Source organism: Flagellimonas sp. 2504JD1-5 (assembly GCF_053618295.1).
In genome coordinates, this window is sequence record NZ_JBSIOU010000001.1 from 2,027,189 (window position 1) to 2,110,235 (window position 83,047).

Genomic DNA, 83,047 nt, shown 5'->3' on the forward strand with positions numbered 1-83,047 from the left:
GCTTTTCAAATCCTTCCTCGGATTGTTTTTTTGCTGCATCATAGGTGCTATCGCCCGGTTCTGGGACCATCATGTTGTCCAGGGTGTACATATTCACGTGGAAGGCATTCAGAAAATAGAATTCGCAATATTGATCCTCATATAGCTTCATGCCATACCTAATGGCATTGAAAGAATTCTGCGAGAAATCCGTGGGAAATAATATTCGCTTGTCCATGATTTTGTTTTATTATCTAAAACTAACTTCATGAAAGCACCTTTGCAATGACCGTTGTCAGTCTTTACAGGGGATGACCAAAAAAGGAATATTAAGATATGAGGCGATTTCCATAATAACAGGTTCCCTAATGATTTTTTCAAACAAGCTGTGCTCATAATTTACCATAACCAATAGATTTACCTTCAAATCCCTTACAAAATCATTGATTACCTTGGCTTTTTCCTGGTAATGGGGTCTCCAATGGGTTGTATGTTCAATTTTACCAAGTTCTTTTTCAAGCATAGCCTTATTGGCTTTTTGGTTTTGGTTTAGCTTCTTGTCCTCACCAACATTCATGATTTGAACTTCGGATTGGTACATTTCAGCAATATATAACAATGGTTCCAGTACATCATGGGAGAAGTTCCTCTTGTAATATGTGGCAAATGCGATTTGTTTTGGTTGAACGAATTCTGTCTCCCGGGGTACCATAAGTACAGGACATTTTCTGATGCGGCCTATGGTCCGAATGGTATTTCCACCCAAAAAGATTTCCTTGGCCCCCATTTTACCTTTGTTACCCATGACCACAAGATCTATGTCCAAATCAAAAACACAACGCCCAATGCATTCAAGCATTTCTCCTTTTTTGGAAACAATTTTGAAGGTATGCTTTGGGTTTTCGGTATCGCGGTTGATTCTATGCACCGTTTCGGTTAATCCTTCCTTGGATTCATCTGCAAGTAACTTTAGCAATACTTTTCCACCTTCCTTTTGAAAGCGGGGAGTCTTCAGGGCAACATACTCGTCATACACATTGAGAATGTGAAACGTACATTGTTCACCGGTCAAAAGCTGGGTGGTATAATGTAAAGCATTGTATGCATCATTTGAAAAGTCTGTGGGCACCAAAATGTTTTTCATGACATCAATATTTAATCAGGGCAGGGAATAACCATAAAAGGAATGTAAAGGTTGAGACCTATTTTATTGATAACAGGTTTTAGGAACAGCCGCTCTAGAAATGTATGTTTGTTCATGATCATGACTAGGAGGTTGATCTTGTTCTTAAGTTGGAATTCATTGATTCCGTTGATTACCTCATTGTTGGGCATATCGTGGAATATATGGGCAAAAGGCTTTAGCAATTTTCCCAACTTCTCTTTATTGGCAATTTGGGACTCCGTCAGGGCATCACCGGTGGCCACGTGCAGCACATCGATTCGGGAAATATGTTCATTGGCCAGATATAGCAATTCTTTCAGCGCTTTTGTTTTATAGGATATTTCGTAATCGGTTGGAAAAAGAATTTCTTTTGGGGTTTCATAGGCAAACCCATCAGGAACTGCAATTACGGGACATTTGGCTTTTTTGATTACATGCACCGTATTGCTGCCAAATAGCAGTTCCTTGGCGCCTGTTGCACCTTTTGTGCCCATTACGATGACATTTATTCCCTCATTTTCTACCATTTCCGATATTTCATCCATTAGTGTATTGAATGCCGCCTTGATACGAAACTGGTGCAACGGATTTTTAAATGATGTTTCCAGATTTTGCTTTATATCGTCCAACTGTTCCATGGCATTTGTATGGTAGAAGTCGTCCAATCCGATTTGTTCCGAACTGAAAGAGGCATATTCTATATAATAGATCGGGGGAGAATAGGTATGTAATAAATAGAAGAGACAGGACTCATCTTTATAAAGCTCTTGGGCGTATCGGATAGCATTAAATGCATTTTCCGAAAAATCGGTGGGCAATAACACTTTTTTCATCACAATTCTATTAAGTGGATATGTATCAAAGTTACTGCCGGAGGTCTTTCAAGTCCATGATTTTGGTCAGTTTGCAATAGCAATGATTTTTCTAAATTTCAATCATTAAAAAAGAGATAAATGAAGACAAGTTTTACAAAGCTTATTAAGTCGAAACCTCAAGTTTTGGTGGATTTTTATGCGGATTGGTGCGGACCGTGTAAAATGTTGGCGCCAATTCTGGGCCAAGTAAAAGAGGAACTTGGAGATCAAATACGGATTGCAAAGATTGATGTGGACAAAAACCCAAAAATTGCTGGGAAATATCAAGTCCGAGGTGTTCCGACAATGATTCTTTTCAAAGAAGGAAAACAGGTGTGGAGGCAATCAGGAGTGGTCCAAAAAAATGAGCTTATCAATATTATCAACTCCCACTGAAATTTTGTTACTCCACCTCTGGCAGAACCAAAAAGGGCACGGAAGTATTGAAAGCCAACTTTTTGATCACACCGGTAGTGAACAATGATTCAAAAAAGCCATGCCTGTGATAAATCATGGCCAAAAGTTGCACGTTTCGTTCTGTAATCAGTTCAGAAATGGTGCTTGCCAAGGAATCTGTTTGGGATACTTCTTCAAAACTGAAGTTGATGCCTTTCATTTTCTTTTTCAACAAAACTTTTAATTTTTCTTGATAATCGGTCAAAGGCGCACCATCAATTACGTGCACAACCTGAATTTCAGCACCGGAATTTTTGGCCAAGCGTATAACTGGGTGCAATTCTATTCTTTCATAATAATGATCAAAGTTGGTGGCAATCATGAATCTTTCAATGCGAACGTGTTCATAGGTTTCTGGTACCATTAAAATGGGACAAATACGAATGCTTTCGAGCATTTTAACGGCCCTACTTCCCATAAAAAGCTCTTTTAGGGCAGAAGATCCTTTGGTGCCCATCACAATGAAATCGATGTCTTTTTCAACGATGAAACGTTTTATACCTACAAACAGATCTTTTAATAGAAGTTTAGTTTCAAAATAGTGCTCCGAACTCGTGGATTTATTTTTGAGCTTTTCAGCTGTTTTTGCGAGTTCTTTGTTCAATGATGCTCCCCGCCCAGTGGAGGCAGCACCTGGGTCAGCATGAAGCATATAAAAAGTAGAGGCCTCCTTTTTGAACAGCTCCAGGGCATATTCGGACGCTTTTAAGGCATTTTCTGAAAAATCCGTGGGTAAAAGAATATGTTTCACATTCAGAGTGTTAAAGATCTTTTGTTAAATAGTGTCTGGTAAGATCATCAGTGGCACTTGCGAATGGAAGGCCACACGTTTTACTATCGGCTCTCGGGTAAGTTTTTCCATAAACGTATGTTGATAGTGTATAATGGCAATCAAATCGGCTTGCTCTTCTTCGGCAAATCTGTTAATGCTTTTAGCCAGTTTTGAGTTGAATTCCACCTCGTAAAACTCAATGTCCAATTCACTCAACCGATCCTGCAGAATTTTTTGATTTTGTACCTGAACTTCACTTTTGTCAAACTCCTGGGTTAAATACAGGATTTTACATTTTGCTTTGGTGAGCTTGGCCAATTCAACAAGTGGTGTAAGTTCATATTTGTCAAAAAACCGGGAGAAATCTGTAGGGAAAACGATGCACTCTAGTTGCTGCAGGTTGTATGCTTTAGGCACAAGTAAAATAGGACATTCCCTAACGGACTTTAACACACGAACGGAGTTGGTTCCCATAAAAACCTCTTTGGCTCCGGTAGCGCCAAGCGTACCCATGACAATATAGTCTATGTCTTTTTGCGTTTGGAAATTTTTCAAAACACCGGCCAAATCGCCTTTTAAGGAGATAAATTGAAAGGTGTGCAGCGGATTTTTATGGTTTTCTTTTAAATAAGTTTCAATTTTTTTCAATCCATTTTTAGAGGATTCAGCAAGCGCATCAATAATCATACCTGTGCGAACGTAGGTTCGGGCACCCATTACGTTTTTTTGGTTTGGATTATAAGTATTGAGGACAAAAAAGTTACAGGAAACATCCTTAAAGAGTTTAAGGGCAAAAAATATGGCATTCCAAGAATTGTCCGAGAAATCCGTGGGTAAGAGAATATTTTTCATAGCATATTATTTTTAAGTTACAAGAGGAGTTGTATCCGGTATCACCAAAAAGGGTATAGTGGTGTGGAAACCCATGGCATCTATATTGGGCTTGATTAAAAGCCGCTCAAAAAAGTTGTGTTTTCTGTTCATCATTACCAAAAGGTCGATATCATTTTTCCCAATGAACTCATGTATTGCATTTGGCATGGGGTTTTCGTTGTCCCATTCAAATTGGCGGGTTACATCCTTCAGTTTTTCATTGAGCAACTGCTTGTTTTTTCTTTGTGTTTCTGAAATATGTGCCCGCTCGTTTACATGGAGTATTATAACCTTGGCATTTAACATTTTCACTTGACTCAATAGGAATTGAAGTTCTTCCATTTTGTAATCACTCCAGTAATCTGTGGGAAACAAAATGGTTTCCACCTTTTTATATTCACATTGTTCTGGAACAACCAAAACGGGAACCTGGGCTTTTCGAAGCGTATGTACGGTATTGGTTCCCAAAAAAATCTCTTTGGCGCCAGTGGCTCCCTGTGTGCCCATAACAATAAGGTCAACATTCCATTTATCACAGGAATTTTTGATTTCATCCGTCAATGTATTGAAAGATGAAAGCATATTGTATTTATGATTGGGATTGGAAAATTCTTCTTTAGCGTAATTAACGGTTTCTTCAAGACCAATAAGTGAAAGTTCCACGCTCGAATCTGGTATTGCACTGAACGTGGGTCCGCCCATTACATAATCCATTCTATAAAATGCAGGGGTATAGGTATGTAAAAAATGAATGTTGCATTCCTGATTTTTTAAAAAGTTGAGTCCGTAGGCAATGGCATTTCTTGCGTTCTTTGAAAAATCCGTTGGTATCAAAATTTGCTTCATGGTCTCCGTCTTTTGCTATCGGGCAATGTTTTGCATCACCATTAAGGGAACATCTGTCCGCAGTCCTAGTTTGTCCACTGTACCACGGTATAATAGGTCTTCTAAAAAGGAGTGTCTTGAATTTATCATTACCAACATATCCACTTCATGTTTTTTCCTGTAGCCCGAAATACCTTTTAACACATTGTTGTATTGTAGGGTTTTAAAAAACAGATAGGACCTTGAGAGCGCTCCTTCAACAAAGCGTTTATTATCTTCTTGTCGGTGCGATAGGGTGTCAAATTTTGTAAAGTATATACAATGTATCTCTGATTTAAAGAATCCCGCTATATCATCCAAAAGCTTCAGTTCCCTTCTTTTATAGGGTAATTGAAAATCAGTAGGGAACAAAATATGCTTGGGTTCGTGATATTCATAATTTTCTGGAATTGCAAGTACGGGACACTTTACATATTTAAAAACCTGCACGGTATTGCTCCCAAAAGAAGTGGTCTTTTCCATGGAAGCTCCCTTGGTTCCCATAACAACAAGATCTATGTTCTTTTGATCTACCAAGTGGTTAACACTATCAACAAGCGATTCGAAGACCACTTCAATTGAATATTTGTGCATGGGATTGGGAATGGGATCCTGAATGCGGGCCATCGTATTCTCCAGCGCTAATGTTGCTTTGGATTCCAATTCGTTTTTAATGAGATCCAAATCCTTTTTGGATTTAGATCGTCCAGTTTCGTAGACTTCGTCAGCATACGCATGGACAAAATAAAAGTGGGACCTACTGCACCTGAAAAGATTTAATGCATAATCAATGGCATGATCTGCATTTTTTGAAAAATCGGTAGGTATCAGTATTTTTTTCATTGCTTTTCACTTTGTACTGTTCTAAAAGTATCTGTGAAAAGTCAATTACCAAATGATAAATATCACTATCGGACTAAAAGTTATGGTTCAGGTTATTCGTGAATCACGAACATTGGTACAGAGGTATGGAAACTCATGGTTTCTACCTTGGAATCAAAAAATAACTGTTGCAGAAAATTCAAATTTCTAGCAATCATAGCAATCATTCCAATCTTGTTTTCAAGAACAAAGTCATGAATGGCGTTCACTATTTTTTTGTCAGGGATAATATCAAAGTCATACTTTTTTGGGAAAACCTCACCCAAATAATCAAAAAGATAATTTTTGTTTGTTTTCTGACCTTCGGTAAAATCTAACTGAGAACCGGAAACATGAACAACATCAAGATTTGCATTACTTAAATCTAAGATTTCAGACAAGCTCTTAAGCACTTTTGGGGTATAGAAGATGTTAAAGTCCGTCGGAAAAGCGATACGCTGCAAGGGTTTAAACTGTGCCTTCTCAGGAACAATAAGGGTATTGCACCGAACTCGGGTGATTATTGCACCGGTATTGCTCCCCATGACCTTTTTTTTCAGGTTGTCAATCCCTGTGGTGCCCATAACAATAAGATCAATGTGCTTTTCGGATATTTGTTTTTTTACAGTATCGATTAAGCCACCATACTCCATTTGGGCGTAGAAATTATGCTCTTTGCTTTTAAAATGATGGCTGGCTTTGTTTAGGAAACCGTCCAAAAGTTCCTTTTTGTCAAACTTGGTTTGATCTTTTAAATCAGTTGGTATAGGAAAAAGTCTTGCTGCATCTATAGGTTGATCCCTTAAGTCCGCTACGTGTAGAATATAAAAATTGCATGTTACCTTTTTATAAAACGCAACAGCATAGGACAGGGCATTCCAAGAATTCTCGGAAAAGTCTACTGGGACCAGAATATTTTTAGAAGTTTGGTTTGACACAGCTACAAAAGTAGCTCTGTAAAAACATGGTTTTAATGACAAATGTCATGAAACAACACTTTTTTAACTAACGTATTGGAGTTGTTTTAACTGAATAATCCGAATATTCCTACCCTCTATTTCAATAAGTCCTTCTTTTTTAAATCCCGAAAGGGTTCTGATCAAACTCTCCGTCGCAATACCTGCCACGCTGGCCAAATCACTTCGTGAGATTTTAATGGGCTCCTCAATTTTTCGGTTTAAAATTTCAGCAAATTGCAACAGGGTCTGCGCTGTTTTTTTTCTAACCGAGCTGTATGCCATTTGAAGGAGTTGGTCTTTGAAATCGGTTATATTTTCAGACAATAATTCCATAAGTTCCAGCGAAACCGTATGGTTATTTTCCAATACATCTTTCAATTCGCTCTTGGAAATGGCCGCTAATTGTGTAGCCTCTACGGCCGTAGCCGATTCCAGGTATGGTACATGGTCCATAAATGAGGTAAAGCCCAAAAAATCATCAGCACGGTACAAGGAAGTGATCAACTCTTTTCCATCCTCATCCATTTTATGGCATTTCACCACTCCTTTAAGAATTAAAAAGATTTTATTGGAATGCTCCCCTTCTTTGTAAATGGAACTGCCCTTGTCATAGTCTAGGATTTCACCATTGTCATCGAAAAAAATCTTTAATTCATTAAGGGAGCGCATTTCGTCCTCATTGCGCTTTCCTGCCGAAGCGGCTGTCATTTTTTGAAGGATTTCCGCCTTGGCCAATCTACTTTCAATGGCACTGATCAAATCTTCTTCTTCAAAAGGTTTGGTAAGGTAATCATCCGCACCCATATCCATTCCTTTTCTTATTTCCTTGTGTTCCGTTTTGGCAGAAAGGAATATAAATGGAATATGTTTTGTTGTGTCGTCGGTCGAAAGTTCTTCCAAAACACCATAACCATCAACTTCGGGCATCATAATATCACATACCACAATATCCGGTATTTTTTCTTTGGCCATTTGAATGCCGACTTTTCCATTTGGTGCTGTGTACACCGTATAGTCGCTGAGTTCGAGCAATTCAGCGGTATTTTCCCTTAACGCAAGATCGTCCTCAATCAATAATACTGTTTTCATTTGCTTTTTGGTTCTTCAAGGTTGATGGGGATTTCAACAACAAAGGTACTTCCGCTGTTCTCTTTGCTGGTAAACGAAATATTTCCTCCCAAATTTTCAAGGTGTTGCTTCACAATGTTCAAACCTATACCGGTACCTTGGTTGAGCAAGGCGTTGTTGGCCCTAAAATATCTATTAAAGATAAACTTTTGTTCCTTTTCAGGGATACCGATTCCTTGGTCTTCAACTATCAATTGCAAACATTTGTTGCTTTTTAAGACCTGAAGATTTATTGTGGTATTTTCTGGGGAATACTTTATAGCATTGTGCACGAGGTTAGACAGCATTAATTCAAAGATTTTCTCATCAAATGTGATAGTGACATCATCGATATCCTCGGGATAGTTGATTAATTGACCTGATTTGAGCAGTAAATTTGCATCATAGACCACTTGATTAACAACTTTGCTCAACGGAAACTGTTCCACATTGTAGTTTACCTTACCCGTCTCCAGTCGCTCAATGGATAAAAAATCATTGAGTATGGAATCCAATTGTTTCACCTTGCTTCTTATGGTGGAAATATGTTTGTCCCTCCGCTGCTGTTGTTCAGATTCGGTATATTTCGATAAGAGGGTCGTGGAAGTGAGAATGCTGCTCAAAGGAGTTTTAAATTCATGGGAAACCAACGAAAGAAATCGGGTTTTCAATTCGTTCAGTTCTTTCTCTTTTTCCAATGCTTGACGCAATTGTTTGGTTCGTTCCGCAACGGTACGCTCCAATTTTGCGGTATAGTCTTTTCGATCTGTAATGTCCATAATAATGGCGACCAAAACTTTTTGGCGTCCAATAAAAGAGCGTTGCAAGTGCACTTCCACGGGATAAGTACTGCCATCTTTGCGTAGATGGATGGTTTCAAAAGTAATTTTCTCTTCCTTTCCGGACTGTAATGGGGAGATGAGCTTTTTAAAGGAAGAAGTGTTGTAGTTTGGTTTAATATGAAGTGGAGTAAATTCTTGCAATTCTTCCGCCTCGTATCCCAAGTTTTTTTGAGCCCCTTGATTGGTACGCAAAAATTTCAGGGTTTTTGAATCGATAATATAAATTTCATTCAGCGATTCTTCAAAAATCCTGTTCCAGTGGTTGCGTTCTTCTTCAGCTTCAATACGATCGGTTACATCATTTTGAATGCCCACAAAGTGCGTTACCTTCCCTTGGGAATTTTTTATCGGGGTAATGGAAACCTTGTTCCACCATAGCGTACCGTCTTTTTTGTAATTCCGAATTTCAACTTCACAACTTTTTCCATCCCTTACAGCTTTGTGTAAATCCCTTACTCCTTGTTGATTATTATCCTGTCTTTGTAAAAATCGCAGGTTCTTGTTCAAAATCTCCGCTTTCGGGTATCCGGTTAGCTTTTCAAAGGCAGCATTGAGGTAAATTACCGGATTATCTTGTTGTTGGGTATCGGTAATGGTAATCCCATTGATAGCCGAGCTTAAGGCCTTGCTCCTCAGGTTTAAGTCTTTTTCAATGGCCTTTCTCGCGGAAACATCCATGATCAATGCCATGACGTAGATGGTTCCGTTAATGTTAAATGGATTGAGGCCCGCTTCAATTGGAAATTCTTCACCATTCTTGCGTAGCCCATAAAGCTCACGACCTTCGGCCATTTTTCGCTTTCCACCCTGCTTCATAAAGCCTTTAAAGTGACCACCATGGGCATGATGGTAGTTGGAGGGAATCAAAATGTTCAAAGATTGGCCTACAAGCTCATCCTCATCATAGCCAAAGATTTCATTGGTAGCGGAGTTGACAGCAACAATTTGTTGCCTTTCATTAACCACTATAATACCTTCGGATACTCCTTCGGAAAGGAGATTGAACATTTCACTGTTTTTCTCAAAAACTTGCATGTTATCTTCTTTTGATAAATCACAATTTGTACAACACAAACCAGTAAGGAAAGTGTTTAAAAACAAGAAGGTATACCAGGATTATTTGATGGCCAGCCTGTTACAGGAATGGCCACATTTGCTCAGTCTAAAAATACAAAAACCAATCAAGAAAATTGTGTTGAGTGTGACATGGTTTATTTGTTGAATTGGTTTAAACGCAAATTGATAATAGTCATATCCAGAACCAATTTGGAAAACTACATTTGAGAACGCGTTAAAAAAATGAAAGGATGAAACAGTCACAAATTGTTGGCAATGAATTATACCAGAGCTTGGGAAAGCTATTTTATTATATTGCCATGGCGGATAAGAGTATCAGGGTTGAGGAAATTGATAAATTGAAAGCCTTCATCAGAAAATATTGGTTGGATGTAGATACTATAGAAGATGAATATGGAAAAGATGCTGCTTTTCAGATAGAGGCGGTTTTTAATCGATTGCTGGAATATGAAGTCGATGCTGAGGCCGGTTTTGATGAATTCAAAACATTTTATGCTGATCATATGGAGCTCTTTGATTCCTATATCAAAGTACTCATTTTGGATACAGCCCACGCTATTGCCAACACGGTTTACGGTAAAAATAAGGCTGAACTTATAGCATTGGCCAATCTGCAATTGCTTTTTCAATAGAATTTAGAATACTGGAATTAAATAAAACTTTTCAATTATTAATTCAACTGGTCAGGTCGAGCGCAGTCGAGACCGTTTTAAGCATCAAGGTTTTATCACTTCTCGACTGCGCTCGCATCGACAATTACCTAACTTCAAACATCTATTTTGAAGGTAATCACCGGAATTTTGGCATGATTGGCCATCGCTTCACCTATACTGCCCTTTAAAAAATGGGAAATTCCTTTTCTTCCATGGGTGGGAATGGCTACGGCATCGGCCCCAACCTTTTTCGCATAGTTCAATATTCCTTCCTCTATCGAAATGTCATTATAAACAACTACTTCCTCTTGAATAGCAAATCGCTCTCTATAGTATTTCAGTTTTTCTTCAATGGAAGTATCGCTCAAAAACTTTATTGAAGGTGTGTTTACAAAAACAGGATATACAGTTGCATTAAAAACCTGTGCGAACTGCTTTACCCTTTTATATGTTCCAATAATTTCATCTTTAAAATTCCAAGCGAAGACCAGTGCTTTGAGCTTAAGATTATGCCTAGGTTGTTTGATTACAAGAACGGGAACTTCGCACGTACGGACTACTTTTTCAGTATTGGACCCTACAAAAGTATCCTTGGCGCGACTTACCCCGTGAGATCCCATGACCACAAGGTCAATGTGCAGTTCCTTCACAATAGCATTGATTTCACTGAATATTTTATAATTCTGAACCAATTTCAACAGTTTCAGCCCCCTTAAATATTCCTTGTCCAAGAAAGGTTTAAACCGTTTTTTGGCCAGTTTCATATAGTACTGGGCCTCCTTGTATTCCTCAGCCTCGTTTTTCGACAACACGGATTCAGAAAGACCGATCATATGCAGTACATAGATTTCCATATGTTTCTCCCTTGCGATTTGGGCCGCAACCTCCAAGGCGTACTCCGAATGTTTGGAAAAATCAACAGGAACTAAAATCTTTTTCATGGGAATGGGATTAATAATCCATTTTCAAATGTAAGGGACCATGGTTTCAATACATATGACCATAATCAGGTGTACCAGATTTTATTTTTTTGGAAACCTCTTATGCCGCATCTGGGCAAGCTGATCTATATCAGTTTTTTTCTTTGTCTTTTTGAAGAATTTTGTTGTCGCCGCAACTTTTAATTGTAATGGAAAAATTTGAACGCGGAGCAAAATGATGAACTTATGAAAATAGAACAGATTTATACAGGATGTTTGGCCCAAGGGGCCTATTATGTTGAAAGTAGGGGTGAAGCTGCTATTATTGATCCTTTAAGGGAAGTGGAACCTTATATTAAAATGGCAGAAGAACGGGGAGTAAAAATAAAATACGTTTTTGAAACTCATTTTCATGCCGATTTTGTTTCTGGGCATATTGATTTGGCTCAAAAAACGGGAGCACAAATTGTGTACGGACCTACAACAATGGAAACGGGGTTCGATTTTATATCTGGAGCTGATGGACAAGAGTTTAAGTTGGGAAATGCTATCATTCGACTCATTCATACACCTGGGCATACCATGGAGAGTTGTTGTTATCTGTTAATTGATGAAACGGGAACCCCAACTTCATTGTTTACAGGTGATACCCTGTTCATCGGAGATGTAGGTAGACCTGATTTGGCTCAAAAAGTCATTTCCGACCTTACCCAGGAAAAATTGGCAGGCTTACTGTTTGATTCACTTCGCAACAAAATAATGCCACTGAACAATGACCTTATTGTATATCCTGGCCATGGAGCGGGCAGTGCATGTGGAAAAATGATGAGCAATGAAACAACGGATACCCTAGGACATCAAAAAAAGACCAATTATGCCTTAAACCCCTCCTTGAGTCGAGAAGAATTCATAGATAGTGTTTTGACCGGACTTACACCCCCTCCAGGGTATTTTCCACAAAATGTATTGTTGAATATCAAGGGATATGAAAATATTTACGAAGTGGTTAAAAAAGGAACCAAACCACTTACGGTGGAAGTCTTTGAAGTAGCAAAAGAGGAAACCTGTGCAACCATTGTTGATACACGAAATGCCCAAGAATTTGCTAGGGGATTCATTGAAGATTCGTACAATATTGGATTGGATGGGAGTTTTGCCAATTGGGTGGGAACCACAATTGTTGACATAAAAACCCCTTTATTGATTGTTACTGATGAAGGAAAGGAAGAAGAAGTTGCTACTCGTTTGGCGAGAATTGGCTTTGACAATACATTGGGCTACCTGGAAGGGGGCATAAAAGCATGGCAAAAAGCAGGAAAACAACTAGAACGGATAAAATCTATTTCTGCAGAACGATTAGCATCTATCATGGAGACAAAGCACGTCAATTTAATAGATGTTAGACGTAAAAGTGAGTACAATAGTGAACATGTACTACATGCACTAAACATGCCCTTGGACTATGTAAAGGATAGCCTTAGTGAGATTGACAAGAGAAAAATTTACTACGTGCATTGTCAAGGAGGGTATAGATCTATGGTCTTCATCTCTATTTTAAGGTCAATGGGCTATGAGAACCTAATTGATGTTAAGGGAGGTTTCAACCATATGAAAGCTTCTGGTAAATTTGATATATCCGACTACAAAGCTCCTACCACTATGCTTTAATGATTAAAGCGTTACCTGTTTAGAGTTGACGATGATCATTTCATATTGAGAATCCAAAACATACCTTGAAACTCATAAAATTTACAATTATGAGAACTATAGGTATGTTTTTGGTATTGATGTTTATTGTGCAAACCTCTTTCAATGCTCAGGAAAAATTGGAGGGCTTAAACCAAATCACCGAATATAAAGAAGGTCTTGCAGCCGTACGAAAAGGAAACCAATGGGGATTCATCAATAAGAAAGGTGAGCTGGCCATTGACTTTAGGAACGACCTCGTTTGGAACAAAGATGCAAAGCCCGCTAATCAAGGTTTACTGGGAATCCGATACCCTTCATTTGAAAATGGCATGTGTCCAGTACAACAATTGGAAGATGGGATACCCATCTACGGATTCATAAATACCCATGGAAAATTGGTGGTGGACTATCAGTTTTTAAACGTTTCATCCTTTAAGGATGGATATGCAACAGGTGTATATTTCGACAAAGTATTAAGGGGGACAAACGAGTTCAAGTTAAAAATCTACGACTTTAAATTTCATGATGTCTTGATAGACTCCAAGGGTAAAATTGTTGAGTTTTTTGATAGGCGCTATAACATACAAATGACCAAAAAAAGATATAAAATGCCCGCACTTCGTGTTAAATACCTTTCCAAAGACATGGTTGCCATTTTTGTTGAAGGAAAAGGATGGGAAATCCGAAAAGTGGTTCTTTAAAATATCTGGACTACAAATTCATATACCATGGAAAATTTGTTGGGTACAAGTGACCTAGATCATTGAGCATGCCTCGAACAACCACGTACTTTGCAAAAAGCTTTGATAATGTGGTGGATACTACTTGTGGCATTGCTTGTTCTTTTTGGGGTTTACCTGTTGTTTGCACCACTGGTGCTGTATATGGATACAAAGGAGAACACCTATTTTGTGGAGCTGAAAGGGTTGGCCAAAGCAAGTTTTGAACCTGACAAATTGGAACTTGTCAAAATCAAACTACGGATAGCTTTCATAAACTTTGACTTTTATCCCTTAAGAACAAATCGTCGCTCCAAAAAGAAGGCAGTTGGCAGGGAAAAGTCTAAAAAAGCGCACAAAATGAGCCCTAGGAAAATAGCAAGGTTATTGAGGTCTTTCAGCATCAAAAAATTGTATCTGAATGTTGATACCGGAGATTTTGTGTTGAATGCCAAGTTGTTCCCATTATTTAATTTTTTGAATCACCATGTTGGAAGGTTTAATATAAACTTTAATGGAAATAACAGGATGGTTCTAATGGCAAGTAATAGACCCATAAACATTATCAAAATATTTGTTAACACTTAAAAATTAAAGTCATGGAGTTACATTTTGAAGAATTATTGAAACAAATCACAGATTTTATCAAATCTGAAGCGAACACCGACACTGTGATCGGAGAGCAGTTTGAACTTGGAGAATTTAAATGTGTGCCTGTTATCAAGGTTGGTATGGGATTTGGCTCCGGAGGAGGAGAAGGAACTGAGGCCAAAGGTAAAAGAGGCGAAGGTATGGGAGCGGGTGCTGGCGTAGGCATTGAACCCATTGGTTTTTTAGTAAGCAAGGAAGATAAAATTTTCTTTGTGGAGGCAGGGAAGACCCATGGTCTTTCGGCAGCGATAGAAAAGGTTCCAGAAATGGTTACAAAACTGGCCGAGAACAGAAGTAAACAAAAAGAAACAGCCTAACCATTCAATATCACTTTTTCAGGAGAAGTAAGAAGAGGAGGCATTTGGCCTCCTCTTTTTTATAAGACTGTAGTATATACATTCCATTTATATTATCCGAAACCTTTGGTTAACAGAAAAACCCCCAAAAACAACAATAACATATAAAGCACCTGGAAAAACTTAACATTTTTAAGCTGTAGCCCTTCTGCCAATTTATTGGAAAATGTAAAAAACATAATCCCGATGAACAAGGAAATCCAACCGATCAGTGTAATGATTAATCTCCAGTCATTCACCCAAATGTTATGGGCCAAAATGTTCAGAATTCCCATAATAATGGCCATAAAGGCCGTAATTAAAAGAAACTTTGGGTCTTTTAAGTAGCCAAAAATGTCACGGATACGTTTTGGGTTGAAAACCAGCACCACAAAAAAGATGATTAGGTATAATCCCCAAAATTTGGCCAATAATGCTGATGTTCCCATGTTTTCCGATTAATAAGCTATCCCAAAAGTAACCTTCCACGATACCATTAGTTATGATTTTTGTCATTTCCAATATTAGTTGATGTACCTAATTTCACTGAAACTTCAAATATGAAAGGTGTACTCAAATTGGGCAAGGTGTCCGGTATCGGAATAGAGGTCCACTGGACTTTTACGTTGTTATTGCTCTGGGTTGCCTTTTTAGAGATACAAAGAGGTGGAAACATAACTTCTATTCTTGTTAACATGGCCTTGGTGATAGTACTTTTTTTCTGCGTAGTGCTGCACGAACTTGGTCATGCTCTAACAGCAAAAAGGTTTGGGATAAAAACAAAACAGATTACGCTTTTGCCTATTGGCGGGGTTGCTTCACTGGAAAAGATTCCCGAAAAACCAGCTCAAGAACTTATGGTGGCATTGGCTGGCCCGGCAGTAAATGTTTTGATTGCGTTGTTTTTGCTCCTTTTTATTCCCTTACAAAGTTACTTGGGTTTAGATGTTGAAGCTTTGGACAAGCTTGTAACCGCACCCGATATCCAAACTTTTCTTTTCTTTCTTTTTGTCGCCAATGTAATGTTGGTTGTCTTTAATATGATTCCTGCTTTCCCCATGGATGGTGGTCGAGTATTTAGAGCTTTGTTAACCTTTAGGTTAGGTCGTGTTAAAGCAACTCAAGTTGCTGCAGGATTGGGACAAATCTTGGCGGTTCTCTTTTTTATGTTCGGTCTGTTGTTGAATCCTTTTTTGATCCTGATTGCATTGTTCATTTTCTTTGGCGCCTATGGCGAAAACCAGATGGTGAAACAAGGAGCTTTGCTCAAAGGCCACCTTGTAGAGGAAGCCATGCTTACCAATATTACCATATTGCATCCATCCACGACCGTAGAAGAAGTCATTGAAGTTTTGCTCAAAGGAACCGAGAAACATTTTTTAGTTGCCGATAAGAATGAAGTCTTGGGAACCGTAGACCACAAAGCGGCGTTGAAATATGCAAAGGAACCCCAACGTTCGGTCAATGAAATTATGAGAAAGGAAATTCAGCAGGTTGAGTCTTCCACGGAAATCACGACAGCATTCGAAATGTTGGCTAAGAAAAACATTGATCTTTTGGCTGTGACCAAAAATAAAACACTGGTCGGAGCCATAGACAGAACAAACATTGGAGAATTCATACTCTTACAAACCAATTTATCTGCTCAATAAGATGAGATGTTTCAATCAAATTGTAATTGTCATTATCGCTTTAATTCTTGCGGGATGCGGTAATGGGGATGGTAAAATCCTTCCCAAAAAAACAAAAATTACGGAATCGGTATACGCCTCGGTGACCATTCAACCGGATAGTCTGTATCAAGCGTATGCCATTGTGGCTGGAATTTTGGATAAAAACCTTGTGGAAGAAGGGGATATAGTGGAAAAAGGACAATCTATTCTTCAAATCATCAACAACACGCCCAAGTTGAGCTCTGAAAATGCCAGACTGGCCTATGAGCTTGCCAAAGAAAATTACAACGGCTCGGCGGCCATTATCAAAAGTATTGAGGATGAGATAGATGCGGCAGTTTTGAGGTTTAGCAATGATTCCATCAATTTCTTCAGGCAACAAAATCTATGGAATAAGAAAATTGGGTCCAAAGCGGACTTTGACAACAAAAAACTCGCATTCGAGCTTTCAAAAAACAACCTGCAAGTATTGAGGAGCAAATACGAACGCACAAAAAAGGAACTATCTACTCAACTTCAACAAGCGGAGAATATTTACAGAACCTCTCAAATTGCAACAGAGGATTTCACCGTGACCAGTAAAATAACAGGAAAGGTTTACGCTCTTTTCAAGAACCCTGGCGAGATCGTGACCACAATGGAACCGTTAGCTTCGGTAGGACGAAGCGATAAGTTTATAATAGAAATGCTGGTGGATGAGGTGGATATTGTGAAGATACGTGAAGGGTTAAAAGTGATCATATCACTCGATGCCTACAATTCCCAAGCATTTGAGGCAAAAGTGGACAAAATTTATCCTCGCAAGGATGAACGTTCGCAGACCTTTACCATTGAAGCTGTTTTTTTGAGTCCGCCGGAAGTTTTATATCCCGGATTGGCTGGGGAAGCCAATATAATAATTGATGAAAAATTGGAAACACTGGTGATTCCGAAGGAATATTTAATAGATGGAAACCAGATTTTAACCGAAGATGGCCCCGTTGCTGTTACAGTTGGCCTCCAAAGTTTGGACCAAGTTGAAATCACATCAGGGTTACATGCCGAAACCTATATTCTAAAACCAGAAAGATGATTAACTGGAAGGTGATATTGGGCATTGCCAAAACCCATTTGGTTACCAAAATGAAGTCTACTGTGACGGCATCATTGGGAGTGACCTTTGGCATAGGGGCCTATATAACCTTGGTAAGTTTTATGACTGGGCTTAATAAAATGCTGGATGACCTTATTCTCAATCAAACCCCGGATATTCACCTGTACAATGAAATTGAACCTTCGGTAAAACAACCCATTGCTTTTTTTGAGGATTATGCAAAGGCATTCAATATTGTGCATTCCATCAAACCCAAACAGAGTCAGACCAAAATCCACAATGCATTACCAATTTTAAGTCATTTGCGAAAAAATGAATCCATAAGGGGCGCTACGCCACAGATTCGCGCCCAGATTTTTTATTTATCGGGCTCCATAGAATTGGGAGGTAATCTAGCGGGAATCGATGTAATGGAAGAGGTTCGCCTGTACAATATGAACGATTATATTGTTAAAGGGTCGCCAGAGGCCCTTCAAAACACGGAGAATGGAATTTTATTGGGAGCAGGAGTTGCCAAAAAAATGTCCTTGGATGTTGGGGACAGAATCCAGGTTAGCACTGTTAGGGGAGCTATTTTTCCTTTAAAGATTGTAGGCATCTATCAAAGCGGAATATCGGATATAGACAATATTCAAAGTTTTGCAAAACTCAAAACCGTGCAGCGGATTCTTGGTGAAGCAGAGAACTATATTACGGACATCAATATTAAACTGTTCAATATGGATTTGGCGGTTCCTATGGCAAGGCAGTTGGAACAACAATTTAAGGTAAAGGCCACCGATATAAAGGAAGCCAATGCCCAATTTGAGGCTGGGACCACCATACGAAATCTAATTACCTACTCGGTTTCCATAACCCTTTTGATCGTTGCAGGATTTGGAATCTATAATATTCTGAATATGTTGATCTATGAAAAAATGAAAGATATTGCCATTTTAAAAGCCACGGGATTTTCTGGTTTGGATGTGCAACTGATCTTTATGAGTCAGGCTATGCTGATTGGAATTATTGGAGGACTGAGCGGTTTGGTCATTGGTTTTGGCCTTTCAAGATTGATAGACAATGTTGCTTTTGAAACCGAAGCACTTCCTACCATAACCACCTATCCCATAAACTACAATCCATGGTTTTATGTTATTGGAATCTCCTTTGCATTGCTGTCCACTTTTGTAGCGGGCTACTTACCTTCTAACAAGGCCAGGAAAATTGATCCTGTTCGAATAATCAGGGGCACTTAAACCAAGAAGGATGGGACTAGTATTAAAAGCGGAAAAAATCAACAAACTCTTTAAAAAACCGGTAATGTTCCATGTGATCAAAGACATAGGTTTTGAGGTAAAGCAAGGCGAGTTTGCTTCCATAATGGGCAAATCTGGGTGCGGAAAGTCTACGCTGTTGTACATTTTGTCCACCATGGATACCGATTACGAAGGAAAATTGTTCTTGAACGACAAGCTTGTTACTGGAAAGCCCCAGAAAGAACTTTCAAGGATACGCAACAAACATATCGGGTTTGTGTTTCAATTTCATTATCTCCTCTCGGAGTTCAGTGTATTGGAAAATGTAATGTTGCCCGCCAAAAAATTAGCAGAAAAGACTGATAGTGAAATTGAGCATAATGCCATGGAAAAATTAAAAATGCTCAACATTGGACATTTGGCGAAAAAAAGGGCCTCAAGAATCTCGGGAGGCGAGAAGCAACGGGTAGCCATTGCGCGGGCATTGATCAATGATCCTTCCATATTGATGGGAGATGAGCCCACAGGCAATCTGGATAGCTATAATTCTGAAAACGTGTTCCAGATATTCAAAAAACTCAAAGAAGAGCAAGGACTTTCCTTGTTGGTGGTGACACACGATATGGATTTTGCCGAACGAACAGATAGAATCATACAGATGGAGGATGGCAGGATCATTAGCTAAAATGTTCACTCCTTGTTTTCCATTTTCCTTTGTTCTTTTTCTTGTCTTTTAAAATATCTATGGGTTAAAAAATTGTGTTTTAAAGCCTCCATGTTCTCGTTGAAACGTTCTGTGCCTTGTTCAATATTATACATTGTTCGTTGTAATTGGTTGGTCAACAGGGTGTCTTTTACCAACAAATTTAAGGTACCCTTTCCTTCCTTCATTTCATTGACCATTCCGTCCAGATGTTGCAAAAGGCTATCCATAGCGACACTTGAGGTTTCCATGTTTTGAATGGTATTCCTCATTTTTTGGCCCATTATTGAATCGTTTAGCAAGACTCCGGCAACACTTTCTTCCAGATCAATCGCTTTTATGATGGAATTGAGTTCCTTCATCGCCGAATTGGCTTCAACACTGGTATATTTTAGATTGACCACAATTTCTTGAAGATTTTGGGCCATTAGGGTATCGTTCAACAGTTTTCCGAGAGTACCTTCCCCATTTTTCAAAGATTGGGTGACCTTGAGCAAATCAGCAGTGAGCAATGCCGCATTTTGGTTGGTAACGTTCAAAGTGCTCAACATGTCTTCCGCGCCAATGCGACTGTAAGAATCTATTTCCTCTCCGTTGCCCACAATTTCACTTGACCCTTTGCCCGGAATGATGTTTACGATCATACTTCCGACCAATCCATCGGAACCTATGGTCGCAATGGCATCTTTTTTAATATGCTCATGCATTTTTTCCTCTATGGACATACGTACCCGTATGGTACTGTCATTTTCCATTTCAATGCCTTTGACCGTACCAACATTGATTCCTGAATACCGTACATTATTGCCCAGTTGAAGCCCATTTACATTGTTAAAAACAGTGGTAATGGTAAAGGTCTTGCTAAAAAGGCTTTGGTTATTGCCGATTAAATATGAAGCAATAATTATGAGAATGGTCCCGAGAACCACAAATAAACCAAGTCTTGTTTTTTGGGTGTTTGTCTTTGCCATAGCGTATCATTTAAAGAAGGCCCGTACCTTAGGGTCGGTAGCCTTAGAGAGTTCTTTGAACGTTCCTTCGGCATAGTTAATGCCGTCTACCAACAAAATCATCCGGTCCGAAATTACCCGCGCACAGTCCACATCATGCGTAATGATCAGTGAGGATGTTTGGTACTGCTCTTGAATGCGGAGCATAAGTTCTATAATCTCTTTTGATGTTATGGGGTCCAATCCGCTCGTGGGTTCATCATAAAGGATGATTTTTGGTTGCATGATCAAAGTTCTGGCCAGGGCCACTCTTCTTTTCATTCCTCCAGAAAGTTCACTGGGCATTAGATCTATGGCGTGGGCCAATCCAACATTTTGGAGAGCTTCCATGACCCGTTTTTCAGCATTTAAGGCCCCATCAAATTTGTCTTTGTGCCTTCTCAGGGGGAATTCCAGATTCTCGCGAACGGTCATTGAATCGTACAGCGCACTTCCCTGAAACAAAAAACCCACATCCCTCCGAAGTTCATCCAAAGCGATACGGTCCAGTTCTTTCAAATCTTTTCCCATGACATTCACGCTACCACTGTCTGGCAACATTAGGCCAATAAGGCACTTGATCATTACCGATTTTCCGGAACCGGATTTGCCCATGATCACCAAATTTTCTCCTTTAAAGAGTGTCATATTAAAACCGTTGAGTACATGGTTGTCCCCAAAGCTCTTGCGGAGCTCTTTAATGTCGATTACCACTTCAGGGTGAGCAACTTGGGCATTCTTGTCCATTATTTCTGCTTCCTCTTTCATAATTCATAAAAAATATCAGATATGAAAACCGCAATGAAATCCAAGATAAAAATGAGCATGGAGGCCATGACCACCGCTGTGTTGGCGGCTTTGCCCACTCCCACAGTACCTTTTTTGCAATTATACCCCTTGTAGCACCCCACCAAACCAATGGCAAAACCAAAAAAGAAGGATTTGATGGTCGCTGGTATCAAATCTCCATATTGTAGGGAATTGAATACTTCGTTGAAATATAGTTGGAATGATACATCGCCCTTAAAATATTCCACCAACGAAGAGCCATAAAGGGCCAACATATCCCCAAAAACCACAAGGAGAGGTATCATGAGCGTTGTGGCGACCACCCTTGTGACCACTAGAAATTTGAAGGGATTTGTACCGGAAACCTCCATGGCATCAATTTGTTCTGTGACCCGCATGGAGCCGAGCTCAGCACCCATTCCCGAAGCAATACGTCCTGCACAAATGAGCGCTATGACCACTGGACCTACTTCTCTGACAATTGAAATGCCCACCATATCTGGCATCCATGAAACGGCGCCAAACTCCTGCATGGTAGGTCTGGTCTGTAAGGTAAGTACCAGGCCAATAATAAAACCGGTAATCCCGACCAAAGGAGTAGATCTATTACCAACACTGTAACATTGGCGCAATAGTTCATTAAATTCAAATGGAGGTTTAAAGACTTCCTTGAAGAAACGCCCGGCGAAGTAGGAAAGGTCACCGACCTGTCTCAGAAAATCAATGGTATTGTTTCTTATTTGAGCTGTAACGGTCATACCTACATCGCTTTAGAACATGTGGTATTATCAAATATACCTATGGATGTAGCCTGCTGAAATGACAATTATCACGAATACCAACGACTTCTATTATTTTATGGATATGTTTATCATCCCATGAATTCATCAAATCTGTCCAACTTTCTACGCAACATCAGCACCTCGTTCTGAAGCTCCGACATCTTCTGTAACAATTGTTGTATTACATCAATTCCTTCCAAATTGACATTCAAATCTTGATGTAAGCGTACCATTTTTTCGAGTTTGGGCAGTTCTTTGTGATGAATGTGCGGTTCTTTTTCGATGTACAATAATTCAATCAGTTGGTTGTCTGCCAATTTCTTGACAAATGATTTTTTGATATAATGATATTTACAGAACTCAGTTATGGAGATATGGATTGATTCTTTCATGACGCTTGTTATAATTGGGTTTGCTTAAGCTGCTCGAACAGCTGCTTTTGTTCCGTGGTCAACCGTGATGGAATTTTTACGAGATAGGTAACAAACAGATCCCCGTATTGCCCTTCCTGTTTGTATTTGGGAAAACCTTTGCCTTTTAATTTTACTTTCGCACCATTCTGGGTCTCTGGCTTCACGGTCAATTTTACCTTTCCGAAGAGTGTGTCCATAGTTATTTTCCCACCTAGAACTGCGGTTGTCAATGGTATTTCAATGGTTTTGTACAAATTGGCACCTTCACGTTTAAAAGCAGTTGTGTTGCTTATGGAAAAAGTTATGTATAGATCACCGTTGGGGCCTCCGTTCATTCCTTGGCCTCCATGACCGCTAATTTTTATGGTTTGCCCATCCTCTATTCCAGCAGGGATAGTGATTCTGATATTCTTGCCATTTAGGGTCAAGGTTTGTTTGTGGGTAGTATAAGCAGCCATCAGATCCAGTTGGAGCTCGGCATTGTAATCCTGACCTCTAAACTGCGCAGGTCTTCTTTGACCGCTAAATCCGCCGCCAAACATGGACTCAAAAAAATCGGAAAAATCTGCAGAAGTTCCACGAGAATAGGTGTAGCCCCCAAATCTATCATCACTTGATTTGGCTTTGCGTGCTTTTTCAAATTCTTCAGCATGTTGCCAATCTTTTCCGTATTTATCATATTTTTTTCGCTTTTCGGGATCGCTTAGAACTTCATTGGCTTCATTTACTTGCTTGAATTTTCGTTCCGCATCAAGATTGTTTGGGTTAACATCCGGATGATACTTACGGGCCAACTTCCGGTATGCTTTTTTTATATCGGCTGCCGAGGAATTTTTCTCAAGGCCCAAAACTGCGTAGTAATCTATGAATTCCATTAGCTGATTTTCGTTTTGATTATTGTTTGAATAAATTCAACATAAAATCCTATGAATGTTGAGGAGGGGCGTATTCACTTTTTGCATATTCATGGGTTTTAAATTCTTTGGTAAGCGCTTTTACGGTCTCTTGATATCCTATTTCAAAGATTTCATCGATATGATCTGTGTTGAACAAGCCATATTTGCTTAGGGTCTTAGGATATATGACCAAATCGCATAGCTCAAACTTGGTTATTGAATGTTGGTGTATTCTTAGATGGAAGGCCCTATCAAGTACGTTATAGGAATGTTTAAATTCTTCAAGGGCCATTTTCCGGATGGGACTTGCATAGATTCCATATATCACTTCGCATTGTTCTTTTATGGGACTGACAGGGAAATTATCCAAGATGCCGCCATCAGAATATAATGTGCCCTTTATGCTTACCGGTGTTAGGATTCCTGGAAAAGAGGCGGATGCTAAAATGGGATGTATCAAAGCGCCTTTATCAAAAACATTGACTTTGGCATTTACAAGATCTGTAGCGGTGATGTACATTTTTTTGGAAAGCACATCAAAATTGTCTCTTTTGAAATAATCCAATAGAAAATCGTAAAAGGTTTCCACATTGAAAAAACCCGCTTTTTTTCTTGATAATCTGGAAATATGAAACAGTTTAATTTTCTTAAAGATTTCTTTGATGTCTTCGGGGGAATGGTTAGCTGCATATAATGCCCCCACCAACGCACCTGCACTAGCCCCAGATATGATGTTGGGATAAATGCCAAACTCTTCCAAAGCCTTTATGCCACCAGCATGGGCGACACCTCTGTGGCCTCCTCCAGATAAAACCAATCCAATTTTTTTTGCTCTTGTACCCATGACTACGCAGTGTTTAATAAAATGGTACTTAGACCAATTCCCAGGATTAAATAGAGAACAATACGCTTAAACCGGTTTTGACTCATTTTATCCAGAATTTGCTTGCCCAAAAATGTTCCTATTATTCCAACAAGTATTAGAATTGGAATTAAGTATAAATCATGTTTGTGTACATAACCATAGTAGGTATAAAAAATACTACGGTTAAAATCAATGCCAAGGTCTATGATGGCAGAGGTGGCAATGAATTTTTCCTTTTTCAGATTAAAAGCGGCCATGGTAATTCCACGAATTGCACCTCCTGTACCCAAAATACCGGCAAAAAAACCTGATAACGTACCTCCGATAAAGGCATTTTTTTTAGTTGCTTGTATTATAAGATCCTTCTTTAGTATGAAAACCAAACTCAATGCTATTAAAAAACAACCAAGAGCATATATGAGCAATTTGGGGTCTACATATTTGCTTACAATAGCACCAAGTGACACAAACACTATTGCCGGAATTCCTAAATAAATTGCCAATTGTTTGTCAAAACCCTTTTTAAAAAAAGCAATTTTGGTGATGTTGCTAGAAAGGTGGAAAAGCGCCGTTATACCTAAAACAGACTGAAAATCCATAAAATTGTTGGCCAACGGGACAAAAAATACCGATGAACCAAACCCTCCTACAGTACCCAATACTTCGGATAAAATTGATAATATGATAAAAAGCGGGAGATATCTAACTAACATTTTTGATTCTCTTCTGCTAAATCTATGATGGAAATGAAATGTAACAAATGATATAAGTCAGATAAAACTTAAAAACAGGGCTCTTACACTTGAGATTTCAGTATTCATAAGGACAAGGTGAAATAAGACTTGTTATGGTGCAACATTGCCTTTTAAAAATAAAAGACTTCTCAAATCGTTAAAGGATTGGGAGATGAGTCCGTGGAGTTTTGGCATGTTTGTTGTTTTAATCTCATTTCCAAATCTTTAGAATCATGAAAAAGCCTCAACTATTTGCTTGTTTTCTAGTTTGTCTTTGGTTGGCCTCTTGTGCCAGCTCCGGATATGTACATTTAAATTATCCGCAAGCCCCTGAGTTAATTTTACCACAAGATATCGATGATATCGCGGTGGTCAATCGCTCTCTTACCAAAGAAGAAGATGCATCGAACAAAACTCTGGAATCAGTAGCTTCTGGAGAGATAATGGGTTCGGATAAACTAGCCTCTGATGAAGCTATTAAGGGCATTTTTGATGGCCTTCAAAACAAAGGACGTTTTAGAGTGGCTATACCCTCCGAATTGCGGTTAGCCGGAACCGGAACCAGACTTACCCCAGACATCTTAAGTTGGGAAACCGTTAATGAAATTTGCGAAGAATCAGAGGCAGATGTGCTATTGGTTTTAGAAAACTTTGATTCTAATTCCGATTTTGTGTTGAATACAGCCATTGAACAGGTGACTTCAACAATACAAACTGGTAAACCAAGCGGACGTATTCCACAACGGGCCCGAGTAAATGTAAAAAGTTATTGGAGACTTTATGATCCCCAGAGCAAAACCATCATAGATCAGTTTCAACAAACTTATCTAATGAATTTTGACCTGTCTAATGGTGTAATCCCCTTTACAGCTTTACCGGAAACGGCTTATGAATCAGGATTAGCATACTCCCGTCGATTTTTTCCTGGGTTTTATAGGGTTAGAAGGGATATGTATAAAAAAGGAAAAGGAAGGGACAAGTACCAATTTGAGATAGGTTGGAGAAGGACCGAAGTTGCAAATTGGACGGAAGCTATAGAAATTTGGTCTGAAATTGCCAACAACACTTCCAGTAAATCTGCTGGAAGGGCAGCATATAATATAGCTGTAGCGCACGAGGTATTGGGAAATACTGACATGGCATTACAATGGGCCCAACGTTCCTATCAAGATTATGGTGATAGAATGGCCCGTGACTACGCTAAGATTCTTTTAAAAAGAAAGCGTTGGGGACTATAATTTCAAAATTGGGAAGACCTTTTTTTACTCAAAATGAAATAAAAAAATCCTGTAAACTTTGTTTACAGGATTTTGATGTGACCTGACTGGGGCTTTAATCCCAATCATAACCACATGATATTCAGGTGTTTGAAATTTATTTTTTGCTTTAGGGCACCTGATGGGGCACCCCTTATGAAAATATTTGCTCAAAGAACGTGTTGTTCAACAAAAGTCGCTAAAAAAAATTAAAAACAAGCTGGGCTAAAATGAAAAGTAGGAATACATGTCCAGTTAAAATCAAAAGACCTGAAGGATATTTTTTTATTTTCGCTGCTTTGACAAGTATCAGGTTGCCCCGTAGATATTCAAATGAATTTGGACTGTCCTAACCCAAAGTTAAATCATAGTTTCAACAATTGTTTTTGATGCTCTTTCCTTAGTTTGATCATGTTTTTTATTGATTTACGGTTTTCTTATATCTTTTTGTCCCGTCCAAAATACACATCGGAAGGGGTCGGGTTCTCCTATGATTTATGGTATCTCCTGTTATTGTAATAGTCCACAAATTCTCCTAGCCTTTCCTTTAGTCCCCTGGCAGATAGTACTGGTCCATCCAACGATCTTCAAATGGGAAAAGTAGGGCTAGCACATCTGGTGCACCATTATGCACTTATCCCAATATTGCCGTGAGACGGCCATCATATCAAAGGCAGATGGCGTGACCAGTCCACGGGACTTTAGTAAGCCATACATAGTGCTCTCCGAGATATAGGTTCTCTGCATTCAAACCTACCAGAGGAATCTCGCTAAGATTTAATGCACGACACACTTAGTGATCTATCGCTAGAAAACGCAACTTTTTGCAGTGAAACCATGGCTCAATAAAGGGTAACTCCGTTAATACAAGAAAGATAGCTATACATTGTAAAATAAGTTGACAAAAAGTTAATAAAATATATGTTTTTGTAAAAAAACTATACTTATATGAAAAATATTTATAATTTAGTCATACAACCATACTAATAAGGAGGTGCTTAGGGAAGTACAAAGCTATTGATCTAGCGACCTACGGATGAATCTTATTGGAAAAACAACGAACTAACTAAAACTCAAAATGAAAACAAACAAAAAGTGGAAGGTAAATTAAATACAACATTTTCTGTATAATAGCTTAACATCACTTCATTCCAGATTTGTTTTCTTTGGCATACTATGAACAGGGTATATGTAGAAGGCTGTAATTTAACTTTGTTGGCCCAAGAGGTAAAAAAATCCGATAGAAAATCTTTTTCTACACTTTTTGAACTGCTTTGGGAACCCATGTATGCCTATGCCAACGCCATTACAATGGACGAGAATGTATCCAAAGATTTGGTTCAAGATCTATGGATGGATTATTGGAATAGAAGGGAAAGCATAGAGGCCGTAAATATCAAAAGCTACCTGTTCAAAGCTATACGCTACAAATGCCTGAATTACCTGAGGAACACTAAATTCAACCAGACCCATATCGAGGTCGAAGATAAGCTATTCAAACACCCCGAGATCGATGAGCTATATGACATGTTGAACCTTACAAGATATATTGAAGCTTCCACCTCTGAATTGCCAAAAAGGTGCAGAGAAATATTTTTATGTAGCAGAATCAATCAATTGTCCAACGGCGAAATAGCCAAAAAGCTTAATGTGTCCAAACATTATGTTGAGAATCAACTATCGCGTGCGTTGACCAAGATTCGTAAGGATCTGGCACTGGTCAAAAGCATTCTTTTCTTTTAAAATCTCAGGTCACTATATTTTTTCATAAATATTTGTTTTTCAATGTATTATGACGAGTTCTGTGGGTTTGTACTATTTCATAATATGTTAATTAAATGTTAAAATAATTTAATCTAGGGGAGTTTTATACCACTCATGTTACTAGTTATTAAGACACCCAACAACATTTTCAATTTAATGGATAATAAAGGAATAAAAGGGTATATCAAAAAGTATTTGGAAGGAACTATATCCGAAGAGGAAGAAAAGCAACTTGAGCGGTTCGAAAAACATTTGGTACAAAGCAATGCCCATAAAGTTTTCAGAAATGCCCATCATAAAAGGATGGTTAAAAAGCAGTTGCAAACCGTTATAGACAATCCATTTAAAAAGAAAAGGCGTCAATATTTGAAAATTGCGGCTTCCATTGTCATTATGTTGGGTCTATCCATAACTGCTTACTATTCAGTTCGAAAACCACAGGTGGAAATAACCAGTATAATTACTAGCACAACTGAATTGGGACAAAAAATGAACATTACATTGAGTGATGGTACCAAGGTCAGGTTAAATTCTGGCAGTGCCCTCACTTTTCCACAGAAGTTTGGGTCCGATGCCCAAACCCGGGAGGTTGAGTTGGTAGGGGAAGCTTTTTTTGAAGTGGCCAAAGATGCCAAGCGTCCTTTTATCATTACTTCCGGCGGGCTCAAAACCACGGTGCTGGGAACCTCGTTTAACATAAATGCCTACCCTGATAATGAAAACATTACTGTTACCGTGGCCACAGGGAAGGTCATGGTAACATCAAATGATGATGAGTTTGCCTTGGACCCCAATCAACAAGCGGTTTATCACAAAGAACAGAACGGGATTATTAAACAAGAGGTTGATATTTTGTCCTTCGTAGAATGGAAGAACGGAACATTACGAATGGAAAACATAACTCTCAAGGAGGCGGCCAAGGAACTCGAAAAATGGTATGGGGTAAAGATAACCTTTGAAAACCCCAGATTGAGCAAATACAAGTTTGCCGGTACATTTTACAACAACGAAAAACTTCAAGTGGTACTTGAAAGCATTAAATACGCTTTAAAGGAAATTGACTATGAGCGGTTAGGAGAAAAGGAGATTTTAATCAAAGAAAAATAGAACAAGTATGAACCTAAAAAAAAACTATGTAAAAAATAAGTAAAATAAAAAAGCAGCCTGCGTATCACTTTGGCGAGCGGTACAGACTGCCCAATAGCTCAATGATTATTAATGAATAACCACCAAAAACTAAGTGAAAATATGAATTCATTCGCATTTAAACAATTAATCAGATTGACATTCAAGACATTTTTTGCAGTAATAGTTATAGCACTTATAAATCCAATGTTTGCTTCTGACGCGAGAGGTCAAAAATTGGACAGCTATTATGTAAACCTTTCTGTGGAGGATGCTACAGTGGTCGATATTATCAAGAAGATTGAAGACCAAACCCAGTTTAAGTTTGTATATGGCGATAAGCTCAACAGACTTAATGATCGATTTTATTTCAACGAAGGCAATATGTCTTTACGATCAATCTTGGAGATTATGGCCATGGAGGCCGGACTTACCTTTAAAAGAATTGATAGGAATATTTCAGTTCAGATCAAACCAAAGGCAAAAATTAAGGTTCTGGAGGAACCTGTACAAACGGAAATTACAGGTACAGTGGTGGATGAGGATAACGTTCCTTTGTCCGGTGCCACAATTTTGGTCAAGGGAACCACAAATGGAGTGGCAGCTGACTTCGATGGAAATTTCAGCATCTCGGCATCAAAAGGAGATATTCTGGTGATATCGTATGTTGGATTTAATTCGAAAGAGATTACAGTTGGTGACCAAACTCAAATTACGGTAATCTTGCTGGCTTCCAATCAGCTGGAGGAAGTTGTTGTAACTGCCCTAGGAATCAAAAAGGAAAAACGAAAAGTGGGCTATGCCGTCCAAGAAATCAAAGGAGAATCATTGCAAAAGGCAATTGCCCCAAACGTTGTGGAATCACTTACAGGTAAGGTGGCCGGACTCATTGTTACCAATAATGGTGCGGACTTCTTTTCTGATCCAGGTATTTTTCTTAGAGGTCGCGAGCCTTTGCTTGTTATTGACGGTGTTCCTCAAGAAAATAGCGATTTTTGGAATATTTCATCCGATGATATTGAAAGTATCACGGTACTTAAAGGTACGGCGGCATCTGCACTATATGGTTCGGTTGGTATAAATGGGGCTTTACAGGTTACCATGAAGTCTGGAAAAGGGCAAGAAGGTACCGTTGTGTCCTTCAATTCTTCAACTACTTTTCAGGGTTCTTTCATCCGGATTCCCAAGATACAAACGGAATATGGTCCGGGAAACAATGGATTCTTTAGGTATGGTGGAGGTCTTGCTGGGGGAGATGGCCTAACCCAGGGAGGAGGCATAAACGACTTCGACTACTCTATTTGGGGGCCAAAATTTGATGGAAGATTATTGGAACAGTTCGATTCACCGATTGATCCAGATACAGGATATCGCATTCCCACACCATGGGTGTCGCGCGGCCCAGATAACCTCAGAAACTTTATGGAAGTGGGTCTTTTGACATCCAATAACATAACGGTGCAGACAAATACTGAAAAAGGATCTTTTATTATTTCCAATACCTATAAATATGCTAAAGCTTCCACTCCCGGACAGCGATTGGATATCAATACCATCCGTTTAAGGGGAAGTTTGGATTTAACCGATAAAACGGTGCTGGAAGGTTCACTGCAACATAATTATCAGTTTTCTGATAATAGGATAAGGGGTTCTTACGGCCCTACATCACCCATCTACAATCTGGCCATTTGGGGAGGTGCACATTATGATATCCGCAATTTTAGAAATCCATGGGAGGAAGGCAAGGAGGGAATCCGTCAAAATTTTGTGGAACATTGGCGCTTCAACAACCCATATGCCATGGCCCATGGATGGAAGAGACCCTGGACCAAACACGATATCATCAGCTTTTTGAGGATTGACCATCAATTTAATAAGAATTTGAGGGCATATGTGAGAACTACGCTCAACACCCATTCCTTGACAAATAATGAAGAAATATCCAAGGATATTTACAATTATGATATACCGGATAGGCAAGGTCGTTTTAGATACAATTCCACTAGGTATTTTGAAAACAACACGGACTTTTTAATTTCTTACAATAACAGCTTTTTTAATGATGATTTTGGTATAAATGCCACTTTGGGAGGAAACCAAAGGTATATTAGAAGACGATTGGAAAGTGCTAGCACCACTCAATTAATTGTTCCTGAGGTGTTTACGCTGCAAAATTCCGTGGATCAGGTTACACCGACCAGTAGTGTACATAAAAAAGGAGTCTATAGTGGATACGCCACACTGGACCTTTCGTACAAAAACCAGTTTTATGTTGGCGCCACAGGAAGGGTGGATCAATCTTCCTCTTTAGTGAGAAACAATAATAGATTTTTCTATCCATCAGTTTACTTTAGTGCAGTGTTGAGCGATGTGTTCAACCTACCAGAGGCTATTAGTTTCTTAAAACTGAGAACAGCTTTTGCAAGCGTTGGCGGAGACCAAATAGGAAGTTCAAGCAATCCTTTGAACGATGTTTATAATGGGGTCAATTCTTACGATACAGGTAGATGGCGAAACAATCCAACGGCGACTTTCCCCTCAATTTTGGAAAATCCGAATTTGAATCCTGAATTCAATACATCCTATGAGTATGGAGCAGAGCTTAAATTGTTCAAGGGCCGCTTTGGTATCGACTTTTCGTATTATGAGAATACCTTTGGCCCACAAATATTTGAACAATCTTTTTCTTCTTCCTCGGGATATTCGGGAATTCGTTCAAATGGAAGAAAAACCCAAACGCGTGGAATGGATTTCTCCATAACCGCTATACCGGTTCAAACAAGGGATTTCTCATGGTCAACGATTATCAATTTTGACAAGTTCAAGAGTTATCTGATTTCTCTTCCCCCACTTGAAGATGGGACAATACCTGAACGAGAGGGAAGGGTTTATGTTGGAGAAGAATTGAACAGGTATTTTTGGTTTGAATGGGATCGTACATCAGACGGACAATTGGTGATTGGTGACAATGGATTGCCGGTTAGCTCTCCAAGTAGGGATTTGGGTAATACTGCCCCCGATTTTACGACCAGTATCAATAATACGATACGATACAAAAACTTTTCGCTTAACTTTTTGATTGATGGCCGTTTTGGAGGAACCTCATTTGACAGGTATTCTCGGGACTTATGGCGATCGGGTTCCCATGAGGATGCTGTTCATCAAGAGCGTGAACTGTCCAATATTGCTTTGGCCACCGGTGGAGATGCCAGAACCATGTTGATTGAAGGGATGTCAGTGGTTTCCGGAGATGTGACTTTTGACCCTGAAGGAAATGTTTTGGAAGATACTCGTGTCTTTGAGCCCAATACAACAAAAGTGACCTACCAAAACTGGGCCCAGAACTATAAGGGAGATTGGAGAAGCAACCAAATCGAAAAAACGTTTGCCAAGCTTCGTGAGGTAACCCTGTCGTATAACGTGCCATCCAAAATCTTGGATAAAACCTTTTTGAAATCGGCAACTGTATCCTTGATTGGAAGAAACTTATTGTATTGGACTAAGGACGATACTTTCCAAGATTTGGACACCTATACACTTATAACGGGAGATACCGATTTACAGCAACCGTCACAAAGAACGTACGGATTCAATCTAAACCTACAATTCTAAAAAAATGATGATGAAAAATACAGTGATAAAATCAGCGCTGTTGCTGCTAATTGTTTTGGCAACGAGTTGCTTGAAGGAAGATGATCTTTATGAGAATCCCAACGATCCAACAACGGTCTCACCAAGTTTGATCTTTTCGGCGATAACCCCAGGTGTGACCACTTCGTTCACCGATAGCTATATAAGAATGCAATACCATATCTGGATTGCCACTGATGGAATCAGCAATGTTAATTTCAGAAGTGGATTTGGCGGCGGTTTTTCTTATGGAACCATGCGTAACATTCTAAAAATGAATGAGGAGGCCGATTTGGCCAATGCACCGGAATACAAGATACTTGGAAAGTTCTTGCAGGCTAGGGCTTATATAGAGATGACAAGGAGAATGGGAGATATTCCATTGAGTGAGGCCCTACAGGGGGCTGAAATACCAAGGCCTAAATACGACACCTCTAAATCGGTTTATATACAGAGCTTAAATTGGTTGGACGAAACGAATGCCGAATTGGGAGCTTTTATAGCGGCCAATCCTGGGTTCAATTTGGTTGGCGACCTATATTATGGAGGAGATTTGACCAAATGGCAGAAATTGATCAATTCTTACACCTTAAGGATCTTGATTTCTCTAAGCAAAAAGGAAAATGATCCCGATGTTGATGTTAGAGGACGCTTTGCCAACATAATTAGCAACCCGGATAGGTACCCGATCTTCACCAGTTTAGCGGACAATGCGCAATTGGATTATAAAAACGAAGATGGTTTTAGACAAACATATAACCCTGACGTTGCAGTCTACAGGGCTTCTGTAAATTATGCAAGCACCTATATCGATTTATTAAAAGGTTATGCTGACCCTCGTTTGTTCCAAGTAGCGGATCCTACCCAAGCAGCGATAAATGCAAATCCTGGAAATTTGGAAGCTGTTAAGTCAGATTTCAATTCCTATGATGGTGCAGACCCAACAGTAGATCCCACCACAAACATTACAAGAAGGCAAGAAGGAGAGCTTTCCTTACCTAATGAGGAAAGGTATTGGAACTTTGTTGGGCAACCAGGGATATTGATGAGTTATTGGGAACAGGAGTTTAGCATTGCCGAGGCCGCCCACAGAGGCTGGATATCCAATGACCCTAAAGTACATTATGACAATGCTGTGAGGGCATCCATGGAATTTTACGGGGTGGCTGAAGATGCAATTGCGGCCTACTTGACCGCCTCTGGTTCAGAGTATGTCACCGGTGATGCTGGATTGACAAGGTTGCTAGAGCAAAAATACATTGCCTTTGCAGAAAACTCTGGTCAAGAATGTTTCTTCAATATTCGAAGAACAGGAGTACCAAATCTGCCATTTTCTGGATTTAACGTAGGGCCCTCAGACCCAGGTTACCCTGTTCGTTGGACCTATCCGGGATCTGAGGATTCTGATAATACGGAAAACTATAGAGCTGCATTGGTACGCCAATTTGGCGCCGAGTTAGATGACGTGGACAACCTGATTTGGGAACTCAAAGATTAACAACATTAAAAAAATGTACAATGACAAAAACAAGCATATTTAAAATAATCAGAGTTGCCGGATTCATCTTGCTATCTGCCACGCTATTTTTGAATGGCTGTTCGGTTGATCATGGACAAGGCTGGGCAGACTCCAGATATACCACAAATTTTAAATTCTATTTTGACAATCCCAATCCAAAGACCGGGACTGCATATACAGCTGAAGAGCTTGCCGCGTTGGATTATGACCCATCGGTGGAAGGTAAATTCGAAGAAGGAGACCCAGTGGTGCTATCCTTTGTGCTTCCAAAACAAATATCGGAGCTTAAAGTTGTTGATACTTCAAATGAGAATGTACTGTATACGTTCAATGAAGCAACTGTGGACGGCGACAAATTCCGGATTGGAATATCAACTACACTTACGGACCTAGGCCTTCTTGCCGTAAAGGATAGAAAAGGCCTAAAATTTGATTTTACCTATCAAGATGGTGCTGTTGGCAGTGTAATCTATAAAATAACTTATGCAAAGTTCGAGGTTATTGACCCAAATGCAGATTTATCATTGGATTTGATCGGATATTGGAGGTTCAATGATGCCAATAACCTTTTGGGGGCAAGTAGGGGGAATGATCTTGCTCTTGGCGGTGCGGCTTCCCATTCAGCTTCATCGGGGGTAGATGGCAATGATGGTGCGGCCCATTTGGACATAGGCACTTGGTATGATGTAGACCATGGTATGCCTGCCTCTGGAGGCGACAGGGTCAATGAATATACCATGATCTGGGACGTAAAAGTGGCCACGGCCGATTTGGGCAAATACATTTGTTTGTTGCAGTTTAATACGGCCAATGACACCGACGGGGCTGTTTATATCCATCCCAATGCAGGGTTCTGGTTCAATGGTGGGCCTGGTGGTCATGCCGAAGGAACCATAAAAGGTGATACTTGGCATAGAATTGCGATGACGGTAAATGCTCCAGAAGTGGTATTTTATGTTGATGGTGTAGAAATATATAAGGATGAAGTATTGGCCACTCCAGATGGAACCTTTTCTTTAGATCCATCCAAATTTATAATTCTGGGTGAGAATAGTAGTAATGATGGTAATGGAGAGGACAATCCTATTTCCATAACCGAATTTATGTTGTTCAAAAAGGCATTTTCAAAATCGGTTATAGAAGGCCTACCTCCAGTTTCCGAGCCGGCAATAAACGATATTTCGCAGCAAGTTGTTGGGCGTTGGAATTTTGATGATGATGCAGACTTATTAAAAGCTCAGTTGGGCAACACTCTTGCTCTTGGCGGAGCCGCAGCCCATTCATTCGCTCCTGGAGTAGATGGGGATGATGGTGCGGCTCTTTTGGACATAGGCACTTGGTATGACGTGGACCACGGTTTGCCTGCTTCAGGTGGTGACAGGGTCAATGAATTCACCATGATATGGGACGTTAAGGTGGCCACTGCTGATTTAGGTAAGTACATATGCCTTTTCCAACACAATACCGCCAACGATACCGATGGCGCGGTATACATACATCCCAATGCAGGATTTTGGTTCAATGGTGGTCCTGGAGGCCATGCAGAGGGTACAATACAAGGGGATACCTGGCATAGAATCGTCTTGACCGTTAGTTCTCCAGAAGTTGTTTTTTACGTGGATGGGGTCGAGATATACAAGGATGAGGCCTTGGCCTCGACGGATGGTAACTTCTCCCTAGATCCATCCAAATTTATAATTCTGGGTGAAAATAGTAGCAATGATGGTAATGGAGAAGATAATCCAATAACCATCAGTGATTTTATATTGCTTAAATCCGCTTTGAGCAAATCAAGAGTAGAATCACTTCCCGCCGTGGATCAACCGGCATTTTAGTGAATACGATAGAGTTTGAGTTAGGTTAGTTTAAGGTGCCCATCTTTACGATTTCGATAAGGGTGGGCATTCTTTTGAAGTAACATTCCTAAAAAATTACCGATGAAAAATAAAACAACGCTGAAAATAGCCATACTTTTTCTGTTAAGCTTATTTGGATGTAGCAGTGACTCCAAATCTGATGATGGAACTACAGATCCGCCAGTAGATGATACAATTACCCATAGGGTATTGATCATTGGTATTGACGGTTGCAGGCCAGACGCAATATTAGCAGCAGATACCCCAAACTTGGATGAATTAATGGCCAATGGCACTTACTCACTTGATGCCCGTTGTTTGTTCACTACTTCCAGTGGTCCAGGATGGACCTCAATGCTAAGTGGGGTATGGCAAGACAAACATGGTGTTGAGAACAACACTTATTCAGGTGCGAGCTTTGTAAATTACCCTCATTTTTTTAAACGCATTGAAGACCAGAATTCTGAAAATAGAACAGTCTCCATTGTGCAATGGAACCCCATAAACGATAACATGGCGTTAAGAGAGGCAGATGTGGTAATCAATGGAGAAACTGATGAAAATGTCAAATCGCATGTTGTGCACGAATTGTCGAATAATGACCCCACCGTACTTTTTGTGCAACTTTCCAATGTTGATTTTGCCGGGCACGCAACTGGTTTTACACCTAACAATCCAGATTACATAAGTGCCATAGAGAAGGTGGACACCCAAATAGGAACAATCATGGCTGCAGTGAGGAGAAGAAAAAATTATGACAAGGAAAATTGGCTCACTCTTTTGAGTACAGATCACGGTGGTTTGGGAACCACCCATGGAGGTCCATCTGACGAAGAAAGAACCATTTTTGTGATTGCCAGTGGTGATAACATACCAAATAGAAAAATCGAAGCTACAATTGAGGAAGTTACCATACCACCAGCTGATAATTGTTTAAATAGCAGCAATGAACTTTGGTTCAATGAAGCTTATGCACAAGTAGCGCATAATGCCAGTTTCAATTTTGGAAATACAGGAGATTTTTCGCTCGAATGCAGGGTACGATCGTCCGTGCCTGGTGATGTGGGTCTAGTCGGAAAAAAGAACTGGACCAGTGGTGTAAACAAAGGATTCGTCTTCTCCTTTATGCCAAGCAATAAGAATTTTAAGGTCAACGTTGGTGATGGAACCAATAGGGTTGATATAAATGCAGGGGAAATCACCGATAACGAATGGCATACCCTCAGCGCCACTTTTGATAGGGATGGATTGATAAAAGTTTATGTAGATGGACAATTAAAGGCAAGTGCTTCCATGACATCCATTGGTGACATAAATAATGACCTTCCATTTACCATTGGGGCTGATGGCAACTTCAATTGGAAATATCGGGGATATGTGGCCGAAGTAAGGTTGTTCAGCACCTTGCTGGAGGCATCCGATATTGATTCATGGAAGTGTAAAGTTTTGGACAATACGCACCCAAAATATGGCAGTATTGTGGGACATTGGGCACTTACCGAAGGATCTGGAACCAACATAGTGGATTCTGGTCCAAATAACCACCATGGCACCTTGACAAATACACAATGGAGAGATGCAACCTCCAGCACGGTGCAGACGGTCAAAAATTATGAGGCCACACCAAGAACGGTTGATGTGGCAGTGACCGCCATGAATCACTTGTGTGTTCCCATACAAGAGTCTTGGGGTTTGGAAGGAAAATCCATAACAAATACAGATTGTGCCAATTAAATCTCAATCACAATATAAAAACATGACGATGCAAATATTCAACAATTTTATAAAGGCATTTTTCACATTCACCATCATTTTTTTTCTTTCAGGCCCATCTTTTGCACAATCGTCCTGTAAGGTAAAACAAGAAGATATAAATGTTGAATACACTGGGCAGTGCAAGAAAGGTTATGCGGAAGGATTCGGTAAGGCTACAGGCGATAAGGATTCCTATGAAGGAACCTTTAAAAAAGGATTGCCACATGGTGTTGGAACCTATGTTTGGGGAAATGGCAATACTTACAAAGGAAGCTTTGTAAAAGGAAAAATGGATGGCAAAGGTGTTTTGATTATTAAAAAGTCTGACCAAGAGGATTTAGTAAAGGAGGGCTACTTCAAAAAGAATGAATATATCGGAAGGTATAAAACGGCCTTTGCTGTTACTTCCAAAAGAGAGGTCAAAAATGTTTTTATCCAACAAGATCCTCGAATGGATACTGGAAACATCCATGAAATTACAATCAAAGTAAAATATCTTGGAAGGTATGTGTATCCTAACATTAATGTTATCGATGCAAACAATACCCACACCGAAATGCGGAACGGTAATTTGATTTTAAGAAATGTCTCTTATCCAGCTAAAAAAATTGAACTTTCCTTTAAACATGAAGGATTTTCAAGCCGAGTGGTGGTAGACATATATGCCGAAGGCAATTGGATTATAGAGATAACGGTATGATGAACTAGTTATCAAATCCAATATTCGATAAAAAACAAAACAATAATTTTACTATTAGTAAAAAATTTATACTTTAGTGAAAAATTAATATTGGAATAAAAGAGCTTACCAAAAATGAAAATCAACAATAGAAATTATCCAGATCAAAATAAGCCCGTGATAGGAGTATGTATGGACGGGACCTCCTATCCTTACTATGAAGCGGCCAAAGATGTAATGCCAAACCTTCAACGTTTTATCAAAGAAGGTTCCATGGGGATGGTAAAAAGTGTGATCCCTTCATTCACCAACCCCAATAACATGGCCATAGTTACTGGCGTTCCTCCCAAAGTGAACGGCATTTGTGGAAATTTTTACTGGGATACCGAATTAGAGGAGGAAGTAATGATGAACGATCCCAAATACTTAAAGGTTCCCACCATTCTATCGGAGAAAAGCCAAAACGGGAAAAAGGTTGCCGTGGTAACGGCAAAGGACAAATTGCGTAAAATGTTGGCACATAATCTTGATGGTATCTGTTTTTCAGCGGAATTTGCCAACCAGGCCACTTTGGAGGAAAATGGCATCGAAAATGTAGAACAAGGCTTAATGGGCAAAGAAAGACCTGGAATTTATGATCCATATATTTCCGTTTATTGTATAGAGGCAGGTGCAAAACTGTTGCAGAAAGAGCATTTTGATATCATGTACCTGACCACAACGGACTTTGTCCAGCACAAATACGCCCCTGGTGATCCTGAGGCAAATGATTTTCTATCCAAGATTGACCACTGGTTGGGAGAGTTGGATAAGTTGGGAGCTATCATAGGTGTTACCGCCGACCATGGAATGCAGGCAAAGACCAATACGGATGGAAGTCCAAAAGTACAGTTCATCGAGAAGTTATTGGACGAACAAGAAATAAGAACCAGGGTGATACTTCCAATTACAGATCCTTATGTTGTTCATCACGGGGCTTTGGGTGGCTATGGAACCCTATACTTGGAAGATAAAGGGCAATTGGAGGAAGCTAAAGATTATTTGTTGAGCCTGGAAGGAATAGAAACCGTGCTCACCAATGCAGAAGCTGTTGAAAAGTATGAGTTGCCCTCTGATAGAATTGGCGATTTGGTCATTTTGTCCGACGCCGCAACCACAATAGGAAGAACCCCTGAATGGCATGATTTGGATAAGGTGAAAGAGGGACTTCGTTCCCATGGTAGCGAACATTCACAAGTGGTTCCCATGATCTTCAATAAAAAATTGAATGGCGAATATGCCGAGAGATTAACAAGTGGAGAATGCAGGAACTTTGATTTGTTCCATTTTTTGAGCAACGGATTTTAACCTTAAACATTAGTATTACAATGGCGACAGATGCAATAAACCAAAAAGAGGTTAAGAGCGACCAGATCATCGAATTTGGTAGCATCATAAACGGTAAACAGGTAAAGACAGATGAGTGGGTGGACGTATATAACCCCTATACCAAGAAAAAAGTGGGAAGAGTGGCATCCATCGACACCATGACCCTAGACAAAGTGCTCAGTGATACCAGAAACACCAAAATCACCCTAACAAGATATGAGCGCTATGATATCCTCAACAAGATAGCAGATGCACTTGAGAAAAGGGTGGATGAGGTAAGCCGCATGATTACTGATGAAACGGGACTTTGCCTCAAAGACACGAGATATGAGGCCAGTCGGGTTTCGGATGTGCTTCGTTTTTCGGCCATGAAGGCACTCGATGATGATTCCGAAGTATTTCCCTGTGATGTTTCAAAAAATGGAAAACCTAGAAGAATCTATACCACTCGTGTACCTTTGGGATTGATCAGTGCCATTACACCTTTCAATCATCCCATGAACCAAGTGGTACACAAGATTGCTCCCGCTATTGCCACCAATAATACGGTAGTCTTGAAGCCTTCCGAGAGAACGCCGCTATCAGCTTATTATTTTGCCCAATTGGCTTTGGATTGTGGACTCCCACCAAACATGCTCAATGTGGTGAACGGAGCAGATATCCAAGCTACTTCGGAAATGATGACCGTGCATCCGGATATCACAATGGTGTCCTTTACTGGAGGCAGCAAAATTGGAAAGATCATCGCTTCCAAAGCTGGGTACAAAAAACTGGTTCTTGAACTTGGCGGAAGCTCCGCTCTTTTGATTTTGGATGATGCGGATATCGATGAGGCCGTAGAAGTGACCATGGCCGGTACCTTTAAGAACTCCGCCCAAAGATGCACCGCTATTCGTAGGATATTGGTGCACGAGAGCATCGCCGACACCTATGCGGAGAAATTGGCAAATCGTGTCAAAGCAATCAAATATGGAGATCCCTACGACCCAGAAAATGATATGGGCACCGTAATAACCGAAGAGGCGGCCAAAGAAATGGAGGCGCGTGTGCAGGATGCCATTGCCAACGGAGCGGTCTGTTTGGCGGGCAACAAGAGGGACGGTGCACTCTTTGCGCCCACGGTACTTGACCATATTAAAAACGAGCATGAAGTGGTGGCAAAAGAAACTTTTGGCCCTGTAGCCCCGATCATTAGGTTCAAAACGCTTGATGAGGCCATTGAAATTGCCAACGACACCCCATACGGACTTTCCGGTGGTGTGGTCAGTAACCATTGGCCGTCCATCCAAAGGGTGATTACCGAATTGGATACCGGCACCGTAAACGTGAATGAAGCACCAAGTTATCGATTGGAATGGACCCCGTTCGGTGGGGTAAAGGACTCTGGCTTGGGATATAAAGAAGGTGTTATAGAGACCATGAAGGGATACACTTATGTAAAAACGTATTCATTACCTTGGGATATAGCATAGAAACCCATTAATCAACCATCAATAAATAATCGAGATAGTAATGAATATTACAAGAAATATACTGCTCAACCCTGGACCTGCAACAACAACGGATACCGTGAAATTGGCCCAGGCTGTTCCTGATATTTGTCCGAGGGAAAAGGAGTTTGGGGATTTGATGGAATTTTGTTCAGCGGAGATAACCAAATTTGTAGGGGATCCCAACGAATATACAACAGTTCTTTTTGGAGGTTCGGGTACAGCAACGGTTGAAGCCATTTTGAACTCCGTTGTCCCCGCCAATGGAAAAATATTGATTCTTGACAATGGGGCGTATGGAAAAAGGATGTGCCAGATCACCGAGATTTATAAAATTGACACGGTAGTCTTTAAATCTTCATCCATTGAACCCATTGATTTGGCAAGTTTGGAAGCAACCATTGCCAGTAACAAAGATCTGACCCATTTGGCAATGATCCATCATGAGACCACAACCGGACTATTGAACGATATATCCGCTGTTGGTAAACTGTGCGATAAATATCAGCTCAGTTTTGTAGTGGACTCCATGAGTGGTTTTGCGGCCATTCCCGTTGATATGAAGGCCATGAACATCGATTATCTGGCAGCCAGTTCCAACAAAAATATACAGGGAATGGCAGGCATTGGTTTTGCCATTTGTAATAAAAAGGCCTTGGAAAGAACAAAGGAGATTCCTCCACGAAGCCTTTATCTAAACCTGTATGCTCAATACGCCTATTTCGAAAAGACCCACCAGACAAGGTTTACGCCCCCCGTACAGACTTTTTATGCGCTTAAACAGGCCATTGTAGAGACCAAAAAAGAGACCATTAAAAAGCGTTATGAACGGTATTCAAAATCCTGGGAGACCCTGTTGGATGGGCTTGAAAGATTGGGATTGGAATATCTTATCGATAGGAAGCATCATTCTAGGATTATCACATCCATAATTGAGCCAGAAAGCGATAAATATGATTTTGATGAAATGCACGATTTCTTTTATGAAAAAGGGTTCACTATTTATCCAGGCAAGGTCAATGATTATGATACCTTTCGGATTTCGAACATAGGTCAGATAGATTATAAGGATATGGAGGCCTTTTTGGAGGTACTTAAGGAATATCTGAAAAAAATTGGCCATTTGGATTAAGTCACGGCATAAGCTTGTGAACACTGTAAACATATTAGTCGGAAAATGGAATTGACCAAAGAGCAAAAATACTGGAGGAAAAGGATTTTTGCCCTCACCTGGCTAGCTTATGCAGGATTTTATTTCTGTAGAAAAAACCTGTCGGTTACATGGAGTTCTATGGAGACAGATTTGGGTCTGGATAATTCTGACTATGCTACCATCATATTTATATATAGCCTTACCTACACAGTGGGACAATTTGTAAATGGATATCTGTCCGATTGGTTTGGACCTAGAAAAGTGGTAAGTGTTGGTCTGTTTTTAGCGGCCATAGCGAACTTCTTTTTGGGGATTTCATTCTCCCTGGGGATTATTATTTTCCTATTGGCACTTAATGGTTTAGGTCAATCCACAGGTTGGAGCGGTTTGGTCAAGAACATGACCCCTTGGTACAGGAGCAATGAAAGAGGAATTGTGATGTCATGGTGGTCAACATGCTACGTTATCGGAGCTTTTTTGGCCACTGTCTTTGCCACCTATGTTGCGTTTGATATGGAATTCCTGTCTGAACTGGGCTGGAAAAGAGGGTACTTTTTTCCTTCCATTGTTTTGTTGGCGGGAGCTTTTATCTACGCGCTTTTCACTCGAAACAACCCCAAAGAGATAAATCTTCCAATTATTGTTGAGGATAAGTACGAAACAACATCAAATGGCTCATCTGGAAATAGAGAGATATTGAAGTTATTGGTCAAGAACCAGGCACTTTGGGTTTATTCAAGTTGTTATTTCATCCTCAAGATGACCCGTTATGCTTTTCTATTCTGGTTGCCAATTTATCTTGAAAAATCCCTGGAATACAACACCAGTCAAGCTGGGTACATTTCATCAGTTTATGAATTGGTGGGCTTTTTTGGGGTCATACTTGCTGGGTACGCCTCAGATCGGCTATTCGGTTCCAAAAGGTTCAGTACCGTGTCGATCATGATGGTAGGTCTGGCGGTGACCTGTTTAGTGCACCCTGTATTGGTGGGCTATGGAATGGCCGGGACGGTAATCAGTATATCGCTGATTGGTATGGCCACTTATGGACCCGATTCATTGATCTGTACGGCAGGAGCCATGGATGTGGGTGGTAAAAAAGGAACAGGTATGGCGGCCGGGATAATCAATGGCATGGGCTCTGTTGGCCAAATGTTCTCCGGGTTTATAGTTGTGGCAATAAACGAAAATTTTGGATGGGACAGCCTATTTGAATTTTTTGTGGTCATGTCATTGTTGGGAGGTGGTTTGGCTGCGCTCAAATGGAATTTCAAAAGCCCAGATAGATATATATAAAATAGAATAAGATAATTCTGAGATCAATGAGTTCGGATACTGTTGAAAAAGTAGATTTGGTGATTATTGGTGGTGGGGTCTTTGGATGCGCTATTGCATACTACTATAGTCGGAATAACCCAGGAAAAAAAGTGGTATTGTTGGAGCGGAACGAGTTAAACAATGCCGCTACCAGCAGGGCCGCTGCCTTAATGACCATGGTACGCTCAAAACGTTCCTATATTCCCTTGACCATTGAAACCTTCAAAGTAGCCAAGGAAATGGAAGAAATGTTGGGCGAAGTCCTAGATTTCAAGTATTCCGGAATGATGCATGTTGCAGCTAGTGAGGCAAAGGCCAAGGACTTGGAAAGCCTAATGCAGATTGCCAAAGAATTTGACCAGGAAGCTTATTATATTACAAAAGAAGAGGCACAGAAAAAAGCTCCGTGGCTAAAGGTCGACGAAGCCCTCAAGATTGGATTTGTGCCCAATGAGGCCTATTGTGATCCCTATATGCTTGGAACATTTTTTGCCCGCTGTGCCAGAAAATATGGAACCGAGATACGTTTGGGAGTTGAAGCACTCAATTTGATAAAGGAGGGCAAAAGTACCATTACCGGAGTCCACACTTCAAATGGCAATATCCAAGCAAATACAGTTGTGGATGCTGCGGGCGTATGGGCTCCCATCCTTGCCAAAGAAGTTGGTGTTGGTTTACCCATGGCCCCGGTAAGAAGTCAATATTGGATTACCGAAAGAGCAGATATTTTTCCTGTGGAATCGCCAATGGTACTTTTGCCCGACGCCCAGGCATATGCCCGTCCAGAGGGAGGAAGTCTACTTTTTGGGATACGTGAGGGAAATTCGGTGGTGGCCTCTCCAAAAAATGTTCCGAATGATATAACCGATTTTGTTTTTAGTGCCGATGAAGGAATGGATGATCTTGCCGAAAATGGGGAACGGTTGGCTCGTTTCTTTCCTTCGTTCTATGATACGGGAATCAAATATTATGTGGCAGGATTTTCAGGATACACACCAGATTCTCAATTAATATTGGGTGAAATTCCAAGAATTGAAGGGTTGTTGATAGCTTCGGGATGCTGTGGTGCCGGAATATCGGTTGCAGGAGGTGTTGGCTTGGGAATAGCAGAACTGGCAGCTGGCAGACCAAATCCTTTCAATTTTTCAGAATTCAGTGTTTCCAGATTCGGTGATATAGATCCTTTTTCAGAGGAATGGTTGAAAAAGTGCGCAGCGGCACGTTCAAATAAGGTAAGTGGCTAGTGAAGGCTTTATTTCCAACTTGGTATTGGAAGGATATAATTCCCAGGTCTATTGAAGTTAAAGTAGAAAAGCTGATATGGGACTGTCAAATCAAGAACTCAAAAGATATTCCAGACATTTGTTATTGTCCGAAGTTGGTATTGAAGGCCAAAATAGGTTGAAAAAAGCATCTGTGTTGGTTGTGGGCTTAGGGGGTTTGGGTTCACCTTTGGCCATGTATTTGGCCGCCGCAGGAATTGGTAAATTAGGTTTGGTCGATTTTGATGTGGTGGATGCGACCAATTTACAGAGACAGATAATTTATGGTACATCGGATATCGGGAATCCAAAAAACCAATCAGCATGTGAACGACTAAGTGAAATCAATCCTGAAATCAACATTGTTAGACATGATGAGGCCCTTACCTCCGAAAATGCAATGCGAATTATAGGAGGATATGATATTGTGGCCGACGGAACCGATAATTTTCAGACCAGATATTTGGTGAACGACACCTGTGTGCTAGCCGGCAAACCAAATGTGTATGGATCCGTATACCGCTTTGAGGGGCAGGCAAGTGTATTTGGCGCTGAAAATGGACCATGTTATCGTTGCCTTTATCCAAATCCACCCAAGCCTGGCTCAGTGCCTTCCTGCGATGAAGCAGGTGTCCTCGGAGTTTTGCCAGGCGTTATAGGGATGATTCAGGCTACCGAAGTGATAAAACTCATACTGGACAATGGAAACCCTTTGGTCGGAAGGTTGTTGCTTTATGATGCCCTTCAGATGAGATTTAATGAAATCATACTTAAAAAAAATCCCGATTGCCCTCTCTGTGGGGAAAAAAGGACCATAACGGAACTTATCGATTATGAAGCATTTTGTGGTTATCCGGAAAAGGAGGTAAACAAAGATGTTTCGAACGAGATAAGTGTCGCAGGGCTTTCCAATCTTTTAAAATCCAAAGAGGACTTTTTTCTTTTGGATGTAAGGGAACCTTTTGAGCGCGATATCTGCAATATTCCAAAAGCTGTACTTATTCCCATTGGAGAGATAATACATAGTCTTTCAAAAATTCCTAAGGATAAAAAAGTAGTGGTAATGTGCCACCATGGAGGGCGTAGCAAAAAAATTGTGGACTATCTCATGGGAGCTGGATATCAAAATGTTTACAATCTGGAAGGAGGCATTGATCGATATGCCCTGGAAATTGATGAAGATATGGAACGTTATTGATGGTTTTAACTTCTCAAATATTTAACGATATTAATTTTACTATAAGTGAATAAAAGTGCATATTTGTTAAAATGAGATATCAAATACATTTCCTGAAAGATTCACCAAGAATTTGCTTGTGGCTTTGGATGTTTACCATTCTGTTTTTGGGCTGCAAACGAGGGAATGAACAAGCATCTTCTATTCTGGTCTATTGTGCAGCTGGAATGAAGCCTGTGTTGGAACAGGTGGCCCAAACCTACCAAAAAGAATATGGTACTCGCATCGATTTACAATATGGGGGCTCCGGAACACTTCTGTCCAACTTGAGAGTGGCAAAACAAGGTGATTTGTACATCGCTGCGGACAGAAGTTATATCGAAGAGGCCAAAAACTTTGGATTAGTAGCAGAAACCCAACCCTTGGCCTACATAAAACCGGTGATAGCTGTTGCCAAAGGCAATCCATTACAGATTGATAAACTTAATGATTTGTATGACGAAGGGATAAAACTGGCCATTGCAAATCCAGATGCAGCATCTATTGGACGATTGACCAAGAAAATGTTCACCGAAACCGGACAATGGCAGAAATTACAAAGCAATGTCTTTGTGCAGATGCCCACCGTGAACGAGGTGGCCAATGCCATTAAACTGGGAACAATTGGCGTTGGAATAATCTGGGATGCAACAGCAAACCAATACGATGAACTGGAAGTAGTCCAAATTCCAGAATTTGAAAAGTATGCCAAGAATATCACGATCGGAGTGTTGAATTCATCCACCCAAGTTACCGAAGCCTTGAAGTTTATGCGCTTTTTATCAGCAAGGAACGAAGGACTAAAAGTGTTTGATCAATTGGGCTATAAACCTGTGGAAGGTGATATATGGGAAGAAAACCCTAGAATTCTTTTTTATAGCGGGGGTGTGAACAGATTGGCGGTTGATGGGACTATCAATGCTTTTGAAGAAAGGGAAGGCGTCAAAGTGGACAGGGTTTATAATGGTTGCGGTATTTTGGTCTCCCAGATGAAAGCGGGCCAACATCCCGATGCCTACCTATCGTGCGATGTTTCTTTTATGACCCAGGTGGCGGACAGATTTGAAGGTATAACAGATGTTTCAAACACAAAAATGGTAATTGCCGTACAGAAAGGAAATCCAAAAAACATTCAAAATTTAAAAGATTTGACCCAATCTGATCTTCAACTAGGGGTTTGCAACCATGATCAAAGCGCACTGGGCGCACTCACCAAAAAACTGTTGGAGAGCCAGGGAATTTGGGAAGATGTCTACAAAAATGTACGCTCCCAAACCCCGACGGCAGATTTGTTGGTCAACCAAATAAGAACAGGCTCTTTGGATGCTGTGGTGGTTTATGAAGCCAATATTGCACAGGTAAGGGACAAGCTTGATGTGGTCGTGCTTACGGAAAAAGAAGCAACGGCCCTTCAAAATTTTGGAATTTCAGCCAACTCCCAGCATCAATATTTGGTAAAAAGATTATTTCAGTTTATTACAAGTAATAGATCAAGGGAACATTATGTTGAAAACGGCTTCACTTGGATTTATAATGATCCCCATGCATTTCAACCATAAAGTATGAAGACCAATGTGTTAAAAACAGAAGGAGACGTTAACCTTTCGGAAGAGCGGACGAAGTGGCAAAACAAGAACGTTTCTGATAAAAGAACCCGCCATTTGTTGGAAGAAGATTCGCGGTTGTTTCTACACCAAGCCATGTCCACGCCGTGTTTGGATGTGCTGTCGGACTGTTCCAACGCCTCCATATTTAATATGGACGGAAAAGAATATTTGGATTTTCACGGGAACAATGTACATCAGGTGGGTTTTTCAAACTCCCATGTAATAGATCAGATAAAAAAACAGCTAGATACCCTTTCGTTTTCAACAAGAAGGTACACCAATGAGACAGCTATAAATTTTGCCCGAAGACTGACGTCCTTGTTGCCCAATGGGCTGGACCGGGTACTGTTTGCCCCGGGAGGCACATCGGCAGTGAGTATGGCCCTTAAATTGGCCCGTGCGGTCACAGGAAGGCACAAAGTGATTTCCTATTGGGATTCGTTTCATGGTGCTTCACTGGATGCGATAAGTGCAGGGGGCGAAGCAGTGTTCAGGCAGCAAATGGGCCCTATGATGCCGGGCGCGATTAGAATCCCGCCTCCCATGCAAAACGAGGGTTTCTTTGAGGATGAAATGAAATCGGCCGATTATTTGGAATATGTAATCGAAAAAGAAGGAGAGATAGGCGCTTTTATCGCTGAGACCGTCAGGAATACGGATGTGCAGATTCCCTCAAAAGCCTACTGGCAAAGAGTGCGTGACATTTGTACCAAGCATGGTGTGCTGTTGATTCTGGATGAGATACCCATTGCTTTGGGGCGTACCGGAAAAATGTTCGCTTTCGAAAACTTTGATATTCAACCAGATATTCTGTGTTTGGGAAAAGGTTTGGGCGGAGGAATAATTCCCTTTGCGGCCATGGTATGCCGCGAAGAATACAATATCGCTCAAAATATCTCATTGGGGCATTTTACCCATGAGAAGAGTCCCGTTGGCTGCGCCGCGGCCAATGCCGTAATAGATTGTATTGAAAATGACAGATTGTTGGAAAAGGTGAACAACGATGCCCATTTTATGAAGTCAGAGCTTGAAAAGTTGAAAAGCATATACCCCATAATTGCACATGTCAGAGGATTGGGACTGCTGTGGGGAGTAGAGTTGAAACACCCCGGTACAGATGTGGCCGCTAGCGCTGAGGCTGAAAAAATCATGTACAGTTGCCTTGAGCAGGGGTTGAGTTTTAAAGTATCCCAAGGTAATGTCCTTCAACTTTCCCCCGCATTGACAATCAGCGGAGAAGAATTGGAGCGTGCGATGAATATTTTGCACGGGGCATTTGCATCATTATAAATTTAATTAGGAATCAAAGAACAAGGTGAACATATCAAAAAGTTAAAAGTTAGGTCCAATCTTCCTTTCTATCTGGTAATGGGCATAATTGCCTTTACCTATATCTTTTTGATTTTGGCCATGATGGCGGCCGACTTTTCATACACTACTCCCGGACATATTCTCGAAGCGCTTGCAAGCAAAGAAATTCAATATGCCATAAAGCTGAGTTTGATCACCTGTACCGTGACCATGATTTTGAGTGTGCTGGTGGCCATTCCTATTGGATATTTTATGGCTCGATTTGATTTTAAGTTGAAAAAGTTCGTTGATGCTATTTTAGACATTCCCATCATCCTTCCTCCTCTGGTGATAGGATTGAGTCTATTGATACTTTTTCAAACCGCCCCAGGCCGTTTTATCGAAGAGCATATGCGGATTACATATACGGTTTACAGTGTGGTCATTGCACAATTTATGGTTGCCTGTGCCTTTGCAGTCAGAACCATGTACGTAACTTTTTTGCAAATAGACAATAGACAAGAGCAAGTTGCCTTGACATTGGGGTGCAACCAAAAACAGGCATTCTTTAATGTATTGTTGCCACAAGCAAAGAACGGAATATTGACCGCAGCTTCCCTGGCATGGGCCCGGGCACTGGGAGAATTTGGTCCCATTCTGATTTTTTCCGGAGCTACCCGAATGCGCACTGAGGTTTTACCGACCACAGTTTTTTTGGAAATGTCTGTAGGGAACATTGAAGCCGCCGTGGCCGTTTCCTTGATCATGATAGTATCCGGATTTGCGGTATTGATGATTGTAAGGATGTTCGGTAACAAAAAACTCGCCGTACAATGATCCATTGCAAAGACCTACATATCAAGCAAGGCAACTTTCATTTGGATGCCATCAATTTTAAGATAGAAAAAGGAGAGTATGCAGTTTTGATGGGAAAAACGGGTTGTGGTAAAACCACAGTTCTGGAAGTCATCTGTGGATTGAGAAAGATACAAAGTGGTGAGATTTGGCTGAACAATATCGAAATTTCCCAACTATCACCCGGAGAACGAGAAATTGGTTATGTGCCGCAAGATGGTGCCCTTTTTCAGCACATGGATGTTGCCCAAAACATGGGATTTGCACTAAAAATTAGAAAATGGGATAAAAAGGACATTGAACAAAGAGTAAGTGAACTAGCTGGCATTCTTGGTATTGGACATTTGTTGCATAGGCTCCCGCAAAGTTTGAGCGGTGGTGAAAAACAGCGTGTTGCATTAGGTAGGGCACTTAGTTTTTATCCGAATATTTTGTGTTTGGATGAACCTTTGAGCGCCCTCGATGAAGAAACCAAAGAAACCATGTACGACCTACTGCTGACCCTAAAAAAAAATTTGAAAATAACAGTTCTGCACATATCGCACTCAAAATCTGAAGCTAACAAATTGGCTGATAAAATATTCAGGCTGAACAATGGAGATTTGGAGGAATAAAAAATAGTTGAAAATGAACAAAAAGATAAAACTGGTCCTTACTGCCCAATTAAAAGACGCTGCTGGAGTAAGTGCAGAAGTTGTTGAAATGAATGGAGTTGAAAAACTTCAAGAAGTGATTCGGTCAGTAGGGAAACGATATGGAGAAACTTTTGAAGCAATCCTTTTCGATGAAAATGGAGACTATCGCCATTCCAATCTCATCGTGGTAAATCGAGTCCAAATAAATTTTGAGGATGAAATCAATATCAACGATGGTGATGAAATCACTTTAATGTCACCCATAGCAGGAGGATAATGGAAAAACTCACGCAAGAAGAATTAGCGACCTACGAATGGCAGCTAGATGTCCCGGAACATGGAGTGGAAGGTCAAGAAATGCTAAAGAACAGCAGTGTTTTGGTCTCACGGTGTGGAGGATTGGGCAGCGTGGTCGCTTATGAATTGGCGGCTGCAGGTGTTGGCACTTTGATTCTGGCACACGCAGGAAATGTGAAGCATAGCGATTTGAACCGACAATTATTGATGACCTATGATTGGTTGGGAAAACCTCGTATTGAATCGGTGGAAAGACGATTGAAAGAACTCAACCCAAGGTTGAACATTATAAGTGTTCCGGAAAACATAAATGAGAACAACGTATCGGATTTGGTGCAACAGGCTGATGTTATTGTGGACGGAGCTCCTTTGTTTGAAGAACGTTTTTTGATGAACAGGGAGGCGGTACGTCAAAACAAACCGTTGGTGGATTGTGCCATGTACGAGCTCGAAGCACAGATTACGACCATAATTCCTGGTGAAACAGCCTGTTTGTCTTGTCTGTACCCCGAAAAACCCAAGGTGTGGAAGCGTAGATTTCCGGTTTTCGGAGCAGTTTCAGGAACGGTTGCCTGTTTAGGAGCCATGGAAGCCATTAAACTGATTTCAGGTTTTGGCGAGTCGCTAAAAAATAGATTGTTGACCATGGATTTACGAACAATGTCCTTTAGGACAGTACAAATAAAACTGAAGAAAGATTGTGCCATTTGTGGTCATTAAAACAGTATTCCAATGTTGGTATTAAAAGAAATAATTCATAGAAAGTTCAATTTTTTGATGGGCCTGTTGGGAATGGTGACCATTACCTCACTGGTGGTGGCATTTTATACCATTACAAAGGCCACAAAGGATGAGACCCGACTGTTGACCCGAAACATGGGCTTCAATGTCCGGATTATTCCAGGAGAATCTGACATGAACACTTTTTGGCTTCAAGGGTATTCTGATAAGACCATGTCCGAGCAGGTGGTAGACAAGATGATTGAACAAAAATCGGTCAATTACGCACACCTAACGGCCACTTTGCACAAAAGAGTACAATGGAGGGGCAAGGAAGTGGTTTTGACCGGAATTTCAAAAGATGAGCGAGAACCATCTGGAGCAAAAAAATCAAAAATGATTTTTGCCATCCCTCCGGGAAAAGTATATCTCGGTTACGAACTGTCAAAACAATTCACTATTGATGAAGGCGATAAAATAGAGCTCTTCGATTTGACCTTCGAAGTGGAAAAAACACTTTCCGAAGCAGGTAGCGAGGATGACATCCGAATTTATTTCGATTTGGAAACCCTTCAGAAATTGGTAAAAATGGAAGGTAGGGTAAACGAAGTCATGGCACTCAACTGTATGTGCTCCACAGATAATGGAGATCCACTGGGCGAGTTGAGAAAAGAATTGGGTCTTATTGCACCCGAAGCCAAGGTAATCATGAACTCCAGTATTGCCGATGCAAGGGAAAAACAGCGAAAAATGACCGATAAATACTTTGCCATGCTGTTTCCCATAATTTTGATCATTTGTGCTATTTGGCTCGGGTCAGTGACCATGGGTAATGTTAAGGATAGAACCCACGAGATAGGCATTATGCGGGCCATGGGCTTTTCAAGCTATAAAATAGGGCAGTTATTTTTCCTCAAGGCCATTTTGATAGGTATCGTTGGAGCGATGATCGGTTTTGTGATTGGAACACTACTGTCCATGCAATTGGGACCAAAAATTTTCAACGTTACCATGGTGGCCGTGAAACCTGTTTTCAATCTTCTGTATTGGGCTTTGTTGATAGGCCCGGTATTCGCCGTATTGGCCTCATTGATTCCGATTGTTTGGGCCATCAACCAAGATTCCGCTAAACTTTTAAACGAGCATTAAGATGATAAATATTACAAACATCAACAAAAAATATGCTTTGGGAAAAAATGAGGTAGTGGCCTTGGACAACATCAATTTAAATATTGATACTTCAGAATTTGTTTTGATCAAAGGGGAGAGTGGAAGCGGAAAATCCACACTTCTATTCATCTTGGGTGGAATGCTGAAACCATCCTCGGGAGAGGTGAACATAAAAAGGAAAAGTCTTTTTCGGCTATCAGAAAAAGAACGGACAAACTATCGTGCCAATGAAATAGGTTTTGTCTTTCAATCCTATCACTTGTTGCCGTATTTGAATGTGCTGGATAATATTTTATTATCCAATAAGCTAAATGGCACACAAATATCTAAGGAGGAGGTCTTGTCTGTTGCTGAAGAACTTGGCATAAGAGAGCGACTAAACCACAAGCCATCTGAATTGAGTTCGGGCGAAAAACAACGTACTGCATTGGCACGTGCCATGATTACAGAACCATCCATAATCCTTGCCGATGAGCCAACCGGAAATTTGGATGAAAAAAACGCAAGGGAAGTCATGAACTTTTTACAGGCTTTTCAAAGAGCAGGAGGCACGGTAATTATGGTGACCCATGGCAATCTTGCCGATGAATATGCCTCAAGAATCATATATCTGAACAAAGGAAAAATAATCGACCAATCATAATTGAAAAATGAGAACAACATTTAAAAGCTTATCGTTTCACCTTTTGATTTTGGTGACAACCATGTTTTTGTTTCAGAGTTGCAAGGAACAACAAAGCACCCCACAAGATTGGCCCCAATTTAAAAAAGACAACTACCGGAGTGGCAATTCTGAAGTACAGTTGGATGTTTCCACACTTGGCCAAGATTGGACTTACCAAGCTTCCCAACAACCTGTTCCAGCCTGGTACGGCCCTGCAAAGGAAGATACCTACGCCAAAAGTGGGCCATTGCCATCCATGCGCGATTATGATCTGGCCTATTACCCAATAATTGTTGGGGACAGGTTGTATTATGGTTCATCAGCAGATAATGCCATTCATTGCCTGGATGCCAACACCGGGAAGGAGTTGTGGACCTATATCACGAGTGGCCCCGTGCGAGTGGCACCAACTTTTTATTCGGGAAAACTTTATTTCGGTTCAGACGATGGCTATGCTTATTGTATCAAGGCATCCAATGGAAAATTGGTCTGGAAATTTTCTCCAACTGAAAAAGTCCATGAAAAAGTGATGAATAACAATTCATTGATTTCGTTTTGGCCTGTCAGGACCGGGGTTTTGATTGAAGATGATGTTGCCTATTTTGGCGCATCACTTCTTCCTTGGAAAGAATCTTATTTCTGCGCTGTGGATATACGCACCGGTAAGGTAGGTAAAAAGGGAACCTATATCCAAAAATTTGAAGAACTGACCCTTGAAGGCTCTATGGCTTCGACCGGAACCAAGATCGTGCAACCACAAGGTCGAATTTCCCCGGTATTTTTCAACAAGATGACAGGGGAGAACAATGGCCAATTGGCAGGCACCGGAGGGTGTTTTGTTTTGATCACACCAGAAAAAAATATTGTTCATCCTCAGACCTCTCGTGAAAAAAGCATAACCGAATCATTCGGTGAAGCAGTGGCCCCGATTGCCGATGGAGATAAAAAACAGGCCGATTTCATGTCTTTTAAAGGCGGAAAGGAAATGGTAGTGAAAAATGGAGTGAGCTATATCCTTACCGATAATTCCATCTCGGCATACGACAGGGTTTCAAAAAAGGTGATTTGGGCAAAGCGCAATTATTTGGCACATCGATTGATCATCTCGGGAGATATGTTGTACCTAGGGGGCACCGATGCCGTTTATGCGGTAAGTACCAAAAATGGAAATGCCTTGTGGCAAGCAAATGTAGAAGGGACGGTATATGCCATGGCTGTGGCCAACGATGGTCTTTTTGTTTCTACGGGCGAAGGGCGTATTTATAAGTTTGCTGCCAATAAAAAGGAAAACCCCTTATATGCGATAAATAAGGATAAACCTGCGGAAATTGATAATGAGATTGTTGACCTTTGGACGCTGGAAGATGGAAATCTTGAGCTTTCAGTAGGGCCTTTTGTAAATATTCTTGCCCCCAACAAAGTTGAAGTCCACTTCATCACGGAAAAACCCGTGTCCAGTACCTTAACATGCGGCAATGCCTATGGGCAACAGACCATCGTTGAAAGCGGTGCAAGCACAGAACACAGAATCATTGTTGAAGATGTTCGAAAAGATTTTTCCTATCAATACCAGATTTCCATTGGTGATGAAAAAACAAAGTCTTTTGAATTCGATAATTTTTTCAATTTCACCTCATCAAGAAATGAAACTGATCCAGCTCCTGACGGTAGCAGTGATTTGTTGAAGGAAATAAAAAAATTGAACAAAGACCAAAAAGGCCTGGCTGTGGTATTTGATGCCGACAATCAAGACCTGGCTTTAGAAATTGCCCAATACACACCCTTAAAGGTGTTGTTTTTTGAAACCTCAAAATCCAAAGTTGAAGATTTAAGGGAAGAGTGGCAGTCCACGGGATTCTATGGTGGAAAAATTGCAGCCCATCATGTTAAGGATTATGGTCGATTGCCCATAACGGGTGATGCGGCCAATATTGTTATGGTGAATAATACCGACATCGGAAGTGCGGATGAAGTCATTAGGCTTGTAAAACCTGACGGCTATGCAGTTTTGAACAAAGAAAATGTCGATTTTAAGGATTGGATAGATCAATCAGAGCGCAAATGGCAGGTTGATGAAATTGATAAAGAAGAATTGATGCTGTTGAAGAAAGCGGCATATGAAAATGTAGGGCAGTGGACCCATCAATACGGCCGGCCGAACAACAGCGCTTTTGGAGGAGAGAGTTTATGGGGTTCCACGACCACCGATGATTTTGAGATTCAGTGGATGGGACGGCCCGGGCCAAGGTTCCAGACCGATAGAAACGGAAGAAAACCGTCCCCGTTGGCAGCCAACGGAAAGATGTTTGTACAGGGAAGGGAACGCATTATCGCCGTTGATGCCTTTAATGGCAACGTTTTTTGGTCCAAAGAAATTCCACAGCTCAGCAGAATGAATGTCATTCGTGATTGTAGCAATTGGTCGGCAGATGACGACTATGTTTATTTGGCCCACAAAAGCAATCTGCTCAAAATTGACAATACAGATGGAAGCATATCCCGTATAATTCCGGTGGTAAAAAGTACAAACGAAAAAGAAAATGACTGGGGCTATATCAGTTTGTTGAATGATAAAATTATTGGGTCTGCCGTTCCAAAAGGGAGTAATTACACCAACTATTATGGTGGAGAAGGGTGGTACGATGCCCAATCAGGGCCATTGGCATACAAAGTGGTCAGTCATTCACTTTTTGCCAAACAAAAACGGGATGATAAAGATTTATGGGTTTATGAAAGAGAAGGAGCCTACATCATAAATCCTACCATTACCATTTCTGATGACCAAATTGTATTTGTGGAAACTAGAAATCCGAGATTTCAACTTTCAGAAGACCTCAGGGCTGGCCCTGATGTGTTCCAAAATATGTATTTGGTCGCTTTGAATTCCGATACTGGCGAAATTAACTGGGAACAGGCTATCGATACCAAACCAGGTTTGGCAGCTTACTTTATGGCAGGTAGCAATGGGAGAATCGTAATCGTTTCATCCTACGAAGGCACATATTATATCTATAATTACGATTCCACTTCAGGCAAACCTATGTGGGAAAACCAATTGCCTTGGCCGGCCAATCACCATGGGGCCCATTTTTCAAAACCGGCCATTGTAGATAATCGATTGATTGTAAAACCCGGAGTATTTAAATTGGATACGGGAGAATTACAGAAGCAAGAAGTACCCAAGGCGGGCCATGGATGTGCCAGTTATGCACTTACCGAACAATCTGCCTTTTATAGAGGGTATAGTGTGACACAATTTAACTTCGACACCGACAAGTTCACGCAATGGGAAAGGTTAAGGCCCGATTGTTGGTTGAGTACAATTCCCGCCCATGGAATGATCCTATCACCCGAAGCGGGAGGGGGGTGTAGCTGTGGAAATTGGTTCGAGACCTCTATGGTATTTGCTCCTAAATCCAGGGCGCCGATAACCTTCATTTATGAAGACAGTAAGTTTTTGGATTCGTTGTCAGTGACCATCAAAACAAAAGGCGATAAGGGCATTTATTATACTTTGGATGGAAGCGAGCCGACCAAGACATCGAAAAAATATGATAATCCTGTGGTTTTGGGCAAAACTTGTACACTTAAAGCGGTGGTTTTTATCGACAAGGATGGATACGAAACACCTTTTTCAAGAACTAGGGAGTTTACAAGGATAAGACCAGAACCAAAAATTGTGGAAAACCCACAATTAATTGATGGTCAATGGCAGTTTTCCCTCCAAAGAGAAGGAAACTCTGGAGACATTCATTATACAGTTGATAATACATGGCCTACCCCTGAATCTCCTAAATACACATCCCCAGTTGCGATGGATGTAAATACTTTGGTAAAAGCAAAAACCTTTTGGAAGGATGGCGATGTTGTGCTTGAAAGTGAGGAAAACAGCTTTGAGGTAAAGATTCCGGATTTGATGGAAAGTGTTTCTGTCACCAATGCCCAACCTGGAATCTTGAGAAGCTATTTTACCCCAGACGGAAATTTAGAAAAGTATGACCTTGATGTTTTGAAACCCAAGGAGGCGGTCGTGGTACAGCATATAGACGCCGAACCTTATGAGCGTGACAGAAAATTTGGGCTGCGCTTCAAAGGGTATATCAATATTCCGGTTGATGGGGTGTACACTTTTAGTGGCAAAACCCTTTTGAACATCAGTATGTTTTCTTTACATGATAAGTTGGAAATAGATAATAGGGGAGGAAATAAAGAAATGAGCAAGGTATTGGCCTTGAAGAAAGGGTTGCATCCCTTTACATTGGATTTTTTAACAGGAAATGGAACTGGAATTTACAACCTGTATGTCAAAGGTCCAAAAATGGAAAAAACACCCATACCTGCAGAAATGTTGTTTTACACTAAATAAGGCAAAAATGAATAAGCTAAGAATTTTTTTGGGCATACTTTTTATGCTGTTTGTGACCAGTTCCCAGGCATGTAGGTATACCATTCGCGAAATAGGCTTTTCAACCTTGTCAAGGGTTACCTATGTCATCTACAAAGTAGATGAAACCACTTCTTTTTTTCCAAGACAGCAAGCCGAAGCCTTTGCTGAGGCTAATGTAAAACCGTTGACATTAGGGTTTAATGAAGATGCTGGTAACCCAATCATAAGTTTTGTGAAATCAGAAGGGTTGAAACTCCCTGCCTATGTTTTGGTAGACCAGAACAATAGAATGTTTGCATTGGCAGCAAATCAATCCAATGGCACATTGCAAGAAGAAATTTTGTTTTCACCCCTTCAAAAAAGGATGGTCTCGGAGTTGCCAAACATTTATGCGACAGTGATTTTGGTCGAAGGAATAGACTCTAAAGAGAACAAAATTGCTAGGGATCTGGTATCAAAAGCGTGTACACGAATTGAAAATATTATTCCCAATATGCCCAAACAGGTTGAAATAGGCCCGAACATGGCGGTAATCTCAAGGGCCAATTTTGAAGAAGAAAAAATCTTTTTATGGAGTTTGGGCATTGAGTCCATACCGGCCCAGCCTGCGGCTTATATTTTATATGGAAGGGGAAGAATAATGGGTGATAAAATAGATTACAATTCCATAAAGCAGGACAATATCTACAAGTTACTTTCTATAATTGGAGCTGATTGTGAATGCGGATTGGACCGAAAATGGATGTTGGGATATCAAATACCGCTAAATTGGCCCAAGGAAGTAGGACAACATCTTAGCGACAATCTGGGGTTTGATGTGGACAATCCAATGATATTGGCTGAAATGAGTCGCATATTGGCCATTGAGAACAGGGTGCCAAAAGACCCGAACAATGTCACCTTTGAGCCTCTGGTTTTGAATTTGGACGACGAATTTGGTAAGGTACCAGAAATTGAACATACCGTAAGCGCATCGGGAACAGACGATGAATTTACCGTTGGACAAACCATCACCTATACAATCATATTTTTTCTATTGACCAGTTTAATTGGGGTGATTTTTGTGTTAAAGAGAAAAAAATAAAATTTGTTTCAATTTTGTACTTTCACAAGATTGAAAAAAGACAAAGTAAATTCTTGTTAAAAATGGTAATTGGCATCATTTCCGACCATAATAACAACCTTAAACTTTGTTAAAAGAACCAAGCTTCTTTCTATGGATGATATTTTAATGAATATTGGGAAACATCTCAAACAGGCAAGACAAAAGCGAGATATGACCCTACAACAGGTGGCACTACGGGCAGGTGTTAGTGCGGGACTAATTTCAAAAATTGAAAACTTAAGAACCACTCCGTCATTGCCCGTTCTGTTAAAGATAATGCAGACCTTGAGCATTGATCTTTCCGAACTTGACCTGACCAATTCTAGTGACAGTAAATATGTGCTTGTAAAAAACGGGGAAGGAGAAAAAGAAGATCGGGAGGATTCCAAGAACTTGGAATATGTGCACCTCTTCTCCCGTGGCATTTCGGACCAAAACCTAAGGGTGTATATTGTAAATGTAGAGCGAGGTGCTGACAGAAAACCTATTTCCACTGATGCCACGGAATTGGTTTATGTTATTAAAGGAACGGTTGTCTATACTTTGAATGATGAAGCCTTGACCTTGGAGGAGGGTGATTTGTTGTTCTTTGATGGTTCCATTCCACACGGTGTTTCCAATTCGTTTGACCAAGGTGCCGTGCTGCTAAAGATTTATTTGGTACATCAGTATAAACAATGATATCGTAGGTTATTACAAATAGCACCCTACATGGAAAAGCAAAGAATTTACTTTTTTGAAGAATAATTAAATGTATTATTAGATTTAATACTTAAAAATATTGTTTGAATACAACTGTTAGGCATTGACCTAATAAAGGACTCCAACCTACTTTCTATCTCCATCCTAAATTAAAATAAATGTAATATATATTGCCATTTGTATCTGAAGAGTTCCGGAACAAGCGGGTAAAATTTTCTTGACAGGTACAATGAATGGCATTTGTGCGAATTCAAGTGTCAAAATATGAGTCATACTGAAGAAGTTATTCAGCAGGTTTTCATCGAAATACTTTTCAAATGAAGGAGGATATGGAGGAATGGATTTTGTAATGGCATACCGTATAATAGATTGTTTTAACAAAGGACTACCTCAGGATATGGATGTGTATGATGGGGTTGCTTGGTCGGTAGTTGGCCCTCTTTCCAAAATTTCTATAGAAATGGGAAGTAGCCCGGTGCCATTTCCTGATTTTACCAGAGGACAGTGGAAAAATAGTAGAAGCTTGGGAGTGCTGGAAACCCAGTGATTTTTGATTGGTACTTCCAATAATTCCAATACATATCCAATATTGTAGGATGATTTTATGAGGGGATTGCTTTTGTCACCTAAGATGTGTCAAACTATTATATTTTGTTTACTGAAAGGAAGGTTTTCAATCAATTTTCGAAGTCAAGGTAGGCGAGCGAAACTTGGTTTCGCGCTGCAAGCCCCAGATCTTGCCTAACTAATACTACTGAGCGAGGCATAGCTCAGTAATCACTTTTTGCGCTCCTCTTGAAACGTTCCCATTCCCCTTCAGTGATCTCGATTTTGAGATAGTCCTTACCAAAGGTGCTCTTCACTTTCCTGACATTTTCCATGACATAGCTGAATTCCTCCCTTAAACTTTGCAGTTTCCATTCGACTCGCTCCAATCTTCTTTTGGGTACCATGACCTCAATTTGTTCCTTTTCCTGTGGAGGTACACTTTTTGGTCTAGGCTCGGCCTTTGCGATTCTTTTCTTCTGGGGTGCCTCTCCCAATAGGAGGGCAAGGATGGCATTGGAGGGCCTGGTCTGTGTGATCTCGATGTTACGGATGATGGCAATGGAAGACTCCGTGCGTTTGATGGCCACTTCAGTTCTTTTCCTGTTCTTTCGGATCTCATCCAAGATCTTGTTTACGGACTCGTCGGATGGATTAAGTCCGTTCCATTCAAAAAAATCCATGATCTTTTTGAGCGCCTCGGAATGTGAGGGTGCGACCTTTTTGGAAAACCTTCGGAACCTTTTGGCCACTTCCGTCCTCAGGTTGATGGTACTGTAACTGTAGCAATATTTTCCCTTTACTATCATTTTGCGACATTTTTTTTCGGTGTTAATGCGGGTTCGGAGCGGTTTTGCGCCAAACTTTCCCAATCTCGGTATTTTCTATTTCTTCTGTCATCCCAATGTCCATGGGACTTTGAAGCATAAATGGGTCATCGTAGCACCGGCTTGCCGTGCTACCCTCTCGCTATACAGAACAACTCCTTCAAAGTCGCTGTTCCGATATACCTTCGGCCGAGGCATTGTCTAAATGATATTTATCCTCAATGAGCTTCATATCCTCCCTCAACTTTTTGTCAATGACCTTGGCGTAGATCTGGGTGGTCTTTAAAGATTGATGCCCCAGCATCTTACTTACAGATTCGATAGGAATCCCATTAGCCAAGGTAACGGTGGTGGCGAAAGTATGCCTTGCCAAATGGAAGGTCATATTCTTTTCAATATTACAGACAATAGCAATTTCCTTGAGGAAGGCATTCATCTTTTGGTTACTGGCCACGGGGAACAACAAACTGTCCGCTGAACTTTCTTGAAAGGTTGAATATTTCTGTAGTATTTTCTTGGCTACCGGTAATAAGGGTATGCTGCTCCTGGCATCTGTCTTTGAGCGGTTGATCTTTATCCAACGATTCCCATCCATCCCAATAACAAGATGGTTGGCCGATAACTTTTTCACGTCAACATAGGCCAATCCTGTAAAACAGCAAAAAGCAAATATATCCCGCACCTGCTCCAATCTTTTCATTGAAAACTCTTTTACCATCAAAGTGCGAAGCTCGGTTTCTGTCAACACCTCTCGTTCGACTTTTTTCCATTTGGCCTTCCAATGATAAAAGGGATCTTTGCTTACCCAATTGTTGGCAAATGCAATGCGCATGACTTTTTTGAAGTTTGTTACATATTTGGTGATGGTATTTTGGTTTCCGACCTCCTCTGTTTTCAAATAGTGGTGGAAACTATTGATGAACTTAAGGTCCACTTCTTTGACAAATAAATCTTTTGACCCATGTTCTTTTTCAATGAAACAAGAAAGATGGTTTCGGGTGCGGACATGTCTCCTATAGGCCCCATATGAGTAATCGATGCCAACCAACTGTTTGATCTGCTCATTGTGCTCATCATAGATGCACAGAAGGGTTTTATAAACTTTTTCTTTGTTCAAAAGTTTGTTTCTAATGGTCTCAGCGGTGAACGGCTTGTTTTTGATGGCCAGTTTGGAATGGATGTTAAATGCTTTTGATTCCAATTCACTTATATAGTGGTTCAAAGCCTTTACGCTTTGATTGGACCCTTTTGCCCTTCCCTTTGAAGAGCACCATTTAGAGGGTAAGATCTTTCGTTTGATGCTCAGTTCGGTTCGATTGGCATCGACGGTAATTCTGAGATACAAAGGCGCCCGTCCCAATTTGTCAGATTTGCTTGTCCTGATATAGCAAAGGACAGCGAAGGAATTTGTTTCCATGATAATGTTTTTTCAAGGTTTAATTTGAACAGAACATTTTCAGTGAAAAAAGAAACCCAATTTTTTAACAAGCCTCCGGTGCCCTTTTTATGGAAATTGCAATGGGGCACCGAATAGGGCACCGGATGCGGTGCCCTTAAATGATATCAAATGAAATCATAAAAAATGGAAAAGCCTGTAAATCAATAAATTACAGGCTTTTTGAATATTCCATGAAGTCTTAAAAGTGACCTGACTGGGGCTCGAACCCAGGACCCTCTCCTTAAAAGGGAGATGCTCTACCAACTGAGCTATCAGGTCAAAAACCGCTTCGCTAATCTGCGTAAGCGGGTGCAAATATAAGCCCAATAATTTATTAGACAAACCCAAATAATGATAAATTTGTGTTTTTTTAAAAACACCTATAAATCCATCAAATGAAAGTAGTTTTAGTAGGGTATATGGCAAGTGGAAAATCATCCGTGGGAAGATTGCTTGCGAAACAATTGAACATGGTGTTTATTGACTTGGATGACTATATTGAACAAGAAACTCAAAAATCCATTAGAACTATTTTTGATGAGAGGGGCGAGATTTTCTTCAGAAAACTCGAACATCAAATGTTGGAACAGGTGTTAAACGAAAAAAAGGACATGGTACTTTCAACTGGCGGGGGAACCCCGTGCTATGGCAATAATATGGACACAATCTTAATGCAATCCGACCATTCCGTCTATCTACAATTGCCCATTTCAGTTTTATCGGATAGAATCAGCAAAGAAAAAGAAACGAGACCCTTGGTAAAGAATCTGTCAGACGATGAGCTGCCCGAATTTATTGGCAAACATCTTTTCGAGAGAAGACAATTCTACGCAGATTCAAAACATACAATTGATTGCGCCAATAAATCTTTGGAGGAGGTAGTAACTGAAATAAAAAAACTACTCTAAATAAACAGCATCATTTTTCGATTCGAATTCTACCCGAATATGCTCATTTAGGGATGTGGACAACGAAATACCTTTGTAATCGGCTTTTATGGGGTATTTTTTGTGGTTTCGGTTGACCAAAACTGCAGTCTTCAATTGTTTGATTGGGGATTTTAGAAAATGGTGCACCCCATAGATCAAAGTAGTACCCGAGTTTAATACATCGTCGACCAGAACAATGGACTTGTTTATATAGGCCTCTTCCTCAATTGACGTGGCAACTCCGCTTTGTAATGGATTTTTTTTATCCATTTGCAACTTACATAGCACAATTTGAGCATCCGTAATTTTTTTAAGGACCGCTGCAATTTTTTTTGCAAAGTTCAATCCTCCTCCAACAATACCGGCTACTACAATCTCTTTTTCGTCCACATTGGCCTCATAAATCTGATAAGCAATACGCTTTATGGTATGTTGAATTTGTTCGTGGGTAAGAATGCGGTTGACCATAAAACCAGATTTTGTTCAAAGATAAAGAAACCAATCATTCAGACTCATCCAAATAACCATCAATATCCCTTCTATCTTTTTTGGTTGGGCGTCCCAACCCTTTTTTTCTATAATGATCTTTGGCATGTTTTAACAATGCCGTATGCCCAAAAGCTTCTTTTGGGGTAGTATCCTTTCTGTAAATGTCTACCAGTTTTGCTCCAATCCTGCTCTCAGGGATGTCCAAAACCGTAAGCTGATGGTCGATTTGGTTTTTTCTCAACACAATATTATCCATAGGATAAACCTCGCGCGAGGGTTTAACAACGCTACCATTGATACGAACATGCCCTTTTTTAACAGCATTTGTGGCAACGTTTCGGGTTTTATAGTATCTAATACACCAAAGAAACTTATCAACGCGCATAAACTCTGCAAATCTTTGTTAATGCCATACACAAAAATAGCGGAAAATTGTATCTTGCGCAGCTAAATTACAAACTTGATGAAGCACGGAATTTTTGTTTTCTTATTGGTAGCGGTATTTTTTACTTCATGTAACAATGATGATAATGGCGGACCCGATGTGATTACGGTACCCCCCCGATTATTGGCTGAAGTAGCCCCCGAAAATGATGAGGAAATCAAAGAGTTCTTGCAGACGCACTTTTACAACTATGAAGAGTTTGAGGCGAACCCCAATGCTCTGGATATTACGATAAAAATTGACACCATTGAAGGTGCAAATGCTGACAAGATTCCATTGATTGACCAAGTCACGCCTGTTGAAATTAAGGTATCGTCCAGTCAATTTGGTCTAAGCGAGGAAGAAACTGATATTCCTTTTATATACTATTATTTGATTGCTAGAGATGGTGGGGGCATGCAACCTACTGTTGCAGATTCTACTTTACTTCGATATGAGGGGATGCTTTTGGATGGAACTAAATTTGATGCTGTTCAAAGTTTTCTTTGGCAAGAGTTGCCTTTTACAATCCGTGGTTATGGTCATGGAATATCCAAGATTAAGGCAGCATCAACCAATGGCTTGGTGGTGAACCCTGATGGCACTTTTGAGTTTAACGATAGTGGTATTGGTCTAATTATACTACCTTCAGGGCTTGCATATTTTAATGGGACAGGGGCCGCAGGAGGCCTACCAAGATATGCAAATCTTATTTTTCAAGTTGAAGTGGGAAGGATAATAGAGAATACCGATAATGATAATGATGGGGTTCCTTCCATTTTGGAAGATCTTAATATGAATGACTTTTTATTTGATGACAATACAGATGCCCAGGGAGAGGAAGATGCTGGTTTAACAATTAGATTTGCCAACTTTCAAGATGCGGATGATGACGGAGATGGCGTATCCACCAGAAATGAAATATCGGATGATAATGGGAACATTATTTTTCCGTACCCAGATGCTAACAGTGATGGTACACCGGATTATTTGGATCCTGATACAAATTAAATAGCATAAAAAAAGCCACCTTTAAGGTGGCTTTTTTTATATTTCATGTGATTTTCTAATTGAGTTTTAAGGAAAGTGCGAATATTACCTGTGATGGTCTTGAATCTACCCGACCTTCAATATTGGTAATATTATTGCCGATGAATCTGGCTTCATTCTCCGAAAATCCTCGTTCATAACGAACATCCAATCCTATTTTTCCAAGATTGACACCAACACCGGCATTCAATCCAACAGAAAAATCATTTTCAACATCCTGAACTTGCAAATCGCCAAGATCGTTACTTAAAACATATTGAAAAGCAGGTCCAGCAAAAACATGCAATGGTCCTACAATCTTAACACCAATAAGAACTGGAAGATCTAGTTTTGATAAATCGTAGTCATTGGAGTTGCTCTCCACATCGTATGTACTTTTAGTTTTGGTATAAACCAATTCTGGGCGAATGTACATTTTAGGAAAATCCAATTTTCCCCAAAAACCAAAATGATAACCTGTTTTTCCTTCTGCACCTTCCACAACATTTTGTGCAGAATTGCTAACTGTTTGAATAAGGTCACCGTTCTTGTTATAGCTCAGTCCTGCCTTGATTCCCCATCCTGTGCCGCCTTGGGCGAATGCAGCGGTACCCATAAGGGCAAAAGCCGCCATTAGAAGCGTTTTTTTCATAAGTGTTTCGTTTTAATTGATTGTAGCAATATCAAATATGATACCGAAAAATCTATTTTCGTTTCAACACTTTTAAAACGGCTTCTTCGATGGCTTTATTGTTTAGTCCATATTTATCCATCAGCTGATCAGGTGTACCGCTCTCCCCAAAAGTATCTTGGGTGGCCACAAATTCTTGAGGTACAGGATAATGAGAGGTAAGTACTCTGGAAACACTTTCACCAAGTCCACCTAAATAGTTGTGCTCTTCTGCTGTTACAACACAGTCAGTTTTCTTGACAGAGGCCAAAATAGCTTCATCATCCAATGGTTTAATGGTGTGTATGTTGATCACTTCGGCTGATATACCTTGACTTTCCAATTTTTCAGCTGCAATTAGGGATTCCCATACCAGATGACCGGTAGCAATGATGGTCACATCTGTTCCTTCGCTGAGCATTAATGCCTTTCCAATTTCAAATTTTTGGTCAACGGGGGTGAAATTGGCCACTTTGGGTCTTCCAAATCTTAAGTAAACTGGGCCCTCATGTTCTGCTATAGCAATTGTGGCAGCTTTGGTCTGGTTAAAATCACAGGGATTTATTACCGTCATACCTGGCAACATTTTCATAAGGCCGATATCTTCCAATATTTGGTGCGTAGCACCATCCTCTCCCAGCGTGAGTCCCGCGTGCGAGGCACATATTTTTACATTTTTGTCCGAATAGGCAACGGATTGACGAATCTGATCATAAACCCTACCGGTTGAGAAGTTGGCAAAAGTACTCGTGAAAGGAATCTTCCCACCAACTGTTAAGCCAGCAGCAATTCCGATCATATTCGCCTCGGCGATACCCACTTGAAAGAACCGTTCTGGGTTTTCTTCGATAAAAGTTTCCAACTTAAGTGAACCTACCAGGTCGGCGCAAAGAGCAACAACATTTGGGTTAGTTCTTCCCAGTTCGGTCATTCCCGCTCCGAATCCACTTCTGGTGTCCTGTTTTCCTTGATCTATATATTTGGTCATGTCTGTTTCTTAAGAATTAATAATCACCTAGAGTTTCTGGGTTTTGCGCCAATGCGGTTTCTAATTGTTCATCGCTTGGGGCTTTTCCATGCCAAGCATGGGTGTGCATCATAAAATCTACCCCATTGCCCATTTCTGTGGTCATAACCACACAAACAGGTTTGCCTTTTCCGGTTCTACTTTTAGCTTCTTTTAAACCTGCGATGACTTGATTCAGGTCGTTTCCATTTTCAATTTCCATGACATCCCAACCAAATACCTTGAATTTTTCAGCAACATCTCCAAGGGGCAACACATCTTCGGTGCCACCATCAATTTGTTGTCCATTTCTATCTATCGTAGCGATCAAGTTGTCAACCTTGTTTCCCGCCGCAAACATAATGGCTTCCCAATTCTGTCCTTCTTGCAATTCCCCATCACCATGTAAGCTGTAGATTAAATGATCATCGCCATTCAACTTTTTGGACAATGCGGCCCCAATGGCTACTGACATTCCCTGGCCAAGAGATCCAGAGGCGATTCGAACTCCAGGAAGACCCTCATGAGTGGTTGGGTGGCCCTGTAGGCGTGAATCAATCAAACGGAATGTGTTCAACTCGTCAATTGGAAAATATCCTCTTCTTGCCAAAACACTATAGAAAACAGGTGAAATGTGTCCGTTGGAAAGGAAAAAAAGATCTTCTCCATGTCCGTCCATATCAAATCCATCCTTGAGTTCCATAATTTCATTATAGAGTGCAACAAAGAACTCGGTACAGCCCAATGAGCCTCCCGGGTGTCCTGAATTTACCTTGTGGACCATTCGTAAAATGTCCCGTCTGACCTGGATCACTAAATCCTGTAATTCTTGCGTGTTTGGCATTGTTTTTATTTTATGGTGGCAAAAGTAACCGCAATCGTTATGCTACACAAGCACTAACAAATTATTTTACAAACCTCTTTTTAACAGTTAAACTTTATTTTTTTGTTAAGGCTTTGTGGAAAATGAGATAGCTATATTTGCGGTCTTAAATACCAGTGTTGAAATTTACCTTACTTCAAAAAGATAAAGAGAGCAAAGCTCGGGCGGGAAAGTTGACTACGGACCATGGCGTAATTGAAACACCCATTTTTATGCCGGTGGGAACGGTAGCCTCCGTAAAGGGAGTGCACCAACGGGAATTGAAGGACGAGATAAATCCTGATATTATATTGGGCAATACGTATCATTTGTACCTGAGACCAGGTGTGGAGATTTTGGAACAAGCAGGCGGCTTGCATAAATTTATGGGTTGGGACCGCAATATTTTGACAGATAGCGGGGGCTATCAGGTATATTCCCTTTCCAACAACAGAAAAATAAAAGAGGAAGGGGTAAATTTCAAGTCACATATTGATGGTTCTCGGCACTTTTTCACTCCCGAAAATGTAATGGAGATTCAACGAACCATTGGCGCCGATATAATCATGGCATTCGATGAATGCACACCCTATCCTTGCGATTACAATTATGCCAAGCGCTCCATGCATATGACCCATAGGTGGCTGGACAGGTGTATATCCCATTTGGAAACATTGCCTTTTAAGTATGGTTATTCCCAAAGTTTTTTTCCAATAGTTCAAGGCTCTACCTATAAAGATTTACGAAAACAATCTGCAGAATATATTGCATCAGTTGAGGCCGAGGGCAATGCCATAGGAGGACTTTCCGTTGGTGAACCCGCTGAAGAAATGTATGAAATGGCCGAAATAGTTTGCGACATTCTTCCAGAAGACAAGCCAAGATACCTGATGGGCGTTGGTACACCTATCAATATTTTGGAGAACATTGCCTTGGGTGTAGATATGTTCGATTGTGTGATGCCTACCCGAAATGCACGAAATGGGATGTTGTTCACCGCACATGGTACTATAAACATCAAAAACAAAAAATGGGAAGCGGATTTTTCACCTATAGATGAAATGGGCATCACCTTTGTTGATACGGAGTATTCCAAAGCATATTTACGCCATCTTTTTGCAGCCAACGAATATTTGGGGAAGCAAATTGCCACCATTCATAACCTTGGTTTTTATTTATGGTTGGTACGTACTGCCAGAGAGCGTATTTTAGCTGGAGATTTTAAGGAATGGAAAACCAAAATGGTTAAACAAATGGATAAAAGATTGTAATGCTTACCATTCTTGACAAATATATTTTGAAACGCTATTTGGTTACCTTTTTGGGGATGCTCATGCTTTTCGTTCCTATCGGCATCATGGCCAATTTAGCGGAAAAGGTGGGTAAAATTATCGATAACGAAGCTCCCCTTGCCGAGGTTATCGTGTTCTATGGCAATTTCACCTTGGTCATTGGAAACTTGCTACTTCCCATATTTTTATTCCTATCCATCATATTTTTCACCTCCAAACTTGCCAGTAATACCGAAATAGTGGCCATTTTGAGTTCTGGTGTTTCGTATTGGCGGTTTTTAAGGCCTTACGTTATTGGAGCTACTTTGGTCGCCATTCTTATTTTTTTGATGGGAATGTTTATTGTGCCCCATGCGAGTATCGGTTATAATGAATTTGAGTACGAATATTTTAAAAAGGGGAGACAGGTTCAAGAGACTTCCAACATCTTCAATCAATTAAATGAGGATGATTATTTATATGTGAGCAGTTTTGATCCTGCTCGTAAAAATGGAAGGGATTTTACCTACGAACACTTCAATAAGGACAAAAAGTTGGAATGGAAAATTTCTGCCAGTAGCATTAGATGGATAGAAAAAGACAGTATTTATAGACTTACCAATTATGTAAAACGAAAATTACAGAATGATGTTGAGATTATCGAGACCAAAAGGAGGCTCGACACCATTTTTACCTTTAAAATAGAAGATCTTACACCCGTTTCCTATGTGGCGGAGACCAAAAATCTCTTTGAACTCAATGAGTTTATCGATGATCAAAAACGAAAGGGGGCCTCTAATATCAATGCGTATATTTTGGTAAAGTATAAACGATGGGCGCTGCCAATCGCCGCATTTATTCTAACCATCATTGCCGTGGCTGTTTCTTCCGTGAAACGTAGGGGTGGAATGGGATTGAACCTTGCATTTGGTATAGGGGTTGCGTTTATTTATATCTTTTTCGATAAAGTATTTGGTACTTTGGCAGAACAATCTGGATTTTCCCCGTTACTCGCCGTAGTAATCCCCAATCTCATCTTTGGGGTATTTGCTGTTTATATGCTTATGAAAGCCAAGCGCTAAAAACCAGTGTAATTTTAATCCATCAATTTTTAGGAGTGTGCTGTAAAGTTTTATATTTGTCCCCACCATATTCTGAAATCAACTTTACATGGAGTATCTCGATTTTGAACTTCCCATAAAAGAACTAGAGGACCAATTGCAAAAATGCATGGTCATAGGAGAGGAAAGTGACGTTGACGTCAGCGAGACCTGTCAGCAAATAGAAAAGAAACTCGGAGAGACCCGAAAAGAAATCTACAAGAACCTTACCGCTTGGCAAAGAGTACAATTGTCAAGACATCCCAATAGGCCATACACCATGGACTACATCAATGCTATTTGCGGCGACAGTTTTTTGGAGCTCCATGGTGATAGAAATGTAAAGGATGATAAGGCGATGATTGGCGGTCTTGGTAAAATTGGGGACCAGAGCTATATGTTTGTAGGCCAACAAAAAGGATACAATACCAAGACAAGGCAATATCGAAACTTCGGAATGGCAAACCCGGAGGGATACCGTAAAGCTCTTCGTTTAATGAAATCCGCAGAAAAATTTGGGATTCCGGTGGTGTGTTTGATAGACACTCCAGGAGCTTATCCAGGAATTGAGGCCGAAGAACGTGGCCAAGGAGAGGCCATTGCGCGAAATATCTTGGAAATGACCCGCCTAAAAGTTCCAATTATTGTTGTGATCATTGGTGAAGGTGCTTCCGGAGGAGCATTGGGAATTGGCGTGGGTGACAAGGTGTTGATGTTGGAGAATACATGGTATTCAGTGATTTCACCCGAATCTTGTTCTTCTATTCTATGGCGTAGTTGGGAATTTAAGGAACAAGCCGCAGATGCCCTAAAACTTACGGCCACAGATATGAAAAAGCAAAAACTAGTGGACGAGATTGTTCGTGAACCTTTAGGAGGAGCACATACCAATCGCGAAAAAACCTTCGAGACCGTAAAGCATAAAATTTCCACCCATTTTGAAGAGCTCAAAAAGTTATCACCAAAAGAATTGGTGAAAGCGAGGATGGAAAAATATGCCTCAATGGGCGTTTTCAACGGGTAATTAAGGTTTTACAGCGGTCATTGTTTTTTATTAGATTTTTTCTTCCAACATTTTAGGGTTATTAACAAACTTTCTAAGTTTTCAACATTAACTTTGTTGAAGACCTGTGAACATCACATTCCTTAAATTTAAAGTTAACTAAAGGTTAATTAGCTACATTCGCACTCATGGACAAGCCAAGCCCAATTATCGGTCGCAAAGTGGATAAATCCACGCTCATTAATTTAGAGCGAGGTAAAATTCCACCGCAAGCCGTTGATTTAGAGGAAGTTGTGCTAGGGGCGATGATGATTGATAAAAAAGGGGTGGATGAAGTAATAGATATCTTACATCCCGATGTCTTTTACAAAGATGCACATCGGTTTATCTATGAAGCTATCTTTAAATTGTTTGAATCTTCCGAGCCGGTGGATTTATTAACCGTTTCGTCACAATTGAAGAAAGAAGGACGGTTGGAAGCGGTAGGAGGCGACTTTTACCTTATAAAATTGACCCAAAAAGTAGCTTCTTCGGCACATATTGAATTTCACGCACGGATTATCCTTCAGAAATATATCCAGCGAAGTCTTATTAAAATTTCAAGTGAGATTATTGAAGATGCCTACAGCGAATCTACAGATGTCTTTGATTTGTTGGACAATGCTGAGGCAAAATTATACGAGGTTACCCAGGGTAATTTAAAACGCTCTGCGGAAACAGCACTTGATTTGGTTATTCAGGCCAAAAAGAAGATTGAAGAGATTTCCAATAAGGAAGGAATGAGCGGAATCCCTTCGGGATTTGATAAACTGGATAAATTAACCTCAGGTTGGCAACCCAGCGATTTGGTTATTGTTGCCGCAAGGCCGGGTATGGGTAAAACCGCCTTAACCCTGTCCATGGCGAGAAATATTGCCGTTAATTCCGAGATTCCGGTGGCCTTCTTTTCTTTGGAAATGTCATCAGTACAGTTGATTACAAGGCTAATTTCATCAGAAACGGGGCTTTCGTCAGAAAAATTACGGACTGGTAGATTAGAAAAACACGAATGGGAGCAACTCAATGTTAAGGTCAAAGCCTTGGAAAAGGCTCCATTGTTCATCGACGACACCCCATCACTTTCCATATTTGACCTTAGGGCAAAAGCCCGTCGATTGGCTTCTCAGCATGGTATTAAGCTCATCATAATTGATTATTTACAGTTGATGACCGCGGGCGGAAGTCAAAAAGGAGGAAATCGCGAACAGGAAATTTCAACCATCTCAAGAAACTTAAAAGCGTTGGCCAAAGAACTGAACGTTCCTGTCATCGCCTTATCACAGCTTTCAAGGGCGGTAGAGACCAGGGGAGGAAGTAAGCGGCCTATTCTTTCTGACTTGAGGGAATCTGGTGCTATTGAGCAAGACGCTGATATTGTTTCCTTTATTTACCGTCCAGAATACTACAAAATTGACGAGTGGGACGATGAAGAACGCACTCCAACCCAAGGTCAGGCCGAATTCATTGTGGCCAAACATCGTAATGGTGGCTTAGATAATATTAGGTTAAAGTTCGTTGGCGCTCTAGGTAAATTTGATAACTTGGATGACTTTGATTCCCCATTCGAATTTCAATCGAAGATGAATGCGAATGAGGAAAATCCTTTTGCAACACCAAATCTTCCCAGTACAGATGAGGCATTTGGTAGCGCAATGAATAGCGACGATGACCCAGATAATGACGTGCCTTTCTAAGAAGATTAATCCTATGTTGCCTCGAGCGCAGTCGAGAGGTCTTACCCTATTCTTTTTTCTTTTCATTTTTTTTAAATCCTTTGCATCGGTAATTCTTATTCCTATGGATGCAGAAAGCCAAGAAAACCATTTAAAAGCATACGGTATAACATATTGGGTGCTGACCAAACAACAAAAGGTGCAATGGCTGCTGAACTATAGAGGAGGCTCATTTTTATTGCCGGATGGAGAAGCCATACGAAAGGAATGCCAGATACGGGGAGTTTCTTTTGAGGTATTGTCTAATGCGAAAGCAGAGTCCATTTTAGATGGAATCAGCAGCCCTTCTCAAAATCAAGAAGCGGTAATATTGGAAAAGGCACCAAAGATTGCTGTGTATTCCCCAAAGGGGAACCAACCTTGGGATGATGCTGTAACCATGGTACTGACTTATGCTGAAATCCCATACATCACTATTTATGATGAAGAGGTGTTGGACAATAAACTAGCGCTTTATGATTGGTTGCATTTGCACCACGAAGATTTTACAGGACAATATGGTAAGTTTTATGGGGCATACCGAGCGGCCCCATGGTATATTGAAGGAAAAGCGGAAGCCGAGTCCCTAGCGCAGAAACTTGGCTTCAATAAAGTATCTGAAGAAAAAGGGGCAGTAGCCTTAAAAATCAGAAATTTTGTGATTGGTGGTGGATTTATGTTTGCCATGTGCTCGGCCACCGATAGTTTTGATATTGCCTTAGCTGCTGAAGGTGTGGACATCTGCGAACCCATGTTCGATGGAGACCCTTCGGATGCCAACTATCAGGGGAAACTGGATTTTAGCAGAACCTTTGCTTTTTCGAATTTTGTTTTAGAACGAAACCCTTTACGGTATGAGTTTTCATCCATTGACATGACCAATAAACGAAGAAATGTACCAAAGGAATCGGATTATTTTTCGCTGATGGAGTTTTCGGCCAAATGGGATCCTGTACCAACAATGCTCACACAGAATCATACCACCTTGGTCAAGGGATTTATGGGGCAGACAACGGCTTTCACACGTGATGAGGTTAAACCCACGGTCATGGTCCTTGGTGAAAACAAATTAAATGGCGAAGCACGGTACATCCATGGCATAAAAGGCAAGGGGTTCTTCACTTTTTATGGCGGGCACGATCCCGAAGATTACCAACACAGGGTGGGAGACCCTAAAACCGAATTGGAATTACACCCGACCTCTCCTGGATATCGTCTTATACTAAATAACGTATTGTTTCCAGCGGCCAGAAAGAAGAAACAAAAGACTTAATTCTTCTACTTACTTGTTTTAAATAACTTTCTAAATACTTAGCAGCACTTTTTCCAATTACTTCTAGGGGAATAATCGCTATTCAACAATGAGGTATAGATGATCCTACCATTCTGGAAAAATGGATGTTCACTTTTTTGTTTAATAAAAATATAGTATTATTGTGATATCAAAATAATATCATATGAAACACGAAAAATCAATTAAAGCTTTGAATGGTTACCTAATGTTGCTTGTATTGTTTATTGTGATAGCCATGACGATTGGAGCGTTAATGGTTAGACTCATCCCCGTATTCATAGTTTTTTTCATTGCTGTCATTCTGGTTGCCAAAGGGTTCTTTATAGTCAATCCCAATAGCTCAAGGGTCATGGTTCTATTTGGAGCTTACAAAGGAACGGTTCGGGAGAATGGATTTTTTTGGGCAAATCCTTTTTATACGAGACAACGAATATCACTAAGAGCTCGCAATTTTGATAGTGAACGAGTAAAGGTGAATGACAAGATTGGAAATCCAATCATGATCAATGTAATTTTGGTTTGGCAAGTTGCTGATACATATAAGTCCGCTTTTGATGTAGATAACTATGAAGAATTTGTAAGGGTGCAAACGGACGCAGCCGTAAGAAAACTGGCCGGTTCATATCCCTACGATAATTTTGATGATGAACAGGCAGAATTAACCTTAAGGTCTGGAATGGATGGGGTTAATGAAGCTTTGGAAAATGAAATTACTGAACGTTTGGCTATTGCAGGTATTAAAGTTATGGAGGCTAGAATCGGATATTTGGCCTATGCTCCGGAGATAGCAAGTTCAATGTTAAAACGACAACAGGCAGTTGCCATTGTAGCTGCAAGGAAGAAAATTGTGGAAGGCGCCGTTGGAATGGTGGAGGATGCATTGATCAAATTGTCCACAGATAACATCATTGACTTTGATGATGATAAGAAAGCTTCAATGGTCAGTAACCTCATGGTGGTATTATGCGGTGATAAGGAGGCAGTTCCGGTGGTGAACGCGGGGACACTAAACAGTTAATTCGTGAGTAAAAGAAAATCTTTTGTTCTAAGAATCAACCCAGAAATTTTTAAACAGATTGAAAAATGGGCTGATGACGAATTCCGAAGTGTCAATGGTCAACTGGAATGGATAATAAACAAAAGTCTGAAAGATGCGAAAAGGTTGCCCAAAAAAGAAAAACCGGGAGGAGATGGCTCAGAATGACTCAATATTTTCCTTCAGAAAACGGTTAACTTCTGGTGAGTGAAGTGATAACAGCCTGGTGCTTCGGGAATTTTGATATGAGTTCTTTTCGCGCTGGCAGAACAAAATCGCTAAAATCAAATCCAGGAGCGACAGTGCAACCTACAAAAGAATAACTATTCGCCTCAAGCGTTTGAGCGGCAAACCAATGACCTGCTGGCACAACAAACTGAGGCACTTCACCCTTTAAAAAATCACTCCCCACAATCTGCTCGGAATACTCACCTTTTTCTGAAATGATGTGTAATTTCAAGGGAGACCCTGTATAAAAATGCCATATTTCATCTTGATTTATCTTATGAAAGGCTGAGAAGGTATCCGATGTCAGTAAAAAGTAAATACATGTGGAATAATTTCTTGTACCACTAAATTTTTCGGGAAGGGCATATTGTTCTATTTCCTCAGCACTTCTATAGGTTTCTTTGAAATAACCTCCCTCCGGATGCGGAGTCAATTCAAATTTTTTAATCAAATAATCAATATCGCTCATACCAGTTGTTCCAAGATTCGTTCCACACCAAAATCATTATTGCTCGACGTCTCAAACTTTGATATTTTCTTTACATCTGGATGAGCATTGGACATTGCAAAACTATAGTTGGACAGTTCCAGCATCTCCAGGTCGTTATTGTAATCCCCAAAAACCATAACTTCATCCGCGGAAAGTCCATATGTATGCATTAATTGACCAAGAGCGTATCCTTTGTGTGCATTTTTATGGGAAACATCGACCCAATTGGAGCCGGAAACTTTTACTTTTAATGGGCCTTCCAAATGTTTTACTGCTGGGTAAATATGCTTTTCGGAATTCTCAAAGTGGTAGATGGCAACTTTTAAAACCTGGTCGTTGACCTTGGTTTGATCAGAAACAGCTTCAAACTCCGTATAGTATTCTGCGAGTAGGTTTAGGAAATCGTTTGAATGACCATTTGCGTAGGCTTTGTTATTGCAGCACAGAACCGGATGAGCATCCGGAACATTGGAAAGGGCAGAAAGTACTTCGCTGACATTAATTTTGTCAATGGGGGTAGTAAGCAAAACATCCTCTTTTTGTTTTGTAAAGGCACCATTTTCAGCAATAAAAATCACATCGTCCTTTATTGTTTTCAATTTGTCCACCATGCTGTGATATTGCCTACCACTGGCGGCTACAAATTGGATTTGTTTCTCCCTCAGAGCATCGAAGAGTTCAAAGAATCTATGACTTACCTCATGGTTGGAATTTAGCAGTGTCCCATCCATATCAGAAACCACCATTTTTATATTTGAAAAGTCCATCGCAAATTTTAAAACATCAAAGGTATGGCTTGGGGGCGAAATGATGTAAACTTTGTATTAATTTCACGAAATATGAAATTTTATCAGAAAGAGCTGCGACTTAAGCCCTACAAAAGAGGCTTTCATTTAATAACCGATACCATCGTTGATGCTGTCACCGGGTTGCAGGAGATCAAGGTTGGAATTCTACAGGTTTTTATTAAACATACTTCTGCCGGATTGACGATCAATGAAAATGCTGACCCTACTGTTCGGGTCGATTTTGAAAGTCATTTTAATCAGATGGTTCCTGAAAATGCTCCATATTATATCCATACCTATGAAGGACCGGATGATATGCCCGCGCACATAAAGGCATCTTTGCTAGGCAGTTCGGTTCAGATTCCAATAACCAATGGAAAGTTGAATCTGGGCATATGGCAGGGTATTTACCTTTGTGAGCATCGCGACCATGCTTCTGGAAGGAAACTAGTTATAACTGCTTTTGGAAGCTGAAATTATTTGAATAGTTTTTTATTGATTTTCTTCACCCACATGCGGTACATTTTTTTTGATGGATGTAAGCTGTCCGATGCGATTAAGGAGGGATTTACCCACGCGTTTCTTGACATTTTTGTAATCTCTATGAAAATAGCTCCCTGTTTCTTGGTTTCTTTCTCAATAAATGTGTTATAAGCTTTTAGCTCCCGAACAATTTTTTCTTTATCCTTAAAACGCGCAAATGGGGTGACACTCCAATCAGGAATGGAAAGCACAAAAACGTTTTTTGGCATGTTTTTGGCCATTTGGATGCTATTGCTCAAAAGCAATGAAAACTCCCTTTCGAATACTTCGAAATCCACTCCTTTGTATTGATTGTTAACACCTATCAAGAGGCTAATCCGATCATAACTCGGTTCCAACCGTTCATTTTGAATGGCTGATAATAAATCAGTGGTTGTCCAACCAGCCTTGGCTAAAACTTTGAATGGGGCAATATCAATTTTCTTTTTTCGGGCTTGATGCACAAATTGTAATGGCCAGCTATTCACTCTAGATTCACCAGTTCCAGCCGTATAACTGTCCCCGAGTGCGAGAAACGAAACATTATGGTCCTGTCCAAACGAAATTACCGTTGCAATTATGGCGATGACAGTGGTTGGAAGAGATTTTACCATGCTTCAAATAAAACCTTAAAATACAAAAATCCCACTCAGCCGAGTGGGATTTTTAATAAGCGGGGTAAGTTTATATTAACTCTTATTTTACTCTTTCAACGATTGCTTTAAAAGCATCTGGGTGGTTCATTGCCAAATCGGCCAAAACTTTTCTGTTAAGTTCAATACCGTTGGATTTTACCTTGCCCATGAATTGGGAGTAAGACATTCCGTGCATTCTTGCACCTGCATTGATACGGGTAATCCAAAGTGCGCGGAAATTTCTTTTCTTGTTTCTTCTGTCGCGGTAAGCATAAAGCATTGCTTTCTCTACCGCATTTTTGGCTACTGTCCAAACGTTTTTACGTCTTCCAAAGTAACCTTTGGCTTGCTTCATCACCTTTTTTCTCCTGGCTCTAGAAGCAACTGAATTTACTGATCTTGGCATAATGTTTCATTTTTTTGTAGCAGGCGGTCAATTTTTGACACTTTTATAAGCCTGACTCCATGGTTAATAATTAATGTACCTGATTGAACAATTATTTTAATCGCAATTGTTCTTTAATACTGTTGACATCAGACTCATGTACTAATGTAGAATGTGTCAACTTAAGCTTACGCTTTTTCGATTTTTTAGTCAAAATATGACTCTTAAAAGCGTGCTTCCTTTTGATTTTACCAGAACCAGTAAGCTTGAATCGCTTTTTGGCACTGGATTTTGTTTTCATTTTAGGCATTTTCTCCTATTTATATATTACGCTGAATAAAGCTCAGCATCCCGCTTTAATTTACTTTTTAGTCTTAGGGGCAATGAACATGGTCATTCGCTTTCCTTCCAACTTTGGCATTTGTTCAACCTTACCAAGCTCTTCGAGCTCTTGGGCCAAACGCAACAACAATATTTCGCCTTGGTCTTTATAAACTATGGACCTTCCTTTGAAGAAGACATAAGCTTTAAGCTTGGCACCATCTTTTAAGAATTTCTCAGCATGACGCTTTTTAAATTCATAATCATGGTCATCCGTTTGCGGACCAAAACGTATTTCCTTTACAATTACTTTAGTGGCTTTGGCCTTCATGGCCTTATCCCGCTTCTTTTGCTCGTAAAGAAATTTTTTGTAATCAATAATTTTACAAACTGGAGGATTTGCTTTTGGCGAAATCTCTACCAAATCAAGTTCCAGTTCGTTGGCCTTGGCCAGTGCTTTTGAAATCGGATATACTCCTATTTCCACATTGTCCCCAACAAGTCTGACCTCAGGGGCTGTAATCTTTTCATTGATATTATGAGGGTTTTTGTTTTCCCTCCTTGGTTGGGGTCTAAATCTTCTTCGTATTGCTATGACTTATACTTTTTAATTAAACTCAATTTTTTAGAACGACTTTAAGGTACTATTTATTTCAGTAGATACCAAGTCGGAAAACTTACTTAAGCTGATGCTTCCAAAATCCTCACCTCCATGCCTTCTTACAGCTATGGTTTCGGCTCCTTCTTCTTGCTCACCAACAATGAGCATAAACGGAATTTTTTTGAGCTCAGCCTCACGAATTTTCTTCCCTACCGTCTCATTCCTATTATCAATGAGCGCGCGAATTTCGTGATTTTCTAAAGAATTCAAAACTTTTTCAGCATATTTTTCATGTTTCTCACTGACCGGCAGTACAATAGCTTGAGTTGGAATTAACCATAGGGGGAAATTCCCGCCGGTGTGTTCCAATAACAATGCCACAAAGCGTTCCATGCTTCCAAAGGGTGCACGATGGATCATGATTGGCCTATGAAGCTCATTGTCACTACCTTTATAGGTAAGGTCAAACCGCTCGGGTAGATTGTAATCAACCTGGATTGTACCCAATTGCCATTGTCTGCCCAATGCATCTTTCACCATGAAATCGAGTTTTGGACCATAAAAAGCAGCTTCGCCACTTTCAATTACAAAATTCAGTCCTTTTTCCTCTGCGGCATCTATGATGGCTTGCTCTGCCTTTTCCCAGTTTTCCGCATCTCCAATATATTTTTCAGGTTTTTCAAGATCACGAACAGACACTTGTGCCGTAAAATTTTCAAAACCTAATGAACCCAATACATACAATGATAGGTCAATAACCTTTTTAAATTCATCATTCAACTGATCCGGAGTACAAAAAATATGGGCATCATCCTGTGTAAAACCTCTCACCCTTGTAAGCCCGTGCAGTTCTCCACTTTGCTCATACCTATATACGGTGCCAAACTCGGCATATCGTATGGGTAAATCCTTATAGCTGAACGGACTGCTATTGTAGATTTCGCAATGATGGGGACAGTTCATCGGTTTTAGCAAAAACTCTTCCTCATCTTTGGGTGTATGGATGGGCTGAAAACTATCCTCGCCATATTTTGCATAATGACCTGAAGTTACATAGAGTTCCTTCTGACCAATATGGGGGGTCACCACCATTTCATAACCCGCTTTTTTCTGTGCTTTTTTCAAAAACTGCTCCAAACGTTCACGCAGTGCAGCCCCTTTTGGAAGCCATAAAGGAAGTCCTTGTCCCACTTTTTGCGAAAATGTGAACAATTCCAATTCCTTGCCCAATTTTCTATGATCACGTTTTTTGGCTTCTTCCAAGAGTTCAATATATTCGGTGAGCTCTTTTTGTTTTGGGAATGAAATACCGTAAACACGAGTTAGCTGCTTGTTATTTTCATCGCCTCTCCAATACGCACCTGCAACACTTAAAACTTTGATGGCCTTAATGATTCCTGTATTGGGAATATGTCCGCCTCGACATAAATCAGTAAAAGTGCTGTGGTCACAAAATGTAATGGTACCATCCTCCAGATTCTCAATAAGCTCAACCTTATATTGATTGTCCTGTTCTTTATAATAGGAAAGTGCTTCAGCTTTCGAAATACTTCGCATTTTGTAATCATGCTTTCCTCTCGCAATTTCCAACGCCTTCTTTTCTATCATTGGAAAGTCCTTTTCAGAAATAGATTGCTCGCCAAAATCCACATCATAGTAGAATCCATTTTCGATAGCAGGACCTATGGTCAATTTAATTCCAGGATATAGTTCTTCCAAAGCTTGGGCAACAACATGGGAGGTTGAGTGCCAAAATGCTTTTTTACCTTCATTATCTTTCCAGGTATATAAAACCAGACTACCATCTTCCGTTAATGATGTGGTGCTCTCAACAGTTACTCCATTAAATGATGCAGAAATAACGTTCCGTGCCAATCCTTCACTAATCTCTTTTGCAACCTCTATCGGAGTAACACCATTTTGATGTTCCTTGATGCTTCCGTCAGGTAATGTAATCTTGATCATTCCTTTATATATGATAATAAGCGCACAAAGATAACACCTTGCACCAAGGCACACAATAGAGTTGCAGGTTGATTTATCTCCATTAAAGGAGATGGAAAGTATTGTAAAAACATCAAGGCTCATTAAAAGGTTTATATTAAGGACACAAATTGAAATAATGTATTTTAGGTTGAGTAAAATGAATAAGATGTTTTTGAAGGATCTGATAAAAAGAACGATGTTGCTCCTTCCCTTCATAGGGTTTGCTTTTTGCTATTCCCAAGAAGTGGAAGAATTAATATGGTGGAATCCAATAGAGGAGAATGCTTCTCAATATTTTATTGAAGGACAGGCTTGGCCTAATGAGGTTGAAGGCCCCTATGATCGTCTTCCAAAAAGAGTTGCGGATAATCTGAGCCATGGAGTTTATGATTTGGGAAAGCAATCTGCCGGACTTATGATAAGATTCCGAACAGATGGGTCTAGAATTCATATAAGATATCAGGTAAACAATAAAAGTAATTATGCATTTGAACATATGCCGTCTACGGGAGTAAGTGGAGTGGACCTATATACTTTTGATAACAAAGGAAAAGAAATATGGTGCGCCGCTAACCGCAAGTTTTCAGATACAATCTCTTTTGTCTATAAAAAATTGGGAACTTCAAAAATTATGAGGGAATATAGATTGCACCTTCCATTGTATAATCAAGTAACCAAGCTAGAAATAGGAGTTGATACAAATTCTAATTTTTCACCTTTACCAATAAGAAATAAGAAGCCCATCGTGGTATACGGTACGTCCATTGCTCAAGGAGCATGTGCATCCAGACCCGGAATGGCATGGACAGCTCAATTGAGTAGATTGCTTGATATGCCTTTAATAAACCTTGGTTTTAGTGGCTCAGGTCGATTGGAAATTCCAATTATCGACCTAATGACGGAAATAGACGCTCAGGTTTATATTTTGGATTGTATGCCGAACCTAACCCCTTTAACTTGGCAAAATCTTGGAATTACCAATGATATTGTTTTTAAAGAGCGGATTATAAAAGCGGTTAAGGGGCTAAGGTTAAAACGAAAAAGAACACCAATTTTGTTGGTGGAGCATGCCGGTTATTCAGATGAATATGTTAGTCCTGCGAGCAAGAATCGTTTTGCAAAAGTGAATCAACTCCAAAAAGAAGCGTATGCAGAGTTGATTGATGATGGGATTGAAAATCTTTATTATATGACCAAGAATGACATCAATTTACAAATGGATGACACGGTGGATGGGGTGCATCCAACAGATTTGGGAATGTGGCGTTATGCCCAAGCATATATTCAAAAACTTACGGGCATACTCGAATAGATTGTGGAATTTCGTTTTTAACCCTGATAAGGGTTACTAAAATTAGACTCTATTTTGACTATCCAAGTAGTATTTTTAGCTTGAAAATGAAGTTTTTTTGTTTCCGCAAACCCTTGTAAAACAAGGCGTTTTGAAAGGTTGAATGAGATGTGGACAAAAATCTTTGAAAAATTTTCACGAATAGTTTGGTCAATAGAAAAAAAGGGTTCTATATTTGCACCCGCTTAGCTGATAGGGCCAGGCGTAAAAGAGTGGGATTAGGGGGCTTGATTTGGCCCGATTTTTTTTCTCTTTTGAAGATTTAAGAAGTTCATTTGACATATTGTATAGA

The 83,047-nt window shown here is 40.2% G+C and carries 80 protein-coding genes and 1 tRNA gene (1 of these 81 only partly in view); 47 read left to right on the forward strand and 34 right to left on the reverse strand.

The window, feature by feature from the left end; genetic code table 11:
* The 3 genes in view from ACULLG_RS09050 to ACULLG_RS09060 are tightly spaced (at most 57 nt apart) and all read right to left on the reverse strand, a layout consistent with a single transcriptional unit that may run on beyond the window.
* Positions 1 to 217, reverse strand: partial view of a universal stress protein gene (locus tag ACULLG_RS09050; protein WP_452126436.1) — the beginning only. Its footprint begins 632 nt before the window's first position; only the first 217 of its 849 coding nucleotides appear in the window; its start codon is at positions 215 to 217; its stop codon lies beyond the left edge, outside the window.
* Positions 218 to 274: 57 nt separating this feature from the next.
* Positions 275 to 1,123, reverse strand: a complete 849-nt coding sequence (locus ACULLG_RS09055) for a universal stress protein (RefSeq protein ID WP_452126437.1) — start codon at positions 1,121 to 1,123, stop codon at positions 275 to 277.
* Between the two features lie 11 nt (positions 1,124 to 1,134).
* Positions 1,135 to 1,977, reverse strand: coding sequence for a universal stress protein (locus ACULLG_RS09060; protein WP_452126438.1), 843 nt, complete (start codon positions 1,975 to 1,977; stop codon positions 1,135 to 1,137).
* Between the two features lie 120 nt (positions 1,978 to 2,097).
* Here ACULLG_RS09060 and trxA point away from each other — a divergent pair, with 120 nt between their 5' ends.
* Complete coding sequence (gene trxA, locus ACULLG_RS09065) at positions 2,098 to 2,394, forward strand: thioredoxin (RefSeq protein WP_452126439.1); 297 nt, start codon at positions 2,098 to 2,100, stop codon at positions 2,392 to 2,394.
* Positions 2,395 to 2,401: 7 nt separating this feature from the next.
* On the opposite strand, the gene ACULLG_RS09070 is transcribed toward trxA, so the two are convergent.
* From ACULLG_RS09070 to ACULLG_RS09100, 7 genes are all read right to left on the reverse strand, one after another.
* Positions 2,402 to 3,205: a universal stress protein gene (locus ACULLG_RS09070; RefSeq protein ID WP_452126440.1), complete on the reverse strand. Its 804-nt coding sequence runs from the start codon at positions 3,203 to 3,205 to the stop codon at positions 2,402 to 2,404.
* Positions 3,206 to 3,229: 24 nt separating this feature from the next.
* The gene (locus tag ACULLG_RS09075) at positions 3,230 to 4,078 is read right to left on the reverse strand and encodes a universal stress protein (RefSeq protein WP_452126441.1); all 849 of its coding nucleotides are present in this window, start codon (positions 4,076 to 4,078) and stop codon (positions 3,230 to 3,232) included.
* Positions 4,079 to 4,090: 12 nt separating this feature from the next.
* The gene (locus tag ACULLG_RS09080; RefSeq protein WP_452126442.1) at positions 4,091 to 4,945 is read right to left on the reverse strand and encodes a universal stress protein; all 855 of its coding nucleotides are present in this window, start codon (positions 4,943 to 4,945) and stop codon (positions 4,091 to 4,093) included.
* 15 nt (positions 4,946 to 4,960) lie between these two features.
* Complete coding sequence (locus ACULLG_RS09085; RefSeq protein WP_452126443.1) at positions 4,961 to 5,806, reverse strand: universal stress protein; 846 nt, start codon at positions 5,804 to 5,806, stop codon at positions 4,961 to 4,963.
* A 92-nt stretch (positions 5,807 to 5,898) separates the two neighbouring features.
* Entirely contained in the window at positions 5,899 to 6,762 is an 864-nt protein-coding gene (locus ACULLG_RS09090) for a universal stress protein (protein ID WP_452126444.1), read from the reverse strand.
* A gap of 63 nt (positions 6,763 to 6,825) precedes the next feature.
* Positions 6,826 to 7,872 (reverse strand): response regulator, encoded by a 1,047-nt coding sequence (locus ACULLG_RS09095; protein ID WP_452126445.1) that lies wholly within the window; start codon positions 7,870 to 7,872, stop codon positions 6,826 to 6,828.
* Positions 7,869 to 9,767 (reverse strand): sensor histidine kinase, encoded by a 1,899-nt coding sequence (locus ACULLG_RS09100; RefSeq protein WP_452126446.1) that lies wholly within the window; start codon positions 9,765 to 9,767, stop codon positions 7,869 to 7,871. Before ACULLG_RS09100 ends, ACULLG_RS09095 begins: the two co-directional genes overlap by 4 nt.
* Before the next feature lie 272 nt (positions 9,768 to 10,039).
* On the opposite strand from ACULLG_RS09100, the gene ACULLG_RS09105 reads away from it, so the two are divergent.
* On the forward strand, positions 10,040 to 10,441 hold the full coding sequence (locus tag ACULLG_RS09105; RefSeq protein ID WP_452126447.1) for a hypothetical protein: 402 nt from the start codon (positions 10,040 to 10,042) through the stop codon (positions 10,439 to 10,441).
* Positions 10,442 to 10,575: 134 nt separating this feature from the next.
* Here ACULLG_RS09105 and ACULLG_RS09110 read toward each other — a convergent pair whose 3' ends face one another.
* Positions 10,576 to 11,403, reverse strand: coding sequence for a universal stress protein (locus tag ACULLG_RS09110; RefSeq protein WP_452126448.1), 828 nt, complete (start codon positions 11,401 to 11,403; stop codon positions 10,576 to 10,578).
* 225 nt (positions 11,404 to 11,628) lie between these two features.
* On the opposite strand from ACULLG_RS09110, the gene ACULLG_RS09115 reads away from it, so the two are divergent.
* The 4 genes from ACULLG_RS09115 (at position 11,629) to ACULLG_RS09130 (ending at position 14,758) form a co-directional block, all read left to right on the forward strand.
* Entirely contained in the window at positions 11,629 to 13,050 is a 1,422-nt protein-coding gene (locus tag ACULLG_RS09115) for an MBL fold metallo-hydrolase (protein ID WP_452126449.1), read from the forward strand.
* A gap of 89 nt (positions 13,051 to 13,139) precedes the next feature.
* Positions 13,140 to 13,772 carry a WG repeat-containing protein gene (locus ACULLG_RS09120; protein WP_452126450.1) on the forward strand — a complete coding sequence of 211 codons (633 nt, stop codon included), beginning with the start codon at positions 13,140 to 13,142 and terminating at the stop codon, positions 13,770 to 13,772.
* Positions 13,773 to 13,880: 108 nt separating this feature from the next.
* Positions 13,881 to 14,378 carry a hypothetical protein gene (locus ACULLG_RS09125; RefSeq protein WP_452126451.1) on the forward strand — a complete coding sequence of 166 codons (498 nt, stop codon included), beginning with the start codon at positions 13,881 to 13,883 and terminating at the stop codon, positions 14,376 to 14,378.
* Between the two features lie 11 nt (positions 14,379 to 14,389).
* Positions 14,390 to 14,758 carry a GerW family sporulation protein gene (locus ACULLG_RS09130; protein ID WP_452126452.1) on the forward strand — a complete coding sequence of 123 codons (369 nt, stop codon included), beginning with the start codon at positions 14,390 to 14,392 and terminating at the stop codon, positions 14,756 to 14,758.
* A gap of 92 nt (positions 14,759 to 14,850) precedes the next feature.
* Here ACULLG_RS09130 and ACULLG_RS09135 read toward each other — a convergent pair whose 3' ends face one another.
* Entirely contained in the window at positions 14,851 to 15,225 is a 375-nt protein-coding gene (locus ACULLG_RS09135) for a hypothetical protein (RefSeq protein WP_452126453.1), read from the reverse strand.
* 111 nt (positions 15,226 to 15,336) lie between these two features.
* On the opposite strand from ACULLG_RS09135, the gene ACULLG_RS09140 reads away from it, so the two are divergent.
* Genes ACULLG_RS09140 through ACULLG_RS09155 form a run of 4 tightly spaced genes read left to right on the forward strand, consistent with a single transcriptional unit; the run spans position 15,337 to position 19,465 of the window.
* A complete protein-coding gene (locus ACULLG_RS09140) occupies positions 15,337 to 16,428 on the forward strand; it encodes a site-2 protease family protein (protein ID WP_452126454.1) in 1,092 nt (363 codons plus the stop codon).
* Between the two features lies 1 nt (position 16,429).
* Entirely contained in the window at positions 16,430 to 17,521 is a 1,092-nt protein-coding gene (locus ACULLG_RS09145) for an efflux RND transporter periplasmic adaptor subunit (protein WP_452126455.1), read from the forward strand.
* Positions 17,518 to 18,780, forward strand: a complete 1,263-nt coding sequence (locus ACULLG_RS09150) for an ABC transporter permease (protein WP_452126456.1) — start codon at positions 17,518 to 17,520, stop codon at positions 18,778 to 18,780. The genes ACULLG_RS09145 and ACULLG_RS09150 overlap by 4 nt, the downstream gene beginning before the upstream one ends.
* A gap of 10 nt (positions 18,781 to 18,790) precedes the next feature.
* Complete coding sequence (locus ACULLG_RS09155; protein WP_452126457.1) at positions 18,791 to 19,465, forward strand: ABC transporter ATP-binding protein; 675 nt, start codon at positions 18,791 to 18,793, stop codon at positions 19,463 to 19,465.
* A gap of 5 nt (positions 19,466 to 19,470) precedes the next feature.
* Here ACULLG_RS09155 and ACULLG_RS09160 read toward each other — a convergent pair whose 3' ends face one another.
* From ACULLG_RS09160 to ACULLG_RS09190, 7 genes are all read right to left on the reverse strand, one after another.
* Complete coding sequence (locus ACULLG_RS09160) at positions 19,471 to 20,454, reverse strand: MlaD family protein (protein ID WP_452126458.1); 984 nt, start codon at positions 20,452 to 20,454, stop codon at positions 19,471 to 19,473.
* A gap of 6 nt (positions 20,455 to 20,460) precedes the next feature.
* Positions 20,461 to 21,219, reverse strand: a complete 759-nt coding sequence (locus tag ACULLG_RS09165; RefSeq protein WP_452126547.1) for an ABC transporter ATP-binding protein — start codon at positions 21,217 to 21,219, stop codon at positions 20,461 to 20,463.
* A gap of 17 nt (positions 21,220 to 21,236) precedes the next feature.
* Positions 21,237 to 22,019: an MlaE family ABC transporter permease gene (locus tag ACULLG_RS09170; protein WP_452126459.1), complete on the reverse strand. Its 783-nt coding sequence runs from the start codon at positions 22,017 to 22,019 to the stop codon at positions 21,237 to 21,239.
* Positions 22,020 to 22,132: 113 nt separating this feature from the next.
* On the reverse strand, positions 22,133 to 22,435 hold the full coding sequence (locus ACULLG_RS09175) for a chaperone modulator CbpM (RefSeq protein WP_452126460.1): 303 nt from the start codon (positions 22,433 to 22,435) through the stop codon (positions 22,133 to 22,135).
* Between the two features lie 8 nt (positions 22,436 to 22,443).
* Positions 22,444 to 23,331, reverse strand: a complete 888-nt coding sequence (locus tag ACULLG_RS09180; protein ID WP_452126461.1) for a DnaJ C-terminal domain-containing protein — start codon at positions 23,329 to 23,331, stop codon at positions 22,444 to 22,446.
* 49 nt (positions 23,332 to 23,380) lie between these two features.
* Positions 23,381 to 24,196, reverse strand: coding sequence for a patatin-like phospholipase family protein (locus ACULLG_RS09185; RefSeq protein ID WP_452126462.1), 816 nt, complete (start codon positions 24,194 to 24,196; stop codon positions 23,381 to 23,383).
* A 2-nt stretch (positions 24,197 to 24,198) separates the two neighbouring features.
* On the reverse strand, positions 24,199 to 24,930 hold the full coding sequence (locus tag ACULLG_RS09190) for a sulfite exporter TauE/SafE family protein (protein ID WP_452126463.1): 732 nt from the start codon (positions 24,928 to 24,930) through the stop codon (positions 24,199 to 24,201).
* Between the two features lie 254 nt (positions 24,931 to 25,184).
* Between ACULLG_RS09190 and ACULLG_RS09195 the strand changes: the two genes are divergently transcribed.
* The 26 genes from ACULLG_RS09195 to ACULLG_RS09320 all read left to right on the forward strand — a co-directional run bounded on the left by ACULLG_RS09195 (position 25,185) and on the right by ACULLG_RS09320 (position 60,320).
* Positions 25,185 to 26,189 carry a DUF6340 family protein gene (locus ACULLG_RS09195; RefSeq protein ID WP_452126464.1) on the forward strand — a complete coding sequence of 335 codons (1,005 nt, stop codon included), beginning with the start codon at positions 25,185 to 25,187 and terminating at the stop codon, positions 26,187 to 26,189.
* A 1,194-nt stretch (positions 26,190 to 27,383) separates the two neighbouring features.
* Positions 27,384 to 27,950 (forward strand): RNA polymerase sigma-70 factor, encoded by a 567-nt coding sequence (locus ACULLG_RS09200; RefSeq protein ID WP_452126465.1) that lies wholly within the window; start codon positions 27,384 to 27,386, stop codon positions 27,948 to 27,950.
* A 177-nt stretch (positions 27,951 to 28,127) separates the two neighbouring features.
* A complete protein-coding gene (locus ACULLG_RS09205; protein WP_452126466.1) occupies positions 28,128 to 29,078 on the forward strand; it encodes a FecR family protein in 951 nt (316 codons plus the stop codon).
* 141 nt (positions 29,079 to 29,219) lie between these two features.
* Positions 29,220 to 32,708: a SusC/RagA family TonB-linked outer membrane protein gene (locus ACULLG_RS09210; protein WP_452126467.1), complete on the forward strand. Its 3,489-nt coding sequence runs from the start codon at positions 29,220 to 29,222 to the stop codon at positions 32,706 to 32,708.
* 10 nt (positions 32,709 to 32,718) lie between these two features.
* Complete coding sequence (locus tag ACULLG_RS09215; protein ID WP_452126468.1) at positions 32,719 to 34,224, forward strand: SusD/RagB family nutrient-binding outer membrane lipoprotein; 1,506 nt, start codon at positions 32,719 to 32,721, stop codon at positions 34,222 to 34,224.
* 20 nt (positions 34,225 to 34,244) lie between these two features.
* Positions 34,245 to 36,080, forward strand: coding sequence for a hypothetical protein (locus ACULLG_RS09220; protein ID WP_452126469.1), 1,836 nt, complete (start codon positions 34,245 to 34,247; stop codon positions 36,078 to 36,080).
* Between the two features lie 102 nt (positions 36,081 to 36,182).
* Positions 36,183 to 37,835, forward strand: a complete 1,653-nt coding sequence (locus tag ACULLG_RS09225) for an alkaline phosphatase family protein (protein ID WP_452126470.1) — start codon at positions 36,183 to 36,185, stop codon at positions 37,833 to 37,835.
* Positions 37,836 to 37,863: 28 nt separating this feature from the next.
* Entirely contained in the window at positions 37,864 to 38,556 is a 693-nt protein-coding gene (locus ACULLG_RS09230; protein ID WP_452126471.1) for a hypothetical protein, read from the forward strand.
* 114 nt (positions 38,557 to 38,670) lie between these two features.
* Positions 38,671 to 39,882 (forward strand): phosphonoacetate hydrolase, encoded by a 1,212-nt coding sequence (phnA, locus tag ACULLG_RS09235; RefSeq protein ID WP_452126472.1) that lies wholly within the window; start codon positions 38,671 to 38,673, stop codon positions 39,880 to 39,882.
* Positions 39,883 to 39,902: 20 nt separating this feature from the next.
* Entirely contained in the window at positions 39,903 to 41,375 is a 1,473-nt protein-coding gene (locus tag ACULLG_RS09240) for an aldehyde dehydrogenase family protein (RefSeq protein WP_452126473.1), read from the forward strand.
* A gap of 40 nt (positions 41,376 to 41,415) precedes the next feature.
* On the forward strand, positions 41,416 to 42,525 hold the full coding sequence (locus ACULLG_RS09245) for a 2-aminoethylphosphonate aminotransferase (protein WP_452126474.1): 1,110 nt from the start codon (positions 41,416 to 41,418) through the stop codon (positions 42,523 to 42,525).
* A 45-nt stretch (positions 42,526 to 42,570) separates the two neighbouring features.
* Positions 42,571 to 43,842 carry an MFS transporter gene (locus tag ACULLG_RS09250; protein ID WP_452126475.1) on the forward strand — a complete coding sequence of 424 codons (1,272 nt, stop codon included), beginning with the start codon at positions 42,571 to 42,573 and terminating at the stop codon, positions 43,840 to 43,842.
* Positions 43,843 to 43,868: 26 nt separating this feature from the next.
* The gene (locus tag ACULLG_RS09255) at positions 43,869 to 45,107 is read left to right on the forward strand and encodes an NAD(P)/FAD-dependent oxidoreductase (RefSeq protein ID WP_452126476.1); all 1,239 of its coding nucleotides are present in this window, start codon (positions 43,869 to 43,871) and stop codon (positions 45,105 to 45,107) included.
* 76 nt (positions 45,108 to 45,183) lie between these two features.
* Positions 45,184 to 46,323, forward strand: coding sequence for a molybdopterin-synthase adenylyltransferase MoeB (gene moeB / locus ACULLG_RS09260; protein WP_452126477.1), 1,140 nt, complete (start codon positions 45,184 to 45,186; stop codon positions 46,321 to 46,323).
* Positions 46,324 to 46,394: 71 nt separating this feature from the next.
* Positions 46,395 to 47,900 (forward strand): molybdate ABC transporter substrate-binding protein, encoded by a 1,506-nt coding sequence (gene modA, locus ACULLG_RS09265; protein WP_452126478.1) that lies wholly within the window; start codon positions 46,395 to 46,397, stop codon positions 47,898 to 47,900.
* A gap of 3 nt (positions 47,901 to 47,903) precedes the next feature.
* Complete coding sequence (locus ACULLG_RS09270; RefSeq protein WP_452126479.1) at positions 47,904 to 49,238, forward strand: aspartate aminotransferase family protein; 1,335 nt, start codon at positions 47,904 to 47,906, stop codon at positions 49,236 to 49,238.
* Positions 49,239 to 49,316: 78 nt separating this feature from the next.
* Entirely contained in the window at positions 49,317 to 50,075 is a 759-nt protein-coding gene (locus ACULLG_RS09275; RefSeq protein WP_452126480.1) for an ABC transporter permease, read from the forward strand.
* The gene (locus ACULLG_RS09280; RefSeq protein ID WP_452126481.1) at positions 50,072 to 50,707 is read left to right on the forward strand and encodes an ATP-binding cassette domain-containing protein; all 636 of its coding nucleotides are present in this window, start codon (positions 50,072 to 50,074) and stop codon (positions 50,705 to 50,707) included. Before ACULLG_RS09275 ends, ACULLG_RS09280 begins: the two co-directional genes overlap by 4 nt.
* 13 nt (positions 50,708 to 50,720) lie before the next feature.
* The gene (locus ACULLG_RS09285) at positions 50,721 to 51,005 is read left to right on the forward strand and encodes a MoaD/ThiS family protein (protein ID WP_452126482.1); all 285 of its coding nucleotides are present in this window, start codon (positions 50,721 to 50,723) and stop codon (positions 51,003 to 51,005) included.
* Positions 51,005 to 51,745, forward strand: a complete 741-nt coding sequence (locus ACULLG_RS09290; RefSeq protein ID WP_452126483.1) for a HesA/MoeB/ThiF family protein — start codon at positions 51,005 to 51,007, stop codon at positions 51,743 to 51,745. Before ACULLG_RS09285 ends, ACULLG_RS09290 begins: the two co-directional genes overlap by 1 nt.
* A gap of 12 nt (positions 51,746 to 51,757) precedes the next feature.
* Positions 51,758 to 52,894 carry an ABC transporter permease gene (locus ACULLG_RS09295; RefSeq protein ID WP_452126484.1) on the forward strand — a complete coding sequence of 379 codons (1,137 nt, stop codon included), beginning with the start codon at positions 51,758 to 51,760 and terminating at the stop codon, positions 52,892 to 52,894.
* A 1-nt stretch (position 52,895) separates the two neighbouring features.
* Entirely contained in the window at positions 52,896 to 53,558 is a 663-nt protein-coding gene (locus tag ACULLG_RS09300) for an ABC transporter ATP-binding protein (RefSeq protein WP_452126485.1), read from the forward strand.
* 7 nt (positions 53,559 to 53,565) lie between these two features.
* Positions 53,566 to 57,945: an outer membrane protein assembly factor BamB family protein gene (locus ACULLG_RS09305; protein WP_452126486.1), complete on the forward strand. Its 4,380-nt coding sequence runs from the start codon at positions 53,566 to 53,568 to the stop codon at positions 57,943 to 57,945.
* A gap of 7 nt (positions 57,946 to 57,952) precedes the next feature.
* A complete protein-coding gene (locus tag ACULLG_RS09310) occupies positions 57,953 to 59,050 on the forward strand; it encodes a hypothetical protein (protein ID WP_452126487.1) in 1,098 nt (365 codons plus the stop codon).
* A gap of 132 nt (positions 59,051 to 59,182) precedes the next feature.
* Positions 59,183 to 59,752, forward strand: a complete 570-nt coding sequence (locus ACULLG_RS09315; protein ID WP_452126488.1) for a helix-turn-helix domain-containing protein — start codon at positions 59,183 to 59,185, stop codon at positions 59,750 to 59,752.
* 370 nt (positions 59,753 to 60,122) lie between these two features.
* The gene (locus ACULLG_RS09320; RefSeq protein ID WP_452126489.1) at positions 60,123 to 60,320 is read left to right on the forward strand and encodes a hypothetical protein; all 198 of its coding nucleotides are present in this window, start codon (positions 60,123 to 60,125) and stop codon (positions 60,318 to 60,320) included.
* A gap of 223 nt (positions 60,321 to 60,543) precedes the next feature.
* On the opposite strand, the gene ACULLG_RS09325 is transcribed toward ACULLG_RS09320, so the two are convergent.
* The 3 genes from ACULLG_RS09325 to ACULLG_RS09335 form a co-directional block, all read right to left on the reverse strand.
* Positions 60,544 to 61,128: a BfmA/BtgA family mobilization protein gene (locus ACULLG_RS09325; protein ID WP_452126490.1), complete on the reverse strand. Its 585-nt coding sequence runs from the start codon at positions 61,126 to 61,128 to the stop codon at positions 60,544 to 60,546.
* A gap of 178 nt (positions 61,129 to 61,306) precedes the next feature.
* A complete protein-coding gene (locus ACULLG_RS09330; RefSeq protein ID WP_452126491.1) occupies positions 61,307 to 62,563 on the reverse strand; it encodes a site-specific integrase in 1,257 nt (418 codons plus the stop codon).
* Between the two features lie 227 nt (positions 62,564 to 62,790).
* Positions 62,791 to 62,863, reverse strand: a tRNA-Lys gene (locus ACULLG_RS09335).
* Positions 62,864 to 62,979: 116 nt separating this feature from the next.
* Between ACULLG_RS09335 and ACULLG_RS09340 the strand changes: the two genes are divergently transcribed.
* Positions 62,980 to 63,492, forward strand: a complete 513-nt coding sequence (locus ACULLG_RS09340) for a shikimate kinase (RefSeq protein WP_452126492.1) — start codon at positions 62,980 to 62,982, stop codon at positions 63,490 to 63,492.
* Here the strand turns inward: ACULLG_RS09340 and ACULLG_RS09345 are convergent.
* Both ACULLG_RS09345 and ACULLG_RS09350 read right to left on the reverse strand, forming a co-directional pair.
* Complete coding sequence (locus ACULLG_RS09345) at positions 63,484 to 63,981, reverse strand: phosphoribosyltransferase family protein (RefSeq protein WP_452126493.1); 498 nt, start codon at positions 63,979 to 63,981, stop codon at positions 63,484 to 63,486. The two genes, ACULLG_RS09340 and ACULLG_RS09345, sit on opposite strands and share 9 nt — an antisense overlap.
* Before the next feature lie 34 nt (positions 63,982 to 64,015).
* Positions 64,016 to 64,387: an RNA-binding S4 domain-containing protein gene (locus ACULLG_RS09350; RefSeq protein ID WP_452126494.1), complete on the reverse strand. Its 372-nt coding sequence runs from the start codon at positions 64,385 to 64,387 to the stop codon at positions 64,016 to 64,018.
* Positions 64,388 to 64,465: 78 nt separating this feature from the next.
* Here ACULLG_RS09350 and ACULLG_RS09355 point away from each other — a divergent pair, with 78 nt between their 5' ends.
* Positions 64,466 to 65,437 (forward strand): FKBP-type peptidyl-prolyl cis-trans isomerase, encoded by a 972-nt coding sequence (locus ACULLG_RS09355; RefSeq protein WP_452126495.1) that lies wholly within the window; start codon positions 64,466 to 64,468, stop codon positions 65,435 to 65,437.
* A 55-nt stretch (positions 65,438 to 65,492) separates the two neighbouring features.
* On the opposite strand, the gene ACULLG_RS09360 is transcribed toward ACULLG_RS09355, so the two are convergent.
* Genes ACULLG_RS09360 through ACULLG_RS09370 form a run of 3 tightly spaced genes read right to left on the reverse strand, consistent with a single transcriptional unit; the run spans position 65,493 to position 67,975 of the window.
* Positions 65,493 to 66,107: an outer membrane beta-barrel protein gene (locus ACULLG_RS09360; protein ID WP_452126496.1), complete on the reverse strand. Its 615-nt coding sequence runs from the start codon at positions 66,105 to 66,107 to the stop codon at positions 65,493 to 65,495.
* A gap of 52 nt (positions 66,108 to 66,159) precedes the next feature.
* Positions 66,160 to 67,113, reverse strand: a complete 954-nt coding sequence (locus ACULLG_RS09365; protein WP_452126497.1) for a transketolase family protein — start codon at positions 67,111 to 67,113, stop codon at positions 66,160 to 66,162.
* 16 nt (positions 67,114 to 67,129) lie between these two features.
* Positions 67,130 to 67,975 (reverse strand): transketolase, encoded by an 846-nt coding sequence (locus ACULLG_RS09370; RefSeq protein ID WP_452126498.1) that lies wholly within the window; start codon positions 67,973 to 67,975, stop codon positions 67,130 to 67,132.
* Between the two features lie 158 nt (positions 67,976 to 68,133).
* Here ACULLG_RS09370 and tgt point away from each other — a divergent pair, with 158 nt between their 5' ends.
* The 7 genes from tgt to ACULLG_RS09405 all read left to right on the forward strand — a co-directional run bounded on the left by tgt (position 68,134) and on the right by ACULLG_RS09405 (position 75,616).
* On the forward strand, positions 68,134 to 69,264 hold the full coding sequence (gene tgt, locus ACULLG_RS09375) for a tRNA guanosine(34) transglycosylase Tgt (RefSeq protein WP_452126499.1): 1,131 nt from the start codon (positions 68,134 to 68,136) through the stop codon (positions 69,262 to 69,264).
* The gene (locus ACULLG_RS09380) at positions 69,264 to 70,346 is read left to right on the forward strand and encodes an LptF/LptG family permease (RefSeq protein ID WP_452126500.1); all 1,083 of its coding nucleotides are present in this window, start codon (positions 69,264 to 69,266) and stop codon (positions 70,344 to 70,346) included. The genes tgt and ACULLG_RS09380 overlap by 1 nt, the downstream gene beginning before the upstream one ends.
* A gap of 88 nt (positions 70,347 to 70,434) precedes the next feature.
* Positions 70,435 to 71,388: an acetyl-CoA carboxylase carboxyltransferase subunit alpha gene (locus ACULLG_RS09385; protein WP_452126501.1), complete on the forward strand. Its 954-nt coding sequence runs from the start codon at positions 70,435 to 70,437 to the stop codon at positions 71,386 to 71,388.
* Between the two features lie 167 nt (positions 71,389 to 71,555).
* The gene (gene dnaB / locus ACULLG_RS09390) at positions 71,556 to 73,100 is read left to right on the forward strand and encodes a replicative DNA helicase (RefSeq protein ID WP_452126502.1); all 1,545 of its coding nucleotides are present in this window, start codon (positions 71,556 to 71,558) and stop codon (positions 73,098 to 73,100) included.
* Between the two features lie 13 nt (positions 73,101 to 73,113).
* On the forward strand, positions 73,114 to 74,391 hold the full coding sequence (locus ACULLG_RS09395; protein ID WP_452126503.1) for an asparagine synthetase B: 1,278 nt from the start codon (positions 73,114 to 73,116) through the stop codon (positions 74,389 to 74,391).
* A gap of 184 nt (positions 74,392 to 74,575) precedes the next feature.
* On the forward strand, positions 74,576 to 75,430 hold the full coding sequence (locus ACULLG_RS09400; RefSeq protein ID WP_452126504.1) for an SPFH domain-containing protein: 855 nt from the start codon (positions 74,576 to 74,578) through the stop codon (positions 75,428 to 75,430).
* A gap of 3 nt (positions 75,431 to 75,433) precedes the next feature.
* A complete protein-coding gene (locus ACULLG_RS09405) occupies positions 75,434 to 75,616 on the forward strand; it encodes an Arc family DNA-binding protein (RefSeq protein WP_452126505.1) in 183 nt (60 codons plus the stop codon).
* Between the two features lie 25 nt (positions 75,617 to 75,641).
* Here the strand turns inward: ACULLG_RS09405 and ACULLG_RS09410 are convergent, their stop codons facing one another.
* Both ACULLG_RS09410 and ACULLG_RS09415 read right to left on the reverse strand, forming a co-directional pair.
* The gene (locus ACULLG_RS09410) at positions 75,642 to 76,145 is read right to left on the reverse strand and encodes a cupin domain-containing protein (RefSeq protein WP_452126506.1); all 504 of its coding nucleotides are present in this window, start codon (positions 76,143 to 76,145) and stop codon (positions 75,642 to 75,644) included.
* On the reverse strand, positions 76,142 to 76,933 hold the full coding sequence (locus tag ACULLG_RS09415; protein WP_452126507.1) for an HAD family hydrolase: 792 nt from the start codon (positions 76,931 to 76,933) through the stop codon (positions 76,142 to 76,144). Before ACULLG_RS09415 ends, ACULLG_RS09410 begins: the two co-directional genes overlap by 4 nt.
* A gap of 72 nt (positions 76,934 to 77,005) precedes the next feature.
* Here ACULLG_RS09415 and ACULLG_RS09420 point away from each other — a divergent pair, with 72 nt between their 5' ends.
* Complete coding sequence (locus ACULLG_RS09420; protein WP_452126508.1) at positions 77,006 to 77,428, forward strand: secondary thiamine-phosphate synthase enzyme YjbQ; 423 nt, start codon at positions 77,006 to 77,008, stop codon at positions 77,426 to 77,428.
* 2 nt (positions 77,429 to 77,430) lie between these two features.
* Here the strand turns inward: ACULLG_RS09420 and ACULLG_RS09425 are convergent, their stop codons facing one another.
* The 5 genes from ACULLG_RS09425 to thrS all read right to left on the reverse strand — a co-directional run bounded on the left by ACULLG_RS09425 (position 77,431) and on the right by thrS (position 81,383).
* Positions 77,431 to 78,090 carry an SGNH/GDSL hydrolase family protein gene (locus ACULLG_RS09425; RefSeq protein WP_452126509.1) on the reverse strand — a complete coding sequence of 220 codons (660 nt, stop codon included), beginning with the start codon at positions 78,088 to 78,090 and terminating at the stop codon, positions 77,431 to 77,433.
* An 82-nt stretch (positions 78,091 to 78,172) separates the two neighbouring features.
* Positions 78,173 to 78,517, reverse strand: a complete 345-nt coding sequence (gene rplT, locus ACULLG_RS09430; RefSeq protein ID WP_073181708.1) for a 50S ribosomal protein L20 — start codon at positions 78,515 to 78,517, stop codon at positions 78,173 to 78,175.
* Between the two features lie 91 nt (positions 78,518 to 78,608).
* Positions 78,609 to 78,806 (reverse strand): 50S ribosomal protein L35, encoded by a 198-nt coding sequence (gene rpmI, locus ACULLG_RS09435; protein WP_073181711.1) that lies wholly within the window; start codon positions 78,804 to 78,806, stop codon positions 78,609 to 78,611.
* A gap of 51 nt (positions 78,807 to 78,857) precedes the next feature.
* A complete protein-coding gene (gene infC / locus ACULLG_RS09440) occupies positions 78,858 to 79,412 on the reverse strand; it encodes a translation initiation factor IF-3 (protein ID WP_452126548.1) in 555 nt (184 codons plus the stop codon).
* 30 nt (positions 79,413 to 79,442) lie between these two features.
* Positions 79,443 to 81,383: a threonine--tRNA ligase gene (gene thrS / locus ACULLG_RS09445; protein ID WP_452126510.1), complete on the reverse strand. Its 1,941-nt coding sequence runs from the start codon at positions 81,381 to 81,383 to the stop codon at positions 79,443 to 79,445.
* Between the two features lie 187 nt (positions 81,384 to 81,570).
* On the opposite strand from thrS, the gene ACULLG_RS09450 reads away from it, so the two are divergent.
* On the forward strand, positions 81,571 to 82,716 hold the full coding sequence (locus ACULLG_RS09450; RefSeq protein WP_452126511.1) for an SGNH/GDSL hydrolase family protein: 1,146 nt from the start codon (positions 81,571 to 81,573) through the stop codon (positions 82,714 to 82,716).
* Positions 82,717 to 83,047: the final 331 nt, after the last annotated feature.

Coding starts and splice junctions, on each gene's coding strand:
- ACULLG_RS09055 (WP_452126437.1), bottom strand. CDS start 1,123: ATGAAAAACATTTTGGTGCCCACAGACTTTTCAAATGATGCATACAAT.
- ACULLG_RS09060 (WP_452126438.1), bottom strand. CDS start 1,977: ATGAAAAAAGTGTTATTGCCCACCGATTTTTCGGAAAATGCATTTAAT.
- trxA (WP_452126439.1), top strand. CDS start 2,098: ATGAAGACAAGTTTTACAAAGCTTATTAAGTCGAAACCTCAAGTTTTG.
- ACULLG_RS09075 (WP_452126441.1), bottom strand. CDS start 4,078: ATGAAAAATATTCTCTTACCCACGGATTTCTCGGACAATTCTTGGAAT.
- ACULLG_RS09080 (WP_452126442.1), bottom strand. CDS start 4,945: ATGAAGCAAATTTTGATACCAACGGATTTTTCAAAGAACGCAAGAAAT.
- ACULLG_RS09085 (WP_452126443.1), bottom strand. CDS start 5,806: ATGAAAAAAATACTGATACCTACCGATTTTTCAAAAAATGCAGATCAT.
- ACULLG_RS09095 (WP_452126445.1), bottom strand. CDS start 7,872: ATGAAAACAGTATTATTGATTGAGGACGATCTTGCGTTAAGGGAAAAT.
- ACULLG_RS09100 (WP_452126446.1), bottom strand. CDS start 9,767: ATGCAAGTTTTTGAGAAAAACAGTGAAATGTTCAATCTCCTTTCCGAA.
- ACULLG_RS09105 (WP_452126447.1), top strand. CDS start 10,040: ATGAAACAGTCACAAATTGTTGGCAATGAATTATACCAGAGCTTGGGA.
- ACULLG_RS09110 (WP_452126448.1), bottom strand. CDS start 11,403: ATGAAAAAGATTTTAGTTCCTGTTGATTTTTCCAAACATTCGGAGTAC.
- ACULLG_RS09115 (WP_452126449.1), top strand. CDS start 11,629: ATGAAAATAGAACAGATTTATACAGGATGTTTGGCCCAAGGGGCCTAT.
- ACULLG_RS09120 (WP_452126450.1), top strand. CDS start 13,140: ATGAGAACTATAGGTATGTTTTTGGTATTGATGTTTATTGTGCAAACC.
- ACULLG_RS09125 (WP_452126451.1), top strand. CDS start 13,881: ATGTGGTGGATACTACTTGTGGCATTGCTTGTTCTTTTTGGGGTTTAC.
- ACULLG_RS09130 (WP_452126452.1), top strand. CDS start 14,390: ATGGAGTTACATTTTGAAGAATTATTGAAACAAATCACAGATTTTATC.
- ACULLG_RS09135 (WP_452126453.1), bottom strand. CDS start 15,225: ATGGGAACATCAGCATTATTGGCCAAATTTTGGGGATTATACCTAATC.
- ACULLG_RS09140 (WP_452126454.1), top strand. CDS start 15,337: ATGAAAGGTGTACTCAAATTGGGCAAGGTGTCCGGTATCGGAATAGAG.
- ACULLG_RS09145 (WP_452126455.1), top strand. CDS start 16,430: ATGAGATGTTTCAATCAAATTGTAATTGTCATTATCGCTTTAATTCTT.
- ACULLG_RS09150 (WP_452126456.1), top strand. CDS start 17,518: ATGATTAACTGGAAGGTGATATTGGGCATTGCCAAAACCCATTTGGTT.
- ACULLG_RS09155 (WP_452126457.1), top strand. CDS start 18,791: ATGGGACTAGTATTAAAAGCGGAAAAAATCAACAAACTCTTTAAAAAA.
- ACULLG_RS09160 (WP_452126458.1), bottom strand. CDS start 20,454: ATGGCAAAGACAAACACCCAAAAAACAAGACTTGGTTTATTTGTGGTT.
- ACULLG_RS09165 (WP_452126547.1), bottom strand. CDS start 21,219: ATGGACAAGAATGCCCAAGTTGCTCACCCTGAAGTGGTAATCGACATT.
- ACULLG_RS09170 (WP_452126459.1), bottom strand. CDS start 22,019: ATGACCGTTACAGCTCAAATAAGAAACAATACCATTGATTTTCTGAGA.
- ACULLG_RS09175 (WP_452126460.1), bottom strand. CDS start 22,435: ATGAAAGAATCAATCCATATCTCCATAACTGAGTTCTGTAAATATCAT.
- ACULLG_RS09180 (WP_452126461.1), bottom strand. CDS start 23,331: ATGGAATTCATAGATTACTACGCAGTTTTGGGCCTTGAGAAAAATTCC.
- ACULLG_RS09185 (WP_452126462.1), bottom strand. CDS start 24,196: ATGGGTACAAGAGCAAAAAAAATTGGATTGGTTTTATCTGGAGGAGGC.
- ACULLG_RS09190 (WP_452126463.1), bottom strand. CDS start 24,930: ATGTTAGTTAGATATCTCCCGCTTTTTATCATATTATCAATTTTATCC.
- ACULLG_RS09195 (WP_452126464.1), top strand. CDS start 25,185: ATGAAAAAGCCTCAACTATTTGCTTGTTTTCTAGTTTGTCTTTGGTTG.
- ACULLG_RS09200 (WP_452126465.1), top strand. CDS start 27,384: ATGAACAGGGTATATGTAGAAGGCTGTAATTTAACTTTGTTGGCCCAA.
- ACULLG_RS09205 (WP_452126466.1), top strand. CDS start 28,128: ATGGATAATAAAGGAATAAAAGGGTATATCAAAAAGTATTTGGAAGGA.
- ACULLG_RS09210 (WP_452126467.1), top strand. CDS start 29,220: ATGAATTCATTCGCATTTAAACAATTAATCAGATTGACATTCAAGACA.
- ACULLG_RS09215 (WP_452126468.1), top strand. CDS start 32,719: ATGAAAAATACAGTGATAAAATCAGCGCTGTTGCTGCTAATTGTTTTG.
- ACULLG_RS09220 (WP_452126469.1), top strand. CDS start 34,245: ATGACAAAAACAAGCATATTTAAAATAATCAGAGTTGCCGGATTCATC.
- ACULLG_RS09225 (WP_452126470.1), top strand. CDS start 36,183: ATGAAAAATAAAACAACGCTGAAAATAGCCATACTTTTTCTGTTAAGC.
- ACULLG_RS09230 (WP_452126471.1), top strand. CDS start 37,864: ATGCAAATATTCAACAATTTTATAAAGGCATTTTTCACATTCACCATC.
- phnA (WP_452126472.1), top strand. CDS start 38,671: ATGAAAATCAACAATAGAAATTATCCAGATCAAAATAAGCCCGTGATA.
- ACULLG_RS09240 (WP_452126473.1), top strand. CDS start 39,903: ATGGCGACAGATGCAATAAACCAAAAAGAGGTTAAGAGCGACCAGATC.
- ACULLG_RS09245 (WP_452126474.1), top strand. CDS start 41,416: ATGAATATTACAAGAAATATACTGCTCAACCCTGGACCTGCAACAACA.
- ACULLG_RS09250 (WP_452126475.1), top strand. CDS start 42,571: ATGGAATTGACCAAAGAGCAAAAATACTGGAGGAAAAGGATTTTTGCC.
- ACULLG_RS09255 (WP_452126476.1), top strand. CDS start 43,869: ATGAGTTCGGATACTGTTGAAAAAGTAGATTTGGTGATTATTGGTGGT.
- moeB (WP_452126477.1), top strand. CDS start 45,184: ATGGGACTGTCAAATCAAGAACTCAAAAGATATTCCAGACATTTGTTA.
- modA (WP_452126478.1), top strand. CDS start 46,395: ATGAGATATCAAATACATTTCCTGAAAGATTCACCAAGAATTTGCTTG.
- ACULLG_RS09270 (WP_452126479.1), top strand. CDS start 47,904: ATGAAGACCAATGTGTTAAAAACAGAAGGAGACGTTAACCTTTCGGAA.
- ACULLG_RS09275 (WP_452126480.1), top strand. CDS start 49,317: ATGGGCATAATTGCCTTTACCTATATCTTTTTGATTTTGGCCATGATG.
- ACULLG_RS09280 (WP_452126481.1), top strand. CDS start 50,072: ATGATCCATTGCAAAGACCTACATATCAAGCAAGGCAACTTTCATTTG.
- ACULLG_RS09285 (WP_452126482.1), top strand. CDS start 50,721: ATGAACAAAAAGATAAAACTGGTCCTTACTGCCCAATTAAAAGACGCT.
- ACULLG_RS09290 (WP_452126483.1), top strand. CDS start 51,005: ATGGAAAAACTCACGCAAGAAGAATTAGCGACCTACGAATGGCAGCTA.
- ACULLG_RS09295 (WP_452126484.1), top strand. CDS start 51,758: ATGTTGGTATTAAAAGAAATAATTCATAGAAAGTTCAATTTTTTGATG.
- ACULLG_RS09300 (WP_452126485.1), top strand. CDS start 52,896: ATGATAAATATTACAAACATCAACAAAAAATATGCTTTGGGAAAAAAT.
- ACULLG_RS09305 (WP_452126486.1), top strand. CDS start 53,566: ATGAGAACAACATTTAAAAGCTTATCGTTTCACCTTTTGATTTTGGTG.
- ACULLG_RS09310 (WP_452126487.1), top strand. CDS start 57,953: ATGAATAAGCTAAGAATTTTTTTGGGCATACTTTTTATGCTGTTTGTG.
- ACULLG_RS09315 (WP_452126488.1), top strand. CDS start 59,183: ATGGATGATATTTTAATGAATATTGGGAAACATCTCAAACAGGCAAGA.
- ACULLG_RS09320 (WP_452126489.1), top strand. CDS start 60,123: ATGGCATACCGTATAATAGATTGTTTTAACAAAGGACTACCTCAGGAT.
- ACULLG_RS09325 (WP_452126490.1), bottom strand. CDS start 61,128: ATGATAGTAAAGGGAAAATATTGCTACAGTTACAGTACCATCAACCTG.
- ACULLG_RS09330 (WP_452126491.1), bottom strand. CDS start 62,563: ATGGAAACAAATTCCTTCGCTGTCCTTTGCTATATCAGGACAAGCAAA.
- ACULLG_RS09340 (WP_452126492.1), top strand. CDS start 62,980: ATGAAAGTAGTTTTAGTAGGGTATATGGCAAGTGGAAAATCATCCGTG.
- ACULLG_RS09345 (WP_452126493.1), bottom strand. CDS start 63,981: ATGGTCAACCGCATTCTTACCCACGAACAAATTCAACATACCATAAAG.
- ACULLG_RS09350 (WP_452126494.1), bottom strand. CDS start 64,387: ATGCGCGTTGATAAGTTTCTTTGGTGTATTAGATACTATAAAACCCGA.
- ACULLG_RS09355 (WP_452126495.1), top strand. CDS start 64,466: ATGAAGCACGGAATTTTTGTTTTCTTATTGGTAGCGGTATTTTTTACT.
- ACULLG_RS09360 (WP_452126496.1), bottom strand. CDS start 66,107: ATGAAAAAAACGCTTCTAATGGCGGCTTTTGCCCTTATGGGTACCGCT.
- ACULLG_RS09365 (WP_452126497.1), bottom strand. CDS start 67,113: ATGACCAAATATATAGATCAAGGAAAACAGGACACCAGAAGTGGATTC.
- ACULLG_RS09370 (WP_452126498.1), bottom strand. CDS start 67,975: ATGCCAAACACGCAAGAATTACAGGATTTAGTGATCCAGGTCAGACGG.
- ACULLG_RS09380 (WP_452126500.1), top strand. CDS start 69,264: ATGCTTACCATTCTTGACAAATATATTTTGAAACGCTATTTGGTTACC.
- ACULLG_RS09385 (WP_452126501.1), top strand. CDS start 70,435: ATGGAGTATCTCGATTTTGAACTTCCCATAAAAGAACTAGAGGACCAA.
- dnaB (WP_452126502.1), top strand. CDS start 71,556: ATGGACAAGCCAAGCCCAATTATCGGTCGCAAAGTGGATAAATCCACG.
- ACULLG_RS09395 (WP_452126503.1), top strand. CDS start 73,114: ATGTTGCCTCGAGCGCAGTCGAGAGGTCTTACCCTATTCTTTTTTCTT.
- ACULLG_RS09400 (WP_452126504.1), top strand. CDS start 74,576: ATGAAACACGAAAAATCAATTAAAGCTTTGAATGGTTACCTAATGTTG.
- ACULLG_RS09410 (WP_452126506.1), bottom strand. CDS start 76,145: ATGAGCGATATTGATTATTTGATTAAAAAATTTGAATTGACTCCGCAT.
- ACULLG_RS09415 (WP_452126507.1), bottom strand. CDS start 76,933: ATGGACTTTTCAAATATAAAAATGGTGGTTTCTGATATGGATGGGACA.
- ACULLG_RS09420 (WP_452126508.1), top strand. CDS start 77,006: ATGAAATTTTATCAGAAAGAGCTGCGACTTAAGCCCTACAAAAGAGGC.
- ACULLG_RS09425 (WP_452126509.1), bottom strand. CDS start 78,090: ATGGTAAAATCTCTTCCAACCACTGTCATCGCCATAATTGCAACGGTA.
- rplT (WP_073181708.1), bottom strand. CDS start 78,517: ATGCCAAGATCAGTAAATTCAGTTGCTTCTAGAGCCAGGAGAAAAAAG.
- rpmI (WP_073181711.1), bottom strand. CDS start 78,806: ATGCCTAAAATGAAAACAAAATCCAGTGCCAAAAAGCGATTCAAGCTT.
- thrS (WP_452126510.1), bottom strand. CDS start 81,383: ATGATCAAGATTACATTACCTGACGGAAGCATCAAGGAACATCAAAAT.
- ACULLG_RS09450 (WP_452126511.1), top strand. CDS start 81,571: ATGTTTTTGAAGGATCTGATAAAAAGAACGATGTTGCTCCTTCCCTTC.